Annotated in this window: 98 protein-coding genes, 2 tRNA genes and 2 pseudogenes; 59 read left to right on the forward strand and 43 right to left on the reverse strand. The window is 72.2% G+C overall.

Features of this window, described 5'->3' with window-relative positions:
* From Mam01_RS29875 to Mam01_RS29895, 5 genes are all read right to left on the reverse strand, one after another.
* On the reverse strand, positions 1-436 hold a 436-nt coding region (locus Mam01_RS29875; protein ID WP_204288550.1), incomplete at its 3' end, for an RNA-guided endonuclease InsQ/TnpB family protein.
* 181 nt (positions 437-617) lie between these two features.
* Positions 618-1,232, reverse strand: a complete 615-nt coding sequence (locus Mam01_RS29880) for a cadmium resistance transporter (RefSeq protein WP_204288551.1) — start codon at positions 1,230-1,232, stop codon at positions 618-620.
* Positions 1,229-3,415, reverse strand: coding sequence for a hypothetical protein (locus Mam01_RS29885; protein WP_204288552.1), 2,187 nt, complete (start codon positions 3,413-3,415; stop codon positions 1,229-1,231). Before Mam01_RS29885 ends, Mam01_RS29880 begins: the two co-directional genes overlap by 4 nt.
* Positions 3,412-4,401, reverse strand: a complete 990-nt coding sequence (locus Mam01_RS29890; RefSeq protein ID WP_204288553.1) for a DEAD/DEAH box helicase family protein — start codon at positions 4,399-4,401, stop codon at positions 3,412-3,414. Before Mam01_RS29890 ends, Mam01_RS29885 begins: the two co-directional genes overlap by 4 nt.
* An 8-nt stretch (positions 4,402-4,409) precedes the next feature.
* Positions 4,410-5,855: a hypothetical protein gene (locus Mam01_RS29895; RefSeq protein WP_204288554.1), complete on the reverse strand. Its 1,446-nt coding sequence runs from the start codon at positions 5,853-5,855 to the stop codon at positions 4,410-4,412.
* A gap of 267 nt (positions 5,856-6,122) precedes the next feature.
* Between Mam01_RS29895 and Mam01_RS29900 the strand changes: the two genes are divergently transcribed.
* The 7 genes from Mam01_RS29900 (at position 6,123) to Mam01_RS29930 (ending at position 17,281) form a co-directional block, all read left to right on the forward strand.
* Positions 6,123-7,502: a DUF4407 domain-containing protein gene (locus tag Mam01_RS29900; RefSeq protein ID WP_204288555.1), complete on the forward strand. Its 1,380-nt coding sequence runs from the start codon at positions 6,123-6,125 to the stop codon at positions 7,500-7,502.
* Entirely contained in the window at positions 7,492-9,135 is a 1,644-nt protein-coding gene (locus Mam01_RS37445; protein WP_204288556.1) for a serine/threonine-protein kinase, read from the forward strand. Before Mam01_RS29900 ends, Mam01_RS37445 begins: the two co-directional genes overlap by 11 nt.
* 60 nt (positions 9,136-9,195) lie before the next feature.
* Entirely contained in the window at positions 9,196-10,167 is a 972-nt protein-coding gene (bla, locus tag Mam01_RS29910) for a class A beta-lactamase (RefSeq protein ID WP_204288557.1), read from the forward strand.
* Positions 10,168-10,252: 85 nt separating this feature from the next.
* Entirely contained in the window at positions 10,253-12,364 is a 2,112-nt protein-coding gene (locus Mam01_RS29915) for a transglycosylase domain-containing protein (RefSeq protein WP_307820160.1), read from the forward strand.
* Between the two features lie 158 nt (positions 12,365-12,522).
* The gene (locus Mam01_RS29920) at positions 12,523-15,297 is read left to right on the forward strand and encodes a helix-turn-helix transcriptional regulator (protein ID WP_204288558.1); all 2,775 of its coding nucleotides are present in this window, start codon (positions 12,523-12,525) and stop codon (positions 15,295-15,297) included.
* Positions 15,298-15,477: 180 nt separating this feature from the next.
* Positions 15,478-16,434 (forward strand): alpha/beta fold hydrolase, encoded by a 957-nt coding sequence (locus Mam01_RS29925; protein ID WP_204288559.1) that lies wholly within the window; start codon positions 15,478-15,480, stop codon positions 16,432-16,434.
* Positions 16,435-16,474: 40 nt separating this feature from the next.
* A complete protein-coding gene (locus tag Mam01_RS29930) occupies positions 16,475-17,281 on the forward strand; it encodes an alpha/beta fold hydrolase (RefSeq protein ID WP_204288560.1) in 807 nt (268 codons plus the stop codon).
* A 6-nt stretch (positions 17,282-17,287) separates the two neighbouring features.
* Here Mam01_RS29930 and Mam01_RS29935 read toward each other — a convergent pair whose 3' ends face one another.
* Positions 17,288-17,662 (reverse strand): STAS domain-containing protein, encoded by a 375-nt coding sequence (locus tag Mam01_RS29935; protein ID WP_204288561.1) that lies wholly within the window; start codon positions 17,660-17,662, stop codon positions 17,288-17,290.
* A gap of 296 nt (positions 17,663-17,958) precedes the next feature.
* Here Mam01_RS29935 and Mam01_RS29940 point away from each other — a divergent pair, with 296 nt between their 5' ends.
* Complete coding sequence (locus tag Mam01_RS29940) at positions 17,959-21,282, forward strand: ATP-binding protein (RefSeq protein ID WP_239101732.1); 3,324 nt, start codon at positions 17,959-17,961, stop codon at positions 21,280-21,282.
* Here the strand turns inward: Mam01_RS29940 and Mam01_RS29945 are convergent.
* Entirely contained in the window at positions 21,218-21,868 is a 651-nt protein-coding gene (locus tag Mam01_RS29945; protein WP_204288563.1) for a hemerythrin domain-containing protein, read from the reverse strand. The two genes, Mam01_RS29940 and Mam01_RS29945, sit on opposite strands and share 65 nt — an antisense overlap.
* Positions 21,869-22,008: 140 nt before the next feature.
* On the opposite strand from Mam01_RS29945, the gene Mam01_RS29950 reads away from it, so the two are divergent.
* The 10 genes from Mam01_RS29950 to Mam01_RS29995 all read left to right on the forward strand — a co-directional run bounded on the left by Mam01_RS29950 (position 22,009) and on the right by Mam01_RS29995 (position 27,004).
* Positions 22,009-22,218: a transposase gene (locus Mam01_RS29950; protein WP_150936088.1), complete on the forward strand. Its 210-nt coding sequence runs from the start codon at positions 22,009-22,011 to the stop codon at positions 22,216-22,218.
* 59 nt (positions 22,219-22,277) lie between these two features.
* Positions 22,278-22,706: a hypothetical protein gene (locus Mam01_RS29955; protein ID WP_204288564.1), complete on the forward strand. Its 429-nt coding sequence runs from the start codon at positions 22,278-22,280 to the stop codon at positions 22,704-22,706.
* Positions 22,707-22,791: 85 nt separating this feature from the next.
* Positions 22,792-22,864: transfer RNA gene (locus Mam01_RS29960), tRNA-Thr, on the forward strand.
* Between the two features lie 181 nt (positions 22,865-23,045).
* Positions 23,046-23,119 (forward strand) — tRNA-Met (locus tag Mam01_RS29965).
* A 79-nt stretch (positions 23,120-23,198) separates the two neighbouring features.
* On the forward strand, positions 23,199-23,363 hold the full coding sequence (gene rpmG / locus Mam01_RS29970) for a 50S ribosomal protein L33 (RefSeq protein WP_036325591.1): 165 nt from the start codon (positions 23,199-23,201) through the stop codon (positions 23,361-23,363).
* A 347-nt stretch (positions 23,364-23,710) separates the two neighbouring features.
* Complete coding sequence (locus Mam01_RS29975) at positions 23,711-24,160, forward strand: MaoC family dehydratase N-terminal domain-containing protein (RefSeq protein WP_150936094.1); 450 nt, start codon at positions 23,711-23,713, stop codon at positions 24,158-24,160.
* Between the two features lies 1 nt (position 24,161).
* Complete coding sequence (locus Mam01_RS29980; protein ID WP_150936095.1) at positions 24,162-24,590, forward strand: MaoC family dehydratase; 429 nt, start codon at positions 24,162-24,164, stop codon at positions 24,588-24,590.
* Positions 24,591-24,669: 79 nt separating this feature from the next.
* Complete coding sequence (locus Mam01_RS29985; RefSeq protein ID WP_204288565.1) at positions 24,670-25,083, forward strand: hypothetical protein; 414 nt, start codon at positions 24,670-24,672, stop codon at positions 25,081-25,083.
* Between the two features lie 90 nt (positions 25,084-25,173).
* A complete protein-coding gene (locus tag Mam01_RS29990; protein WP_204288566.1) occupies positions 25,174-26,226 on the forward strand; it encodes a UDP-N-acetylmuramate dehydrogenase in 1,053 nt (350 codons plus the stop codon).
* Between the two features lie 208 nt (positions 26,227-26,434).
* Positions 26,435-27,004, forward strand: a complete 570-nt coding sequence (locus tag Mam01_RS29995; protein ID WP_204288567.1) for a TMEM165/GDT1 family protein — start codon at positions 26,435-26,437, stop codon at positions 27,002-27,004.
* On the opposite strand, the gene Mam01_RS37450 is transcribed toward Mam01_RS29995, so the two are convergent.
* Both Mam01_RS37450 and Mam01_RS30005 read right to left on the reverse strand, forming a co-directional pair.
* Positions 27,001-29,895, reverse strand: coding sequence for an ATP-binding protein (locus Mam01_RS37450; protein WP_275409105.1), 2,895 nt, complete (start codon positions 29,893-29,895; stop codon positions 27,001-27,003). The genes Mam01_RS29995 and Mam01_RS37450 overlap by 4 nt on opposite strands.
* Positions 29,896-30,004: 109 nt before the next feature.
* Positions 30,005-30,166, reverse strand: coding sequence for a hypothetical protein (locus Mam01_RS30005; RefSeq protein ID WP_191910293.1), 162 nt, complete (start codon positions 30,164-30,166; stop codon positions 30,005-30,007).
* 216 nt (positions 30,167-30,382) lie between these two features.
* On the opposite strand from Mam01_RS30005, the gene deoC reads away from it, so the two are divergent.
* From deoC to Mam01_RS30025, 4 genes are read left to right on the forward strand one after another with little or no spacing between them, the layout of a single operon-like run.
* On the forward strand, positions 30,383-31,321 hold the full coding sequence (gene deoC, locus Mam01_RS30010) for a deoxyribose-phosphate aldolase (RefSeq protein WP_204288569.1): 939 nt from the start codon (positions 30,383-30,385) through the stop codon (positions 31,319-31,321).
* Between the two features lie 9 nt (positions 31,322-31,330).
* Entirely contained in the window at positions 31,331-32,758 is a 1,428-nt protein-coding gene (locus Mam01_RS30015; protein WP_204288570.1) for an aldehyde dehydrogenase family protein, read from the forward strand.
* Positions 32,748-32,987 carry a hypothetical protein gene (locus tag Mam01_RS30020; RefSeq protein WP_204288571.1) on the forward strand — a complete coding sequence of 80 codons (240 nt, stop codon included), beginning with the start codon at positions 32,748-32,750 and terminating at the stop codon, positions 32,985-32,987. The genes Mam01_RS30015 and Mam01_RS30020 overlap by 11 nt, the downstream gene beginning before the upstream one ends.
* The gene (locus Mam01_RS30025) at positions 32,980-33,855 is read left to right on the forward strand and encodes an aldehyde dehydrogenase family protein (RefSeq protein ID WP_204288572.1); all 876 of its coding nucleotides are present in this window, start codon (positions 32,980-32,982) and stop codon (positions 33,853-33,855) included. Before Mam01_RS30020 ends, Mam01_RS30025 begins: the two co-directional genes overlap by 8 nt.
* Here the strand turns inward: Mam01_RS30025 and rho are convergent.
* Together rho and Mam01_RS30035 are read right to left on the reverse strand one after the other, a co-directional pair.
* Positions 33,852-34,925, reverse strand: a pseudogene (gene rho, locus Mam01_RS30030) (transcription termination factor Rho); the annotation flags it as partial. The gene Mam01_RS30025 and the pseudogene rho sit on opposite strands and share 4 nt — an antisense overlap.
* 343 nt (positions 34,926-35,268) lie before the next feature.
* The gene (locus Mam01_RS30035; RefSeq protein WP_204288574.1) at positions 35,269-35,847 is read right to left on the reverse strand and encodes an LURP-one-related family protein; all 579 of its coding nucleotides are present in this window, start codon (positions 35,845-35,847) and stop codon (positions 35,269-35,271) included.
* 183 nt (positions 35,848-36,030) lie between these two features.
* Here Mam01_RS30035 and Mam01_RS30040 point away from each other — a divergent pair, with 183 nt between their 5' ends.
* The 3 genes from Mam01_RS30040 (at position 36,031) to Mam01_RS30050 (ending at position 37,501) form a co-directional block, all read left to right on the forward strand.
* Positions 36,031-36,246, forward strand: coding sequence for a PspC domain-containing protein (locus Mam01_RS30040; protein WP_204288575.1), 216 nt, complete (start codon positions 36,031-36,033; stop codon positions 36,244-36,246).
* Between the two features lie 72 nt (positions 36,247-36,318).
* Positions 36,319-36,954 (forward strand): lipoyl(octanoyl) transferase LipB, encoded by a 636-nt coding sequence (gene lipB / locus Mam01_RS30045; RefSeq protein WP_204288576.1) that lies wholly within the window; start codon positions 36,319-36,321, stop codon positions 36,952-36,954.
* Between the two features lie 82 nt (positions 36,955-37,036).
* On the forward strand, positions 37,037-37,501 hold the full coding sequence (locus Mam01_RS30050) for a hypothetical protein (RefSeq protein ID WP_204288577.1): 465 nt from the start codon (positions 37,037-37,039) through the stop codon (positions 37,499-37,501).
* A gap of 9 nt (positions 37,502-37,510) precedes the next feature.
* On the opposite strand, the gene Mam01_RS30055 is transcribed toward Mam01_RS30050, so the two are convergent.
* From Mam01_RS30055 to Mam01_RS30075, 5 genes are all read right to left on the reverse strand, one after another.
* Positions 37,511-39,058, reverse strand: a complete 1,548-nt coding sequence (locus tag Mam01_RS30055) for an amino acid permease (protein ID WP_204288578.1) — start codon at positions 39,056-39,058, stop codon at positions 37,511-37,513.
* A gap of 10 nt (positions 39,059-39,068) precedes the next feature.
* A complete protein-coding gene (locus tag Mam01_RS30060) occupies positions 39,069-39,992 on the reverse strand; it encodes a phosphotransferase (protein WP_204288579.1) in 924 nt (307 codons plus the stop codon).
* A gap of 105 nt (positions 39,993-40,097) precedes the next feature.
* A complete protein-coding gene (locus Mam01_RS30065) occupies positions 40,098-40,904 on the reverse strand; it encodes an SAM-dependent methyltransferase (protein ID WP_204288580.1) in 807 nt (268 codons plus the stop codon).
* 61 nt (positions 40,905-40,965) lie between these two features.
* Positions 40,966-41,844 carry a sugar kinase gene (locus tag Mam01_RS30070; RefSeq protein WP_204288581.1) on the reverse strand — a complete coding sequence of 293 codons (879 nt, stop codon included), beginning with the start codon at positions 41,842-41,844 and terminating at the stop codon, positions 40,966-40,968.
* Positions 41,845-41,935: 91 nt separating this feature from the next.
* The gene (locus Mam01_RS30075; RefSeq protein ID WP_204288582.1) at positions 41,936-42,481 is read right to left on the reverse strand and encodes a type 1 glutamine amidotransferase domain-containing protein; all 546 of its coding nucleotides are present in this window, start codon (positions 42,479-42,481) and stop codon (positions 41,936-41,938) included.
* A gap of 220 nt (positions 42,482-42,701) precedes the next feature.
* On the opposite strand from Mam01_RS30075, the gene Mam01_RS30080 reads away from it, so the two are divergent.
* Complete coding sequence (locus Mam01_RS30080) at positions 42,702-43,502, forward strand: DUF72 domain-containing protein (RefSeq protein WP_204288583.1); 801 nt, start codon at positions 42,702-42,704, stop codon at positions 43,500-43,502.
* A gap of 99 nt (positions 43,503-43,601) precedes the next feature.
* On the opposite strand, the gene Mam01_RS30085 is transcribed toward Mam01_RS30080, so the two are convergent.
* On the reverse strand, positions 43,602-44,195 hold the full coding sequence (locus tag Mam01_RS30085) for a hypothetical protein (RefSeq protein WP_204288584.1): 594 nt from the start codon (positions 44,193-44,195) through the stop codon (positions 43,602-43,604).
* A 222-nt stretch (positions 44,196-44,417) separates the two neighbouring features.
* Here Mam01_RS30085 and glnII point away from each other — a divergent pair, with 222 nt between their 5' ends.
* The 6 genes from glnII to Mam01_RS30115 all read left to right on the forward strand — a co-directional run bounded on the left by glnII (position 44,418) and on the right by Mam01_RS30115 (position 50,191).
* Entirely contained in the window at positions 44,418-45,431 is a 1,014-nt protein-coding gene (glnII, locus tag Mam01_RS30090; protein ID WP_111697347.1) for a glutamine synthetase, read from the forward strand.
* A gap of 120 nt (positions 45,432-45,551) precedes the next feature.
* Entirely contained in the window at positions 45,552-46,658 is a 1,107-nt protein-coding gene (locus Mam01_RS30095; protein ID WP_204288585.1) for a glycerophosphodiester phosphodiesterase, read from the forward strand.
* 96 nt (positions 46,659-46,754) lie between these two features.
* Positions 46,755-47,696, forward strand: coding sequence for a metal ABC transporter substrate-binding protein (locus tag Mam01_RS30100; RefSeq protein WP_204288586.1), 942 nt, complete (start codon positions 46,755-46,757; stop codon positions 47,694-47,696).
* Entirely contained in the window at positions 47,693-48,454 is a 762-nt protein-coding gene (locus Mam01_RS30105; protein WP_111697344.1) for a metal ABC transporter ATP-binding protein, read from the forward strand. The genes Mam01_RS30100 and Mam01_RS30105 overlap by 4 nt, the downstream gene beginning before the upstream one ends.
* A 13-nt stretch (positions 48,455-48,467) precedes the next feature.
* Positions 48,468-49,367, forward strand: a complete 900-nt coding sequence (locus tag Mam01_RS30110) for a metal ABC transporter permease (protein WP_204288587.1) — start codon at positions 48,468-48,470, stop codon at positions 49,365-49,367.
* Positions 49,364-50,191 carry a metal ABC transporter permease gene (locus tag Mam01_RS30115; protein WP_204288588.1) on the forward strand — a complete coding sequence of 276 codons (828 nt, stop codon included), beginning with the start codon at positions 49,364-49,366 and terminating at the stop codon, positions 50,189-50,191. Before Mam01_RS30110 ends, Mam01_RS30115 begins: the two co-directional genes overlap by 4 nt.
* On the opposite strand, the pseudogene Mam01_RS30120 reads toward Mam01_RS30115, so the two are convergent.
* From Mam01_RS30120 to Mam01_RS30130, 3 genes and pseudogenes are all read right to left on the reverse strand, one after another.
* Positions 50,181-51,362, reverse strand: a pseudogene (locus Mam01_RS30120) (zinc-dependent alcohol dehydrogenase). The gene Mam01_RS30115 and the pseudogene Mam01_RS30120 overlap by 11 nt on opposite strands.
* Positions 51,363-51,439: 77 nt before the next feature.
* Complete coding sequence (locus Mam01_RS30125; protein ID WP_204288589.1) at positions 51,440-51,715, reverse strand: isoamylase early set domain-containing protein; 276 nt, start codon at positions 51,713-51,715, stop codon at positions 51,440-51,442.
* A gap of 100 nt (positions 51,716-51,815) precedes the next feature.
* On the reverse strand, positions 51,816-52,631 hold the full coding sequence (locus Mam01_RS30130; RefSeq protein ID WP_239101733.1) for an SAM-dependent methyltransferase: 816 nt from the start codon (positions 52,629-52,631) through the stop codon (positions 51,816-51,818).
* Between the two features lie 325 nt (positions 52,632-52,956).
* Here Mam01_RS30130 and Mam01_RS30135 point away from each other — a divergent pair, with 325 nt between their 5' ends.
* Positions 52,957-53,946: a zinc-binding dehydrogenase gene (locus tag Mam01_RS30135; RefSeq protein WP_204288591.1), complete on the forward strand. Its 990-nt coding sequence runs from the start codon at positions 52,957-52,959 to the stop codon at positions 53,944-53,946.
* Positions 53,947-53,957: 11 nt separating this feature from the next.
* On the opposite strand, the gene Mam01_RS30140 is transcribed toward Mam01_RS30135, so the two are convergent.
* The 3 genes from Mam01_RS30140 to Mam01_RS30150 all read right to left on the reverse strand — a co-directional run bounded on the left by Mam01_RS30140 (position 53,958) and on the right by Mam01_RS30150 (position 55,674).
* A complete protein-coding gene (locus Mam01_RS30140; RefSeq protein ID WP_204288592.1) occupies positions 53,958-55,016 on the reverse strand; it encodes a sulfite oxidase in 1,059 nt (352 codons plus the stop codon).
* 59 nt (positions 55,017-55,075) lie between these two features.
* Positions 55,076-55,237, reverse strand: coding sequence for a hypothetical protein (locus Mam01_RS30145; RefSeq protein ID WP_165900421.1), 162 nt, complete (start codon positions 55,235-55,237; stop codon positions 55,076-55,078).
* A gap of 92 nt (positions 55,238-55,329) precedes the next feature.
* Positions 55,330-55,674 (reverse strand): ArsR/SmtB family transcription factor, encoded by a 345-nt coding sequence (locus Mam01_RS30150; RefSeq protein ID WP_204288593.1) that lies wholly within the window; start codon positions 55,672-55,674, stop codon positions 55,330-55,332.
* Between the two features lie 110 nt (positions 55,675-55,784).
* On the opposite strand from Mam01_RS30150, the gene Mam01_RS30155 reads away from it, so the two are divergent.
* The 4 genes from Mam01_RS30155 to Mam01_RS30170 are packed head-to-tail and all read left to right on the forward strand — an operon-like array spanning position 55,785 to position 59,353.
* Positions 55,785-56,882, forward strand: coding sequence for an NADH:flavin oxidoreductase/NADH oxidase (locus Mam01_RS30155; RefSeq protein WP_204288594.1), 1,098 nt, complete (start codon positions 55,785-55,787; stop codon positions 56,880-56,882).
* 54 nt (positions 56,883-56,936) lie between these two features.
* Positions 56,937-57,902, forward strand: coding sequence for an LLM class F420-dependent oxidoreductase (locus Mam01_RS30160; protein ID WP_204288595.1), 966 nt, complete (start codon positions 56,937-56,939; stop codon positions 57,900-57,902).
* Between the two features lie 45 nt (positions 57,903-57,947).
* Positions 57,948-58,757 (forward strand): SDR family NAD(P)-dependent oxidoreductase, encoded by an 810-nt coding sequence (locus Mam01_RS30165; protein WP_204288596.1) that lies wholly within the window; start codon positions 57,948-57,950, stop codon positions 58,755-58,757.
* A complete protein-coding gene (locus Mam01_RS30170) occupies positions 58,754-59,353 on the forward strand; it encodes a TetR/AcrR family transcriptional regulator (RefSeq protein ID WP_204288597.1) in 600 nt (199 codons plus the stop codon). The genes Mam01_RS30165 and Mam01_RS30170 overlap by 4 nt, the downstream gene beginning before the upstream one ends.
* A gap of 10 nt (positions 59,354-59,363) precedes the next feature.
* Here the strand turns inward: Mam01_RS30170 and Mam01_RS30175 are convergent, their stop codons facing one another.
* Entirely contained in the window at positions 59,364-60,341 is a 978-nt protein-coding gene (locus Mam01_RS30175; protein WP_204288627.1) for a sulfite exporter TauE/SafE family protein, read from the reverse strand.
* A 281-nt stretch (positions 60,342-60,622) separates the two neighbouring features.
* On the opposite strand from Mam01_RS30175, the gene Mam01_RS30180 reads away from it, so the two are divergent.
* The 6 genes from Mam01_RS30180 to hypF all read left to right on the forward strand — a co-directional run bounded on the left by Mam01_RS30180 (position 60,623) and on the right by hypF (position 68,253).
* Entirely contained in the window at positions 60,623-61,540 is a 918-nt protein-coding gene (locus Mam01_RS30180; protein WP_204288598.1) for an ROK family protein, read from the forward strand.
* 98 nt (positions 61,541-61,638) lie between these two features.
* Positions 61,639-63,285 (forward strand): SpoIIE family protein phosphatase, encoded by a 1,647-nt coding sequence (locus tag Mam01_RS30185; RefSeq protein WP_204288599.1) that lies wholly within the window; start codon positions 61,639-61,641, stop codon positions 63,283-63,285.
* Positions 63,282-64,331, forward strand: coding sequence for a cobalamin B12-binding domain-containing protein (locus Mam01_RS30190; protein ID WP_204288600.1), 1,050 nt, complete (start codon positions 63,282-63,284; stop codon positions 64,329-64,331). Before Mam01_RS30185 ends, Mam01_RS30190 begins: the two co-directional genes overlap by 4 nt.
* 37 nt (positions 64,332-64,368) lie before the next feature.
* A complete protein-coding gene (locus Mam01_RS30195) occupies positions 64,369-65,481 on the forward strand; it encodes a cobalamin B12-binding domain-containing protein (protein WP_239101735.1) in 1,113 nt (370 codons plus the stop codon).
* Positions 65,481-65,819 carry an STAS domain-containing protein gene (locus tag Mam01_RS30200; RefSeq protein ID WP_204288601.1) on the forward strand — a complete coding sequence of 113 codons (339 nt, stop codon included), beginning with the start codon at positions 65,481-65,483 and terminating at the stop codon, positions 65,817-65,819. The genes Mam01_RS30195 and Mam01_RS30200 overlap by 1 nt, the downstream gene beginning before the upstream one ends.
* A 46-nt stretch (positions 65,820-65,865) precedes the next feature.
* Entirely contained in the window at positions 65,866-68,253 is a 2,388-nt protein-coding gene (hypF, locus tag Mam01_RS30205) for a carbamoyltransferase HypF (protein WP_204288602.1), read from the forward strand.
* On the opposite strand, the gene hypE is transcribed toward hypF, so the two are convergent.
* The 9 genes from hypE to Mam01_RS30250 all read right to left on the reverse strand — a co-directional run bounded on the left by hypE (position 68,250) and on the right by Mam01_RS30250 (position 74,448).
* Complete coding sequence (gene hypE / locus Mam01_RS30210) at positions 68,250-69,347, reverse strand: hydrogenase expression/formation protein HypE (RefSeq protein ID WP_275409106.1); 1,098 nt, start codon at positions 69,345-69,347, stop codon at positions 68,250-68,252. The two genes, hypF and hypE, sit on opposite strands and share 4 nt — an antisense overlap.
* Positions 69,344-70,495, reverse strand: coding sequence for a hydrogenase formation protein HypD (gene hypD, locus Mam01_RS30215; RefSeq protein ID WP_239101736.1), 1,152 nt, complete (start codon positions 70,493-70,495; stop codon positions 69,344-69,346). The genes hypE and hypD overlap by 4 nt, the downstream gene beginning before the upstream one ends.
* Positions 70,496-70,777, reverse strand: coding sequence for a HypC/HybG/HupF family hydrogenase formation chaperone (locus Mam01_RS30220; protein WP_150936185.1), 282 nt, complete (start codon positions 70,775-70,777; stop codon positions 70,496-70,498).
* A complete protein-coding gene (locus Mam01_RS30225; RefSeq protein ID WP_204288631.1) occupies positions 70,725-71,117 on the reverse strand; it encodes a hydrogenase maturation nickel metallochaperone HypA in 393 nt (130 codons plus the stop codon). The genes Mam01_RS30220 and Mam01_RS30225 overlap by 53 nt, the downstream gene beginning before the upstream one ends.
* Before the next feature lie 5 nt (positions 71,118-71,122).
* A complete protein-coding gene (locus Mam01_RS30230) occupies positions 71,123-71,758 on the reverse strand; it encodes a hypothetical protein (RefSeq protein WP_204288603.1) in 636 nt (211 codons plus the stop codon).
* Positions 71,755-72,000, reverse strand: a complete 246-nt coding sequence (locus tag Mam01_RS30235) for a HypC/HybG/HupF family hydrogenase formation chaperone (RefSeq protein ID WP_150936189.1) — start codon at positions 71,998-72,000, stop codon at positions 71,755-71,757. Before Mam01_RS30235 ends, Mam01_RS30230 begins: the two co-directional genes overlap by 4 nt.
* A gap of 145 nt (positions 72,001-72,145) precedes the next feature.
* A complete protein-coding gene (locus tag Mam01_RS30240) occupies positions 72,146-72,418 on the reverse strand; it encodes a GlsB/YeaQ/YmgE family stress response membrane protein (protein ID WP_204288604.1) in 273 nt (90 codons plus the stop codon).
* Between the two features lie 75 nt (positions 72,419-72,493).
* A complete protein-coding gene (locus Mam01_RS30245) occupies positions 72,494-73,117 on the reverse strand; it encodes a response regulator (protein WP_204288632.1) in 624 nt (207 codons plus the stop codon).
* A gap of 35 nt (positions 73,118-73,152) precedes the next feature.
* A complete protein-coding gene (locus Mam01_RS30250) occupies positions 73,153-74,448 on the reverse strand; it encodes a sensor histidine kinase (protein WP_239101737.1) in 1,296 nt (431 codons plus the stop codon).
* Between the two features lie 122 nt (positions 74,449-74,570).
* Here Mam01_RS30250 and Mam01_RS30255 point away from each other — a divergent pair, with 122 nt between their 5' ends.
* Positions 74,571-75,569, forward strand: a complete 999-nt coding sequence (locus tag Mam01_RS30255; protein ID WP_239101738.1) for a DUF418 domain-containing protein — start codon at positions 74,571-74,573, stop codon at positions 75,567-75,569.
* A 5-nt stretch (positions 75,570-75,574) separates the two neighbouring features.
* Here the strand turns inward: Mam01_RS30255 and Mam01_RS30260 are convergent, their stop codons facing one another.
* Positions 75,575-76,609, reverse strand: coding sequence for a LacI family DNA-binding transcriptional regulator (locus Mam01_RS30260; RefSeq protein WP_204288605.1), 1,035 nt, complete (start codon positions 76,607-76,609; stop codon positions 75,575-75,577).
* Between the two features lie 97 nt (positions 76,610-76,706).
* Between Mam01_RS30260 and Mam01_RS30265 the strand changes: the two genes are divergently transcribed.
* Positions 76,707-77,339, forward strand: coding sequence for a phosphoribosyltransferase (locus Mam01_RS30265; protein WP_239101739.1), 633 nt, complete (start codon positions 76,707-76,709; stop codon positions 77,337-77,339).
* A 21-nt stretch (positions 77,340-77,360) separates the two neighbouring features.
* On the opposite strand, the gene Mam01_RS30270 is transcribed toward Mam01_RS30265, so the two are convergent.
* The gene (locus Mam01_RS30270) at positions 77,361-77,579 is read right to left on the reverse strand and encodes a DUF1918 domain-containing protein (protein WP_239101740.1); all 219 of its coding nucleotides are present in this window, start codon (positions 77,577-77,579) and stop codon (positions 77,361-77,363) included.
* Positions 77,580-77,606: 27 nt separating this feature from the next.
* Positions 77,607-78,728, reverse strand: coding sequence for a fructose-1,6-bisphosphate aldolase/phosphatase (fbp, locus tag Mam01_RS30275; protein WP_150936198.1), 1,122 nt, complete (start codon positions 78,726-78,728; stop codon positions 77,607-77,609).
* A gap of 142 nt (positions 78,729-78,870) precedes the next feature.
* On the opposite strand from fbp, the gene Mam01_RS30280 reads away from it, so the two are divergent.
* From Mam01_RS30280 to Mam01_RS30300, 5 genes are all read left to right on the forward strand, one after another.
* A complete protein-coding gene (locus Mam01_RS30280; protein WP_150936200.1) occupies positions 78,871-79,302 on the forward strand; it encodes a CBS domain-containing protein in 432 nt (143 codons plus the stop codon).
* Between the two features lie 59 nt (positions 79,303-79,361).
* Positions 79,362-80,300 (forward strand): YihY/virulence factor BrkB family protein, encoded by a 939-nt coding sequence (locus tag Mam01_RS30285; RefSeq protein ID WP_204288607.1) that lies wholly within the window; start codon positions 79,362-79,364, stop codon positions 80,298-80,300.
* Positions 80,301-80,516: 216 nt separating this feature from the next.
* On the forward strand, positions 80,517-81,710 hold the full coding sequence (locus Mam01_RS30290; RefSeq protein ID WP_239101741.1) for an AI-2E family transporter: 1,194 nt from the start codon (positions 80,517-80,519) through the stop codon (positions 81,708-81,710).
* A gap of 370 nt (positions 81,711-82,080) precedes the next feature.
* Positions 82,081-82,770 carry a hypothetical protein gene (locus tag Mam01_RS30295; RefSeq protein ID WP_204288608.1) on the forward strand — a complete coding sequence of 230 codons (690 nt, stop codon included), beginning with the start codon at positions 82,081-82,083 and terminating at the stop codon, positions 82,768-82,770.
* A 174-nt stretch (positions 82,771-82,944) separates the two neighbouring features.
* Entirely contained in the window at positions 82,945-85,452 is a 2,508-nt protein-coding gene (locus tag Mam01_RS30300) for an HNH endonuclease signature motif containing protein (RefSeq protein WP_204288609.1), read from the forward strand.
* Between the two features lie 144 nt (positions 85,453-85,596).
* Here the strand turns inward: Mam01_RS30300 and Mam01_RS30305 are convergent, their stop codons facing one another.
* On the reverse strand, positions 85,597-88,902 hold the full coding sequence (locus Mam01_RS30305) for a heavy metal translocating P-type ATPase (RefSeq protein ID WP_204288610.1): 3,306 nt from the start codon (positions 88,900-88,902) through the stop codon (positions 85,597-85,599).
* 216 nt (positions 88,903-89,118) lie between these two features.
* Here Mam01_RS30305 and Mam01_RS30310 point away from each other — a divergent pair, with 216 nt between their 5' ends.
* Genes Mam01_RS30310 through Mam01_RS30320 form a run of 3 tightly spaced genes read left to right on the forward strand, consistent with a single transcriptional unit; the run spans position 89,119 to position 93,474 of the window.
* Positions 89,119-89,319 (forward strand): heavy-metal-associated domain-containing protein, encoded by a 201-nt coding sequence (locus Mam01_RS30310; RefSeq protein WP_204288611.1) that lies wholly within the window; start codon positions 89,119-89,121, stop codon positions 89,317-89,319.
* Positions 89,316-90,431: a flavin-containing monooxygenase gene (locus tag Mam01_RS30315; protein ID WP_204288612.1), complete on the forward strand. Its 1,116-nt coding sequence runs from the start codon at positions 89,316-89,318 to the stop codon at positions 90,429-90,431. The genes Mam01_RS30310 and Mam01_RS30315 overlap by 4 nt, the downstream gene beginning before the upstream one ends.
* 43 nt (positions 90,432-90,474) lie before the next feature.
* A complete protein-coding gene (locus Mam01_RS30320; protein ID WP_204288613.1) occupies positions 90,475-93,474 on the forward strand; it encodes an AfsR/SARP family transcriptional regulator in 3,000 nt (999 codons plus the stop codon).
* 16 nt (positions 93,475-93,490) lie between these two features.
* Here the strand turns inward: Mam01_RS30320 and Mam01_RS30325 are convergent, their stop codons facing one another.
* A complete protein-coding gene (locus Mam01_RS30325; RefSeq protein ID WP_204288614.1) occupies positions 93,491-93,745 on the reverse strand; it encodes a heavy-metal-associated domain-containing protein in 255 nt (84 codons plus the stop codon).
* Between the two features lie 212 nt (positions 93,746-93,957).
* On the opposite strand from Mam01_RS30325, the gene Mam01_RS30330 reads away from it, so the two are divergent.
* The 4 genes from Mam01_RS30330 to Mam01_RS30345 all read left to right on the forward strand — a co-directional run bounded on the left by Mam01_RS30330 (position 93,958) and on the right by Mam01_RS30345 (position 98,391).
* Entirely contained in the window at positions 93,958-94,113 is a 156-nt protein-coding gene (locus tag Mam01_RS30330; RefSeq protein ID WP_204288615.1) for a hypothetical protein, read from the forward strand.
* Between the two features lie 46 nt (positions 94,114-94,159).
* Positions 94,160-94,948 (forward strand): ABC transporter ATP-binding protein, encoded by a 789-nt coding sequence (locus tag Mam01_RS30335; RefSeq protein WP_204288616.1) that lies wholly within the window; start codon positions 94,160-94,162, stop codon positions 94,946-94,948.
* 5 nt (positions 94,949-94,953) lie between these two features.
* The gene (locus tag Mam01_RS30340) at positions 94,954-97,539 is read left to right on the forward strand and encodes an ABC transporter permease (RefSeq protein WP_204288617.1); all 2,586 of its coding nucleotides are present in this window, start codon (positions 94,954-94,956) and stop codon (positions 97,537-97,539) included.
* A 171-nt stretch (positions 97,540-97,710) separates the two neighbouring features.
* The gene (locus tag Mam01_RS30345) at positions 97,711-98,391 is read left to right on the forward strand and encodes a hypothetical protein (RefSeq protein ID WP_204288618.1); all 681 of its coding nucleotides are present in this window, start codon (positions 97,711-97,713) and stop codon (positions 98,389-98,391) included.
* Positions 98,392-98,496: 105 nt separating this feature from the next.
* Here Mam01_RS30345 and Mam01_RS30350 read toward each other — a convergent pair whose 3' ends face one another.
* From Mam01_RS30350 to Mam01_RS30365, 4 genes are all read right to left on the reverse strand, one after another.
* Positions 98,497-99,141: a hypothetical protein gene (locus tag Mam01_RS30350; protein ID WP_204288619.1), complete on the reverse strand. Its 645-nt coding sequence runs from the start codon at positions 99,139-99,141 to the stop codon at positions 98,497-98,499.
* 88 nt (positions 99,142-99,229) lie between these two features.
* Positions 99,230-99,781: a hypothetical protein gene (locus Mam01_RS30355; protein WP_204288620.1), complete on the reverse strand. Its 552-nt coding sequence runs from the start codon at positions 99,779-99,781 to the stop codon at positions 99,230-99,232.
* The gene (locus Mam01_RS30360) at positions 99,778-101,511 is read right to left on the reverse strand and encodes a PHP domain-containing protein (RefSeq protein WP_204288621.1); all 1,734 of its coding nucleotides are present in this window, start codon (positions 101,509-101,511) and stop codon (positions 99,778-99,780) included. Before Mam01_RS30360 ends, Mam01_RS30355 begins: the two co-directional genes overlap by 4 nt.
* Before the next feature lie 117 nt (positions 101,512-101,628).
* Positions 101,629-102,399, reverse strand: coding sequence for an aminoglycoside 3'-phosphotransferase (locus tag Mam01_RS30365; RefSeq protein WP_204288622.1), 771 nt, complete (start codon positions 102,397-102,399; stop codon positions 101,629-101,631).
* Positions 102,400-102,483: 84 nt separating this feature from the next.
* Here Mam01_RS30365 and Mam01_RS30370 point away from each other — a divergent pair, with 84 nt between their 5' ends.
* Positions 102,484-103,260, forward strand: coding sequence for an NAD(P)H-binding protein (locus Mam01_RS30370; RefSeq protein ID WP_204288623.1), 777 nt, complete (start codon positions 102,484-102,486; stop codon positions 103,258-103,260).
* A gap of 84 nt (positions 103,261-103,344) precedes the next feature.
* A complete protein-coding gene (locus tag Mam01_RS30375; protein ID WP_204288624.1) occupies positions 103,345-104,574 on the forward strand; it encodes a glycoside hydrolase family 16 protein in 1,230 nt (409 codons plus the stop codon).
* A gap of 14 nt (positions 104,575-104,588) precedes the next feature.
* Here Mam01_RS30375 and Mam01_RS30380 read toward each other — a convergent pair whose 3' ends face one another.
* Positions 104,589-105,308, reverse strand: a complete 720-nt coding sequence (locus Mam01_RS30380; protein WP_204288625.1) for a hypothetical protein — start codon at positions 105,306-105,308, stop codon at positions 104,589-104,591.
* Positions 105,309-105,501: the final 193 nt, after the last annotated feature.

The raw sequence follows: 105,501 nt of genomic DNA on the forward strand, positions 1-105,501 counted from the left end.
CTGGCACGTCACCGATCTTCGGCAGGCGAAGCCTCCCACGCTCGGTGATGGAGAACCGGGCGTTCTTGGTGAAGCGGATCGCCTGCCGATGGTCCTTCTTCGACCGGAACCGCGGCAGAGCAGCCTTCGGCCCCTTCCGCTTGCCCGTGACCGAGTCCAGGAAGTTCCGGTACGCCTTGTTCAGGTCGGCGAGCGCCTGCTGTAACACCACGGCGGACACCTCGCCCAGCCAGGAACGCTCCGGTGTCTTCTTCGCGTCGGTGATGACCCGCGTGGACAACTCGCCATCGGAGATGTACGGCAAGCCGTGCTCCCGGGCGTCCTGCCGTGCCCGCAGCCCGTCGTTGTACACGACCCGCGCGCAACCGAACGCCCGTGCCAGCGCGGCACGCTGACCCGGCGTCGGGTGGAGGCGGAAGTTGTACCTGAGCTGCACGCCATGATTTTACCGATGGTGCATGGCCGATTACAGCGAGGCGTCGGAACCGGCAGGCGCTGCGTGTTCGTCCTGCACGCCCACTTGGTTTTCCTGAACAAGTTCCGACGCCGGGTATCGCGCCGCCGCCCACTGGCGGGGGAGGGCACGGCCCTCCCCCGTGGGCGACGAGCGAACGGCCTCAGAGGAAATCGGTCAGACGGCCGATGACGCCGGATTCGAGCACAATCAGCGCGCCGATCGCGACGAACACGATTGGGACGAGCCAGTGCCCGAATCGTTCGGCGAACTCGATGATCTTTTTGTGTGAGCCCAGCCAGGACGCCGCCGCGCACCAGACGGCGACCAGGACGGCGAACACGGCGATGGTGAGCAGGCTGGCCGCCGGACCGATGGAGCGGAACAGGGGCGTGTAGACGGAGACGTTGTCCGCGCCGTTGGCGACGGTGACGCCCGCGACGGAGAGGACTCCGGTGGCCACCGCGGGCGCGGGGCCGTCGTCCCCGCCGGACGAACGCGCCGCCGCGACCAGGCCGCGTACGCCGAGGGCGAGCGGGACCAGGCCGAGCAGGCCCACCCATTGATCCGGTACGACGGCGAGGCCGAGGGCGGCGACGCCCGACACGGCGACGAGCGCCGCGATCCCGGCGTACTGCCCCGTCACGATCTGCCAGGGACGGGGCCGGCCCCGGGCGCGGGCCGAAAGGAACAGCACGGTCAGGATGACCACGTCATCGATGTTGGTGCCCGCGAACACCGCGAAGGCGGTTCCGAGCGTGGCCGGAACGCCGCTCACACCCGAGGCCGCCCGATCAGCGACCCCTTGAACCGAGAGGGCCTCCAGACGAGGAGAACCGCCCCCGCCAGTCCGGCGACGGCGGCGACGACACTGGTGATCAGGATGAGGTCCCCCGAGCCTCTCGGCGGTTCGCTCACGGGTTTCGCGGAGGACGCGAGCGCGGGAGCGGGTGAGTAGATCCGGTCGACGAACGCCTTCGCGTCCGCCTGAGAGTTGCCGGAGGACGTGACGCCCTCCTTCTTCAAACCGTCCATCGCCGGCTCCAGGGCCGACTTCAGCGCGGAGTCGGCCCCGACGACAATCCTCCGCTCGGGAAGCAGGTCACGGAGCCCGTCCGAAGCCGTGTAACCCTGGGCGGCGACGCCGTCGGACACGATGGCGGCTTCCGCATCCCGCTTGATCAGCGACTCCGTCAGCTCGCTGTCCGGGACGCGGATCAGGTGTGATTCGGGATAGAGCTCGCGGATACGCTTCTCCACGTCCTTGCTGAAGGTTTTGCGGACGAGAATGTTCTTGGGAATGTCCCCTTCTCCGCCCCGCACGAGCAGGACGTCCCGCGTGCTGGAGGGAAAATCGCCCACGGGGGTCAGGCCTGCGGCATTCATGTCGTCGTAGGCGGCGGGGTCGTAGCCGATCAGCACGGAGGGAGCGCCCTGCACCTGGGCGTCCGGCTGATACCCCGCGCGGCGGAGCGCCTCCTTGACGACCTCCGTCACGTACGGCTGCGCCGCCGCGTCCCTCACGAGGACGACCTTCTGCGGCGGCGGCAAAGGGAGAGCCTGCTGTGCCGGGGCGTCGTCGCCGGGCAGAAGAAGCCGCAGGGTGGCTGCACTGGCGAAGGCGACGGCGAACACCAGGACGCCGACGGTGCACGCCAGCCGATGCCGCCGGGCCCAGGTGCCGAACTGCCACCACTGCTGCCTGGACAGGCCTTTCAGGAGGCGTCGCACGGTCTTCGGTGTGCTGTTGGCCCTCAGCAGGGCCCGGCACTTTCCCTTCCACATCGACTGCTCGTCCGGCTGGAAGGCCGCCGAGACCAGCCGCTCGTACAGGTGGTCGCGGTCGTCCTGCTGATCGATCACATGGTGGAAGCAGGTGTACGTGAAGAGGGCGTCTGCCAGGGCCTCTCTGTCGGACGGGGTCCACACGACCGCCAGGAGCGCGTCCAGGGCCGGCCCGGTGTCCTTCCTTGAGGCGCCGGCGAGCTTGCGGGCGAGAACGGCGACCGTGGGGCCCTGGTGAGCTGCCTCCACCACCTCGGGGGCTCTGCTCACAGCGGGCGCGGGTGTGGGTTTGGGGGCTGGTCGCGTGGGAGGTGACGGGGAGGCCGACTGGTGGAGGAGATCGAAGACCCGGGGGCGGTCGCCGTCGTTGAACGACAGGGGTTCGGTCCGTCCCGCGAGCCATCCGATCAGGTCGGGGTAGTCCACGTCACGGTTGCGCAGAATGCGGTGGTACTTCGCCGAGTACTCGTCTTGGGGAATGTCCGCGCCCTGGCCCCACTGGACGGCCTGGACACCCTCTGGGGCGTAGCGGGCGAAGGAGAGCTTGATCCGGTGTTTCGTCGTGCTGCTGGTCCAGGTCGCCGCGCTGAACCTGGTCCGCAGGCCGTACGGCAGCAGCGCCATGACCGTGTCGACGAAGCGCAACCGCTGGGCCATCGGGACGCCGTCCGCGCCGACGAGGCAGACCTGCTGCCCGGAGGCCAGCAGCGCGGCGGCGGCCAGCGCGTCCGGCCCCGGCATGACGGCGCGCGGGTCGAGCGCCGGCACGGCCACGGTCAGCGGCGGCTCCGGGGTCGGCGGGAGCGCGTCGAACGCCGCGTACAGCGCCTGGTACGACACCGGGTGGTCCTGGAGCTGGTGGTACGGCACGAAGAACCACCGGGTGTAGGCGACCTTCCGGCCCGTGAAGTCACGGTTGTCGGACCAGGTGTGGATCGCCAGGACCACGTTGTGGGACTGCTCGCCGGTGTCCTTGTCTTCGAGCCCCGCAGGGACGATCGTCACCTGGGGCAGCTCGGAGGGGGTGCCGGCGGCGTACCTCGCCCTGAGCTTGTCGAAGACGTGGGCGAGCCGTTCGGCGCTCCATCTCAGCAGGCCGTACTCGTCGTAGCTGCCGTGCTCCTTGCCTTCGAGCGCCCACTCGAAGCCGATTCTCCGCGCGCCGTCCCCGTTCACCGCGGGGTCTCCTTGTCGGCGGCGAGCCGCCGCCCGAGCCACAGCATGGGCTCGACCACGTTGATCGGGTGGATCGGCCCGCGGATGCGCAGGTCGTCGTCCTCGGGCAGCAGGTTCTGGTAGTCGTGCCAGTCGAACGCCCTCGTCTGCGGATGGACGTAGAAGCCGATCGACGAGGTGACGAAGAACCGCACCCGGTCGGGGTGGAAGTAGCGGCCGAGCGCGTTGAGGACCATGTCGGCGTTGCCGTTGGCCGACAGGTCGCACAACTGCCGGAACAGGTCCTGGGCGTCGTCGTCGGACACGCGGGGGAAGCCGTACGGGTCGTCGGGCTCCGGAGCGAGCAGGTGCATCTTCTCGGCCGTCTCCAGCACGCGCGGGTCGTCGAACTTCGTGACGCACACGGCGACGTGGTGCGGGAGCCGGCCGCCGGTGAGCCGGCCGAGGTCGCGCATCCGCTCGGTGAGCCGCTTGAGCGGCGGATGGAGATGGTCGAAGGCGTCGCCGCGCTCGAACTCGCGGATCGGGTCGAAGAGGAAGACGATGCCACGGCTCTTCACCAGGTCGTTCAGCATCCGCTCACGCAGGTCGTCCAGCACGTCCGGGCCGTAGTCGAGCCGCCGGGGACCGGCGCTGAAGAGGCCGCCCGGCGCGTCGATCATGCCGATGCCGACCTCGAACGGCTCCGGTCTGCCCGCCTTGCGCCACCACCGCCGCCTGTGCCGCTCGCCGGGGCCGTACAGCGTCCAGTGGTAGTGCTCCAAGCCCTGGCTCGCCTCGGGGAACACCTTGCCGGAGGACAGCGCGTTCGTCCGCTCGATCAGGAACTCCGACGACGCGGGGTCCGAGCCGACGATCCTCCAGTCGTCGTCCCTGCGCATCAGGGCGATGTCCAGGGCGGCCAGCAGCGTCGTCTTGCCGCTGCCCGGCGCGCCCCACATGGCGATGTCGTGGGCGGGCCGCCCCGGCTTCGGATCGGGCTGCATGCCGGTGTTCACTCCGTCTCGTCGAGCAGGGGAAACGGGACGTGGACGGCGGCGGGCGCGGCGAGCCCGAGGCCGGCGGCCAGTCCCTGGAGGTCGAGGGCGTCGAGGTGGGCCAGCGCCTGGGCGCCGAGATGACGCCAGATCCGGTGCGCCCGGCCGTCCTCGGGCTGGTCGCAGATCGCGCCGAACGCGAACCCGGGGAGCTGCTCCAGGTGCGCGAGCAGCGACTGCCAGTCGTGCCGCTGCGGGCAGGGCAGGACGCCGGAGCGGTCCGCCCGCATCGGATGCGGGCGGCGGTCGCCGATGGTGAGCAGCACGTGCCGGCTTGGCGGCGACTTGCTCCGGCTGAGCCGGGCCGCCACCGTCGCCAGCATGTCCTCCACCTGCGCGGCGTGCGGGTGGTACGGGTAACCCTGGGTGACGGCCCCCCGTTCCTCCAGGGTGTCCAGCCCTTTCAGGGCCGCCTCCGCCGACGCCTGCCAGGCGACGACCTCGACGGGCCGGTCCCGTACGGACCGGTCGAAGGAGTGCGCGCCGTACGAGACGAGGGAGACGCGCGGCGCCTCCGCGGGCTCGCCGGACAGGAAGGCGATCATCTGGCGGGCGCGGCCCAGCCGCTCCTCGACCTTGACGTCCGGTCCGCACACCTCGACCGCGCAGATCAGATGGGCCGGGCCGGTCCTGGGCGGCAGCCGGTCCGGCACGTCGGCGAGGAGATCGTCCCAGGTCCGCCGATCGGCGGTGAGGCCGGGCAGCCCCGCGAACCGCACCCTGCCCGGCCGCACCAGCTCGGCGGTGACGACGTACGGCCCGGGGTCGACCCTGGCGCTGTGCACGGAGAGCAGCCGCGGCTCGCGGCCCTGCCGGGTGACGACGGCGAGGGCCGTGCCGTGCTCGCCGCCCGGCGCGCAGCGGACGGTGAGCTCCGTCCGGGTCCCGGCGCGGGAGCCGACCGGGAACAGCAGCTTGCCCGCCAGCTCCAGCCGTCCGCCGGCCCCGGCGGGCCGCATCACCACGAGGTCGTACGACCGGCACAGCGGGTCGCCGACGAGGACGTCCCTGACCAGCCCGGTGATCGGCGCGGTGGTGGAGAACACCTGTGCCGTGCGCGCCTCGCGCAGCCACTCCAGTGCCTGTAAGGCCGTCGCGCTCTCGGGGGACGAACTCACGACGACGACCTCCGAACCGGGCGTGGGCAGACCGGCGGCGCGCAGCAGGGCCTGCCGGGCGTCCTCGCCCCAGCCGTGCTCCGCCGTCAGCGTGATCCACGGCAGCACCCACTGGCGGCCGAGCGCGGTGCCGTGCTCGTCCCGGTGGATCTCGAAGGTCGTCATGCCGTCGGCGGCGACCTCCACGACGACGAGCCTGCCGGTGGCAGTGAGTCCCGCGACGGCCCGGGCGAGGGCCTTGCCGAGCAGGTCCTCGTCGGGCTCCGGCACGGCGTCCCGCGTCATGCCTCGTGCCCCGTCCTCGACCCCGAACCCCGCCCCGTCCGTGTCCCCGTCCCTGTCCCCGCGCTTGTCCCCGTCCCCGGTGTCATCCCCAGTGCCGTCCCCGGCGAGAAGTTCTCGAATGCGCCCACCTTCTGTGATGACATCACGGTAAATTCCCGCGATATCGCGAAACGTGACATAGGAGAACTACGATAGCGGTGTGGCGCGCGTCACGCGATGTTTCCGTGTGTACGGCACAGGCCAGAACTCCAATCTCCCGGGAGAAACATGAGGGACTTTCTGATTGCGTTGTCCGGAGCGAGATCGGAGGTCCTGGAACGTTGCCCGACCGAGAAACCCAAGTTCGAGGGCATCGGGGGCGCCGTCCTCACGACGGGCGTCCTCGCCACGATCTCGATGACGTTCGCCCTGAGCAGCGCGCTCGGGCTCAACGTCGTCGTCTCCCTCCTCGCCGGGCTGGTGTGGGGCCTGATGATCCTGAGCCTCGACCGCTGGCTGGTCAGCACGATGAGGGCGGACGCTCCGCGCCGCTGGCCGCTGGCCGTCCCCCGAATCCTCATGGCGCTCCTTCTCGGTTTCGTCATCTCCACACCATTGGTCCTGCAGATCTTCAAGTCCGAAATCGACGCGCAGATCGTCGAGATCAAGCAGCGGCGGGCGGACGTATTCGTCGCGCAGCAGCAACAGGGCGTGACCGGTAAGACCATCGGCCAGCTCCGCCAGGAGGTCGCGAACCTGGAGAAGGTGGTCTCCTCCGGTGGCGACGTCCCCGTCGCCACCGACCAGGACCCGCAGATCGTCGCGCTCACCGCCGAACGGGACAGCGAGCGGAAGCTCGCCGACCAGCACTACACCGAGTGGCAGTGCCAGCTCTACGGAGGGCCGTCCTGCCCGAAGAAGGGCGACGGCCCGCTCGCCCGGGACAGCAAGCGCGCGTACGACAAGAACAAGCGCCGCATCGACCTGCTGAACGGGCAGATCGAGAAGCGCAAGAAGGAGCTGACCGACAGCGGCCAGGAGGCCAAGCAGGTCCGCCTCACCAGCGCGCAGGAGGCGTTGCCGAAGGCGCGGGCGCAGCTCGACGCGGCCCAGAGGCGGCAGGGGGACCTACAGCAGTCCTTCGACGCGGAGAACCTCACCACCAACGGGCTGCTCATCAGGATGCAGGCGCTCAACGAGATCACCGGCAAGGACATGAGCCTCAGCATGACCCGGCTGCTGCTCTTCCTGCTCTTCCTGCTCATCGAGTGCCTGCCGGTCGCGGTGAAGCTGATGCAGCGGCCCGGCAACTACGAGAAGGTGCTCGCGCTCGCCGAGCAGCACGAGTTCCGCGCCGCGCGGGGCAGCTTCACCGCCGGGGCGATGACCCGGCCGCCGACCGCGGGGCCCGCCAACGGCGCCACGGACATCTGGGGCATCTGGTCCCCCCGTACAGGGGACACCGGGCCGCTCCCGTCGGTTCCCACACCTCGTCCCGACGACCCGTCGCGAGGGCCGACGGGAACCCGCGCCGAGCACGTCGCCGACGGCTACGGCTCGGTCGAGGACCAGGAACTGCGCCGCATGCCGGACACCCGCACCCTCCGGTTGTCGCGGCCAGCCCCGGAGCGCTCCGGCGGGGTCGAACTGCTCCCCGATGACGACTGACTCCGCCGGCATGACGGTCGGCGGCCCGGCGCGGCCCGGGCAGGTCGTCGTGGGCCGGTACGAACTGCGGTCCCTGCTGGGCCGGGGCGGCATGGGCGCGGTGTGGCTCGCCTGGGACAAGGCGCTGGAGCGCCTGGTCGCCATGAAGGAGATCCCCCTGTGGCCGTACGGCGAGCGGGCCGAGGTCCAGCGGGCGAGGGCGCTCCGGGAGGCGCGGTCCCTCGCCCAGGTCGCGCACCCCTCGGTCGTCGTGGTGCACGACGTCTTCGAGGCGGACGGCAGGCCGTGGATCGTCATGGCCCACGTCGAGGGCGTCAGTCTGGATGACCAGATCAAGGAGGGCGTGCTGGCCGAGAGGACGGCCGCGTCCGTCGCCCGCGACGTGCTGGGCGGCCTGACCGCCGCGCACGCCGTCGGCGTGGTGCACCGGGACGTCAAGCCCGCCAACATCCTGATCAGCCGGGCCGGGAGGGTCGTCCTGGTCGACTTCGGCATCGCCCAGATCTCCGGGACGAGCGGCCTCACGGCCCGGAGCCGCCTGCTCGGCACCCCCGAGTTCATGGCGCCGGAACGGATCAAGGGAGAGGCGGCGAGCGCGGCGTCCGACCTGTGGTCGCTCGGCGTCACCCTCTTCTGGGCCGTCGAGGGCCGCTCGCCCTTCCGCCGGGGCAACGAGCACGCGACCATGCTGGCCGTCATCAGCGACGACCCGGAGCCGACACGGCCCGGGCCGCTGTCCCGCGTGGTGACCGGGCTACTGGAGAAGGATCCCGCCCGGCGCATGACAGCGGAGAACGCCGACGCCATCCTGCGAACGATCCTCAACGGCCCGACGCCCCGGACTGCTCCGGCCCCCGGTCGTGGGGCGACAGCCGAGCCGCCGCGGAAACCCCCGGCGTCGGCGCCCGCGCGGGATGCGAAGCGCGAGGATGCGGGCGTACGGTCGCCCGAGCGGAGCGCGGGGCGTGAGCGTGTGGACACGCCGTCGCCGGAGCCGGCCAGGGCTCCCGGCCGTACTCATGGAGGCAGGCCGGGCGGTGCTCCCTGTGGCGGGCCGCCAGAACGCGGCCACGCTGGAGGTCTCCGCGGCGGCTCGCCGTCCGTGACACCGCCGGGGGTGTCCCAGGGCGCGCCGACGGTGGAGACGATCCGGCGGGTGTCACCGGCAGAGGGAGCGCGTCTGTTGCTCGCGCAGCCGCGGCAGGTGGCCGCGTCGCTGCTCGACGCCCTGGACCCGGCGGTCGCGGGCGGGCTGCTGGACGCCATGGCGGGCGAGCCGTCGGCGGCGGCGACGGTGCTGGCCCTGATGGGGACGGCGAGAGCGGGACGGGCCGTCGACCACATGGCCGCCGCTGGGGCCGCCGCGGTGCTGCGCGCGATGCCCACGGGCCGGGGCACCCTGGTCATGGCGGGGGTCGCGGACCGGAGCGCCGCCGCGATCCTCACCGCGCTCGGTCCCACCACGACCGCGGTCCGGCTGGTCGAGTCGATGACGACACGGCGGGCGTGGCGGGTCCTCGACAACGTGCCCCCGGCCGTCATCGCGGCGCTGCTGCGGGCGACCGCCGACGGCCGCGCCGACCGTCTCCTCTCGGGCCTCAGCCCCGCCGTCCGGCGGCAGATCACCGAGTGACGACCCACGGGACGCGGCACATTGGACATGACTCCGTCGCCTCTGGTTGGCTCCTGTGTCATGAGACGGCTGGGCGGGTGGAAAGCCGCCGTACCGGTGGTCGCCGTCCTGGCGTGCGCCGCCTGCGGGGCCGGTGCGGGCGGGGGCGTGCCCGGTCCGGGCGGACCTCCCGCGACGCACTCGGCCCAGACCACGCCCTCGGCCCGGGCCTCGGCGCCCGCGCACGGCGAGGCGGCCGTACGGAAGGCGCTGCGCAAGCTGGAGGCCTCCTTCCGGGGCCGCATCGGCGCGTACGCGATCGACACGGCGACCGGGAGCACGATCGGCTACCGGGAGGGCGAGCGGTTCCCGCTGGCGTCCACCTTCAAGGCGTTCGCCGCCGGGGCGGTGCTGGCCGGCACCACCGAAGCCGAGCTGACCCGGCAGGTGGTCCACTGGACGGCCGATGAGCTGAAGCCGTACTCGCCGGATACGGGCAAGCACGTGGACGACGGGATGACGCTCGCCGCGCTGTGCCAGGCGGCGGTCGTCCACAGCGACAACACCGCCGGCGACCTGCTGCTGAAGCGGGTCGGCGGGCCCAAGGGCCTGACCCGTTACTTCCGTTCGCTCGGCGACGCGGTCTCCCGTCTCGACCGCTGGGAGCCCGAGTTGAACGTGTGGTCGCCCAAGGAGAGGCGCGACACCACGACGCCCCTTGCGATCGCCCGCGACCTGCGCGCGCTCACCGCCGGCGGCGCGCTCGACGCGGCGGACCGGTCCCGGCTCGTCGGGTGGCTGCGCGGCGCCACGACCGGCGGCAAGCGCATCCGCGCCGGGCTGCCCCCGAAGTGGATCGTGGGCGACAAGACCGGCACCGGCGGCACGTACGGCACCGCCAACGACATCGCCGTCGTCTGGCCGGCCGAGGACGCGGCTCCGATCATCCTGGCGATCTACACCAACCGCCTCGACGCCGGCGGCTCGGCGGACGACGAGGTCGTGGCGCGGACCGCCGCCGTCCTCGTGCGCGGCCTCGGCCTGCTGTCGTAGCACCGCGTCGGCGAATCCCTTTACGCGCTTATAACCTTGTCCTTATCGATTCGGGGGACGGGGAAGATCGAGTGGGGATGATCCGGTGAACGCCACGGGGAAGATGCTGCGTCTGGCCGCCATGGGAGCGGCGGCGGGCGTGCTGGTCGCGGGGATCGCGCTGCCGGCGGTCGGCGGCGCGGGGGTCGGCCTGGTGTCGGCCGTCAAGGACGTCGGCCTCGAACCACGTGACCTTCCCGAGCCTCCGCTCGCGCAGGTCTCGGTGGTCCAGGACGTCAAGGGCCACGAGATCGCGCGGTTCTACGAGCAGTACCGCGAGGTCGTCCCGCTCGGCGAGATGGCCGACGTCATGAAGACGGCCATCATCTCGATCGAGGACTACCGCTACTACGAGCACGGCCCGATCGACATCGAGGGCACGCTCCGCGCGCTGGCCAGGAACATGCAGGCGGGCGGGGTGGCCCAGGGGGGCTCCTCGATCACCCAGCAGTACGTCAAGCAGGTGCTGCTGAACTCGGCCGACACCGAGGCGGAGAAGAACAAGGCCCTGGAGGCCAGCTACGCCCGCAAGCTCAACGAGCTGCGCTACGCGATGGGCGTGGAGAAGAAGTACTCCAAGGACGAGATCCTGGAGAAGTACCTGAACATCGCCTACTTCGGCGCGGGCGCGTACGGCGTCGAGGCGGCGGCGAAGCGGTTCTTCGGGGTCGACGCGAGCGAGCTGACGCTGCCGCAGGCGGCGACGCTGGCGGGCGCGGTGCAGGACCCGAACGCCACCGACCCCAACCTCGGCAAGACCCACCGCGACCGGCTGCTGAAGCGGCGCAACGTCGTGCTCGACCGGATGGCCGAGCTGGGCAAGATCACCGAAGCCGAGGCGACCAAGGCGAAGGCCACCAAGATCGGGTACAAGGGGACGAAGCTGCCCGGCGGCTGCGAGTCCAGCAAATATCCGTACTTCTGCGTCTATGTGCGCAACGAGATCCTCAACAACTCCGACTTCGGCAAGACGGCCAAGGACCGGGTGCGGTTCCTCAACCGGGGCGGCCTGACCATCAGGACCACGATCGACCCCTCGATGCAGGCGGCGGCGGACGCGGCGATCCGGAAGTGGGTCGACCCGTCCGACAACCCGGTGGCCGCCGAGGCGCTGGTGCAGCCCGGCACCGGGGCCATCCGGGCGATGGCCGCGAGCCGGCCGTACGGGACACGCAAGATCAGGCACGAGATGTCCTTCAACCTGGTCGCGGACGCGGCGCACGGCGGCGGCATCGGCTTTCAGGCGGGTTCGACCTTCAAGACGTTCACCCTGCTCACCGTGTTGAAGCAGGGCATGAAGGTCAACGACGGGTTCAGCGCGGGCGCCGGCTACACCGCACCGTCCTCAATGGCGTTCAAGAGCTGTGACGGCACGAACGTGGGCGAGACCGGCTTCACGGTCACCAACGACGAGGGGTCGCCCGGCTGGCTGACCCTGCAGACCGGCACCTGGCACTCGGTCAACACGTTCTTCATGGAGCTGGAGCGGCGGGCCGGGCTCTGCGAGGTGGTCAAGACGGCCAAGTCGCTGGGCATCCACCGCTCCGACGGCGGCGCGCTCCAGGAGTTCGAGACGTTCACCCTCGGTATCAACGAGATGGACCCGGTGACGGTCGCGAACGCCTACGCCGCGATCGGGGCGCGCGGGAAGTACTGCGCGCCGATGGCGATCAGCCGGATCACCGACAGCTCCGGAAAGACGACGGACTACCGGCCCAAGTGCCGTCAGGTCTTCGCCCCCGAGGTGGCGGACGCGGCGGCGTACGTGCTGTCCGGCGTCCTGACCAAGGGCACGATGGCGGCGGTCGGCGGCATCGGCCGCGACGCGGCCGGCAAGACCGGCACCAACGACAACTCCTCCTCCGCCTGGTTCGCCGGGTTCACCCCCGACCTGGCCGGCGCGGTCAGCCTCGGCGACCCGCGCGGCACGTCGAAGTACAAGCTGAACGGCGTGACGATCGGCGGCCGTTACTACGGCGAGGTGTTCGGCGCCAGCGTCCCCGGCCCCATCTGGAAGGACACGATGCTCAAGGCGCTGAGCGGCACGCCGGAGACGAAGTTCACCCCGCTCGACCCCTCGTTCGGCGGGTGCGGCCAGAGCTGTCGTCCGGTGGCGCCGCCGCGCGACGACACCCCGGTGGAGATCAGGCTGGACTGACAAGCCCCGCTCCCTCGCCGCCGCACCGGGTGTTGGCGATAGGCATCGTGGCGAGCTATAAAGCGATATCGCCATATTTCTGGAGATCGCGGCAGCCGCAGTCGAATGAGTTGACCATTACGGCATTTGGTGCGGAATAGGTGACTATGTCTGGTCAAATGTCGGAAGGCGCGGCTGCGACGCCACTTGTCGGCCGTGAGGCGGAGCTCCGCCGGCTGACCGGCATGATCGACCGGGTCGGCGACGAGGGCGGCGGCCTGGTCGTGAGAGGCGAGGCGGGCATGGGGAAGTCCGCCCTGCTCGCGGCCGCGGCCGCGATCGCCGCCGAGCGCGGGCTCAGGGTCCTCACCGCGGTCGGCGTGCAGTCGGAGGCGCTCCTGCCGTACGCGGGTCTGCACCAGCTTCTGCACCCGCTCCAGGCGTACGACGACCGGCTGCCGGGCCCGCAGCGGGAACGCCTGCGGGCGGCGTTCGGGATGACGGACACGACCGTGCCCGACCTGTACCTGGTCGCGCTGGCGACGCTGAACCTGCTGGCCGAGGTCGCCACCCGCGCCCCCACGCTGCTCGTCGTGGACGACGCGCACTGGCTCGACCAGGCCAGCGCCCAGGTGCTCGCTTTCGTGGCGCGTCGCCTGGAGTCCGAACCGGTGCTGCTGCTCGCCGGGATCCGCGAGGGTTTCGCCTCCGCCCTGGACGACATGGGGTTGCCAGCCGTGGCGCTGGAAGGTCTGCCGGAGGCGGCCGCCGGGAGCCTGCTGGACCTGGTCGCCCCCGGACTGGCGCCGGGGACGCGGCAGCGCGTGCTGCGGGAGGCGGCCGGCAATCCCCTGGCGCTGACGGAGCTGCCGCGCGCCTGGCGTGAGCTGGACGGGGACGCCATGCTCCGCACGTCGTGGCCGCCGCTGACCGTGCGCCTGGAGAAGGCCTTCGGCTCGCGGGTGGCGGAGCTTCCCCCCGCCACGCGTGCGCTGCTGCTCGTCGCCGCGGTCAACGACGGCAGCGCGCTCTCCGAGACGCTGTCGGCGGCCGCGCGCCTGGGTCACGGCGCCGGAGACCAGGACCTCGCCCCGGCCGTCGCCGCGCGGCTGGTCACGGCGAGCCAGGGGCGGATCGACTTCCGGCACCCCCTCATGCGCTCGGCCGTCTACCAGGCGGCGAGCCTGCCGCAGCGTCACGCGGCCCACGCCGCGATCGCGGACGTGCTGGCCGAGAGCTCCGGCGGGCTCCCGGGCGACCTGGCCGACCGCGAGACCTGGCATCGGGCCGCGGCCGGCTCCGGGCCCGACGACGGCGTCGCGGCCGCCCTCGACGCGATCGCCGCCCGCGCCCAGCAGCGCGGAGTGGCGACGCTGGCCGTCAGCGCGCTCGAACAGGCGGCCAGGCTCAGCCACGATCCCCGCGAACGCGCGGAGCGGTTGCTGCGGGCCGCGGACGTCTCCGTCGAGCTCGGCGACCACGACGTCGTCGCCCGCCTGCTGCGCCAGACCGAATCGCTCGACCTGTCTCCCCAGCAGCGCACGCGCGTGCTCTGGATCAGGGGCGCCTTCGACGACGGGACGGGCGACCACGCGGTCGGGCCGCTCGCCCTGGCCGACCTCGCCGAGACGGTGGCCGCCGAGGGAGACCACGAACGGGCGCTGCGCATTCTGTGGAGCGCGGCGCTGCGGTGCTTCTGGGTGGAGCCGGGACCGGAGGCGCGGCGGCGCGTCGTCGCCGCGGCCGAGAAGCTGGCCGTCGACCGCCGGCATCCGCAGCTGCTCGCGATCCTCGCCTACGCTGCCCCGATCGATCGCGGCAGCGTGGTCATCGACGGGCTGCGCCAGGTGACGTCCCAGCCGGTCGTCGACCCGCAGGCGGCCCGGCTCCTGGGCACGGCCGCCGTCCTGGTGGGAGCCCTGGACCTGGCCGAAAGGCTCTCCGCGGCCGCCCTGACCGGCCTGCGGTCCCACGGGCGGCTGCAGTTGCTGGCCCGCGCGCTGAGCGCCCGGGCGTGGAGCGCGGTCCTCCTGGTCAACCTGGATGTGGCGATTCCGGCGGTGCACGAGGCGGCGCGGCTGGCCCAGGAGACCGGCCAGCCGCTCATGTACGGCACGGCCCTGTCCACGCAGGCGCTGCTGGCCGCCCTCCGCGGCGAGCGGGACCACGCCCTCGCCCTGGCGACGGAAGCCGAGAGACTGAGCCTGACCACGGGCGTGCGCCCGGTCCTGGCGACCGTGCAGACGGCGCGCGGGATGGTGGCTCTGGGCGAGGGGAGGTTCGCCGAGGCCTACGACCATCTGGCCCGCATGCACGATCCGGCCGATCCGAGCCACCACATCGCGCTCCGCTGCTACGTCCTCGGCATGCTCGCCGACGCGGCCGCGCACAGCGGCAACGTCGGGGAGGGGCGCGTCATCCTGGCGGAGATGGAGGCGGTGGCGCGCAGGACGCCGTCACCCGCGCTGCGGGCCGGGCTGCGCCTGGCCAGACCGCTGCTGGCCGGCGACTCGCAGGCGGAGGCGCTCTTCGAGGAGGCGCTCGCGTCCGACGCCGAGCGCTGGCCGTTCGCCCGGGCCCAGACGCAACTCGCCTACGGCGAATGGCTGCGACGCCGGCGCCGCGTCTCCCCGGCCAGGCCGCTCCTGCGCGCCGCGCGGGAGACCTTCGACGCGCTGGGCGCCGTCCCCTGGAGCGAGCGGGCCCGCCGGCAGCTTCGCGCGTCGGGGGAGAGGAGCGAGCAGCGGTCGATCGGGGTCCGGGACAAGCTCACCGCGCAGGAACTCCAGATCGTCCAGCTGGTCGCCGAGGGCATGACGAACCGGGAGATCGGCGAACGGCTCTACGTGTCGCACCGCACCATCGGCGCCCACCTGTACCGGATCTTCCCCAAGCTGGGCATCACCTCCCGCGCCGAGCTGGCGCGATCGCCGATGATCGGTGACGCGCGGTGACGCAGTCACCTGACTGACGCGCGGCCGTCCGCTCCGTTCGTAGGTTCGCTCTCGGCGGCACGCTCGGCCTGTCGACGACGACCGGTCCGTCCCCGCGCTCGCCGTGGTCCGCGCGCCGATTCCCCATCCGCGTGTCCGGCCCGCCGCTGATCCCCCAGCCACCTGCGGAGAGAAGACCACATGCGCCGCACCATCCTTTCCAGCGTCCTCCTGCTCGCCTCGCTGGCCGCCACCGCGGCCGTGCCGGCGGCCGGCGCGGCCGCCGGACCCCGGGTCCCCGCCGGCTTCACGGAGCGCACCGCGCACGTGAACGGCATCACCGTCAACTACGTGCGCGGCGGGCACGGGCCGACGCTCGTGCTGCTGCACGGCTATCCCGAGTCCTGGTACGAGTGGCGCGGGATCATGCCCGCCCTGGCCGAGCACTACACGGTCATCGCGCCCGACCTGCGCGGCGCCGGCGGCTCCAGCGCTCCGCGCGGCGGCTACGACAAGAAGACGATGGCCGCCGACCTGCACGGCCTGCTCACCCGGCTGGGCCTGGACCACGACATCAACCTGGTCGGCCACGACATCGGGACCATGGTCGCCTACTCGTACGCGGCCCGGCACCCGGACCGGGTCGCCAAGCTCGTGCTCAGCGAGGCGCCCATCCCCGACAGCAGGCTCTACACCTTCCCCTCCCTGACCCCCCAGGGGCCGGGGTTCTGGAACTTCGGCTTCTTCACCGTCCGCAACGGCCTGCCCGAGCAGATCATCGAGGGCCGTGAGGCCCTGTGGATCAAGCGGTTCATCGGCCTGCTCGCCGTCCACAAGGACCGCGCGGCGGAGGCGGGAGCCGTCCGCGAGTACGCCGGGCACCTGAGCGACGACCGCAGGCTGCGGGCGAGCTTCGAGTGGTTCCGCGCCCTGGACCGGGACGTCGCCGACAACAGGAAGCTCGCGAAGCACAAGCTGCCCATGCCCGTCCTGGCGCTGGGCGCCGACCACAGTCTCGGCAGGTTCGTCCCCGACCAGGTGCGCGAGTACGCCGAGAACGTGCAGGGGAAGGTCGTCGCCGACTCCGGCCACTGGATCTTCGAGGAGCACCCGGCGGAGATGACCCGCGTCCTGCTGAAGTTCCTCCGCACGCCCTGAGCCACCGCATCACCGCCACTTTTTTGAACGGAGCTGGATCATGTCCTTTCGGCGCGTCTTACTCGTCGTCCTCGGAGCCGTCGCCCTGCCGTTCTCCTCCACGACACCGAACGCGGTGGCGGGGGTCACGGCGGCGACCACGAACGTCAAGCCGACCGTCGTTCTCGTCCACGGCGCGTTCGCCGACGCGTCGGGGTGGAACGGCGTCGTCGCCCGCCTCCAGGCGGCCGGCTACGCCGTCCTCGCCGTCGCCAACCCGCTGCGCGACCTCGCCGGAGACTCCGCCTACGTCTCCAGCGTCCTCGCGAGCGTCCCGGGCCCGGTCGTGCTGGTCGGCCACTCGTACGGCGGTGCGGTGATCACCAATGCCGCCGCGGGCAACTCCAACGTCAAGGCGCTCGTCTACGTCGCGGGCTTCGCCCCCGACAGCGGTGAGACGTCGCTGGAGCTGAGCGACCGGTTCCCCGGCAGCACACTGCCCACCGCGCTCGTCCCCCGTCCCTACCCGGGCGGCGTCGACGGCTACATCGACCCGGCGAAGTTCCGCGCGGTCTTCGCCGCCGACCTGCCCGAGTCCACCACCCGGCTGATGGCCGCCACCCAGCGGCCCGTGTCGGTGGGCGCCCTGTCGGGGCCCAGCGGCGCACCGGCCTGGCGCAGCATCCCCTCCTGGTATCTCGTCGCGGGCTCCGACAAGGCCATCCCGCCCGCCGCCCAGAGGTTCATGGCCAAGCGCGCCAAGTCGGCGGTCCTGGAACTGCCGGGCGCCTCCCACGCCGTCATGGTCTCCCAGCCTGCCGCGACCGCCGCCTTCATCGTCGCCGCCGCCCGGGCCGCGGTCCGATAAGGAACGTCAGGTCGCCCTGCCGAGGCGGGGCGGGCAGTCGGTGGCGAGGTCGGCGAGCGCGTCGGCGGTGTCGAGCACGCGGAACAGCCGGGTCAGGTTCGTCCAGCGGAGGATCCGCAGCACCGGGCCTCCGGGTGCGATCAGCGCCAGGTCGCCCTCCCGGCCGCGCAGGTGGTGCGCCAGGCGCACCAGCAGCCCGACCCCGGTGGTGTCGATGAACCGCACCTCGCTCAGATCGAGGGCGAGCCACGGGCCCCTGGCCTCGATCAGGCCGCGCAGGGGCTCGTGGAGATGCCGCACCGCGTGGAGATCCAACTCTCCGCGCATGCCCAGCACCCACCATCGGGTGGGGGCTGGGCTCGGTGCCGTCCACGTCTCCACGGTGGCTCCCTTCGCTCTTCTCGACGCCGGGGACCACTGACGGAGCCATGGGGGGCCGTGGGGGAGGTCCGGGCGACCTGACGAAGCGCTTCGACGGCGGCACGGCGAACGCGTCCCGCCTTCCAGAGGTAGGGCTCAGTTGAACATTGCACTAGTTCAGCCCTACTCAGAGTAACAATTCCTACCCGCTGCGTCGATCGAGTGGAAGAAATTCACCACCGCGGTGTGGTGTTGTCTCCTGCTGCCGCGGCCGGGTCCGTACATATGCTTAACCCGTTATGGTGCGATTGAGAATATTGGGGCGAATCACGGCGGAGGTCGACGGCCGCCGCGCGGACCTCGGGACGTCGCTCCAGCGCGCCGTGCTCGCCCGGCTCGTCTGCGCGCACGGCCACGTGGTGTCGACCGACCGGTTCGTGGACGACCTGTGGAAGGGCCAGCCGCCGCCGCGGGCGCTGGGGGCGTTGCAGGTCTACGTCTCCAACCTGCGCCGCGTGCTGGAGCCGGGCCGCGCGCCCCGCGCCGCCGCCCGCGTGCTGGTGACCGCTCCGCCCGGCTACCGCCTCGCGCTGGAGCCGGACGACGTGGACGCCTGGCGCTTCCCCCGGCTGGTCGAGGCCGCCTCCGGCCTTCTCGCCGAGGGCGCGCCCGCCCGGGCGCTCGACCTCGTCAACGAGGCCCTGGCGCTGTGGACCGGCCCGGCGTACGCCGAGTTCGGCGACGAGGAGTGGGCCGCCCCCGAGGTGAACCACCTGGACGAACTGCGGGTGGTCGCGGCCGAGTACCGCGCCGAGGCGGCGCTCGCGCTGGGCCGCCACGCCGAGATCGTCCCCGAGCTGGAGCGCCACCTCACCGAGCATCCCCTGCGCGAGAACGCCGTACGGCTGCTCGCGCTGGCCTACTACCGGGGCGGACGGCAGGGGGAGGCGCTCGCGGCCCTGCGCCGCACCCGCGCCCTGCTCGCCGACCAGCTCGGCGTCGACCCCGGGCCCGCGCTGCGCACGCTGGAAGCGGACATCCTCGCCCAGGCCGAGTCGCTCGACCCGGCCCCCGTGATCGGCCCGCCCGTACGGGAGCCGCGGGCCGAGCCCGCCCCCGCCGCCTTCCGGATGGTCGGCCGTACGGCGGAGCTGTCCCGGCTGGTCTCCGCGGCCGGGCAGGCGCGGGACGGCTTCCGCATCGCCTGGCTCGGCGGCGAGGCGGGCTCGGGCAAGAGCACGCTCGCCGACGCGCTGGTGCGGCGGTTGTCGGGGGACGGCTGGCAGACCGTGGTCGGCCGCTGTCCGGAGACGACCGGCGGCGTGCCGCCCGCGTGGGCCTGGAGCGAGGTGCTGCGCGACCTTTCCGCCACCCGCCCGCCGGAGCCCGGGACGGCGGCCAGGCTCGCGCCGCTGCTGACCGACGACGCCGCGCCCGTGGGCCAGTTCTGGCTGGCGCGGGCGGCCGGCGACTACCTGGAGGGCGTGCCCGGACCGCTGCTGATCGTGCTGGAGGACGTGCACCGCGCCGACGAGGAGACCCTCCAGCTGCTGCGTCATCTCGCCGGCCGCCTGGCCCGCACACCGGTCCTCGTCCTGCTGACGCACCGGCCGGCGGAGGCGGGCGACGACCTCACGGCCACCGCCGCCGCGCTCGCCGTCCAGGCCGTGGAGAACATCACCCTGGGTGGCCTCGGCGAGGCGGAGGTGGCGCGTCTGCTCACCGAGCGCTCCGGCGCGGAGGTGGACGAGACGCTGGTCCGCACGGTCACCGAGCGGACCGGCGGCAACCCCCTGTTCGTGGCCGAGACGGCCCGGCTGCTCGCGGTGGACGGCCCGGCCGCGGCCCACGCGCTGCCGCCGGGCGTCCGCGACCTGATCCGCCGCCGCCTCGCCCGGCTGCCCGCCACGGCGCAGACGACGCTCCGCACCGCCGCCGTCCTCGGCCGGGAGGCCGACGCGGACGTGCTCGTCGCGATGCCGGGGGCCGACGAGGAGACCGTGCTCGACGGCCTGGAGGCGGGCGTGCTGTCCGGCCTGCTGGAGGAGCCGCGCCCCGGCCACGTCCGCTTCGCCCATGTGCTCGTCCGCGAGACGTTGTACGAGGACATCCCCCGGCTGCGCCGTACGCGGATCCACGGCAGGGTCCTCACGGCGCTGGAACACGTGCGGCCCGGCGACGTGGGGGCGCTCGGGCACCACGCGCTCGCCGCCGCGACCACCGCGACCGCCCTCACGGCGGCCGGGTACGCGGCGCGCGCCGCCCGCCAGGCCTGGTCGGTCTACCACGCGTACGGCGAGGCGGCGACGCTGCTGCAGGGCGCCCTGGACGCGCTCGACCTGCTGACCGAGGGGACCGGCGAGCCGCCCCGGGACGTCCGGCTCGACCTGCTGTGCGACCTGGTGTCCGCCCAGGCGCACGCGGGCGACGTGATCACCGCGCTCCGGAACCGGGAGAGGGCCCTCACGCTGGCCGAGGAGATGCGCGACCGGGCGGCGATCGCCCGCGCGGTCACGTCGTTCGACGCGCCGGTCATCTGGACCATCCAGCCCGACCGCGTGTACGACCCCCGCCTCGTCGGGGCGATCGAGGGCTCGATGCCGGCGGAGGCGGGGGAGCTGCGCTGCCGCATGCTCGTCGCCCTCTGCCACGCGCTCGAAGGGCACGACGCGGAGCGCGTCGAGACGGCGAGCGCCGAGGCGCTGGAGATCGCGGACGCCCTCGGCGACCCCCGGCTGCGCTGCATGGCGCTCAACGCCCGCTACTGGGCCTGCCTCGCGCCGGGCCGGAGGGCGGAGCTGGAGACGCTCGGCCACGACCTGCTGGCCGCGTCCGCCGCCGCGGGACTGCTCGGCTACCAGACGCTCGGCCACTTCGCGCTGCTCATGGTCGCGCTCGGCCGCAACGACTGGGCGTCGGCGCGCGAGCACGCCGACCGTGGCGCCGCGCTGTCGACGACCGGCCAGCTCGGCCTGGCCCTCGGCATCCTCGCCTTCCTCGACGCCCTGCGCCTGCTGGTGACAGGAGACCTGGAGCGGGCCGACCGCGCGTACGGCGAGCTCGGCGAACGGCTGGCCCGCACCGGCGACGCGAACGGCGCGATGGTGGGGATGGTCGGCCGCTTCGTCGTCGCGCTGGCGGCCGGGCGCCTCGCCGGGATGGTGGAGGAACTCACCGTCCTCTGGGAGCGCCTGCGTGAGGACAGCATGGAGATGTACACCCGCGCGCTCGTCGGCGCCGGTCGTCTCGACGAGGCCCGCGCCGTGTGGCTGCCCGGGCACCGGCCCCGGCGCGACTACTACTGGCTGCTGCTGATGTCGATGCGGTCGGACAACGCGGCGGCGCTGGGCGACCGGGAGGTGGCCGCCGAGTGCTACGAGCTGCTGCTGCCGTACGACGGCGAGCTGGCCGGCCTGCACTCGGGATCGGTCACGGCCGGGCCGGTGGCCCACACGCTGGGCGACCTCGCCGTGTTCCTGGGCCGGCCCGGCGACGCGGACGCCCACTACCGGCGGGCCGCCGAGGTGGCCCGGCAGGCCGGCTCCCCGCACTGGGAGGAGGCCGCCCGCCGGGCGCTCACACCGCGCCGAACACGAGACGCTCGCGGCGACGGTGGCCCGGACGCAGCAGCGCCAGCATGACGACCAGGACGGGCCCGGCCAGCCTGCGCAGCTCGGCCAGCTCCTCCGGCCGCGCGTGCCGCTCGATGCGGGGCAGCTCGAACCGCGGGTCGCCGCCCTTGCGGACGTGCTTCTCCAGCTCCTCCCAGTCCTTCGCCGTGACGTGCCGCATGATGACCGGGAAGAGCTGCCGCTCCTCCTCCGCGATGTGCTCGTCCAGCAGGTCGGCCAGGCGGCGCATCGGCTTGGCCAGCTCGGCGGGGTCGCCCGCGACGGACTGGATCTCCGCCAGCAGCGGATCGAGCTCGGAGTGGTCCTCGCTCAGCTCGCTCAGGTCCACCTCGGCGCCCGCCGACCGGACCAGCAGGGGCCACAGGTGGTCGTCCTCCGCCTTGTGGTGGTGATGGATGCCCTGGCACAGCTTGACCACGTAGTTCTTGATCGCGGCGGCGCGCTCGGGGCCGCACGGCTGCCGGCCCGCGGCGATCTCGCCGGTGGCGTCGGCGAGGCGCCGGGAGTCGGCTCGCATCGCGCGGTGGGTGATGCGGAAGCCCAGCAGGTTGGGGGCGGGGAGGTTGGCGGGGTGCGGGGCGGGGGCGTCGGACATCGCGCGATGCCTTTCGTGAGCGGGGTGGTCTGGCACGCTCACTGTGCGCTCCGGCGCTTGGGGTCGGTTAGGTCCTTACTTAAACCCGATTCCCAAGGGACGGGAGATAACCGTGGGAAGAACCGATAGCTTGTTCCCCTATGGACAGGCGATGGGTGGGTCCCGACGGGTACGAGATCGTTCCGGCGTACCGCCGCGACCGCCAGGTGCTGCGCGTGCGGCGGCACGGACGGCTGGTCGCCGACTGCCTGTCGGTCGAGGAGGTCGCCCGGTTCGTCGACCTCGCCGACCTGTGCGAGGTGATCGCCCTGCCGGAGCGGGCCGGCGACACCCGTACGGCCGTCAGGTAGCCGGGCCGCAGGCGTAATCCTCGTCGATCTCGGGCACTCACAGTGCCGAGGGGGAATCGATGCGCCTGGCCACCACTGTCACCACGCTCGCCGTCGCGGGCGCGGCCCTCGCCGCGGGGGTCTCCGGCTGCGGCGCGTCGCCGGCCGGCCCGGCCGCAGAGACACCGGTGTACGTGCTCAACCTGCGGGGTTCGGAGCAGGGGCGCCCCGACCAGCGGCCGGCGATCCTGGTCCTTTCGGAGTTCAGCACGATCAGCGCGGTCGTCTGGCGTTCCTGGGGGCCGACCCGGGCCGTCGGCGCGGGCAAGCTCAGCGGCACCTGGTGCCTGCCCGCCTGCGAGGACGCGCCGTACGACGCCACGGTGACGCTCAGCAACGTGACCCCCGTCCGGGGAAAGGGCTACTTCAGCAGGTACGCCGTCGCCGCCGAGGTGCCGGTCCGCCAGCGGCCCGCGGCCGATCTCTCCGGGGTGCTGCCGACACCGTGAGCGCGGGGGTATTCGAGTTCGCATCGGTCAGCGTGGCCGTGTATGGTTACACCTGTCCGCGAGGCGCGAGAGCGCAGCCGGGCCCGCCCCTATAGCTCAGTCGGCAGAGCGTCTCCATGGTAAGGAGAAGGTCAACGGTTCGATTCCGTTTGGGGGCTCTGGCCGGAAAGTCCTATCTGAGCGGTGTTCCTCTGGGAGCGTTGCCGGGTGGGGCTTTCGGCTTGGTGGGGGTGCCTCTTCCCCACCGGCTGACCGATCCCGATCACGGCTGATCCCGATGCGCGAAGAGCCGTACGGGTCGGGTATCCTTGCGTGGCCGGGTGCGGTTTCTCCGGCCGAGGCGGAGTAGCTCAGTCAGGCAGAGCAAGCGGCTCATAATCGCTGTGTCGCCGGTTCAAGTCCGGCCTCCGCTACTACCCTGCCGGGTCACCTCACGAAGGCGACCCCGGCCTGGGTTGTCCAGTAGTCCCAAACGCAGAAAGGCACTCCCACGTGGCTGCCACAGACGTTAGGCCGAAGATCACGCTGGCCTGCCAGGAGTGCAAGCACCGCAACTACATCACGCGGAAGAACCGGCGCAACGACCCGGATCGGCTTGAGCTGAAGAAGTACTGCCCCAACTGCAAGACGCACCGGGCGCACCGCGAGACCCGCTGACCGTAGCGTGGTCCGGCGCGTGTGATTCCGCGCCGCGAACGCGGCGGCCGGCTTCCCGGCGTCCTCCAGGAGCGTCGCTCCGGGGCATCGGTGTCACTCCGGCACGAACACGGCCCCACGCTGTCCCGGGCCTCGGCACTCCAGGCCGTCGGCAGCGGGCCATGGATCACGTATGACCGGCGTCTCCCTCGCGGAGGCGCCGGTTTTCGTGTCGGCGCTGCTGTCTCGGTGCTCGCGCTGCCGGTCTCTGCTTCGGTGCGGCGGTGACGGCGGGCCGGATCGGGTGTTGCTAGCGTACGGTCACCCGCTCATCCCCCGGGGAGCTCATTCTCTAAGGAGCACGGCCGATGCCTCTGAATCGCGACTTCGTCGGGCGGACGTACCAGGCGTCCGCGCCCTACGAGGTCAGCCGCGTCAAGATCAGCGAGTTCGCCACCGCGATCGGCGACGACAACCCGATCTACCACGACCGGCAGGCCGCCGTGGCGGCCGGGCACCCGGACGTCGTGGCGCCGCCGACCTTCCCGATCGTGTTCAGCCTCCTCGGCACCGGCGACGCGCTCACCGACCCCGAGCTGGGGCTCGACTTCTCCATGGTCGTGCACGGCGAGCAGCGGTTCGAGTACGAGCGGCCCATCCAGGCGGGCGACGAGCTCGTGTGCGCCTCGACCATCGCGGAGATCCGCAGCGTCGGCCGCAACGAGTTCCTGACCGTGCGCAGCGACGTGCACACCACCTCCGGCGAGCTGGTCTGCCGGACCTTCAACATCATCGTGGAGCGCGGAGGGGCGGCCTGACATGGCGGCGACGGTCAAGTACGACGACGTGGAGGCCGGCCAGGAGATCCCGGCCGCCGAGTACCGGGTCCGCCGGGTCGACCTGGTGCGGTACGCCGGGGCCTCGGGCGACTTCAACCCCATCCACTGGAACGAGCGTTACGCGAAGGCGGTCGGCCTGCCCGACGTCATCGCGCACGGCATGTACACGATGGCGCAGGGCGGCCGGTTCGTGACCGACTGGGCGGGCGACCCCGGCGCGGTGGTCGAGTACGGCGTCCGCTTCTCGTCCATGGTCGTGGTGCCCGACGACGACAACGGCGCGACGATCACGATCAGCGGGGTCGTGGAGGAGAAGCGCGAGGACAAGCGCGTCGTGGTCACGCTCACGGCGAGGTCCGGCGACTCCCGGGTCCTGTCCAAGGCCCGCGCGGTGGTCCAGCTCTCCTGACCGGCCCCGATCAGCCGCGACCGGCTACGACGGGCCATGAGGGTGCTTGGCGGCGCCGGTGCTGGGTAGCGGTCGGATCGTGAGCGAGCGAGACACTTCAGAGACCGAGGGCGTCGTCAACGAGCCGGTCACGACCCAGCGGGAGCACGACGACACCGCCGGCGTGGCGACGCAGACGCAGGATCCGGGCAAGGCCGGGGACGCCCAGGGGGGTGGGCTGCCGTCACCCCGCGCGGGGAACGCGCGGGAGGCCGCGCGGGCGGCGGGCCACGAGCAGATCACCGAGGTCAAGCGGGACGTCGCCCCCGGAGGGACGATCGAGACGGCACTGACCCCGTCGGGCGAGGCGTCGATGGTCGCCTCCCAGCTTCTGTGGGACGGCAGTTCGGCCGCCTCCCGGATCGACCGGTCCATCGCCGAGACCGGCGTCGAGACCGGCACCGACGCCGACGCAGACTCGCCACCCGATCGGGACGCCCCTCCCACTCCGTGAGAGGGAGGGCCGGGGCGGGGTGGCTATCCTGTTCCTCTACACGGCCCCGGGTTCCTCTACGCAGCCTGGGGGGACGCGCTGAGGAGACGAATGGCTGACCGGCTGGCAGGGGTGGCCCTCGCCCGGTACACCACCCTGCGTACGGGCGGCCCGGCCCGGGCGTTCGCCGAGGCGGCCACCACCGGCGACCTGGTCGCGATGGTGGCCGAGGCCGACCGCGACAAGGAACCCGTGCTGGTGCTCGGCGGCGGCAGCAACCTGCTCGTCGGCGACGACGGGTTCGGCGGGCTGGTGGTCCGCGTCGTCACCCGGGGCGTCGAGTCGGCGCCGGACGGGGACGGGCGCGTGTTCGTGACCGCGCAGGCGGGGGAGGACTGGGACGCCCTGGTCGCCCGGTGCGTCGCCGAGGGTCTGTCGGGGGTCGAGTGCCTGTCGGGCATTCCCGGCCTGGTGGGCTCCACCCCGATCCAGAACGTCGGGGCGTACGGGCAGGACGTCTCGCAGACCGTCACCGGCGTCCGCGTGTACGACCGGAGGACCGGCGAGGTGGCCGACCTCACGGCGGCGGAGTGCGGTTTCGCCTACCGGCACAGCGCCTTCAAGCAGGACCCCGACCGGCACGTGGTGCTGGCGGTCACCTACGCCCTGGAGCGGTCCGCGCTGTCGGGGCCCGTGGCGTACCGCGAACTGGCCGCGCGGCTCGGGGTGGAGATCGGCGAGCGGGTGCCGCTGGCCGAGGCGCGCGAGGCGGTGCTGGAGTTGCGGCGCGGCAAGGGGATGGTGCTCGACCCCGGCGACCCGGACACGCGCAGCGCGGGGTCCTTCTTCACCAACCCCGTGCTCGGCCCGGACGAGGCGGCGGCCCTGGAGCGTCGCGCCCCCGGCCATCCGCGCTGGGACATGCCCGGCGGCTCGGTGAAGGTCCCGGCGGCGTGGCTGATCGAGAACGCCGGGTTCCCCAAGGGCTACGAGAAGGGCCGGGCCCGCATCTCCACGAAACACACGCTGGCCCTCACCAACCCCACCGGGGAGGCGAGCGCGGGCGAGCTGCTCGCGCTGGCCCGCGAGGTGCGCGACGGCGTGCACGAGAAGTTCGGCGTGTGGCTCGTCAACGAGCCCGTGCTGGTGGGAGCGAGTCTTTAGGTCGATTAGACTGGGAGGACACCGAAGGGGAGTAGTCCGAAATCCACTGATCGACACACTGGCGGTTCACCCGCCCGGTCGTGGAGCCCTCGTGGCGGACGAGACCTTCGGCCCGACAGTCATGACCACATGCTGCCGGGCCGAAGTCGTGCCCGCTCCCCGGGTGTCGTACGGCGGCCCGGTCGCATCTCCCCTCGGAAGGCGACCCGTGCAAGCCCTCTGGATCTCCCTCGTCGTCATCTTCGTGGCCGAGCTCGGCGACAAGAGCCAGCTCATGGCCCTGACCTTCGCCACCCGGTTCAAGACGCTCCCGGTGCTGGCCGGCATCACCGTCGCGACCGCGGTCGTGCATCTCGGCAGCGTCGCCCTCGGCAGGGTCGTCGGCGACGCGCTCCCCACCACCGCCATCTCGATCGTCGCGGGCGTCGCGTTCCTCGCCTTCGCGCTGTGGACGCTGCGCGGCGACGAGCTCAGCGAGGAGGAGGAGGGCAAGGCGGCCAGGACGACCCGCAACGCGTTCGTCGCCGTCGCCGTCGCGTTCTTCCTCAGCGAGCTGGGCGACAAGACGATGCTCGCCACCATCACGCTGGCCACCCAGCACGGCTGGTTCGGCACCTGGGTCGGCTCGACCATCGGCATGGTCGCGGCCGACGCGCTGGCGATCCTCGTCGGGCGCTTCCTCGGCAGCCGCCTGCCGGAAAAGTGGATCAAATACGGCGCCGCCGCGGCGTTCGCCGTCTTCGGTGTCCTGCTGCTGGTGGAGCCCCTGTTCGGTTAGTCCAGGAGAGACAGGCGGTGGGCCGCGGCGGCGGCCTCTCCCCGGGTCGACACGCCCAGCTTCGGCAGGATGTTCGACACGTGGACGCTGACGGTCTTGGCCGAGATGAACAGCTCGGCCGCGATGTCGCGGTTGCTCCGCCCGGCGGCCACCAGGCGGAGCACCTCCAGCTCACGGGGGGTCAGGTCGGCCTGCCGTCCGGACCTAACCGGCGGAGCGGCCGACGGCGTGGGATCGGACAGCGGTGCCTTGGAGAGCGGCGTGCCGACGCGGCGGGCCAGCGTCTCCATCTGGGTGACCAGCGGGGTCGCGCGGAGCGCGACGGCGAGCGGGCAGGCCTCGTGCAGCCGCGCGGAGGCCCCCTCGCGGTCGCCGCGCGCGGCGGCGTCCACCGCCGCGAGCAGCAGCGCCTTGGCCTGCACGTACGGGCGGCGGAGCCGCCGCCACGCCTGCGCCGCCGCGTCGAACTCTCCCCGGTAGACCAGGCCGAACGCCTCGTTCACCGGTCCGTCGCCCAGGTTCCCCGCCAGGCGGTCGCCCTGCGCCCGCACCTTCGCGACCCGCTCGGGCGCGACCGGCGCCGCGGCGTCGCAGACGTACCGGATCGACGCCAGCAGCCGCCCGGCCAGCATCGCCTTGCGCGACAGCGGCGGGTGGTCGAGCGCGGCCTCCAGGAGGTCCAGCGCCTTGAGCGGCTCGCCGCGCAGCAGGTGGAAGGCGAGCACCAGGCGGGTGTTGTTCGTCCACTCCTGCGTCTGCTCCTCGCGGCGCGGGGAGAAGGCGCCGACCTCGGAGAGGATGTCCTGGGCCAGGTCCTCCTCGCCCCGGCTGATCGCGATGTCCGCCCGCACGCGCAGCATGTGCCAGCGGGTGCGCATGGTGGGGCCCATGGTCATGGCCCGGTCGATGACCTCGATGGCCTCGTCCCACCGGCCGAGCGACTCCAGCGCCTCCGCCCGGTTGTTGGCGATGAACACCCCCTGGTGGCGGAACCTGCCGTACCGGCGGGAGAGCTTCTCCCCCTCCAGGGCGAGCTGAACCGCCTCCTCCGAGCGGCCGAGGTTGTCGAGGGCGTCGACGTTGTTGCCGAGGGCGCGCAGGATGATCCGGGGCGAGTCCAGGCGGGTGCCCATCGCCAGCGCCCGCTCGTTGAGCGCGAACGTGGTCTCCAGGTCGCCGTTGATGGAGTGGCCGAGCGCGAGGTTGATCAGCAGGTCGGCCTCCTGCACCTCGTGCCCCTTCTCGCGGGCCGTGCGCAGCGCCTCCTGCGTGACCGCCGTGCCCTCGACGACCTGGTCGGAGCACATCAGCATCGTGCCGAGCCGGGTCAGCACGAGCGTGCGGGTGTCGCCGGGCAGCGGGACCAGGCCCTCGGCGCGGCGCAGGTCGTCCAGGCTGCCGGGCTTGGCCTTCTGCGACTTGACGTTCGCCATGCGGACCAGCAGCTCGGCCACCCGCTCCGGGGCGGTCCGTTCGTCCAGCTCGGACAGCGCGCCGCGCACATACTTGAGGCTCTGCTCCATGTCGCCGCTGACGTACGCCGCCTCCGAGGCCCGTTCGAGCACCGTGCAGTGGTCCTGGCCGATGTGGCCGGCGGCGCCCGGCACCTTGTCCCACAGCGTCAGCACGCGTTCGAGCAGCTGGATCTGCTCGGTGTAGGCGAACGACTTGGCCGCCTTCTCCGCGGCCTCCCAGGCGGAGATCAGCGCCCACCGGTCGTCGCGGGCGGAGTACCAGTGGTGGGCGATCTCGATGGCCGCCCGGCCCGGGGGCACCAGCGTGCGGTCGCGGTCGATCTCCTCGGCGTACCGCGCGTGCATGCGGGCGTGCTCGCCCGGGAGCAGCTCGTCGTGCACCGCCTCGCGGATCAGGGCGTGCCGGAAGGCGTACGCCCCGCCGTCGGCGACCTGCAGCACGTTGGCGGCGATGGCCGGCCGCAGCGCGTCCTCGAGGTCCACGTCCGAGAGCCCGCTCACCGCCGCGAGCAGGGCGTGTCCCACCCGGACGCCCCCGGCGGCGGCGATGCGGAGCACCCGCTGGCTCTCCTCCGGCAGGCGTTCCACCGACCCGATGATGAGGTCGTGCAGCGAGTCGGGGAAGGAACACTCCTCGCCGCAGTCGAGCAGCGCCTCCACGAACAGCGGGATGCCGCCGCTGCGCTCGAAGACCCGGTCGACCCTGGCGAACGCGGGGGTGACGCCGAGGATCCCGGCCATCTGCGCGGCGACCTCGTCCTGGGTGAAGCGCGGCAGGTCGAGGCGCACCACCCCGTCGACCCGGCCCAGCTCGGCCAGCACGGGCCGCAGGGGATGGGTGCGGTGCAGCTCGTCCGACCGGTACGTCATGACCATCAGGACGGGGGCCGTCCTCAGGTTGCGGCTGAGGAAGGCGATCAGGTCGCGGCTGGAGCGGTCGGCCCAGTGGACGTCCTCGATGATGAGGACGACCGGCCGCCGCTCGGCGAGCCGTTCCAGCAGCGTGAGGATCAGCTCGAACAGCCGGGCGCGGGCCGACTCCGTCTCCCCGTCGCCGGTCGGCTCGCCGAACTCGGGCAGCAGCCTGGCCAGGTCACGGCCGGCGCCGTCCGGCAGCAGCGCGGTGACCTCGGCGGCCCCGGACTCCCTGACCAGCTGGCGCAGCGCGGCGGTGAACGGGGCGTACGCGAGACCCTCGGCGGACAGCTCCACGCAGCCCCCGACGAGCACGTGGGCGCCGTCCTCCGCGGCCTCCTCCGCGAACCGGCCGGCGAGGCGGGTCTTCCCCACCCCTGCCTCGCCGCCGATCAACACCGCCGCGGTGGCCTGCTTGCGGGCCTGGTCGTAGGCCTCGGCGAGGGTCTCCAGCTCCGCGTCCCGCCCCACGAAGACGGGGCTAACCGCCCGGCGTGTCATGTCGTAAAGCATGTCATGACCCTTTGTCTGGCTTCGCCTGCTTTTTTGCCCTACGGGGGCTGGCAAGCCCGGCCGGGAGGGAGGGTCCGGCCGGGCCTTCGTACGCGGGTCACGAGTTGCGGAGCTTGCCGAACGTCCCGCGCAGGCGGCGGGCGCGCTGCTGCGCCTTGAGGCCGGCCAGCGCCTGGCGGGCACGCCGGTGCGAGGCGGCCTCCTCCTGGAGCTCGGCGGCCCGGTTGATCATGATCTGGTAGTGCAGTTCCGGCCCCATCGCGGGTCTCCTTGTTCGAGGCTTCTTTCCGTACACCTCAAGGTTCGGTCTAAGACGCCCCCCGCCACATCGGGCGGATGTCCTATCTCTCGGCCGGCTCGTGTGCGGCCGGTGGCCTACGCCGTCTAAGGCGGCTAAGGCGATGCCTTAGGAACACCTGGGTCCCCGGGTTTGGAATCATTCGCCGTGGTCGGCGATGCTGGTTCCGTGCCAACTATGACTACTCCGCTCGCGGAGGTCGCCTCCTCAAATTCGACGCTGCGGGCGTTCCTGCACGGCCTTCCCGGGGTCGACCGGGTCGGCGCGGACGCCCGCGCCGCGATGCTGGGCACGCGATCGATCAAGACGACCGCCAAGAAACAGGCCGTCGACATGGCCATCGGAATGGTCGACCTGACGACTCTGGAGGGCGCCGACACCCCCGGCAAGGTCAGGGCGATGTGCGCCAAGGCCATGCGGCCCGACCCCGGCGACGCCTCCGTGCCGCCGGTCGCCGCGGTCTGCGTCTACCCCGACCTGGTCGCGACGGCCGTGTCCGCCCTCACCGGCTCGGGGGTGAAGGTGGCGTCGGTCGCCACGTCGTTCCCCAGCGGACGGTCCTCCCTGGAGGTGAAGGTCACCGAGACCTCCCTCGCGGTGGCCGCGGGCGCGTCCGAGATCGACATGGTCATCGACCGCGGCGCGTTCCTCGCCGGCGACTACCTCAAGGTGTACGAGGAGATCGTCGCCATCAAGAAGGCCTGCGGCGACACCCATCTGAAGGTGATCCTGGAGACCGGTGAGCTCGCGACGTACGACAACGTGCGGCGGGCCTCCTGGCTGGCGATGATCGCCGGAGGCGATTTCATCAAGACCTCGACCGGCAAGGTGTCGCCGGCCGCGACCCTCCCGGTGACGCTCGTGATGCTGGAGGCCGTGCGCGACTTCCGCGCCGCGACCGGCCGTCAGGTGGGTGTGAAGCCCGCGGGCGGCATCCGCACCACCAAGGACGCGATCAAGTATCTGGTGCTCGTCAACGAGACCGCGGGGCCCGACTGGCTGCACCCCGACTGGTTCCGCCTGGGCGCCTCCTCGCTGCTGAACGACCTGCTCATGCAGCGGCAGAAGATGGCCACCGGCCGGTACGCGGGTCCCGACTACTTCACGCTCGACTGAGGCTGAGTCATGTTCGAATACGCACCCGCGCCCGAGTCGCGGGACATCGTCGACATCCGGCCGTCGTACGGCCTTTTCATCAACGGCGAGTGGGTCGAGCCGCAGGGCGAGGAGCGCCACAAGACCGTCAACCCGGCCACCGAGGAGGTGCTCGCGGAAGTCGCGTGGGCGGGGGAGGCCGACGTCGACCGCGCCGTGCAGGCCGCCGCCAAGGCGTTTCCCGCCTGGTCGGGCATGCCCGGGGCCGAGCGGGCCAAGTACCTGTTCCGGATCGCCCGGATCATCCAGGAGCGGGCGCGTGAGCTGGCCGTGCTGGAGACGCTCGACAACGGCAAGCCGATCCGTGAGTCGCGCGACGTGGACCTCCCGCTGGTCGCCGCCCACTTCTTCTACTACGCCGGATGGGCCGACAAGCTGGCGTACGCCGGGTTCGGTGAGAACCCGCGGCCGCTGGGGGTGGCCGGGCAGGTCATCCCGTGGAACTTCCCCCTGCTCATGCTGGCCTGGAAGATCGCGCCCGCGCTGGCCTGCGGCAACACGGTCGTGCTCAAGCCCGCCGAGACGACGCCGCTGACCGCGCTCGCCTTCGCCGAGATCTGCCGGCAGGCCGACCTGCCGCCGGGGGTCGTCAACATCGTCACCGGCGCGGGCGAGACCGGCGCCGCGCTCGTCGCCCACCCCGGCGTGGACAAGGTCGCCTTCACCGGCTCCACCGAGGTCGGCCGCCACATCGCGAGGAGCCTCGCGGGCACCCGCAAGAAGCTCACGCTGGAACTCGGCGGCAAGGCCGCCAACATCGTGTTCGAGGACGCCCCGATCGACCAGGCCGTCGAGGGGGTCGTCAACGGCATCTTCTTCAACCAGGGCCACGTCTGCTGCGCCGGGTCGCGGCTGCTGGTGCAGGAGTCGGTCGCCGCCGACCTGCTGGAGGCGCTCAAGCGGCGCCTCGGCACGCTCAGGCTCGGCGACCCGCTGGACAAGAACACCGACATCGGCGCGATCAACTCGGCCGAGCAGCTCGCCAAGATCCGCGAGCTCTCGGAGGCCGGGGAGGCGGAGGGCGCCGAGCGCTGGTCGCCCTCCTGCCCGATCCCGGACCGCGGATACTGGTTCCCGCCGACCCTGTTCACCGGCGTCGCCCAGTCGCACCGGATCGCCCGCGAGGAGATCTTCGGTCCGGTGCTGTCGGTGCTGACGTTCCGCACCCCCGCAGAGGCGGTGGAGAAGGCCAACAACACGCCGTACGGGCTGTCGGCGGGCGTGTGGACCGAGAAGGGCTCGCTCATGCTGTGGGCGGCGTCCCGGCTGCGGGCGGGCGTCGTCTGGTCCAACACGTTCAACCGGTTCGACCCCGCCTCGCCGTTCGGCGGCTTCAAGGAGTCGGGGTACGGCCGCGAGGGCGGGCGGCACGGTCTGGAGGCCTACCTTGCGGTATGACCGATGCGACCGTCATGAGGCCAGGCCGCACGCCCGCTGCGACGACGGACGTCGCCGCCGCCTGGCCCGCCGGGCCGACGCGGGAGCCGGCGAGGGCTTCTCCCGGGGCCGCCGCTCCCGCCGCTTCGCCGTACGGCACGGGTGGTTCGCGCACCGTGGCGGCGTGTGCCGGTGCGGCCAGACCTACCAGCCCGCCCGTCCGCTCGAGATTGGAACCTTCGATGAGTGAGCAGGCCGCGCGGCTGGCCGTGCGCAAGACGTACAAGCTGTTCGTCGGCGGCGCGTTCCCGCGTTCGGAGAGCGGAAGGTCGTATGCCGTGACCTCCTCCAAGGGAGACTTCCTCGCCAACGCCGCCAGGGCCTCGCGCAAGGACGCCAGGGACGCCGTCTCGGCCGCCAGGAAGGCGTTCTCCGGGTGGTCGGGCGCCACGGCGTACAACAGGGGCCAGATCCTGTATCGGATCGCCGAGATGCTGGAGGGCAGGCGCGCGCAGTTCGCCGCCGAGGTCGTCGACGCCGACGGCGTCTCCGCGAAGAAGGCCGGCGAGCTGGTGGACGCGGCGGTCGACCGGCTGGTCTGGTACGCGGGCTGGTCCGACAAGATCGGGGCGGTCCTGGGGTCGGCCAACCCCGTCGCCGGGCCGTACTTCAACCTGTCGAGCCCGGAGCCGACCGGCGTGGTGGCCGTGGTCGCCCCGCCGATGGGCCCGCTGCTGGGCCTGGTCAGCGTGATCGCGCCGGTGATCGTGACCGGGAACACGTGCGTGGTCGTGGCCTCCGAGCGGGCGCCGCTGCCGGCGATCACGCTGGCCGAGGTGCTGGCGACCTCCGACCTGCCGGGCGGGGTGGTGAACATCCTCACCGGCTCGGCCGCCGAGATCGCTCCCTGGCTCGCGGGCCACATGGACGTCAACGGCATCGACCTGACGGGTGCGGACCCCGAACTCGCCGTCACGTGCGAGGAACTCGCCGCCGAGAACCTCAAGCGGGTGCTCCGGCCCCCGGCCGGCCGCGTGGACTGGCTCGCCGACCCCGGCATCGAGCGGATGTCGGCGTTCCTGGAGACCAAGACCGTCTGGCACCCCATCGGCGTCTAACCCCTCGACAGGGCCAGGAGGAGTTCGGCGTTCGAGCCGGTGTTCTTCAGCGAGCCGAGGAAGCGCTCGAACGACTCCTGGTCCTGCAACGCCCGCCGCAGCCGCCAGATCAGCGGCAGTTCGGCGGCGTCGAGCAGCAGCTCCTCCCGGCGGGTGCCGGACGCGACGACGTCGACGGCGGGGAAGACGCGGCGGTCGGCGAGGCTCCGGCTCAGTTTGAGCTCCATGTTGCCGGTGCTCTTGAACTCCTCGAAGAGGTTGTCGTCCATCTTCGAGCCCGTCTCGACCAGCGCGGTCGCGAGGATCGTCAGCGAGCCGCCGTCCTGAATGTTGCGGGCGGCGCCGAGCACCTTCTTGGGCTGGTGCAGGGCCCGCGCGTCCATGCCGCCGGTGAGCACCCGCCCGCCGCTCGGCGCGGCCATGTTGTACGCCCGGCCGAGGCGGGTGATCGAGTCGATGAGCACGACCACGTCCCGGCCGGTCTCCACCAGCCGCTTGGCCCGCTCGACGGCCAGCTCGGCCGCCACGATGTGGTCCAGCGGCGGGCGGTCGAAGGTCGAGGCGACCACCTCGGCCCGGACCGACTCGCGCATGTCGGTGACCTCCTCGGGCCGCTCGTCCACCAGGACGACCATGAGGTGACACTCGGGGTGGTTGGCCGTGATCGCGTTCGCGACGGCCTTGAGGAACATCGTCTTGCCGGCCTTCGGCGGGGCGACGATCAGGCCGCGCTGGCCCTTGCCGACCGGGGCGAACAGGTCGATGACGCGGGTGGCCAGGACGTTCGGCGTCGTCTCCAGGCGCAGCCGCTCGTCGGGATGGATCGGCACGAGGTCGGCGAAGTCGGGCCTGGACGCACCGGTGTCGACCGGGGCGCCGTTCAGCGAGACGACGGAGGCGAGCCGGCCGTTCTCCCCGGCGCCCCTGACGAGGTCGCCGCGGCGCAGGCCGTACCGCGCCATGAGCGCGGCCGGGACGGCCACGTCCTTCGGCCCGGGCAGGTAGCCGCGGGACCGGATCACGGCGTTCCGGCCGGCGAAGTCGAGCAGGCCGCCGACCTCGGTGGCGACGGTCGCGGGGCCGTCCCCGGCCGGCGCCCGCCGCGTACGGGCGGAGACGCGCGGCTTGGGAACGGTGAGAGTGGTGGGGGTCACAGGACTCCTCGGTGTGGAGGTGTGCGGAGTCCTCGCGGGACTCACACGCACGAATCATGGGGTTGTCCGCTGGAAGCGGATCGTGGGACGCCGCGCCCGGTAGGACGGAGAGTCGCCCGTCAGATCACGGATCGCGCGGGAGGTCTCGTGCCGGCTGGACGCCGACGGAAGATGTGCGGAGCGCGTATGGGCTCGAACGGAGCCAGAACCATACGGCTACCCGTCGACTATAACAGTCGCTGCCGTTCCGGGGATTCCCTCACCTGGATTGGAGCGCGTCGAGGGCCACGGCCATGGCGATGACCAGGCGGCGGTCGAGGCGCGGGTCGTGGATCTCGATGGCGTACCGGTCGCGCAGGCCCCAGCGGCGGTCGACCGAGAACGCGATCGAGGCGCCGATGCTGAAGTCGAAGTGGTACGGCAGCCACTCCAGCGAGTCGGCGAAGCGGCGGAGCAGCGCGACCACGAAGTTCCGCTCGTGCCCGGTCAGCGTCGGCAGGCCGGGCTGCTGGAGGTGCCAGGTCGAGCGGAGCAGCGACTGGCCGAAGTTCTTCCGGAAGGTGCCGATCGAGGCTCCGGTGTGGTCCACGACGTCGTACTCGCCGGCGATGTCGAGCACCTTGCGCGCCTTGAAACCGGCGAGGACCGTCTCACGCGACTCGTCGGTGTAGAGCGTCACCTGCTCCTTGAGCGCCATCCGCTTCTGCTCGGCGAAGCCCACCAGCTCGCCCTCGGAACCGCCGGGACCGGCCACATGGACGACGTACCTGTTCACCATCATGGTGATCTTCTGCCGCAGGTACAGCCGGGTCTGCCCCTGCAGGGTCGCTATGTCCATGTGTAACTCCCACGACGGTCTTTTGGCTCCCTATATGCCCCCTTCCACGAGAAGATCACCGGCGCGGACCCCGGAATCGCCAAATCAGGGACGCCTCAGGGAGAGTCAGGGTTTTATCAGGGTCCCTGGCGGAACCTGACGTGTTGAACGGTCCGTTGTACCGGGTGACGAAAGGAACCGACGATGTACCGATCGAGACAGCACAAGATGATCGCCGGTGTCTGCGGGGGGCTCGCGGAGCGGTGGGGCACCTCGCCGACCGTCATCCGCGTGTTGTTCCTGTTGTCCTGCCTCCTGCCCGGCCCCCAGTTCGTGGCCTACATCATCATGTGGATCATCTTCCCCAAGGCCCCGGCCGCGTCCGCGCCGGGCTACGACTACTCGTACGGCCGCAGGTAGGCGGCGGGGGGCCGCGCGGGCGCGTCTATGGCTCACATCGGAATATGCTCACATCGGGAGAGGTGAGCGATGATGCGGCGACGGCCCCTGACGCTGATCCAGGACGACCTGGTCGACTACGAGAAGGCCATGGAACGCATGGCCGCCCTGGTCGAGGAACGGCAGGACGACGCGCGGCCCGACACACTGTGGCTGCTGAGTCATCCGCCGGTCTTCACCGTCGGCAAGCGCACACTGGAGTCCCACCTCCCCGACCCGGCGGCCGGCATCCCCGTGGTGCCGACCGGCCGCGGCGGCCAGCTCACCTACCACGGCCCCGGGCAGCTCGTGGGCTACCTGGTCGTGAAGCTGGACACCGGCGAGGGCGTGGTCGACTACATCCGCGAGGTCGAACTGCGCCTGGTGGAGGCGCTGGCCGCCCTCGGCGTCCACGCCGAGCGGCGCGACACCCCGCCGGGGTCGGAACTGCTTACGGGCGTGTGGACCAGGGACACCGGCCGCAAGATCGTGTCCATCGGCATGCGGGCGAGCCGGGCGGTCACGAGCCACGGCTTCGCCCTCAACGTGGAGGGCGACCTCACGCCGTGGAACCTCGCGATCCCCTGCGGCATGCCGGACGTGGAGATGACGTCGGTCGCCCACGAGCTCGGCCGGGCCTCCATGGAGGAGACCCGCCGGGCCGTCGCCACCGCCTTCGAATCCTCCTGAGCTCCGCCCCTCGTGACCTGCGGCCGGAAGCCCCGGGCGCTACGCTGACCGCGATCATTCGCGACGGTGAGAGGTGCCGCCCATGACCACCGACCCGACGATGACCCGGATCGGCCAGGCGGTGGAGTTGCATCACGGCCAAGGTCAGCGTGACGCCGCTCGCGACCTGTTCGCGCAGATCTGGGATGACATCGGCGGTGAGCAGGGCGACCCGCTGCACGTCTGCGTCCTCGCCCACTCGATGGCCGACGTGCAGGACGACGTTCGGCAGGAGCTGATGTGGGATCTGCGCGCGCTGGCCGCCGCCGATCTCGTCACCGACGAGCGGGTCGCCGAGGCCGGCGTGCCGCTCTCGGTGGCCGGCCTGTATCCGTCGCTGCACCTGAACCTGGCCGAGTGCTACCGCAAGCTGGACGATCTCGGCCGCGCCCGGGAGCACCTCCAGAAGGCGCGGGCCGAGATCGGCGCGCTCGGCGACGACGGATACGGGCGGCTCATCAGGGGCGGCCTGGACCGGCTGGCCGAACAGCTGGGTGAGCCCACCTGAAAGCCGGGATCAGGCGACCGGTTCGGGCTGGTCCACGTCGTCGACGGTGCGGCGGGGGCCGGTGAACCAGTGCCTGGCCGACAGGCGCCACCACAGGGCGATGCCGACGAGCACGGCGCCTACGGCGAGGGGGGCGTAGTTGACCGACGTCCAGGTGAAATCGGCGTTGCCGGGCACGCCCGCGGGTGAGATGGGCAGCACGAAGTAGACCGAGATGATCGCGATCTCGATCACCGCGATCCAGCAGAGCACCTTGTATTTGCGGCCCAGCGTCCACGGGCCGGTCTGGAAGGCGTCGCCCGCGCGCAGCCGCAGCCAGATCGGGATGAGGAACGCGAGGTAGAGCCCGATGACCGCGATGGACACCACGGCCAGGAACGCCACCGGCGTCGCGGAGCCCTCGGGGGCGTACAACGCGGGCAGGGTGATCAGCAGCGCGACGGCGCAGCCGCCGATGATCGCGTTGACCGGCGTGCGGTTGCGGTCGACCTTGGACCACAGCCGCCAGCCCGGCACCGCGCCGTCGCGGGAGAAGGCGTACGTCATCCGGGACATCGAGGTCACGCAGCTCATCCCGCAGAAGAACTGCCCGATCGTGGAGATGCCGAAGACGACCGTGGCGAGGGTGGACGACAGCGACGAGGTGAAGATGGCCCCGACGAAGCCGCCCTCGGCGTCGACGGCCTCCACGTTCGTGGCGGCGAACAGGAAGGCCAGCAGCAGGATCCAGCCGCCGATCGCGGAGTAGAAGATCGACTGCCACAGGCCCTTGGCCGCCGCGCGGGCCGCGCCGTGCGTCTCCTCCGACACGTGCGCGCAGGCGTCGAAGCCGGTGATCGTGTACTGCGTGAGCAGGAAGCCCAGCGGCAGCACGTACAGCCAGAAGGCGGGCCCGGAGTCGCCGTCGCCGAAGCCGGAGTGGTTGAACGTCTCGAACAGGAAGCCCACGCTCTGGTGCTTCGACGGGCCGAAGACCAGGATCAGCACGACGGCCGCCGCGCCGAACACGTGCCACCACACCGAGATGTTCTGCAGCAGCGAGATCAGCCGGTGGCTGAAGATGTTGATCAGCGCGTGCAGCACCAGGACGATCGCGAACAGCAGGAAGGTCTGGTGCAGCGCGTTGCCGTTCGCCCAGGAGTCGCTGAACCGGCCGACCACGATGTTGAGGAACGTCGCGCAGCCGTAGTCGACCGACGCCGTGACCGCGATCAGCCCGATCAGGTTCAGCCAGCCGGTGAACCAGCCGTGGACCGGCCTGCCGAGCTTGGCGGCCCACCAGTAGATGCCGCCCGCCGTGGGGTACGCGGAGACCAGCTCCGCCATGCAGAAGCCGATGATCAGGATGAACGCCGAGATCAGCGGCCAGCCGACGGAGATCGCCAGGGGCCCGCCGTTGTTCCAGGCCTGGCTGAAGGTGGTGAAGCAGCCGGCCAGGATCGAGATGATGGAGAAGGAGATCGCGAAGTTGGAGAACCCGCTCCAGGTGCGGGCCAGTTCCTGCTTGTAGCCGAGTTCCGCGAGTCGTTGGGCGTCGTCGTCGAGGGTGTGCGCCATGAGGCCTCCTCTAACCGGTGCGGGATATCCGGCCGCTGACCTCGTCGGTCAGCCGGCCGAAGCAGGGGTCCGCCAGGTCCCGTACGGCGCGGGCGAACTTCTCGGCCGCCTCCGCGTCGTAGTCCAGGGCGGGCAGGGCGCGGTCGCGGACCAGCCCCCGGTGGACGACGAACCACAGCGCCCAGGTGAGGTTGGCCATGATCAGGTTCAGTCGTACGCGGGGGACGTGCTCGTCGTCGCCGAAGTAGGCCCGTGTGAGCCGTACGACCTGGCCGGGGTCGAAACCGGCCTCGGCGGCGATGTCGCCCAGTTCGAAGCAGGGGTCGTTGTTGCCGGACAGCTGGTAGTCCACGATGCGGACGCCGCCGCTCGTGGCGATGAGGTTGCCGCAGATCAGGTCGTTGTGGCAGGGGACGGACGGCAGCGGGCGGCGGGCGAACGCCGCCTCGATGTCGTGCGCCAGCGGCAGCACGTCCTCGAACCCGGCCGGCAGCGCCAGGTCGTGGGCCCGGCACCGGGCCAGGTAGTCGCGGAGCGTGCCGAAGATGGAGAAGTCGTTGGCGAACCGGGGCCCGGCGTGCAGGCGGCGGCAGGCGGCCGCCACCTCCTCGATCCGCGCCGCCACGGCCGGGACGTCGAGGGTGACGCCCTCGACGTACTCCAGGACGAGGGCGCCCGGCAGCACGTGCACGACCCGGGGGCCGACGCCGGCCGCCGCCGCGGCGACCGTGTTGGCGATCTCCTGGTCGAGCGGGATGCCGAGACCCGCCTCGGTGATGCGCGGATCGAGCACCCGCAGGATCCAGCGGTCGCCGCCCGCGCTGTCGATCCTGGCGACGTGGTGGCTGAGCCCGCCCGTGATCGGGGTGAAGGTCAGCGGCCGTCCGGCCCAGCCCGTGACGACATCACGCACGTCACCGACAGGATCTGGCATGCCCGGCTCCTTTGGTCTGCCTTCAGACCATTGCTCTGATTCTCCGGGCGGGGTGTTACGGGACGGTACCAATGTCGCAACGTCCCGCGCCTCGCGGCGAGGTGATCAGCGCACGCGGCCGACGCCGCCGAGCGCGCCGGCCTTACCCTCCCGTACAGAGAGGTACTCGGCGTCGGGCCGCCAGTCCTGCAGCGGCACCACCCCCGGCTCGACCAGGTCGAGGCCGTCGAAGAAGGCGAGGACCTGGTCCCGCGACCGGGAGGTGGTGCCGGGGACGGAGGTGCGGCTGAAGACCTTGCGGCCCTCCTCCTCCTGGCTCTCGCTCAGTTCGCCGAGCGAGCCGTGCGAGACCACCAGGTAGCCGCCCGGCGCCAGCGGGGCCCGGAGCGCTGAGACGATCTTCAGGGCCTCGTCGTCGTCGGGGACGAAGTGCAGCACCCCGAGCAGGAGGACGGCGAGCGGCTCGGAGAAGTCGAGGTGCGCGGTGACCTCCGGATCGGCCAGGAGCGCCTCGGGATCCCGCATGTCCGCGCCGACCGCGATCACCCGCTCGTTCTCGGCGAGGATCGCCCGGGCGTGGACCAGGACGATGGGGTCGTTGTCCACGTAGACGACGCGCGACTCGGGAGCCATTTCCTGGGCGACCTGGTGGACGTTGCGCTGCGTGGGAAGCCCGGCGCCGATGTCGAGGAACTGCCGGATGCCCTGCCGGGAGAGGTACGTCACGGTCCGGACCAGGAACTCGCGGTTCTCCCGGGCGATGTCCGGAAGGTTGGGCAGGATCTCGATGATCTTCTGGGCGGCCTCGCGGTCCACCGCGAAGTTGTCCTTGCCGCCCAGGTAGTAGTCGTACATCCGGGCGACACTGGGTGCGAACGGATCAACGCCCGCCGGTGCCCTCTGCTCGTCCACGGCACCCCTCCTCGTCGTACATCACGGATGGTACCGGGCTTGATCAGGATATTGCGGACCTTTACGGCGGAAGCTCGCCGCGGGTGGGGAGGCCCTGCCACGAGCTGGGGCTGGCCACGGCGAAGGCGGCCACGGAGATGCCGCGCTTGAGCCGGTCAGAGGGGTGGAGTTCGTCGAGGATCGCGCTGAGGTAGCCCGCCACGAACGCGCCGCCGACCTCGGCGGGGTCGACGGACGTCACGGGGGCGGCCTGGGTGTCGTAACGCAGGCCCTCCACGGTGGCGCTGGCGCCCTTGGCGCCCCGGGTCACGACCAGCTCGGGGACCGACGCGAGCGCCGGCTCCACGAGCCCGAGCTCGTCCTGGGTCGCGAAGAGCACGTCGGCGCAGGCGGCCAGCTCGGTCAGGCCCTGTCGCGCCTCCTCCACGCTGTCCCACAGGTGCGGGCGGTGGTTGACGTCGACGGAGACGAGCACGCCGGCGTCCTTGGCGAGTTTCGCCGCGTGGTGGACGGCGCTGTAGGCGTAGCCGCTCAGCCCGACGGTGACGCCGGTGACGTGCAGGATCCGGGCCGACTGGACGGCCTCGCCGGGCACGTCGCCGGTCGTCAGGCGCGAGCCCGCCGACCCGCCTCGGTAGTACGCCGCGTGCGACGACCGCCCGATGCGCCGCTGGCGTACGACGAGGCCGGTGGAGGCCGTCGGGTCGACCCGTACGGCCGAGACGTCCACGCCCTCGCCGCGCAGGACGGTCAGCGTGCGGACGCCGAGCTCGTCGGCGCTGACCCGGCCCAGCCAGCTCACCGAGTGGTCGAGCCGGGCCAGGCCGACCGCCGTCGTCAGCTCGGGTCCCTCCACGTCGAGGCGGGTGCCCATGTCATGGCGCAGCCGGTCGGCCGAGACGACGGCCAGCGCCTCTCCGAGCGTGAAGACCTCGGTCATGCAGTGTGTCCACGGGGTAGCACCGGAAAAGCATGGCAGACCGTGATCCGCTCGGAAAGTGCTTCTGGAACGATCCGCGCCGTGCGCGGGCTCAGCCGCCGAACGCTTCCACGGCGGCCTGGCAGAACGCCTTGAGGTCGTCCGGCTTGCGGCTGGTCACCAGCGTGTTCGGGCCGCCGGTGCAGACCACGACCTCCTTGTCCACCCAGGTCGCCCCGGCGTTGCGCAGGTCGGTCCGCAGGCTCGGCCACGAGGTGAGCGTGCGCTCGCGCACCACGTCGGCCTCCACCAGCGTCCACGGCGCGTGGCAGATGGCCGCGACGGGCTTGCCCGCGTCGAAGAACTCCTTGACGAACCGTACGGCTTCCGGCTGCATGCGCAGGAAGTCGGGGTTGGCGACTCCGCCGGGGAGGACCAGCCCGTCGAAGTCGGACGCCGAGACGTCGCCCGCCACCGCGTCCACGGGGAAGGTGTCGGCCTTGTCGAGGTGGTTGAACGCCTGCACCCGGCCCCGCTCGGTGGAGATCAGCTTCGGCGTGCCGCCCGCCTGCTCGACGGCCTTCCACGGCTCGGTGAGCTCGACCTGCTCGATCCCCTCCGGGGCCACGAGAAATGCGATCGTCCTGCCCTGAATCATCGTGCTCCTTCTGTGTTTCCCGCTTCGCTCATCGGGGCGCTCACGTTCCGGCCGGTCGTGCCGGAGGCGCGCCATGAGCGCTTCCCTCGTCGCTCGTTCCTCGCTCCTCAGTCCAGATCGGCGGCGCGCCCCTCCGGCTCGCTGGGGGTTTTTCAGTCGGTCGTGACGACGCGTGCCCGGTGATCTGCGATCTATGCCGTTCGCGGGGTAGGAACCGGACATGCCCGTGCTGGTGGGGACCTCCGGATGGCAGTACGCCGACTGGCGTGACCTCGTCTACGGGGGAGTGCCGCAGCGGCTGTGGCTGGAGAGGTACGGCGAGATCTTCGCCACGGTCGAGAACAACAACGCCTTCTACCGGCTGCCGAAACGGGAGACGTTCGAGTCGTGGCGGGAGCGCACCCCGGCGGACTTCGTCATGGCCGTCAAGGCCAGCCGCTTCCTCACCCACATCAAGCGGCTGAAGGACCCGGAGGAGCCGGTGGACCGGCTGATGGGCGTGGCCGAGGGCCTCGGCCCCAAGCTGGGGCCCATCCTGCTCCAGTTGCCGCCGACCCTGCAGGCCGACGCCGTACGGCTGCGGGCCTGCCTGGCCCGGTTCCCGTCCTCGGTGCGGGTCGCGGTGGAGCCGCGGCACGCCTCGTGGTGGACCGCCGAGATCCGCGATCTGCTGACGGAGTTCGGGGCCGCCCTGTGCTGGGCCGACCGGCTCGGACGGCCGGCGGGGCCCCTGTGGCGCACCACGAGCTGGGTCTACCTGCGCTTCCACGAGGGCCGGGCCGACCCCTGGCCGGCGTACGGGCGGCGTGCGCTGACCAGCTGGGTCGACCGGCTGGGCGACGTGCCGGACGCCTACGTCTACTTCAACAACGATCCGGGCGGCGCCGCCGTACGCAACGCCGTCACCTTCGCGGAGATCGCCTGCGCGCGGGGGCGGGAGGTGACCAGGGTGCGGCCTCCGGCGGGTCTGGGCGGCGAGGCCCACCGGCAGCGGAACCGGCTGCAGCCCGCCCCCTCATAGGTGTGTCTCCCGCTGAGGGGGCGGGCCGCCGCCCGGGCACACTGCCCGGTCACGCTGCCCGGTCACGCCTGGTCGGGCACGCCTGGTCGGGCACGCCGGTCAGGCGCGCCGGTCGTCGCTCGCGTGCCGGCCACCCGCGACCAGCTGGTCCGGCGACGACTGCCGGGGCACGGAGTAGCGGTGCGGTGCGGTGTCCCCCGCCCTGTCCCGCGCTCGGTCCTCGGCGCGGATCTCGGCACGGTCGGCGGCACGGTCGGCAGCGCGCTCGGCGGCACGGTCCTCGACCCTGTCGTCGACGCCGTCCCGGTCCCGGTCGACCTTGGGGTAGGCCGCGGTAACCGGAGCGACGCCGTCCCGCTCGGCCTCGGCCTCGGTGGCGGGAGACGACTGGAGGCGGCGCTCCAGCTCGCGCTTCTCGGCCTCCAGGCGGGACACGCGGTCCCGCTCGGCGAGGCGCGCCTCGCGCGCCTTGCGCCGCCTGACGGCCCCGCGGCGCAGGCCGCCGGTGATGAGCATCAGACCGACGACGAACACGGCGGCGGTCACCACGCCGGCGATGAAGAACTCGAACGGGCTGAGGTTGAAGGTGCGGTCAAGGATCGTGACCGGCAGGGTGTTCGCGGTGTCGTTGACCGACACCTCGATCACCGCCGCCGCCGCGACCAAAACCAGAAGCAGGCCCAGTAAGACCATCTGCCCTCACTCCCTGGTGCGGTGTGCGATTCGTGGACGGTCTCCGTCTGCCCCCAAAGGCGCGGATCATGTGCTCCCGGTCACAACGGGGCAGCGGTTTGTCAAGCAAAGAACACGCGTTAACACCCTGGTTACAAACGGGCAAAGGTTACGAAATGCCAGAACGGCACTCTCAAGCGTGGCGGACGAACGCCAGGCCGCCTCGCTTCGAAAGGGATCGACGTGACCTACAAGGCCGAGTACATCTGGATCGACGGCACGGAGCCGACCGCGAAGCTCCGTTCCAAGACGAAGGTCCTCGCCGACGGCGCCGAGCCGGGGCTGTGGGGCTTCGACGGGTCCAGCACCAACCAGGCCACCGGTCACTCCTCCGACCTGGTGCTCAAGCCCGTCTTCATCTGCCCGGACCCGATCCGCGGCGGCGACCACGTTCTGGTCATGTGCGAGGTCCTGCACACCGACATGACTCCGCACGCCACCAACACCCGCGCCGCGCTCGCCGAGGTGGACGAGCGGTTCGCCGCGCAGGAGCCGTGGTTCGGCATCGAGCAGGAGTACACCTTCTTCAAGGAGGGCCGCCCGCTCGGCTTCCCGCTGGGCGGCTTCCCGGCCCCGCAGGGCGGTTACTACTGCGGCGTCGGCGCCGACGAGGTCTTCGGCCGCGACATCGTCGAGCTGCACCTCGACCGCTGCCTCGCCGCCGGCCTGAAGATCTCCGGCATCAACGCCGAGGTCATGCCCGGCCAGTGGGAGTTCCAGGTGGGTCCGGGGGGTCCGCTGGAGGTCGGCGACCACATGTGGGTCGCCCGCTGGCTGCTCTACCGCACCGCCGAGGAGTTCGACGTCGCCGCGACGCTCGACCCCAAGCCGGTCAAGGGCGACTGGAACGGCGCCGGCGCGCACACCAACTTCTCCACCAAGGCCATGCGTGAGGGCTACGAGCCGATCATCACCGCCTGCGAGGCCCTGGCCGACAACGCGGTGGAGCACGTCAAGCACTACGGCCACGGCATCGAGGACCGGCTGACCGGCCACCACGAGACCGCTCCGTGGGACAAGTTCAGCTACGGCGTCTCCGACCGCGGCGCGTCGGTCCGCATCCCGTGGCAGGTCGAGGTCGACAAGTGCGGTTACATCGAGGACCGGCGCCCCAACGCCAACGTCGACCCCTACCTGGTCACCCGCCTGATCACCGACACCTGCTGCTCCGCCCTGGAGAAGGCCGGCCAGGTCTGATCCGGCGTCTCACCGCTTCTGTCCGTACGGCTCCCGGGTCACCCGGGAGCCGTACGCGTTTCCCGGGGAAGGCACGGGAAGGTCACGTCCGGTACGCCTGACACGTCTAGCGTCCGGGACATGACCATGATCCGCAGATCAGCCGTCGTCGTCCTGTCCGTCCTCATCGCGGGTACCGTGGCCGCTGTGTCACACCAGCCGGAACCCGCCGCCGCCGGGCGGGAGCGTCAACCCCTCGTCATCGGGCACCGGGGCGCCAGCGCCCTGCGGCCGGAGCACACGCTGCTGTCGTACGAGACGGCGATCGCGCTCGGGGCCGACTACATCGAGCCCGACCTCGTCTCCACCAAGGACCACGTCCTGGTGGCCCGGCACGAGAACGAGATCTCGGGGACCACCGACGTGGAGAACCACCCCGAGTTCGCCGCTCGCCGCACCACCAAGACCATCGACGGGGTCCCGGTCACCGGCTGGTTCACCGAGGACTTCACGCTGGCCGAACTGCGCACGCTGCGGGCCACCGAGCGCATCCCCGACCTGCGCCCGGACAACGCGGCCCTGGACGGCCTGGCCCAGATCCCGACGTTCGACGAGGTCGTGGAGCTGGCCCAGCGGCGCGGCGTGGGCGTCTACCCGGAGACCAAGCACCCCACCTACTTCGACTCCATCGGGCTGTCGCTGGAGGAGCCGCTGCTGGAGGTGCTCGGCCGGCACGGCTGGCGTGACCGGCACGACCCGGTGTTCATCCAGTCGTTCGAGACGGCCAACCTACGCGAGCTGCGCGGGAGGACCCGCCTGCCGCTGATCCAGCTGGTCAACGGGTCCGGCGCGCCGTACGACCGGGTGGCGGCGGGCGACCCGCTCACCTACGACCGGATGGTGACGCCCGCGGGCCTCAAGGACGTCGCGTCGTACGCCGACGGGATCGGCGCGGCGACCTCGCGGGTGGTCCCCACGGGCCCCGACGGCCGCCTGCTCGCGCCGACGACGCTTGTGCGCGACGCCCACCGGGCGGGGCTGGACGTGCACGTGTGGACGCTTCGCGACGAGAACTCCCAGCTTCCGGCCGACTTCCGGCTCGGGGACCCGGCCAACCCGGCGTACCCGCGCACGACCGGCGACGTGACGGGCTGGTTGTCGCGCCTGCTCGACCTCGGCGTCGACGGCGTCTTCGCCGACAACCCCGGCACGGCCCGCGCCGTCCTCGCCGCCCGCACCCGCCGATAGACGCCAAGCGGGAAACGCGGCGGTTTGACAATGATTTTCATTTGCGGGACAGTTGAGTGGGATGTCTCCCCTGATACGCCGACTTGAGGATCTGTCGTGCTCTCGCCGCTTGCCCGAACCCTGTCGTCCGCCGCGCTGCTCGTCCTGTTCGCCGCGGGATGCGGCGGCGCGGAGCCCCCGGCTCCCGATGACCCGTCGCTGCCGCTGAAGGTGGTCGCGACCACCACCCAGGTCGCCGACTTCGCCCGCAACCTCGGCGGTGACCGGGTCACCGTCCACCAGCTGCTCCGGCCGAACGTCGATCCGCACGACTACGAGCCGTCGCCCGCGGACATGCGGGCCATCGCGGAGGCCGACGTGCTCGTGAAGAACGGCGTGGGCCTGGAGAAGTGGCTCGACGACACGATCCGGGCCGCCGGCTTCGACGGCCCGGTGGTCGACGCCTCGCAGGGCGTGCCCGTCCGCGGGGGCGACGCGGAGGAGGGCGCGCGCGATCCGCACATCTGGCACAACCCGCTGAACGTCAAGACGATGGCCGCCACGATCGGCAGGGCGTTCGCCGCCGCCGATCCGGGCGACGCCGCCGCCTACCAGGCCAACCTGGCGGCGTACGACGCGAAGCTGGACGCGCTCGACGCCGACATCGCCCGGAAGATCGGCTCGATCCCGGCCGACCGGCGCAAGCTGGTGACGAACCACGACGCCTTTGGCTACTACCTCGACCGCTACAAGCTGACCTTCGTCGGGTCGATCATCCCGAGCTTCGACACCTCCGCCGAACTGTCGGCCAAGCAGGTCGCCGATCTCGTCGCCGAGATCAGGGCGACCGGGACGGCGGCGATCTTCTCGGAGGCGTCGCTGCCGCCCAAGACCGCCGAGGCGATCGGCCGCGAGGCCGGGGTGACCGTCGTGGCCGGTGAGGACGCGTTGTACGGCGACTCGCTCGGCCCCGAGGGGTCGGCCGGTGCGACCTATCTGCAGATGGAGGAGCACAATACCGACACCATCGTCAACGCGTTGAGGGGGACGTCCACATGAGCGAGCGGGCGCCGACCCTGGTGATCGACCGGGCGAGCGTGGCCTACGGCGACGTCCCGGTGCTGGAGGAGCTGGACGGCGTCGTCCACGAGGGCGAGGCCGTGGCGCTGATCGGCCCGAACGGCGCGGGCAAGTCGACGCTGATCAAGGCGCTGCTCGGGCTGGTCCCGGTCGTCCGCGGCCGGATCGAGGTGCTGGGCACCACCCCGGCGCAGGCCCGCCGCGACGTGGCGTACGTGCCGCAGGCCGACACGCTCGACCCCGACTTCCCGGTGTCGGTCGAGCAGGTGGTGATGATGGGCCGCTACCGCCGGATCGGCTGGCTGCGCCGGCCGTCGGCCGCCGACCGGGCCGAGGTCGCCGGGGCGCTGGAGCGGGTCGGGCTGGCCGCGCGGGCCCGCGACCGGTTCGGCACGTTGTCGGGCGGGCAGCGCCAGCGGGTGCTGCTGGCCCGGGCCATCGCCGCCGGGCCCCGGATGCTGCTGCTCGACGAGCCGTTCAACGGCGTCGACGCGGTCAGCCAGCACGCGCTGCTGGAGGCGATCGGCTCGCTCAAGGAGCAGGGCGCCTCGGTCGTCGTCAGCACCCACGACCTCGCCATCGCGCACCTCGCCTGCGACGAGGTGTGCCTGCTCAACCGGCACCAGTTCGGCTTCGGCCCGACCGGCGACGTGCTGACCCCTGAGCGGCTGCGCGCGACGTACGGCGGGCACGCGCTCGAACTGCGCGGCGACCGCGTGATCGTCACCCAGACGTGAGGGCGGCGCGGTCATGATCTTCTTCGAGCCGTTCCAGCTTCCGTTCATGGCGCGGGCGCTGGCCGAGCTGGTCGTCCTCGGCGCGCTCGCGGGCACCGTCGGCGTGCTGGTGCTGCTGCGCCGCCTGGCCTTCGTCAGCGACACCCTGACGCACACCGTCTTCCCCGGGGTGGTCATCGGCCACATCATGGCGGGGGACGGCGGCGTCTTCTGGGGCGCGCTCGCCGCCGGGGTCGTCACGGCGGTCCTGCTCACGCTGCTCACCGCCCGCCGCAGGGTGAGCGAGGACGCCGCGCTCGCCGTGCTGCTGACCACGCTGTTCGCGGTCGGCGTCGTGCTGGTGTCGCGGCAGACGGGGTTCACCTCCGACCTCACCGCATTCCTGTTCGGCCGGGTGCTCACCGTCACCGAGGAGCAGCTCGTGCAGACCGCCGTCGTGACGGTGCTGGTCGTGGCGCTGCTGGCGGCGCTGCGGCGGCCGCTGCTGCTGCGGGCCTTCGACCCCGTGGGCGCCCGCGCGGCCGGGGTGCGCGTCGGCCTGCTCGACCTCGTGGTCAACGTCGCGGTCGCCCTGGTCGTCGTCGCCGCCGTCAAGGCGGTCGGCACGATCCTCGTGATCGCGCTGCTGATCGTGCCGGCCGCGGCGGCCCGCGCCCTGTCGGACCGGCTCGTGGTCATCGTGCCGCTCGCCGCGCTCCTCGGCGCCGCCGCCGGATGGCTCGGGCTGGTGGCGAGCTACGAGGCGTCGATCGGGTACGGCCTCCGGCTCGCCTCCGGGGCGACCGTGGTGCTCGTCCTGGTGGGGTTGTACGGGCTGGCCCACGCCGCCGCGTTCGCCCGCCGGCGTGCGAAGCTCGATCAGGCCCGGCGCCGCGTCACGTCCGAGGAACTCGACGTCCTGGAGGCGGCATGACCTGGCTCGACTCCACCGTCCACCGGGCCCTCGTCGAGGCGGTCCTGGTCGGCGTGCTCGGCGGGGTGACCGGGGTGTTCGTCGTCGCCCGGCGGCTGCCGTTCTTCACGATGGCCCTCACCCACGCGACGTTCCCGGGCATCGTGGTCGCCGCCATGCTCGGGGTGAACCTCTATCTCGGCGGGGGGCTGTTCGGGCTGCTGGTGGTCGCCGCCGTCCTGGTCTTCAGCCGGGGCCGAGGTCAGGACTTCACCACGGCGACCGGCATCGCCCTGTCGGGCGGCTTCGGCCTGGGGGTCGTGCTGGTGTCGTCGCAGGACGGGTTCACCCGCGACCTCGCGGCGTACACGGTGGGCGACGTCCTCGCGGTGAGCACGGGCGACCTCGCGGCGACCGTGGCCGTCACCGTGGGCGTGCTGCTCCTGCTGGCCCTGGTGGGCAAGGAACTGCTGCTCGCGGCCTTCGACCCGGTGGGCGCCGCGGCGCTCGGGCTGCCCACCGTGCTGCTCGACTTCGCCCTGCTGGCGGTCGTCGTGGTGACCGTCGTCGCCACTGTGCCCGCCCTCGGGACGATCCTCGCCGTCGCGCTGATCGTCGGCCCGGCCGCGACGGCCCGCCTGCTCAGCGACAGGATCGCGCTGCTGTTCCCGATCGCCGCGGCGATCGGGGTCGCCTGCGCGCTGGCGGGAGTGTGGGTCTCCACGGTGTGGAACGTCGCGACCGGGGCGTCGATCGCCCTGCTCGTCGGCCTGGTGTTCGGGGCGGTCTTCCTCGCGACCGCCCTACGCGGACGGACGAGACGGGCCGTGCCGGTCAGGGCGTGAGCAGGACCTTGATGGCGCCGTCCTCCTTCTTCTGGAAGATCTCGTAGCCGTGCGGCGCCTGATCGAGCGGCAGCCGGTGGGTCGCCAGGTCCTCGACCCCCAGCGGGTCGGCGTCGTCGGTCACGAGCGGCATGAGGTCGTCGATCCACCGTTTGACGTGGGCCTGGCCCATCCGCAGCGCGATCCCCTTGTCGAACATCCGCAGCATCGGCATGGGGTCGGTCATCCCGCCGTACACGCCGCTGATCGAGATCGTGCCGCCGCGCCGCACGGTCTCGATGGCGTCCTGCAGGGCGGCGAGCCGGTCGAGGCCGGCCCGGGTCATCATGGCGGCGGCCGCCTTGTCGGGCAGCATCCCGGTGACCGTCTGGGCGAACTTGCCGACGGTTTAGCCGTGCGCCTCCATGCCGACCGCGTCGATGACCGAGTCGGTGCCCCGGCCGCCGGTCATCGACCGGACCGCCTCGGGCACATTGTCGGTGTCGTTGGCATCGATGACCTCGATGCCGTGCCTGCGGGCCATCTCCAGACGCTCGGGCACGAGGTCCACGGCGATCACCCGGTAGCCGCGGTGGCGCGCGATGCGGGCCGACATCTGCCCGATCGGGCCGAGGCCGAAGACCGTGACGCTGCCGCCGTCGGGGATCTCCGCCCACTCGACCGCCTGCCACGAGGTGGGCAGCACGTCGGAGAGGTAGACGAACCTCTCGTCCGGCGGCCCTTCCGGCACCTTGATCGGCCCGAAGTGGGCCTGCGGCACGCGGAGATACTCCGCCTGGCCGCCGGGCACCTCGCCGTACAGCTTGGTGTAGCCGAACAGCGCGGCGCCGGTGTCGTACTCGCGGACCTGGGTGGTCTCGCACTGGGCGAACAACGCCCGGTCGCACATGTAGCAGTGGCCGCACGAGATGTTGAACGGGATCACGACGCGGTCGCCGGGGGCGATGTGGGTGACCCCCGCGCCGACCTCCTCAACGATCCCCATCGGCTCGTGGCCGAGGACGTCGCCCTCCCCGATGAACGGACCGAGCACCTCGTAAAGGTGGAGGTCGGAGCCGCAGATGGCGGTCGTGGTGACTCGGATGATCGCGTCGGTCGGTTCCTTGATCGCTGGGTCCGGAACCTCCTCCACCCGCACGTCGCGCTTGCCGTGCCAGGTGAGTGCCTTCATGGTTTCCCCTTCCAGAAGGGCCTGGGTGTCACGATCGTTCCCGTATGCCCGAGTTATGGAAGAGGAAACGGCCCTTATCAGAGGTGGAGCACGCTGCCGCGCTCGTCCACGTGGTCGGCGCTCTCGTCGTCGAACCACACGCCGCCCGTCGCGAGGTAGCGGAACCGGTGCGCGCCGGGCGGGAGGATCACCGACACGGTACGGGTGCCGTTCCTGCGCCGCAGCAGTTCGTGGCAGCCGGGCAGCCAGTCGTTGAAGTCGCCGACCACGCTGACCGTCCCCAGGGGCTGGTCGACGGGCAGTGCGAAGGTCACGCGGGTCTTCGGGCCGAACAGTCTGTTGCGCTTCAGCATGCGTCTCCTCCCATCCAATGCGATGACGCATATTGTCGCGTATCGCACCTAAAGGAAGAAACCAGTACAGGAAGGACGTAACACAATATTCACGGCTTTTTCAGGGAATTCGGCCGACCCCGCAGAGGAACCAGGTGGGCAGGTTGCGCCGGGCCTGCCGTAGGAGTGGATTCTCGTCGCCGGGCCGCCAGTCGTCCAGCGGGACGAGGCCGGGATCGAGGAGGTCGAAACCGTCGAACAGGCCGTGGATCTCCTCGCGGTTCCGCAGGGTGATGCCCGCGTCGGAACCCCGGTAGACCGCCGCCCCCTCCCGTGCCGCGCCGCCCCGCTCCTCGTCCGTGACGTGGGACAGCACGAGGTGACTCCCGGGGACGACGGCGTCCCGCAGCCGGGCCACGAGCTCGGCCGGCTTGTCGTCCCTGGACAGGAAGTGCACCACGGCCACGAGCAGGATCGCGACCGGCTGCGACAGGTCGATCAGCGAGCGCAGCCCAGGATCGGCGAGGATCTCCTCGGGCCGCCGCAGGTCGCCCCGTACGGTGACGGTGGAGCCGGCGCCCGACAGCAGGGCCCTGGCGTGCGCGAGCACGACCGGGTCGTGGTCGACGTACGCCACCCGCACGGTGGGATCCAGTTCGTGGGCCACCTCGTGGACCCCGCCCTGGGCGGGCAGCCCGGTGCCGATGTCCACGAACTGCCGGATGCCGGCCTCGGTAACCAGATGGCGTACGGCGCGGCGCAGGAAGGCGCGGTTGCGGCGGGCCAGTACGCGGGCCTCGGGCGCGACCCGCAGGACCCGCTCCGCCGCCTCCCGGTCGGCCGCGTAGTTGTTCTTCCCGCCGAGGAAGTAGTCGTACATGCGGGCGGGGTTGGGGACACTGGCGTCGATGCCCGGCGGCGGCGCGTCATCGGCCACGTGTCTGTCTCCCTGACCGGCGGTAAGCGAAGGTGACTCGCAGCGATCATAGAGCCTGCCCGGGGAAAACCCAACGAATACCGACATCGACTCGGTGAACAAAACCGATCCGCCACCTCGCCGCCGCGTCCCGGTTGGCCAGCGCCAGGCACACCGCCTCGCTGTTATCGGCTGCTCCTCCGCCTTGCGATGCATCCACCTGGATCCCCGCTCGCGACGGGCAGCATTTGCCAGACACGACCTAGGACCATCGTCCGATGTCGCCAGGGGGTGAAAGCGATCTATAACGGACCTGCTCAGATGTCCGCGGAGGGGAGACAGCCGCATGTACGCGGTCCGACTGCACGCCTTCGGCCCTGCCGGCAACCTCGTCCACGAGGAGGTCGCCGATCCCGAGCCCGGTCCCGGCCAGGTCCGCATCGCCGTGCGGGCGGCCGGGGTCCACCTGGTCGACACCGTGCTGCGGGCCGGGAAGTACGGCGGGGGCCCGATCCCGGTGCCCGACCTGCCGACGATTCCCGGCCGTGAGGTCGCCGGGATCGTCGACGCGACCGGGCCGGAGACCGATCCCGCCCTGGTCGGCAGGCGGGTGGTCGCCCACCTCGGCATGGCCCCCGGCGGCTACGCCGAGCTGGCCGTACGGGACGCGGCCGCGATCCACGAGATCCCGGACGGCCTGGGCTTCGGCGAGGCGGTGGCGATGATCGGCACCGGCCGGACCACCATGGGGATCCTCGACGTGGCGGAGATCCGGGCGGACGACGTCGTCCTGGTGACGGCGGCGGCGGGCGGCATCGGCAGCCTGCTCGTCCAGGCGGCGCTGCGGGCGGGGGCCACCGTCGTCGGGCTGGCCGGCGGCGCGGCGAAGACGCACCGGGTGCTCGGTCTGGGCGCCGCCCATGCCGTGGACTACACCGCCCCCGGCTGGCCGGAGACGGTCCGGGCCGCCCTCGGCGAGCGGGAGGTCACGCTGGCGCTGGACGGCGTCGGCGGGGACCTCGGCCGGCAGGCCCTGGAACTGCTCGGCCTCGGCGGCAGGCTCGTGCTGTTCGGCTGGGCCGACGCGGCGGGCGGGCCGACCAGGCTGACCACCGAGGATCTCTACGCGCGCGGCATCACCGCGTCCGTGGCCGTCGGCCCGCGGGTGCTGCGGCGGCCGGGCGGCCTGCGAGGCCTGGAGGAGCGGGCGCTCGCCGCCGCCGCGTCGGGCACGCTGACGCCGCTCGTACAGAGCTTCGCGCTCAAGGACGCCGCCGCCGCGCACACGGCGCTGGAGACTCGCGCCACCATCGGCAAGGTGGTCCTGGTCCCCTGAGGGCTCCTCCGTCAGGCCACGAGGACGGGGTGGGGGAGCACCGAGTTGTGGCAGTAGCCGAGAGCGTTCCAGGGGGTGGCGTCCGGCTGGGGGCGGCCGTGCTCGTCGGTCGCGCGCACGCGCACCACATGTGCCCCGGGGGCGGGGTCCCAGGCGAAGCGCCAGCGGGTCCAGACGCCGGAGAGGTCCGGCCCGTCGAGTGTGGCCGGCCGCCAGGGTCCGTCGTCGATCCGGTAGTCGACCGCCGCCACCCGGTCCTCGCCGGCGTACGCCCGGCCGCGGACCAGGCGCGGGCCGGACCGCAGCCGGGCCGGCCAGGGCAGTTCGACCAGGCACGCGACGGGAGTGGAGGTGATGGGCAGGGCGGGCTCGCCGGGTGTCACGAGCACGTAGTCGTCGGTGTTCCACGGCACGCGCAGCGGCCGGTCGGAGACCTCGATCCGGCCCACCCATTTGATCGCGGCGGCGCCGAGCCAGCCCGAGACCACCACGCGGGCGGGAAAGCCGTGGTCCGGCGGCAGAATCTCACCGTTCATGGCGAGTGCGAGCAGGGTGTCGGGGGCCAGGGCCTTGGCGAGGGGCATCGGGCGGCGTGCGCGGCCCTCGTCGAGCCCTTCGGGCATGACCTCGACGGCGGCGCCGGTGAGACCGGCGGGTTCGAGCAGGTCGCGCAGCGGGACGCCGGTCCACTCGGCGGTGCCGATCGCGCCACGCTCCCACTGGACCCCGTCGAAGCGGCGCCCGCACTCGGCGGCGAACAGGGCGCGCCGGTTGCCGGCGCACTCCAGCGTACGGACGACCGACACGAGCGGGAACCGGTGCCACAGGTCGTCGTAGGTGTAGTCGACGGCTCGCCGGACGCCGGCGCCCTCGACGCGCAGCGTCCAGGCGCGGGGGTCGAGACGGGGGGTCGGCGCGTGGTTGCGGACGAAGAACCGGTCGCACGGGGTGAGCAGGCCGGGCAGCCGGTCGGGCCGGGTGCCGTAGTCGAGGCCGGTGCCCGCGTCCTCCATCAGGGCGGGGGGAGTCGGTTTCACCACCGCCGTGCCCGGGACGTCGCGGACCCGCATCCACGCCTCCTCACACTGTCGGCGCCCGGGCGTCAGCCATATCGCTCAGCCCATATCGCTCAGCCCAGGTCGCCCGCCCGCCGGGCCTGGCGCTCGGCCCAGGATGCGAGGCGCGACCAGCGCCGGGCCGCGGCCATGCGGCTCGCGACGCGGGCGTGGTCCGCCGCGCGGTGCAGTTCGGTGACCCTCTCGGTGGCCAGGGAGTAGTCGTAGAACATCATTGCCGCCCCATCGCCGTTGTAACTGTCTTTATTTTCTTAGGCAGTTACAAAGGTAACGTAAAGCCGGTAACTGGTCAAGGCGGATTGGACGGTTACGCGCGCGGGACGCACCGCGTCTCGTACGCGCGCAGCACGGCCTCCAGCAGGCCGGGGAAGAGGGTGTCGAGGTCCTCCCGGCGCAGGCAGCTCATCTTGGCGGTGCCCCGGTAGACCTGCCTGATCACCCCCGCCTCGCGCAGTACCCGGAAGTGATGGGTGCTGGTCGACTTGCTGACGGCGAGGTCAATCTCCGAGCAGGACGCCTCGCCGCCGCCCGCGAGGTAGTGCACCACGTGGAGGCGGGCGGGATCGGACAGTGCGTGCAGCACGTCTTCGAGCCGGATCTCGGCGCTGTCCGGATGGTCGAGTGTCCGGAGCTGAGGAGGGGCGGACGACATCGGTGGCTCCCTTCGTGAACCCCTCATTGTACGAAGGTCTTCGTAGTTTGACAGATGCCGTAGTACGACGGATATCGTACTAGCGTCCCGACGACGAGAGGAGCGCGGCCGTGAGCGCGTTGTTCGAGCCCCTGGCCCTGCGGAACCTGACCATCCCCAACCGTGCCTGGATGTCGCCTATGTGCCAGTACTCCGCGGCGGTGGAGGGCCCGGAGCAGGGCGTGCCCACCGACTGGCATCTCACCCACCTCGGGTCGAGGGCGGTGGGCGGAGCCGGCCTGGTCATGACCGAGGCCACCGCCGTGTCGCCGGAGGGCCGGATCAGCCCCGCCGACGTGGGCCTGTGGAACGAGCGCCAGCAGGAGGCCTTCGGCCGGATCACCCGGTTCCTGACCGAGCACGGCGCGGTGCCCGGCGTCCAGCTCGCCCACGCCGGCCGCAAGGCGTCGACGGACCGCACTTGGCGCGGCGGCGGGCCGGTCGGCCCGGAGGAGCACGGCTGGCAGCCGGTCGCGCCGAGCGCGATCCCGTTCGACGAGGGCCACCCGGTGCCCCACGAGCTGGGCGAGGAGGACATCCGGCGGCTCGTCGGCGACTTCGCGGCGGCGGCGCGCCGGGCGCTCGCGGCGGGCTTCAAGGTCGCAGAGGTCCACGGCGCCCACGGCTACCTGATCCACCAGTTCCTGTCGCCGTTCACCAACCACCGCACCGACGCGTACGGCGGCTCCTTCGAGAACCGCGCCCGCCTCGCCCTGGAGGTGGTCGACGCGGTGCGCGCGGAGTGGCCCGAGGACCTCCCGGTGTTCTTCCGCGTCTCGGCGACCGACTGGCTCAGCGAGAATCCCGAGGACCCTCGCGAGGGCTGGACGGCGGACGACACCGTACGGCTGGCCAAGGAACTGCTCTCCCACGGCGTCGACCTGCTGGACGTGTCGTCCGGCGGCAACGCGCCGCGGGCGCGCATCGCGACCGGCCCCGGCTACCAGGTGCCGTTCGCGGCCCGGGTGCGGGCCGAGACCGACCTGCGCGCCTCGGCCGTCGGGCTCGTCACCGAGCCGCGCCAGGCGGAGGAGATCGTGGCGTCCGGGCAGGCCGACGCGGTGATGCTCGGCCGCGCGCTGCTGCGCGACCCCTACTGGCCGAACCACGCGGCCCGGGAGCTGGGCGCCGACGGCAACTGGCCCGACCAGTACCACCGCGCCGTCTGACCGGCCCTCTGAGCGGCTCGTCTGACCTGGGCGGACCTGGGTAGGGGTCGCGGTATGGCAGAGATCGGTTTCACACTCATGTGCGAGCAGAGCCCGGCGAAGGAGCTGGTGGAGGACGCGGTCACGGCCGAGCGGGCCGGTTTCGACTACGCCGTCATCTCCGACCACTACTTCCCCTGGCTGGACGAGATGGGGCACTCCCCGTACGCCTGGTCCGTGCTCGGCGCGGTGGCGCAGGCCACCGAACGGCTGCCGCTGATGACCTACGTCACCTGCCCGATCATGCGCTACCACCCCGCGGTGGTGGCGCAGAAGGCGGCCACCGTGGGGGTGCTCAGCGACGGGCGGTTCACGCTCGGGCTCGGGGCGGGCGAGAACCTGAACGAGCACGTCGTGGGGCACGGGTGGCCGCCGGTCAACACCCGGCACGAGATGTTCCGCGAGGCCATCGAGGTCATCAGGGAGCTCTTCCAGGGCGGCTACCGCAACTACCGGGGCGAGTACTTCGACATCGACTCCGCCCGGGTCTTCGATCTTCCGGAGCGCCCGGTGCCGATCGCGGTCGCGGCGTCCGGCGGGCAGTCGGCGGACATCGCGGCCGAGCTCGGCGACGGCCTCATCGCGACCGACCCGGACGGCTCGCTGGTCGAGAAGTTCGCCGCGTCGGGCGGCGAGGGCAAGCCGGTGTACGGCCAGCTCGCCGTCTGCTACGACCCCGACAAGGACGCCGCCGTCGAGCGGGCGCACCGGATGTGGCGCTGGGCGGTGACGGGCTGGAAGGTCATGTCCGAGCTGCCCGCCCCGGTCAACTTCGCCGCCGCGACCGAGACCGTACGGCCGGAGGACGTTGCGGAGAAGGTGCCCTGCGGCGCCGACGTGGACGCCGTGGTCGAGGCGGTGCGGCAGTACACCGACGCCGGGTTCACCCACCTCGCGCTCGTCCAGGTCGGCCGGGAGCGCCAGCGGGAGTTCTTCGAGTGGTCGGAGAAGGAACTGCTGCCCGCGTTGCGGTCGCTCTGAATTAGAGATTTGCTCTAGAGAGTTTCTCTAATTAGAGTCGCTCGCATGACGCGTACGGCAGTGGTCACCGGGGGTTCCCGCGGCATCGGGCAGGCGGTCGCGGCCCGCCTCGTCGAGGAGGGGTACCGGGTCGTGATCGTCGCCCGGGACCCCGTACGGGGAGAGGCGGCGCGGGCGGCCCTGCCGGGCGACGCCCTGCTGGTCGTCGCCGACCTGGGCGAGGCCGCGTCGGTGCGGGAGGCGGCCCGCGCCGTGCTGGATGCCTGCCCGCGCCTCGACGTGCTGGTGCACAACGCGGGCGTTTGGCCGGCCCGCCGTGAGATCACTTCGGACGGCGTCGAGCGTGCGTTCGCGGTCAACCACCTCGCGCCGTTCCTGCTCAACCACCTGCTGGAGGAGCGGCTGCGCGAGAGCGGCACACGGGTGGTTCAGGTCAGCGCGGGCCTGTACGTCAAGGGCCGGTCCGACCCCGGCCGCACCGCGACCGGGCTGGACTTCCACCCCATCCGCACGTACGCGGACACCAAGCTGTGCAACCTCCTGATGGTGCCGCTGTTCGCCCGGCGGTGGCAGGATGCCGGGGTGACGATCGACGCGGTCCACCCGGGCGTGATCCGGACCGGCCTCGGGGCCAGGGGCGGCCCGCTCGGGCTGGTGCTCAAGGCGGTCAAGAGCACCTGGGACACCCCGGAGGCCGGCGCGCGGCCCGTCGTGCGCCTCGCCCTCGACGCCTCCGGCGGCACCGGCCGCGACTTCGAGATCGACCGGGAGACCCCGCTCGCCCCCGTCGCGCGGGACGCCGCGGTCGCGGAGGCGCTGTGGAGGCAGGCCGCGGCCCTGACCGAGACGGCGTGACCCGGCAGCGGCGCGGCGAGGAGACGGCGCGGCGGCTGCTCGACACCGCGCTCGCGGTGTACGCCGACGAAGGCCCGCAGGGCTTCACGATGCGGGCGGTCACCGACCGTGGCGGGATCAGCGTCGGCAGCCTCTATCACCACTTCGGCAGCTTCCCCGGCCTCGCGACCGCGCTCTACTCCGCGTGCCTGGCCGACCTGCTCGACGCGCTGGTCGAGGCCGTGGAGGGCGTGGACGACCCCCGCGCGGGCGTGCGCGCGATCGTCGTCGCCTACCTCGGCTTCGCACGGGAGCACCCGGCCAAGGCGAGGTTCGTCCACGCCTCGCCGTACCTCGGGCACGTGGAGACCGGGGCGGCGGCCGTCGCGAAGACGCCGCGCATGGACGCGCTGGTGGCGTGGCTGCGCCCGCACGTCGCGTCGGGGGCGATCGCCGACCTGCCCGTGCCGGTGATCGAGATGCTGCTGATCGGCCCGGTGGCCGAGGTCACGCGGCGGTGGATCGCCGGCGCGCCGGAGGCGGACCTCGACGAGGCCGCCCGGCTGCTGCCCGAGCCCGTCTGGCACTCCCTGCGCCGCCACCCGCCCGCGCCGTGAGCAGTGGTTCCTACTGCGCGGCGACCCGGTCGGGATCTCTGCCGGAGGAGTCCGCTGAGGAGTCCGCCGTACGGGTCCAGGGCAGCGGCGGCAGGCCGCAACGCACCCGCAGGACCATCCAGAAGGCCGGGGCGAGCAGCAGCACGGCGAGCAGCGCCCAGACGGTCTGCGCGTTGCCGACGCCGAACATCTTCAGCGCCGAGGCGAGCAGCACGAAGGCCAGGGCGCGGCGGATCAGGCCGCCGGGGGCGCGGGAGGAGATCCGCGAGCCGAGGTAGACCCCCGGGATCGAGCCCGCCAGCAGCGCGACCGTGACCGACAGCGTGAACTCGCCGAAGAGCAGGTGGCCGAGCGCGGCCGACATGACCAGAGGCACGGCCTGGACCAGGTCGGTCCCGACGAGCTGGTTGGCCTTCAGCGCGGGGTAGAGCGCCAGCAGGGCCACGATGATCAGCGACCCCGAGCCGACCGAGGTGATGCCGACGACGAGCCCGCCGACGGCCCCCACCAGCGCGGTCGGCACCGGCCGTACGGCGACCGACGGCATCTCGGTCGCGGCCGGCTCGCCGGGGGCGGCGGTGCGGCGGCCGGTCTCGGGGGTGCGGCCCTCGGCGCGGTCGCGCATCGCGAGGTAGCCGCGGACGGCCAGGCCCGCCGCGGCGATGAGCAGCGCGATGCCGAGGCCCTTCTGGATCACGCTCTGCACGCCCTCGCCGGTGCCGAGGGCACGGGCGATGAGCACGCCGCAGAACGCGGCAGGGACCGAGCCCGCGCACAGCCAGGCGACGAGCCTCAGGTTGACCGTGCCCCGGCGCAGGTGCACGAAGCTGCCCACCGGCTTCATGACGGCGGCGGCGACGAGGTCGCTGGAGACGGCGGCGAGGGGCGGCACGCCGAAGAACGTCACGAGCATGGGCGTCATGAGGGCGCCCCCGCCCATCCCCGTCAGGCCGACGACGACGGCGACCAGGAAGGAGCCGATCGCCATGGTGTAGTCGAAATGCACCTACGAACCCTACCAAATCGATCGGAATTATGGAAAGCCTTCGTTCCCTTCTGCTCGCTCGGCCGGGTCCTCTCGCGGCCCTTCCCGCCTCCGCCCCGCGGATGTCGGCGGGGCCGAACATTTACCGCTGAACCGGTTCGCCGGGGGTCCCCGGACGCCGGTGGCGGAGCGTTGACGCGACGGTCGTCAAGCGACTACCGTTGCGTGGCCTTATCCGGTTAAGTGGCGGGAGCGACCGTGGTGGAGAGACCGGGGACGCGGCGATGACCGTGCTCGCGGTGGACATCGGCGGCACGAAGTTCGCCGCCGCGGCGGTCGCGCCCGACGGGGAGATGCTGGCCCGGGCCGAGGTGCCGCTGCGCGGCCCCGAGTCGGCCGGCCGGACGCTGTCGGAGGTCGTGCGCCGGATCACCGAGCGTGTCGCGCCCGGCCGCCTCGACGGGATCGGGATCGGCTCCGCCGGGCCGCTCGACCCCCGGCGCGGCACGGTCAGCCCGGTGAACATCCCCGCCTGGCGTGACTTCCCGCTGGTCGACGCGCTCGGCGAGACACTGCCCGGCCGTCCCGTACGGCTCGCGGGCGACGCCCAGTGCATGGCGCTGGGCGAGTGGTGGCGCGGGCTCACCGACGGAGACCCGGCCGCGCGGAGCCGGGCGATGCTCGGCATGGTCGTGTCCACCGGTGTGGGCGGCGGGTTCGTGCTGGACGGCGTGCCGTACGTCGGCCCGACCGGCAACGCCGGCCACATCGGTCACATCACCGTCGATCCCGGCGGCGACCCGTGCCCCTGCGGCGGCGTGGGATGCGTCGAGACCGTCGCCAGCGGGCCCGGCATGGTCCGCTGGGCCGCCGCGAACGGCTGGACCGGCGCGGACGCCCGCGCCCTGGCCGCCGACGCCCGCGTGGGTCATCCCACCGCCGTTCGCGCCTTCCGGCGGGCGGCGGGCGCGCTGGCCACCGCCGTCCTCACGGCGTCCGCCCTGTTCGACCTCGACCACGTCGTCATCGGAGGGGGCGTGGCCGCGGCGGGGCCGATCCTGTTCGACCCGCTCAGGCAGGCGATCGAGCGGGACGCGGGGCTCGGCTTCCTGCGCCGCCTGCGGGTGGACCCGACCTCGCTGGGCCGCGACGCCGGGCTGTTCGGCGCCGCCGCCCTGGTCCTGCTCCAGGACAGCCTCTAGCCCGGGGATCGAGCCGTCGTGGCCGAAGGTAGTCTGGCAAAGACGACGATCCGAGGACCAAGGTCATTGAGACAGAGGCCATTGAGGAGAACGCACGGGTGAGAGGCGCCACCGGCTCCGCGAACGCGGGAGCCGCGCGGGCGACGCCCGGCGACGTCGCGGCGCTGCTGGACGGCAGTGACGAGGGAATCGTGCTGTGCGACGCCGGCGGCGTCGTGCTGCTGGCCAACGCGGCGGCGGTCCGGATGGCGCCGGAGATCGTCCCAGGCGGGCCGGTCCCCTCAGAGCTCTGCCCGGCTGGATCGGACACCGTGACGTACGGCGGCCGGGTGATCCGGGTGCGGACGGAGGCGGTCGGCGACCATCGCGCCCTCTACCTGAGCGAGGTGCCGTCCCTGCCGCGCCGCACCGAGTTCCTGCTGGAGGCCGCGCGCCGCCTGTTCGCGTCGCTCCACCCGCGCCGATGCGCCCGGGCCGCCGTCGATCTGGGCGCCGAGTTCCTGTGCGACGTGGCGGTCGTGGTGCTGCCGCCCGCGACGAACCGCCGGGTCGAGTGGGTGAGGGCCGCCGCCGGGCGCCCCGCGCCGGAGGAGGGCGTCCTGCCGCTCGCGACCGCGCTGCAGGTGCCCGGCCTGAACGACGCGCTCGCGGGCCTGACGCACGGCTCGGGCGGGCGGCAGGACGCGGGCGCCGTGCCGGACTGGCTGCTGCCCGACGGGTTCGGCCCGGCCGGTGACCTGCTGGTGTTCCCGCTGCCCGGCAACAGCGTCCCCGCCGGGGCGATGGCGCTGGTCCGCCGCGCCGACCGGCCCCCGTTCGACGAGGAGGCCCTGGCGATGGCGCGCGACCTCGCGTCACGGGCGGGCGCGGCGCTCTCGGCGGCCATGCTCTTCCGGGAGCAGAGCGCGATCAACACCATCCTGATCGACGGCCTGCTGCCGCCCGACCTGCCCGAGGTCGAGGGTATGCGCCTCGGCGGGAGGCTCCGGTCGTCCCAGCAGGCCGGCGCCGTGGGCGGCGACTTCTACGACGTCTACCTGCCCGAGACCGGAGCCGGTCACGGCATCGAGTCCGGCATCGTGGAACGGCCGCCTCTGATCATCCTGGGCGACGTCTGCGGCAAGGGCGCCCGCGCGGCCGTACTGGCCGGTCAGGTCAGGCAGAGCCTGCGCGCGCTGCTGCTGCTGGAAAGCCGCCCCGTCCGGCTGCTCCAGCTGCTGAACCGGTCGCTGCTCGCCTCTCCGGCGCCGAACTCCTACGTCACGCTGATCCTCGCGGCGCTCCGCGAGGCCCCCGGCGAGCACGTGCTGGTGGATCTGGCCGTGGCGGGCCATCCGGCGCCGCTGGTCCTGCGCGGGGACGGCACGGTGGAGGAGGTGCCCGCCCGCGGCTCCCTCCTCGGCGCGCTCAAGAAGACCGTGCTGCGGCCGGTCACGGTCGACCTGGCCCCCGGCGAGGTGTGCCTGCTGTACAGCGACGGCATCACCGAGGCCTTCGGCGGCCCGACCGGGCGCGAGATGTTCGGCGAGGAACGGCTCAAGGACGCCCTGGCGACCTGTCGCGGCATGCCGGTCGACGCGCTGGTGGAGCGGCTGGAGCAGATCAGCAGCGAGTGGCTCGCGGGCGGCCAGCAGGACGACCGCGCACTGCTCGCCGTACGGGCGGGCGGTCAGGAACCGGCGACCGGTACGACGACGGGCGCCACGACAGGCGCCACGATGGTGTGGGCGGAGACCACTGGATGACCGGCGTCGAAAGCGCGGTGGAGCGCTACCTGAAGCTGATCGGCGAGGCCGACGAGTACGGCGCGATCGATCTCGTCGTGGGCCTGATCGACGAGGGCGTCCCCGCCGAGGACGTGCTGCTGCGGGTCGTCGCCGCCGGCCAGCGCAGGGTGGGTGAGCTGTGGGCGGCCAACGACTGGTCGGTGGCCCGCGAGCACGGCGCCACCGCGGTCAGCGAGCGGGCCGTCGCGGCGATCGCCGGGCGGGTGCGGCCCACCCCGACGCGCGGCCGGGTGACGGTGGCCTGCGCCGACGGGGAGTATCACGCCCTCCCCACCCGCATGCTGGCCGAGGTGCTGCGGCTGCGGGGATGGCGGGTCGACTTCCTGGGGGCCAGCGTGCCGGGCCCGCACCTGATCACGCACCTGCACCAGACCGGCCCCGACGTGGTGGCGCTCGGCTGCATGATCGCGACCCGGCTGCCCCGGGCGCACGCCACCATCGCCGCCTGCCGCGCCGTGGGCGTCCCGGTGCTCGCGGGCGGGGCCGCGTTCGGTCCCGATGGCCGCTTCGCCCGCCTGCTGGGCGCGGACGCGTGGGCGCCCACCGCCGACGCCGCCGCCGACCGGCTCGCCGCCGGGCTGCCGTCGTTCGCCGCCGGCAGCGACGGGGAGGTCCACCTGGGCGACGAGGAGTACGGATACCTGACCCGGCACCGCGCCGACGTGCTGGCGAGGGTGCTTGACCTGCTCAGGGAGTCGTACGCCCCGATGGGCGGATACAGCGAGCGGCAGCTTGAGCACACCGCGGAGGATCTCGGGCACATCGCCGACTTCCTCGCCGCCGCGCTGTACGTCCACGACACGAGCCTGTTCACCGACTTCGTCACGTGGACCTGTGAGGTGCTGACGGCCCGGAAGGTGCCCGCCGCGTCGGTGGTGCTCGGCCTGCGGCTCTTCCGCGACGTGCTGGCCGACTGCCCGCGCGCCCGCGCGCTGCTGGCCGAGGGCATCGAGGCGGCGACCGCCGCCCGCCCGTCCGGCGACTCACCCGCACGGGTAACGTGAGAGGGACGACTTAGCCGAGGGGGCGTGACATGGGAAGATGCCCACAGCTCCCCCTTCGGCCCGTGGCCGGTCGATGGTGAGCGCCCCGGTGGCGACGGCGGGTTTCACGAGCGAGATCGTCGGTTATCTGCGGCAGATCGAGGAGGCCGACGAGTTCGGCGCGGTCGACCTGGTCTTCGGGATGCTCGACGAGGGCGTGTCCGCCCAGGACGTGCTGCTGCGGGTGATCGCGCCGGCCCAGCGCCGGGTCGGCCGGCTGTGGGCGGTCAACCGGTGGTCCGTGGCCCAGGAGCACGCGGCGTCCGCGGTCAGCGAGCGGGTCGTCGCCGCCGTCGCCCGGAGGGTGGCCCCGCCTCCCGCCCGCGGGCGGGTCGTGGTCGCCTGCGTCGAGAGGGAGCAGCACTCCCTGCCCACCCGCCTCCTGGCCGAGGTGCTGCGCCTGCACGGATGGCGGGTCGACTTCCTGGGCGCCAGCGTGCCCACACCTCATCTGGTCGAGTGGATCGGGCAGGTGAACCCCGAAGTGGTCGCGCTCGGCTGCACACTGCCCGTGTGGCTGCCCCGCGCGCACCGGGCCGTCGCCGCCTGCCGGACCGCCGGCGTCCCCGTCCTGGCGGGCGGGGCCGCGTTCGGCGCCGACGACCGGATCGCCCGCCTGATCGGCGCGGACGCCTGGGCTCCGGCCGCAGACGTCGCCGCCGACCTGCTCGACAACGGGTCGCTGATGTTCGCGACGGGGAACGGCGCCGAGTTGCCGCCCGACGACGAGTACGCCTGCCTCGCCCGGCGCCGGGGCGAGCTGCTGCCACGGGCGCTGGAGCTGCTCGCCGCCTCCTACCCGCCGATGCGGGACTACGACCCGTGGCAGCTGGAGCAGACGGCGGAGGATCTGGGGCACATCACCGACTTCCTCGGCGCCGCGCTGTATCTCGGCGAGATGTCGGTTTTCACGGACTTCGTCACCTGGACCTGCGCGGTGCTGGCGGCGCGCGGGGTGCCGGGCGAGTCCGTCGTGCTCGGATTGGCCGTTCTGCGCGGCGAGCTGACAGACTGCCCTCGGACCCGGGCGTTTCTCGCCGAGGGCATGAGAGCGGCGGGCGCGGCCCGTGGCGCCCCCGATCACCCCGAAACCGAAGAGACGAGCCCTTGATGCAGGACACGCCGCCGTTACTGGTCGAGTACGTCACTCCCGAGCCCGGCACCGCGCGCCTGGTGCTGACCGGCGAGCTCGACTACACCACCGTGGACGAGGCGGCCGAAGAGGCGGACAAGGTGCTCGCGGACAACCCGCGGGTGATCGAGCTCGACCTGGCCGGGCTGAGGTTCGTCGACTCCTCGGGCATCGCGGTCGTGATGAACCTCTACCGGGGGGCCGAGGAACGCGGGGCGGCCTTCCGGATCGTCGCGCTGACCACCTACCTGCGCCATCTGCTGCAGGTCATCTCCCTCGACGACGTCTTCGACCTGCCGGAGCAGGCTTCCGGCTGAGCAGTGTCAGCCGTGTCCTGAGACAGCGGCCTGAGACAATGGGCCCGTGAGCAGGCGTGCCGTCGCCGTCCGGGTCGAGGGGGTCGTGCAGGGGGTCGGCTTCCGGCCCTTCGTGTACGGCCTCGCCACGCGGCTGGGCCTCGCCGGGCTGGTCGGCAACGACGAACGCGGGGTGTTCATCGAGGTCGAGGGCGGCGGCGCGCTCGTCGAGGCGTTCCTGGCCGCGCTGGCCGCGGATCCGCCGCCGCTCGCGGTCATCGAGCGGATCAGCACCGGCCCGGCCGCGGTGACCGGCCGTCGTGACTTCGTCATCGCGCCGAGCCCCGCCCCGGACCTCCCCCGGGGTCTCCCTTGGGCGGACCGGCGCGCGCTTGTCTCCCCCGACGTGGCGACCTGCGACGCGTGCCTGTGCGACGTCGCCGACCCGGCCGGCCGCCGGTACGGCTACGCCTTCACCAACTGCACCTGCTGCGGCCCGCGCTTCACGATCGTCCGCGACGTGCCCTACGACCGGGCGAACACCACGATGGCGGGCTTCCGCATGTGCCCGGACTGCGCCCGGGAGTACCACGACCCCGCCGACCGGCGCTTCCACGCCCAGCCGGTGTGCTGCCCCGCCTGCGGGCCCCGGCTGCGGCTGCTGCTCCCCGGCGGCGGAGAGGAGAGGGGAGACCCGCTGGAGGAGTCCGTACGGCTGCTCCGGCGTGGCCGGGTGCTGGCGGTGAAGGGACTCGGCGGCTTCCACCTGGCGGCGCTCGCGGGGGACGAGACCGCGGTCGCGGCGCTGCGGGCGCGCAAGCACCGCGAGGACAAGCCCTTCGCGGTGATGGCGGGCGGCCTCGCGGAGGCGCGGCTGCTGTGCGAGGTGAGCGCCGCCGAGGAACGCCTGCTCACCGGCCCCGCCCGGCCCGTCGTGCTGCTGCGCCGCCTGGACGCCGCCGGGGTGGCCCCTTCTGCGACACCTTCTGCGACACCTTCTGTGGCGCCGTCTGTGGCGCCGTCTGTGGCACCGGGGAACCGGTGGCTGGGAGTGCTGCTGCCCTACACCCCGCTGCACCACCTGCTGCTCCGGGCGCTGGCCGAGCCGATCGTGCTGACCAGTGGGAACGTCTCCGACGAGCCGATCGTCCACCGGGACGAGGAGGTCCGGGAACGGCTCGGCGGCGTCGCCGACGCCTTCCTGACCCACGACCGGCCAATCCACGTCCGTACGGACGACTCGGTCGTGCGCGTCTTCCGGGGGCGGGCGCTGCCGATCAGGCGTTCCCGGGGTTACGCGCCCCACCCGCTGCCGCTCGCCGGGGGCGCGCCGCGGCCCGTGCTCGCCTGCGGCGCGGAGCTCAAGCACACCTTCTGCCTGGCCAGGGATGACCGGGCCTTCGTGTCCCAGCACATCGGCGACCTGGAGAACCACGAGACCCTCAGGTCGTTCACCGAGGGCGTCACCCACTTCATGCGGCTGTTCGACGTCGTGCCCGAGGTGATCGCCCATGACCTGCACCCCGACTACCTGTCCACGAAGTACGCCCTCGACTGGATCCTCGAACGGGACGCGGACCTGGTCGGCGTGCAGCATCACCACGCCCACGTCGCGTCCTGCCTGGCCGACAACGGCGTCGCCGGGCCGGTGATCGGGGTGGCCTTCGACGGCCTCGGGTACGGCCTCGACGGCACGCTGTGGGGTGGGGAGTTCCTCGTCGCCGATCTCGCCGGGTTCGAGCGGGCCGGTCACCTCGCGACGGTGCCGATGCCGGGAGGCGCGGCGGCGATCCGGCAGCCCTGGCGGATGGCGGCGGCCTACCTCGACCTCGCCTACGAGGGCGACGTCCCCGGCGATCTCGGCGTCGTACGCCGCAACGCCCGCCGGTGGGGGGTGGTGACCGCGATGGCACGGCGCGGCGTGAACGCGCCGCGCACGTCCAGCGCGGGCCGGCTGTTCGACGCGGTCGCCGCGCTCGTGGGCACCCGCGACGAGATCACCTACGAGGGCCAGGCGGCCGTCGAACTGGAGCAGATCGCCGATCTCCGGGTGGACGACGCCTACGCGTGCCCCCTCATCTCAGGCGAAGGGCCGTTCACGGCGTCGTTCACGGCGTCGTTCACGGTGCCGGGCGTGGACCTGGTCCGCGCGGCGGCCGACGACCTGCGGTCGGGCACTCCGCGTGAGGTGGTGGCCGCGCGCTTCCACAACACCCTGGCCCACGTCGTCGCCGACGGCTGCGACCACCTGCGGGAGACCACCGGCCTGTCGGCAGTGGCGCTCTCCGGCGGCGTCTTCCAGAACCTGCTCCTGCTCGACCGGGCCGTCACCCTGCTGGAGGAACGCCGCTTCACCGTGCTGACCCACCATCACGTCCCCCCGAACGACGGCGGCGTCAGCCTCGGCCAAGCCGCCGTCGCCGCCGCCCGCGACCGGCCGGCAGATCCCGGCTAACAGATTCTCGGTAGGGGGTCGCCGACCAGAACGTCGACGATCCGGGTGCCGCCGAAGGCGGTCCTGAGCAGCACCAGGCTTGGGGGATCAGCCGCGACGCGGCCGATGATCGCGGCACCCGCGCCGAGCGGATGGCCGCGCAGGGCGGCGAGCGCCTCCTCCGCCGCCTCCCCGGCCACGACCACGACGACCCGGCCCTCGCAGGCGACGTAGAGCGGGTCGATCCCGAGCAGTTCGCAGGCCCCGCGCACGTCCGGCCGGACCGGAACGGCGTCCTCGTCGACCACGACGGCGACGTCCGAGGCGCGGGCGATCTCGTTGAGGATCGTCGCGACGCCGCCCCGGGTCGCGTCCCGCAGGCACCGTACGGCCCCCGTGGCCTGGAGAAGTGCGGTGATCAGCCCGTTCAGGGGGGCGGTGTCCGACGTGACGTCGGCCTCGATGTCCAGCTCGCCCCGGGCCAGCATGATCGTCACGCCGTGCTCCCCGATCGGGCCGGACACGAGCACGGCGTCGCCGGGACGGGCGCGCGCGACGCCGAGTCGCGTGTCGCGGTCCAGCAGGCCCACTCCTGCGGTGGTGACGTAGCAGCCGTCGGCCTTGCCGCGCTGCACCACCTTGGTGTCCCCGGTCACGATCGCCACACCCGCCGCGGCGGCGGCCCGGGCCATCGAGGCGGCGACCCGCCGCAGGTCCTCGACCGGGAAGCCCTCCTCCAGCACGAACCCGGCGGAGAGATACAACGGCCTCGCCCCGCACACGGCCAGGTCGTTGACCGTCCCGTTGACCGCGAGGTCGCCGATGTCGCCGCCGGGGAAGAACAGCGGCGAGACCACGTAGGAGTCGGTGGTGAACGCGAGCCGGGCGCAGGCCCCGCCCGGCGCCGTGAAGGCCGGCACCTGGATCACCGCGCCGTCCTCCAGCGGTTCCAGCAGCGGGTTGCGGAACGCGTCGAGGAAGACCGCCTCGATCAGGGTCTGCGTCGCCCTGCCGCCCGCGCCGTGGGCCATCGTGATGTGCTCCTCACGCACCCGGGCCTTCCGCCGCCGCGCCCGGTCGATGCGTTCGAGCACCTGCTCCTCACGGCTCGTCACCTCGGTGCCTCCCTCGGTGCCTCCCTTGACGCCTCCCGCACCCGCCGCCGCGAGAAGCGGCCGAAGTTGTAGTAGGCCGCGCAGGCGCCCTCGGACGACACCATGCAGGTGCCGATCGGCGTCTCGGGGGTGCAGGCCGTGCCGAACACCTTGCACTCCCACGGCTTGAGCGCGCCCTTGAGGACCTCGCCGCACTGGCACGCCTTGGGATCGGCCACCCGGCCGCCGGGCACGTCGAACCGCCGCTCCGCGTCGTACGCCGCGTACTTCTCCCGGATGCGCAGAGCGGAGCGGGGGATGGACCCGAGGCCGCGCCACTCGAAGCGCGGCCGCGGCTCCATCACCTCGTCGACGGCCCGCAGCGCCCTGGGGTTGCCCGCCCACGGCACGACCCTGGCGTACTGGTTCTCGACCTCCGACCTCCCCTCCGCGATCTGGAGCAGCAGCATGTGGATCGCCTGGAGGATGTCGAGCGGCTCGAAGCCCGCCACCACCAGCGGCCTGCCGTAGTCGCGGGCGACGAATTCGTACGGCCGGCAGCCGATGACCGTGGACACGTGGCCGGGCCCGACGAACCCGTCGAGACGCAGGCCGGGGGAGTCCAGGATCGCCGTGATCGCCGGGATGATCATGACGTGGTTGCACATGACCGAGAAGTTGCGCAGGCCCTCGGCCGCCGCCCGCAGCACGGTCACGGCGGTCGACGGCGTGGTGGTCTCGAACCCTATGGCCATGAAGACCACCTGCCGGTCCGGGTTGCTTCGGGCGATCTTCAGCGCGTCCAGCGGGGAGTAGACCATGCGGATGTCGGCGCCCCGGGCGGCGGCGTCGAGGAACGACCCCCGGCCGCCGGGCACCCGCGTCATGTCCCCGAACGAGGTCATGATGACGCCGGGCCGCTCGGCGATGTGGATCGCGTCGTCCACCCGGCCCATCGGGATCACGCACACCGGGCAGCCGGGGCCGTGCACCAGCGTGACCGACTCGGGCAGGTGGTCCTCCAGTCCGTGCTTGTAGATGGTGTGCGTGTGGCCGCCGCACACCTCCATGAACGTGTAGGTCCGCCCCGGCTCGCACAGGCCCGCGATCGCCGCGGACAGCGCCCGTGCCTTGTCCGCGTCGCGGTACTCGTCGACGAAGCGCATCATTCACCCCTCCGGCTCCGGGCCCGAGTCGCGCAGCGCCGCGAGTTCGTCCTCGTACGCCTGGCCGATGCCCTCCAGGAACTCCAGCGCGGCCCTGGCCTCGTCCTCGTCGATCTTCGACAGGGCGAAACCGACGTGGATGAGGACCCAGTCGCCGGGCCGCAGCGGCTGGCCGTCGAGCAGGTCGATGTTGACGGCCCGGCGGACCCCGCTCACGTCGACCTTGGCGAGGTCAGTCCGATCGGACGGGATCTCCACGATCTCGCCCGGAATTCCCAGGCACATGGGCCGCCTCCACGACGTGGACGGACTCCAGGACGAGACGGTCCCCGCCCTCGCTGTCGATGTCGATGCCCCCGCACCTGCCGCAGATCGTCATCGGGTCGTCGCACAGGGCGGAGTGCCCGCAGCCCCGGCAGATGAGCCGGACGGGCTCGACGACCAGGTCGAGCCTCGCCCCCTCGGCCACCGTGCCGGTGGCGGCGAGGCTGAACGCCTGCGCCAGGACGTTGGGGGAGATGCGGAGCAGGGCGCCCGCCCGCACCCGGGCCCGGCGCACCCGCCTGCCCTTCGCGCGGTGCTCCACGGCGTCGAGAACGGCCTCGGCGATCCCGAACTCGTGCATCGCCGTCACGTCCCCCGAACCTGCGGGCTTTCGCCGGCGGGGGCCGGGCCGAACGCTCCTCCGCTGACGCCGATCAGCAGGTGGGCCGCGACCAGCGAGTGCCGCAGGGCCTCCTCGCGCGGCGCGTCCGCACGCTCCCAGCGGGCCGTGTTGTGCACCTCGACCCTCAGCCTGACCAGCCCGTACGGGCCGGGCAGCCGCTCGGCGGAGACCCGCATCTCCGCGTGGATCGGCTGGTGCTCGCAGATGACGCGGCCCGTACGCTCCCCGCTCGCGGCGATGATCGGCTCGATCTCCCGGCCCCCGGGCACGTGGACCTCGACCGTGCGCCGCCCGTCCGTCAGGGGCAGGACGGCCCGGGTCTCCCGCTCGACGGCCTCGTCGAAGCCGAGGTAGTCGTGCCCGGCGACGGTGAGCTTTGGCACCGGCCAGTAGCCGTCGTCCTCCTCCCGCTCCACCGTCCTGCACCTGACGTGCAGGAACCGCAGGCGCAGGTCGATCGTCGCGTCCGGGTCCGCCTCGAGGAGGCACTCGGTCACACCGGCCGACGGCTCGCCGGGGAAACCCGGCGGCACGAGCACGCCGAATTCCCAGCGCATGCGGTGCTCCACCGGCGCCGTCATCGGGCCCGCCTCTTTCACGAGCGCCTCCATTCACCGGAGACCAGACCACCGGACTCCAGACCACCGGGGACCACGGCGATGGCCTCCTTGGCGTGGACCAGCACGACGTCGCCCGGCCGGACGTCCACCAGGGCGACGCTCACCACCTCCCGGCCGCGGCCGGTGTCGGCGAGCGCGAGGCCGGCGTCGAGGAGCCGTACGACGGTGACCGCGACCGCCTCGTCCGAGCAGGTGACACACGTCTCTTCACCGCAGTTCATGTCGACCCCCGAGAAACGACCGTACGCCGCCCAGGGGCGGGGGAAATCAAAGGAAGTCGGTGATTGCGTAAAGGTCGGTGAAGTCCCGGAACGCGCCGACGGCCCCGGCATGTGCCGGGGCCGTCGGAGAAGACGCCGGGTGAGCCTATCCGACGCTTCTGCGGCGGAAGACGGCCACGGCGGCGACGACGCCCAGGGCCGCCAGGGCCACCTGGATGATCAGTTCCAGCCAGTCGATGCCGGGGGTGGTCGCCACTCCGAGACCACGGGCTATCGCCGTGCCGATGAGGGCGGCGATGATGCCGATCACCATGGTCAGCCAGATCGGGATGGCCTGACGCCCGGGCACGACCAGCCGGCCGAGGGCGCCGATGATGAGTCCGATGATTATGGCGGAGATGATGCCGCTTACGGCCATGCTGCCACCCTCCTCTAGTTCTGCTGTCCCCCTTCTGCCCGTTTCAGGTGATTTGACACATTTTGGGCTGTTGTGTCACGTACGACCCATGACGTGGTTCTCCCAGGCCCATGCGGCGATCTGGACGCGGTTGCGCACGCCGAGCTTGGCCTGGATGCCCGACACGTGGGTCTTGACCGTGCTGAGCGAGATGAACAGCTCAGCGGCGATCTCCTGGTTGGTACGGCCCCGCGCGACGGCCCGGACGACCTCGATCTCCCGGTTCGAGAGGGGATGATCAAGCCGGGCGGCCGGATGAGTGGTCCAGTGGGTGGTGAGGTGGCGCAGCAGTCGCAGGGTGACGGAGGGGGAGACGAGGGCGTCCCCGGCCCGCGCGGCCCGCACCGCCTCCACCAGCAGGGCGGGTCCGCAGTCCTTCAGCACGAAGCCCACCGCGCCGGCCCGCAGCGCGCCGTACACGTACTCGTCCAGGTCGAAGGTCGTGACCACGACCACCTTGAACGGCTCGGCGACTCCTGGGCCCGCCAGGAGGCGGGTGACCTCGATGCCGTCGAGCCGGGGCATCCGCACGTCGACCAGGCACACGTCCGGTCGCAGCCGCCGGGCCAGTTCGACGGCCTCGGCGCCGTCGGCCGCCTCGGCGACCACCTCGATGTCGGGCTGGTCCTCCAGGATCAGCCGCAGGCCGCCGCGGACCATCGCCTGGTCGTCGGCCACCAGGACTTTGATCGTCTTCACCGGTCGCGCCGGGGTTCCAGGCGGGGTTCATGGTGGGGCATAGGGAGGGTGGCGAGCACCGACCAGCCGGATCCGGGGCGCGGCCCGGCCCGCAGCGTGCCGCCGAGCGCCTCGACCCGCTCGCGCATTCCGAGCAGGCCGTATCCACCCCGCGATCCACCCCGCGATCCACCCCGCGATCCACCCCGCGATCCACCCCGCGATCCCCCACGCGCCCCGGGCCCGCGCGGCCCTGGCGGCGCGTCGTCGGCGACCTCCACGACGACGACGTCCCGGTCCCGTTCGACGCTGACCGTGACCGCACGGGCCCGCGGCGCGTGGCGCGCGATGTTGGTCAGCGACTCCTGCACCACCCGGTAGACCGTGGAGGCCACCTCGGGCGGCCACGCCGCCGTCTCCTCCTCGCGCGGCAGCCGCAGGCGCACCGGGCGGCCCCCGGCCTCGAACCGCCCGACCAGGTCGCCGAGCCTTTCGGGCCCGGCGACGGCCGCGCCGTCGCGGGAGCCGCCCGCCCCACGCTCGGCGACGCGCAGCAGGCCGACGACGCGTCGCATCGCGGCCAGCGCGTCGGACCCGGCCGTCTCGATCTGGCCCAGGGCGTCGCCCGCCTTCTCGGGGCTCCGGCTCGCGACGAGCCGGGCGGCCTGCGCCTGCACCACGATGCCGGTGACGTGGTGGGCGACGACGTCGTGCAACTCCCGGGCCAGCGCCAGCCGTTCGGCCTGGCGCACCGCCTCCGCGACGGCCCGCCTGCGGGCGTCGAGCAGCCGCGGGCACAGCCCGGCCGCGACGGCGGCGGCCCAGGTCGCGAGGTTCATCGCGGTGACCGACGGCACCCCGGCGGCGAACGTGTGCGCGGTCAGCAGGCTGCCGACGGCCACGGCCAGGCCGCCGGCCGCCACGCCGCAGGCCGTACGGACCGGCAGGTTCCTGACCGCCGAGGCGACCAGCACGGCCAGGCCGAGGGCCATCCCGGGGCCGGGCTCGGCGGGCAGGCCGGCGAACCTGGCGGCCAGGACGGCGGTCGCCGCCACGGCCAGGCCCGCCACCGCCGCCCACGCCCGGTCGCGTCGCCGGGCCAGGGCGATGGCGCAGACCGCGGCGCCCGCGGCGCAGTCGAACCGCCAGTAGCCGTCACCCCAGCTGCCGGCGATGAGGGAGGCCCAGAACGCCAGGACCACGACGAACACGGCGGCCAGCAGGGCGTCGGCCGCCCATCTCCAGGCCCGCCCGCCCCCGTACCTCCTGCCCCCGTACTCCCCGGCTTCGTACTCCCCGGCTTGGATGAACACAGGCCCGAGGCTATGAGATCGGCGGCCCGGGCAGAACCGGCCGAAAGTATGGTCCCGTGCCGCCCGATTCCCGCTTGCGGCCGATGCCGGAGCCGTACGGGTCCCCGCAGGATGCGGCTTTCATGGAAGCTCCTACGACAACTCCCACGGAACACGCCACGCGACGTGAGCGCATCACGGCGCTCGACGTGGTGCGCGGCTTCGCGCTGTGCGGGATCCTGCTCGCCAACGTCAAACCCATCGCCCACACCGGAGACCTCTGGCGGGCTGCCGAGCCGCCGACCCCCGACGACGCCTGGATGGGCCTGCTCGTCGAGCAGCGCTTCTTCCCGATCTTCTCGCTGCTGTTCGGCGTCGGGTTCTCGCTGCTGCTGGAGTCGGCCGCCGCCCGGGTGGCACGGCCGAGGGTGATCCTGCTGCGCCGGCTCCTCGTGCTGCTCGCGGCCGGGCTGGCGCACTTCCTCCTGCTCTGGCCCGGCGACATCCTGAGCACGTACGCCGTCATCGGCCTGGTGATCCTGCTGCCTTCGACGTGGCTCCCGCGCCGGCTGGTTGCCGGGCTCGCCCCCGTGCTCGTCGCGGTGTCGCTCTTCCTCGGCGGCGAGAGGTTCACCCTGGTCGCCGGGTTGTTCCTGCTGGGCTCCGCACTGACCCGATACGGCGTCACGGCCCGGATCGAGCGGTCCACCCGGGTTCCGGCGCTGCTCGGGCTGGCCTTCGCGGTCGCGGCGGCGCCCGCGCTGTGGTGGTCGGCCGGCCAGGACGCCGGTGACCCCGGCTTCGGGCGGGCGCTCGCCCTGTCCGGGCTGCTACTCGCGGGGGTCTACGTCTGCGCTCTGCTCGTGCTGCTGCGGTCGCCGCTCCGGCCGGCGCTGCGGGCCGTCTTCGCGCCGCTCGGCCGGATGGCGCTGACCAACTACCTGACCGCGACCGTCCTCGTCCTGCTGGCCGCCCGCCTCTGCGGGTGCTCGCCGGAGGCATGGTCCTCGGCGAGAGTGGTGGCGACCTCGGCCGTCATCCTCGCCGTCCAGTGGCTGTGGTCCGTGCTCTGGCAGCGCACGCACCGGTACGGCCCGCTGGAGTGGCTGTGGCGGTGGGCCACCTGGGGCCGTCGGCCGTGAAGGAGTCAGGTGCGCGGCGGCGCGGTGCTCTCCCGTACGACGAGGGTGGTGGCGAGTTCGACGCGGTGCTGTTCGAGCGGCTCGCCGTCGGCGAGCCGGAGGACCATCCGCGCGGCGGTGGCCCCCATCTGCACGAGCGGCTGCCGTACGGTCGTCATGGGCGGCCCGGCCCACTGGGTGAACGACAGGTCGTCGAACCCGATCACGCTGAGGTCCTCCGGGACGCGCAGCCCGGCCCGCCTGGCGGCCTCGTACACGCCGAGGGCCTGCAGGTCGTTGGAGCAGAAGACGGCGGTCGGCGGGTCGGGCAGGCGCAGGAGTTCGGCGCCGTCGCGTAACCCGCCCTCCACATAGAGGGTGCTGATCCGCACGAGGGCGGGGTCCACGTAGACGCCCGCCGCGTCCATCGCGGCCCGGAAACCGTCGAGCCGGGCCCGGCAGCACGGCCACTGCGTGGGCCCGCTCAGCATGGCGACGCGGTGATGGCCGAGGTCGAGCAGGTGCCGGGTGGCGGCCATCCCGCCGCTCCAGTTGGTGGCCCCGACGGACGGCGTCTGGTGCAGCGGCTCCCCGGTCGGGTCCAGCACGACCAGGGGGATCGAACGGGTGGCGAGCTGGGACTGCTGCTGCACGGTGAGCTCGGAGAAGACCGCCACGACTCCGGTGGGACGGCGGGCGAGCACCTGTTCGGTCCAGGCCCTGCCGGGGGTGAGCCTGCCCTGCATCTCGGTCAGCACCACGGCCAGCCCGCGCTCCCGCGCGACCTGCTCGACGCCCTGGATGATCTCCAGTGCCCACAGGCTCTCCAGGGCGTGGAAGACCAGTTCCAGGATGGCGGCGGGCTCGCTGTCACGCCGCCGGTAGCCGTGCTCCCGCAGCACCGACTCCACCCGCTGCCGGGTGGCCAGGGCGACCCCGGCCTGCCCGTTGAGCACCCTCGACACGGTCGGCGGAGACACGCCCGCCAGATTGGCGATCTCGGCCAGAGTCGGCCGGTGCCGGGGAAGCTCCCCGCCGGGGGCCCGGTCGGTCGCGGTCACCGCCCCAGTATGCAGGACAGGCGATCAGGTCTCACCCGCGGCTCTCCCTGCCCGTCGAGGCCGCGTACCGTCAGTTTTGGGGGTGAATGTCGTGTTTGTGGATCGTCGTGACGCTGGGCTCCTCCTCGGCGAGCGCCTGCGTGAGCTCCGTGACTCCGGTGACATCCAGGGTGACGTGGTCGTCGTCGGGCTGCCCCGCGGCGGGGTGCCCGTGGCGCTCCAGGTCGCCCGGGCCCTCGACGCGCCCCTGGACGTGATCCTCGTCCGCAAGCTGGGCGTGCCGTACCAGCCCGAGCTGGGGTTCGGCGCCATCGGCGAGGGCGGCGTGCGGGTGGTCAACCCCGACGTCGTACGGCTCGCCCGGCTCACCGACGACGAGATGGCGGTCGTCGAACGCCGGGAGCGGGCCGAACTGGAGCGCCGGGCCGGCCGGTTCCGGCGCGGCCGCGAGCCCGTCGACCTGGCCGGCCGTACGGTGATCGTGGTGGACGACGGGATCGCGACGGGCGGGACGGCCCGCGCCGCCTGCCAGGTCGCCCGCGCGCACGGCGCGTCCAGGGTGGTGCTGGCGGTGCCGGTGGGCGCGCCCGAGACGATCGCGAGCCTGCGCGGGGACGCCGACGAGATCGTGTGCCTGGACACCCCGGACCACTTCTGGGCCATCGGCGCGTGGTACGAGGACTTCACCCAGACGAGCGACGAGGACGTCATGGAGTGCCTGCGTTCCTGACGCCTTGCGGGCTCAGTGCTCTTATGGGCTCTCCGGGCGCCACTCCACGAAGTGCTCGATCCGGGCGTCGGGGCCCGGGTAGAAGCACAGCGTCTCCCCCTCCTCGTCCAGCCAGCGTACGAGGTAGGGCGGCGAGCCGTCGGTGTGGTAGAGCGCCATCACGATCCCCACGCGGCCCGTCCCGCCCCGCTGGACGCTCTCGACGACCAGCCGGTCGCCGACCGCCGCCTTCATGCTCATCACAGCCTTCTCATCACGACCCTCTCATCACAACCCCGCCGGTGTGGCGACCTCGGTCGTGATCGGCGTCCAGCGGTGCGCCAGGCGCTTGGTGAGAGAGGCCATCGTGGTGTATTCCAGGTCTTCCAGCGGCAGCCGGTGCGGCTCGAAGGGGCCGTGGCGGCGCAGATAGTCCATCACCTCGTTCGCCTGCCGCCGCGCGCCGTCGAAGGCCGGGTCGTCGAACATGTCGCGCGGGCCGACCAGCCTGCCGTCCTTGATCTGGAAGCCCAGCGCGACCACCCGGGGCGGGCCGTCGAAGCGGGACGGGTGCGCCTGCCCGACGGGCACCGGCATGAACGGCGCGTGGTGCGAGCCGCGCATGCACCCCGCCACCGAGTACGCGAACGCGAACGGCTCCAGCGCCTCGCCGACGGCCGGCAGGCCCGACTGGCAGCGTACGATCATGACCGGATCGTCCTTGCCGACATACTTCCCCGCGATCAGCGACAGCCGCTGGGTGCTGGTCGCCGCCGCCGTCGTGCCCAGCGTCTTGGACCGTACGCCGTGGACCACGTAGCGGGCCGGGGCGCCGATGTACATGAGCATGTCGTACAGGTCGGCCGGGCAGTCGAAGACGATGCGGCGGTCCTCGTAGAGGTCGAACACCTCGAACGCGAACCCGGCGTGCATCTTCTCGTCGATCACCAGGCCGGCGGTGTTGGACGGGTCGGCGAACATCTTGTAGAGCGGCAGGTTCCACGCGCCCGGCTCGGTCTTGTCCGCCAGGAAGCACAGCACGGGCTCGGACGGCCGCTCCTCGAACTCCAGCTCCGCGTAGCCCGGGCCCATGCCGCGCAGGTTGCCGGAGAAGGCGTCCGACAGCAGGTCCTGCCCGGCGCCGTACAGGCCGAGATCCTTGGCGATGTGGGTGGTCGCCTGGAAGGTGTCCCAGGCGAAGGAGTGGATCAGCCCCGCCTCCGGGCCGTAGGTGTGGGTCATGATGAGCGAGATGTCGTCGCCGCAGCTTTCGACGGCGCCGTCGACGAGCAGTCCTGAGGACTTGGCCCGCTCGATCTCCCGCCTGGCCTCGGCGACCAACCGGGGATGCACGGCGGAGTGGCCGACGAAGCCTCCGGTGTCGGCCTTGATGACGCTCAGCGTGATCATGGTCATCACCTCCAAATACACCCTTATCTGGATTTTTGGGAATAAAAAGAGCACTAGGTCACAAATAGGACGGGACTTCCGTACGGCGGGTAGGAGTGAGCTGAAGACAGGGCCCTGGGCGGGCGCGGGGGGAGTGCCGGCCATGAAGATCAGAGATGTGATGTCCACGCCCGTGGTGGTCGTCCCGCCGGTCACCCCGGTGCGGGACGTCGCGCGGCACATGGACTATTCGGGCGTCGGGTGCGTTGTCGTCTCGGAGGGGCAGGGCGTCACGGGCGTCGTGACCGACCGCGACCTCACCCTTCGCGTGCTCGCCCGCGACGGGGACGGGGACACGCCCGTCGGCCGGGTGATGTCGGAGCGTCCCGTCGTGGTGCGGCCCGGCGACGAGGTGGAGGTGGCGTTCGACACCTTCCGCCGTCACTCCTTCCGCAGGCTGCCGGTGGCGGACGAGGCGGGGGTGGTCGGCATGCTGACCATCGACGACCTGCTGCTCCAGATGCACCAGCTCACCGCCGACCTGCTCACGCCCGTGGTCAAGGAGATCAGCGAGCCGCAGCGGCAGAGCGACTAGATGCGGCTTGTGGCGGAGTTCGCTCCGTTCGGCCGGGATCGCGCCGGGACGGCGTGATCATGGGACGGGTGTGGCCTCCGGCCGGGCAGTGGCCGGCGATCATCCGGCGGGTGCGGGAGGAGGCGTCCCGCGAGCGCCTGTCCCTGCTGGCCGCCGGCATCGCGTTCTGGGGAACGCTGTCGATCTTTCCGATGCTGATGGTCGTGGTGGCGGTCTACGGGCTGGTGGCCGACCCCCGGCAGGTGGCCGGGCAACTGGCGTCGTTCACCCGGCCGCTGCCCCCGGACGTCGCCCGGCTGCTCGTCTCCCAGCTCACCAATGCGGTGCGCGCCGGGCACCGGGGTTTCGGCGCGCCACTGGCGCTCAGCCTGGTCGCGCTGCTGTGGGCCTCGTCCCGTGCCGTACAGGCGCTCGTCCGGGCCGTCGACGCGATCTACGGCAGCCGGCGGGACCGCGGCTTCCTCCGTACCCGGCTGACGGCTCTGCTGCTCACGGTCGCCGCCATCGCGGGGACCTCCGTCCTGCTGGCGCTCGTGGCCGCGTTCCCGGTGGTGCTGGGTCACCTGGGGCTCGGCGCGACGGCTCGCGCGGCCGTCTCGGCCGGGCGCTGGGTGATGCTCGTCCTGCTCTTCGGCGTGGGGCTGGCGCTGCTCTACCGGTACGTCCCCGGCGCCCGGCTGGAACCCGGGTGGCGGTCGGTCGGGTGGGGCCTGGGACTCGCCATACCGGCCCTGCTGCTGGTCTCGGTGGGCCTGTCGGTCTTCGTCAGCGGCTTCGGCCGCTTCGACCAGACGTACGGCGCCCTGGGCGCGGTGGTCGTGCTCATGCTCTGGCTGTATCTCTCCTCGCTGGTCGTGCTGTTCGGCGCGGAGATCAACGGCGCGATCGAACGCCACGCGCGAGAGGCGAAGGCCGCGCGTGCCCCGGGCCGTGCCCCCAGTGCTCCCGAGACCCCGGGTGCTCCGGATGCTCCCGGATCGCCCCTTGACCGCCCTTGACGCGCGCCGGGATGAGGGTGCGCTGCACGGCATTTGTCACGATAAATCGTAGATTGTTTGGGCAGTAGGGGAGGCGTGTCCGACACCGGTCGTTCCCCAGGCAGCGACATCTCCAGTGGCATCTCCAGCGGCATCTCCAGCGTCTTCCCCTCACTCCCTGGTCAGAGTGAAGGGACAGTGGAGCCGGCCGACTCTCCGACGTCTCCAGACCGGCCGGTGGCTGGCACAGATGCCGACACCGATGCCGACGCCGGTGGCGGGACCGGCGGCGAGACGGTCCGGGACACGCGTGCAGGCGTCGCTACCGACGCGGGTACGGACGACCGGGCGGGTGACGGGGTCGCGATGACGCCCCTCGACCGGCCGTTCGGCATGCCCGGGCGCCCACTGCGGAGCAACCCGTTCATGTTCGGCCTGACCGGAGCCCTCGGCGTGCTCACCGCCTGGCTGCTGGTGCAGGCGATCGCCAGCGCGGGTTCGGCGCTCGTGCTGATCGTGGTCTCGTTGTTCCTGGCCATCGGCCTGAATCCCGCGGTCGAGGCCCTCCAGCGCCGGAACCTGTCCCGCCGCGTCGCGATCACGATCGTGTTCGGGTCGGTGATCGCGTTCTTCGTCGCCTTCGGCCTCGCGGTCGTGCCGCCGCTGACCGAGCAGACCACCGGGTTCTTCGGTCACCTGCCGGAGTATGTGCAGCAACTGCAGAACCACCCGCTGATCCGCTCGGTGGACGAGCGCTACCAGGTCCTGGACAAACTCCAGCAGTACGTGACCGGCGACAAGCTGGCCACCCAGATGTTCGGCGGTCTCCTCGGCGTGGCGAGCATCCTGATCAGCGCGCTGTTCAGCGGGTTCACCCTGCTCATCCTGACGCTCTACTTCCTCGGGTCCCTCAACTCCATCAAGGAGACGGCCTACCGGTTCGTGCCGCGCTCGCGCCGTACGCGGGTCCGGCTGCTCGGCGACGAGATCATCAACCAGATCGGCGGCTACGTCGCCGGGAACCTGATCATCTCGTTGATCGCCGGAGTGGTGACCTTCCTGTTCCTGTCCATGCTGAAGGTGCCGTACGCGCTGGCGCTGGCCATCTTCGTCGCGGTCACCGACCTGATCCCGCTGGCCGGCGCGGTCATCGGCGCGGTGGTGGCCTCGGGGGTGGGCTTCCTCGTGTCGGTCCAGGTGGGCGTCGCCTGCACGGTGTTCTTCATCATCTACCAGCAGGTGGAGAACTACTGGATCTCCCCGAAGGTGTTCAAGTCGTCGGTCGACGTACCGCCCGTGGCGACCATCGTCGGGGCGCTGCTCGGCGGCGCGTTGCTCGGCATCGTCGGCGCGCTGCTCGGAATCCCCCTGGCGGCCGCCCTGCTCCTGATAGCCCGCGAGGTCGTGATGCCCCGCCAGGATCGGCTGTAGCGAGTCATATCTGCTTTGTCTTCGTTTCATGCCCTGCTCCGAACGGGCGTACGTGCTCCGGGCGATGAACACGTACGCTTTCGGCATGGGTCGGCATGGAGCGGAATGGGCGGGTTTCGCGACTGTCGTTTCGGACCGTGAGCGGTACGCGCCGGTGGTGGCACGTCGCGTTCGCGAGCCGGGGTCTGTGAACAGCGCATGGGCGGATTCGAACGGCACGTCGCTGTGACGCCGTCGCCGCACTTCGTGTCGGGCCGCGTCCCACAGTGGTCCCGCAGTGGGGTGAAAATGCCCGCGGTAGTCCGGTAGTGACGTCCGTACGGGCCTTGACGATCGGAGGGGCGTGTATCCGCAGGAGAGAGCGCCGGTCATGCGGGTTCCCTTCCGGATCGCGGGCCTGTGGATACGCGTCGTACTGCTTGTCATCCTGCTCTGGGGCGCTTTTCTGACCGTTCTGAGCACTTTCCCGCGCGAGAGCACGGCCGCCGAGTTCGAGGCGGCGCTGCGTGCGGATCAGGTCACCTCCGTGATCGTTTTCAACGGCGGTCCGCTGCGGTTACGGTGGTCGGCCGGCCCTCTGATGTGGTACGAGGTCGATCGGGGCACGGACGCCGCCCGCGTCCGCCGTGATCTCGCGCGCGAAACCGAGACCGGCGACCAGCGTGTGTCAGTCGTCTGGCGCTGGGCCGGCGACCAAAACAACTCGCGCTCACCATGGGCCTTCCAGGTGCCATTCCCCGGCGCGCCCTGGATCGTCGGCGCAGCGTGGCTCGTCACTCTCCTCACCATGCTCGGCGCGGGTCAGCCGCGCTGGGGCAACAGATGGGCCTGGTTCTGGCTCTTCTGGGTGGGCGGGGTGGGCGCGATCCTGTTCCTCCTGCTGGAGCCGCGGTCCCTCTGGTACGGCCTGGAGCCGCAGAACCCGATTCCCCGCCCGCTGCGCGGGGGCCAGGGCTGTGTGCTGTCCATCTGCCTCAACCTCGTGGGTGCCGGTCTCGCCGCCGTCGGCATCTCCAGAGCGGTCCACGCCCTGGCCGATCTTCTGGCCACCGTCCCCTGAGCCTGAGTTCGCAGTCCCATCCCCATTTGTGCATAAGGGGCAAGGGGGTGAATTCCGCATAAGTGGCGAATAGGAAATTTGCGCTGTAGCCCCAACTATTCTCGGCGCTGGGGTGTTCACGGCGCGTTGCCATGGGAGAATTAATACAGGCTTTCGAATTGATGGGGAGGTGTGATGGATCTGTTCAACTATGACCCTGCACACCCTCATCGTTCGAACGATGACGGCGATGGCGACTGGTGGGAGCGGCTTATCTCCCGCTCGCCCCTTTGGTCTCCCGAGGGTTCGCTTGCCCGTGAATACGTGCCGATCGTCGATCCCGACGCGCGAGAGGACGCGATTCGATTCGGCACCCCGGCGCATTTCACTTTCGTTCGGGCATTCACGTCTCGTGCCGGTACCGCTGCCGTTGATGACCCCGTCAGCGACGGAATCACGAGCGACCCTTCCTCTGATGGGGCTCTTGGCGATGCCGATGTTCCCGACCTCGGAGCCGGTTCTCCCGCCGCCGCCCATCACACCGGGGATGCATTCAGCGATGCTTGTGGTGGTGCTTCCGGCGCGGGGTCGTCGTCATGGGTGGCGGTGGCTGCGGTTGTCGAGGCGGCGCGGGCGGTGGCGCTGGCACCGGTGCCGGAGGACTCGGGTGTCTGCCTGGCTGAGGCCGAGGAGTTGTTGTCGGCCCGTGACCGCATCACCAGCGCGTTGGCCGCCCGGGTCGGCCGCGTCCACCGGGCCGGGGAGGCGAAGAGCCATGGGCATGCCTCCACCAAGTTGTGGCTGCGTTCCGCCGGGGGGATGACCCCTGCGGGAGCCGGCCGGTTGCTGACGATGAGCGTGGAGCTGGTCCGCCTGCAGGACGTGCGCCGCCTGTTCGCGGAGGGCAGCTTGCCCGAGGGCATTGTGGAGGCGATCTGCACCGCCACCGCCGGGCTGACCGACGACCAGGCCACCACCGCCGAGGGGATCTTGCTGGAGCTGGCTAAATCGGCGGGCGCGGCGGAGGTGGCCAAGGCGGGGCGATACCTGCGCGCGGTGCTCGACCCTGACGGGCATGAGAAGGATGAGCAGGCGGACTTCGACCGCCGGTTCTTCCGGGTGCGTCGGCGCAGGAACGGCGGTGTGGAGGGGGAGTTCTACCTGCCGGTGGAGGCCGCCGCGCGGTTGCAGCACTGGCTCGACGTCTACGCCAAGCCGAAGGCCGAGGGCGATGACCGGACGCTGAGTGTGCGGAACGCCGACGCGCTGATCGCGCTCCTGGAGAGCAAGATCGCCACCGAGCTCCTGGTGCTGGTCAACGCCGAATCCCTCCCCGATGACCCGCCAGACACTGCCCCCACAGACACCGCCCCTACAGACACCGCCCCTACAGACACCGCCCCCACAGTCGACCACGCCCACTCCACCAACCCCGCGCACACCAACCCCGCGCACGCCAATCCCGCGCACGCCGATCCTGCGCATGCCGATCCTGCGCATGCCGATCCTGCGCATGCCGATCCTGCGCATGCCGATCCTGCGCATGCCGCCGACCGTGGTGCGGTCGGTGACGCCTGGCAGGGTCGCGCCGACGAGGCAGACATGCGGAGATGGCAAGGGTGGGATTCGCGGCGCACATGTGCGCCGCAGGCGAATGCCCCTGATCCCTCGTCCGAGTGTGACGACGCCCCTGGCCCCCACAGCGAGGACAGCCCCAGCGGGGACTGTCCCGGAGACCGCCGTGCCTACGGCCGCCCCGGCGGGGACCGACCGGGGGAGTACCGTCCTCCCGGCCGCGCTGGCCGGAACCGCTCTGGCGGCGGCTGTCCTGCTCGTGACGGTGAGACAGGGGACTACCCGCATGCCTCCGCGTCGGCTGAGACGCAGGGCGGGATGGCTGGTGCGGGACTCGATACCCCGTGGGGCACGGGCTCGGACGCTCCGCCGGGTGCCGAGCACGGCGGCAGCGCCTGGCCGGGGTTGGGAGCCGACGTTCCGCCGGGTGCGGAACACGGCGGCGACGCTTGGCCTGGCGGTGAAGCCTGGGCGGGGGTGGGAGCCGACGTTTCGCCAGGTGCGGAACAGGGCGGCGGTGCCTGGCCGGGAGATGAGCCCTGGCCGGGAGGTGACGCGTGGCCGGGAGGTGACGCCTGGCTGGGAGGTGGCGGCTGGGCGGGGGTGGAAGCCGACACTTCGCCGGGTGCGGAACACGGCGGTCCGCCGTGGGCGGTAGGCAGCGCCGGTGCTCGGTCGGGGGTGGGGGTGAATGGTCCGCCGGGGGTGTGGTTGCGGGGGTTGCCGGGGCTGATCCTGGCGACCGGGCATCTGCTGCCCGTCTCCAGCGTGCACCGGCTGGCTCGCACCAGCACTCTGGTGAGGATCGTCATGAACGCCGCAGGGCAGGTGCTGGACATGGGCCGTAAGGTCCGCCTGGCCACCCCGGCCCAGCGCCGGGCCGTCTTCGCCCGGTATGCCACCTGCTGGGTGGACGGCTGCCCGCTGCCCGCCACCTTGTGCCAGATCGACCACGCCGACAACTGGTGCAGCGGAGGGCTGACCGACCTCAAGCTGCTCGGGCCGGCATGCCAGTTCCACAACCGCGACCGCTACCGCCACCCGAGTCGCTACACCCGCCGCAAGGTGGGCGACGACCGCTGGGCCTTCACCTACCGCAATCCCAACAGCACCCGGCTGCGGGTGTAGGGGCGGGGCGTGAGGAGCGGACGCCGCGCAGATGCCGAACGTGGGGTGAAGACCCCGGCGACGCCCTGCCGGCTCAGCGTGGCGTGTGGGGAGATGCGGCGGGGCTCTCTCCTGGGATCTGTGCTGCGATCTGTGGCGGTCGATTCAGGGGGCCTCGACCGTGGCCTCGGCTGTGGCCTCGACCGTGAAGGTGGTGGTGAGCACCTGGCCGGTCGCGTCGCGGAACTGTCCCCACAGGCGGTAGAGGCCGGGGCGGGGGAACTCGGCGTGCAGGCCGAGTTCGGGCCCGAAGGTCTGCCCCGGCAGGGCGAAGACCGGGCGGCCCTTGTCGTCCTCGGCCTCGGCGTGCTCGTGGGCGAAGCCGCTGCCGTCGAGCGGCATGACCACGATGTGCCCGGCGGCGGCCAGGTAGGGGCGCAGGCCGGAGACGGGCCTGCCGGTGGCGGCGTCGGCGAAGCGGAACGTGAAGTCGCTTCTGCCGCCTACCTCGGCGTCGCCGGTCAGGGTGACCCGCAGGCCGCCGACGACCTGCTCGCGAGGCGACGGCGATGGCGACGGCGACGGCGACGGGGAGGTGGTCCGTACGGCCGGGGCGGTCTCCGGGTCGCCGATCGTGAGCTCATGGTGGTTGAGGACGTCGGCCATCTCGCCCTGCCGCCGGAACTCGGCGTTGACGAGGTAGCGTCCGGCGGTCGGGAAGGTCAGCCGGACGGAGAACTCGCCGGCCCGGCCGGTGGGCTCGGGGTGGACGTGGGCGAAGGTGCCCAGGTCGGCCCGGGTGACGACGAAGTGGATCCACGCCTCGTGGCTGCGTACGACGTCCTCGACGGGGCGGCCGGTGGCGGGGTCCGTGACGCGGATGCGCACGGTGGTGGGGACGCCGGGCACGACGTCACGGGGGACCTGGACGTCCATCCGGACGCCGGCCTCCTCCGCGGGCACGGGTTCGGTCTCGGCCGTCATCATCACGCTCATGGTCGGGCGCATCGGCATGCCGGTTTCCTGCACCCAGGCGAGCACGCCGTTCATCCCGCGCTGCGCCGCCTCCGTACGGCTGAGGGCGGTGAAGCCGGCACCCACGGCGACGGCGAGTGCGGCGATGCCCAGGAGGTAGCTCCAGTCGGCGAGCCGGGAACCCCACGACCGGGACGTGCCGGGCCGGAAGCGGCGCAGGCGCAGGGCGTTGGTGACCACGCTGACCGAGCTCATGGCCATCGCGGCGGCGGCGAGGGAGGGGTCGAGGAGCACGCCGTTGAAGGGATACAGCACTCCGGCGGCGACCGGGATCAGCAGCACGTTGTAGGCGAACGCCCAGGTCAGCCCTTGCTTGATGGTGGACACGGTGCGGCGCGACAGGTCGATGGCCGAGACGATCCCGCGCAGGTCGCCGCCGACGAGGGTGATGTCGGAGGCGGCGATGGCGACGTCGGTGCCGGTGCCGATGGCGATGCCGAGGTCGGCCGTGGCGAGCGCCGGGGCGTCGTTGATCCCGTCGCCGACCATCGCGACGACCGCGCCGCTCTCGCGCAGGGCGGCCACGCGGGCGGCCTTGTCCTCGGGCCGTACGTCGGCGATGACGTGGTCGATCCCGACCTGCCGGGCGACGACGTCGGCGGTCACCTGGTTGTCGCCGGTCAGCATCCACACGTCCAGTCCGAGCGCGCGCAGCCGTTCGACGGCCTCACGGGACTCGGGCCGGATCGTGTCGGCCACCCCGATCACCCCGGCGAGGCGGCCGTCGAGCGCGACGTACACGGGAGTGGCGCCTTCCGCGGCGATCACTGCGGCGACCACTGCAGCCGTCTGGGCGGCGACCGGCTCCGGTTCGGTGGTCGGCACGCCGTGACGCCGCATGAGCGCGATGTTGCCCGCGAGCACCTTACGGCCGCCGACGCAGGCCTCCACGCCGTGGCCGGGTAAGGCCTCGAAACGCTCCACCTGCGGCAGGCTGAGCCCGGCCTCCCGGGCCCGGGTGACGATCGCCTCGCCGAGGGGATGCTCGGACCCCGTCTCCGCCGCGGCGACGTACGCCAGAAGTTCGTCGGCGTCGAATCCGGGCGCGGGGGTCAGATGGGTCACGCCCGGACGGCCCCGGGTGAGCGTGCCGGTCTTGTCGAGTACGACGGTGGTGAGGCGGCGGGCCTGTTCGAGCGCGTTGCCGCCGGAGATCAGGATGCCCAGCTCGGCGGCCTTGCCGGTGCCCACCATGATCGCGGTGGGGGTGGCCAGGCCGAGTGCGCACGGGCAGGCGATGATGAGCACGGCGATGGCGGTGCCGATGCCGAACGCGAGCCGTCCCTGGTCGGGGCCGAAGAGCGCCCAGACGCCGAAGGTGAGCACGGCGACGCCGATCACGGCCGGCACGAACCAGCCGGACACGGTGTCGGCAAGACGCTGCAGGGGCGCCTTGGACCCCTGCGCCTCCTCCACCAGCCGGACGATCTGGGCCAGCGTCGTGTCCTGCCCCACGGCGGTGGCCCGCATCACCACCGACCCGGTGCGGTTGACGGTGGACCCGATCAGCGGGTCGCCCTCGCCCCTGCGCACCGGCATGCTCTCGCCAGTGATCATGCTCTCGTCCACGGTGGTGGAGCCGGCGGTCACCACGCCGTCGACGGCGATCTTCTCGCCGGGACGCACCCGGATCAGGTCGCCGACGGCGACCTCCTCGACCGGCACCTCGACCTCGGCGTCTCCGCGCAGGACGCGCGCCGTCTTCGGCCGCAGACCGAGCAGCTCCCGGATGGCGGAGGTGGTCCGCTTCTTGGCCCGCGCCTCCATCCACCGGCCCATGAGAACGAGTGCGATGACGACGACGGAGATCTCGAAGTACACGTGCAGGGGTAGCCCGGCCCGCTCCGCCGCGGCCGGCCAGAGGGTGACGAACGCGCTGTAGCCGTACGCCACGGTCGTGCCCATGGCGACGAGCGTGTGCATGTTGACCGCGCCGTGCCGGCCCGCCGCCCAGGCGGCGCGGTAGAAGGGGCGGCCCGCCCAGAACTGCACGATCGTCGCGACGACCAGCAGCAGCGGCATCAGCCAGTCCATCGCGTCGATGGGCAGCGGCACGTACATCAGCACCATCATCGACAGCCCGGCGGCGAGGGTGACCTGCCAGGTGCGCTTCAGCCGGGTGACCTCCCGGTCCGCGTCCTGTTCGTCCTCCGGTTCCGGCTGCGGTCCGTCCGGCTGCGGCCCGCCCGCCTCCGGGTTCTCGCGTACGGGGGCGGCCGTGTATCCGGCCCGGCCCACCGACTCCGCGAGCATCTCGACCGTGACGCGCGCCGGGTCGAAGGCGACCGTGGCGACCTCGGTGGCGAGGTTCACCTCGGCCGTCGTCACGCCGTCGACGCGAGTGAGGGCCTTTTCCACCCTGCGTACGCAGGACGCGCATGTCATCCCGCCGATCTCCAGCGCGCGGGAGACCGTGACGCTCGTCGCGGTCGTCATCGCTCCCCACCTCCCATTAGTGAGTCCGAGTGAGTCCGAGTTAGTTCAGGTGAACGACTCGGACGCTTTCGCGCGGCGCTTTCCCGCCGCTGTCCGCGGGCGGCAGCGGGAGACAGCGGCGGGGGACAGAGGGGGACAGGGGACGGACAGCGGCGTACGGGAGGGTGCGAAGCGTCCGGGCCGCACTCGGCGGCTCGGAACCCGAAGGAGCGAACGATGAACCAGCTTGTGTTGTCCGTCCCCACCATCAGCTGCGGTCACTGCGTGAAGGCGATCGCGGAGTCCGTCGGCGAGGTGCCGGGCGTCGGCTCGGTGGCCGTCGACTTCACCGCCAAGACCGTGCTGGTGACGGGCGCCGCCGATCCGGCCGCCGTCCGCGAGGCCATCGCCGACGCCGGGTATGAGGTGGCACGATGAGCTCCCGCCCTGACTACGACACGCTGATCGTCGGCGGCGGGCAGGCCGGGCTGGCGCTGGGCTACCACCTGCGCCGGGCCGGCCTGCGGTTCGCCATCCTCGACGCGAACAAGCGGGTGGGCGACGCATGGCGGCACCGATGGGACTCGCTCACGTTGTTCACCCCGCGCCGGTACGACGCGCTGCCGGGTCTGCCGTTCCCGGGTGACCCGGACGGCCATCCCGGCAAGGACGAGGTCGCCGCCTACCTGGAGGAGTACGTGCGGCGCTTCGCCCTCCCGGTCCGTCTGGAACACCAGGTCACCGCCGTACGGCCGTACGGGGAAAGACACGGGGAAAGCCACAGGGAAAGAGACGGGGACGGGTTCCGGGTCGAGACCACGGCGGGGTCTTGCACGGCGGCCCGGGTGGTGGTCGCGGCGGGCGCGTTCCACACGCCGCGGACGCCGGACTTCGCCTCCGGCCTCGCCCCGGAGGTGGTCCAGGTGCACAGCAGCGCCTACCGCCGCCCGGAGCAGCTTCCCATGGGGGAGGTCCTGGTCGTTGGGGCGGGCAACACCGGCGTGCAGATCGCCGAGGAGCTGGCCGGCAGTGGGCGGCGGGTCCGGCTGTCCGCGCCGTCGCTGGGCCTGGCGTTGCCCCAGCGGATGCTCGGCCGGGACCTGTTCTGGTGGTTCTCCCGGCTCGGGTTCATGGACGTCCGCGCCGGCAGCCGGCTCGGGCGGCGCCTCAGAGGCCGGCCGGACATGATCATCGGTATGGACGTGAAGCGGCTGATGCGGCGGGTGGAACGGGTGGAGCGCGTCGTGGGGGCCGAAGGGCCGGAGGTGCTCCTCGCGGGCGGGAGGCGCCTTCGTCCCGGCGCGGTCGTGTGGGCGACCGGATTCCGCCCGCACTACCCCTGGCTGCACGTGCCGGTGCTGGACGAGCGCGGCGCCCCGATGCACCAGGAGGGCGTCACCGAATGGCCCGGGCTGTACTTCCTCGGGCTGCCCTGGCAGAGCGCCCGCGGCTCGTCCGTCCTCGGCTGGATCGGCCGCGACGCGGCCGCACTGGCCGGCCGCCTGACCACGTCGGCCAGTCAACCCGGCAAATCACTCATCGCCCCGTAATATTGGGCAATCTCCGCCGTACGGGGGATGCAAGAGGAGTGACATGCGGGACACGGCTGTGACGTTCGCGGTCCTCGGGCCGACCGAGGTGCGGGTGGACGGCGCGGGTTCAGCGGCAGGTCCCACGGCGGGTCCAGCGGCAGGTACAGCGGCGCTGCCGCCGTCCGTACGGGCCCTGCTCGCCCGGCTGGCGCTGTCCTGCGGCCGGGTGGTGCCGGTGGACAGCCTGACCGACGCGTTGTGGGGCGAGGACCTGCCGGCGGACGCGGCGAACGCGCTGCAGATCCGGGTGTCGAAGCTGCGCCGCGCTCTCGCCGCCGCCGGCCTGGGCGGGGACGTCCTGGTCACGCAGGCGCCCGGATACCGGCTGGCGGTGCCGCCGGAGTCCGTCGACGTCCACGTGTTCGAGCGGCTGCTCGTCTCGGCCCGTGCGGAGACGGCCGCCGGGAACGTCACCGCGGCCCTGGGCCGCCTGGACGAGGCGCTGCGGCTGTGGCGGGGGCCCGCGCTGGCCGACGTGGGCGCCACCGCGTGGGCGACGACCGAGAGCGCCCGGCTGGAGGAGCTGCGGCTGGGCGCGGTCGAGGACCGCTACGAGCTCCTGCTGGAGTCCGGCGGCCACAACGAGGCCGTCGCCGACATCGAACGCCTGGTCGCGCGGCACCCGCTGCGGGAGCGGCTGCACCGCCTGCTGATGCTCGCGCTCTATCGCGGCGGGCGGCAGGCGGAGGCGCTGGCCGCCTACCAGGCGCTGCGGCGGGGGCTCGCCGACGAGCTCGGGATCGATCCGTCGCCGGAGCTCCAGGCGCTCGCCGAGGCCATCCTCCGCCAGCAGGTGCCGTCCGCCGCCGCCCCGCCATCCATCCCGCCCTCCGTCCCCCCGTCCACTTCACCGGCCGGCCCACCGCCTGCGCAGCTCACCCAGCGGCGGCAACTGCGGCTGCCGCAGCGACTGACGTCGGTGATCGGCCGTCAGGACGACATCGCGACGACGCTGGAACGCCTGGCGGAGGCACGGGTCGTGACGCTGACCGGCCCGGGCGGGATGGGCAAGACGACCCTCGCGTACGAGATCGCCCGTCACGTGGACGAGACGCTCGCCGACCGGGTGCTGCTGGTCCGCCTCGCGGCGCTGGAGCCCGGGACGGACGTCGCCGGCGCCTTCGCCGCCGAACTGGGCGTCGCACCGCAGGGCGCGGCGCCGGCCGATGCTCTGGAGGAGTACCTGCGGGACGGCCGTCCGCTGCTGGTGGTCGACAACTGCGAGCACGTGGTGGACGAGGTGGCCGCCCTCGTGGAGCGGCTGGCCGCGGCCTGCCCGGGGCTGCGCGTGCTGGCCACCAGCCGGGAGGCGCTGGCGATCCCCGGTGAGGTCCAGGTCGCGGTGGGTCCGCTCGCCATCCCCTCCGGTCCGGTCACCGACGAGCCGGACAACGCCGGGCCGGCGGTGCGGCTCTTCGTGGAGCGGGCCCGCGCCGTACGGCCTTCGTTCACCCTCGACGCCGAGACGGCGCCCGTCGTCGCGTCCATCTGCCGTCGGCTCGACGGCATGCCGCTCGCCATCGAACTGGCCGCCGCCCGGGTGAAGGCGCTGTCTCCGGCCGACATCGAAGCCCGCCTGGCCGACAGGTTCTCCCTGCTGACGGCGGGACCGCGTACGGGCGAGGCCCGGCACCGCACGCTGCGCGCCACGCTCGACTGGAGCCACGACCTGCTGCCGGAGGCCGAGCGGCGGCTGCTGCGCCGCCTCGCGGTGTTCCGGGGCGGCTGGACGCCGGCCGCCGCCGAGGAGGTGTGCGCCTTCGACGGCATCGTCCGGGGCGAGGTGCTCGACCTGCTGTTCCGGCTGGTCGACCGGTCTCTCGTGGTGCCCGAGCCGGCCACCGGGCGGTTCCGGTTGCTCGTCACCGTACGCGACTACGCGTGGGCCCGTCTGGAGGAGGCTGGTGAGGCCGGGGCCTGCCGCGACCGTCATCTCGGCTGTTTCGCCCGCTACGCCGAGGAGCACGGCAGGCGGGTCAGGGACATCGCGGTCTTCGCGCGGCTGGGCGACGAGCACGACAACTTCCGCGCCGCCGTGGACCACGCCGTCGACAGCGGCGACGCCGAGAGCGGGTTCCGCCTGGCCTGCGCGCTCCTGTGGTTCTGGAACTACGGGCTGCGTCACGAGGGCACGCGGGCGCTGACCGCGCTGCTGGAGACCGGCGGCGGCTCCACCGGCGCACGGGCCCGCGCGCTGCAGGGCATCGGCCTCCTCCACGTCTACTATCCGACGCCCCACTCGGTGGCCGCCGCGGAGAAGAGCCTCGCCGTCTTCGAGGAGATCGGCGACGTGCCCAACGCCGCGATCTCCCGGCTCGTGGTGGCCTGGGCCGGCCAGTACGGCGGGGACCCCGAGCGCTGCCGCGCGATGGTCGCGCAGAGCCGCCGCGACCTCGGCGACTCCGACGACGGCTGGTGGCGGTTCATGACCCAGTATCTCGACTCGCTGCTGACCCTGCGCCTGGGCGACTTCGAGGCCGCGGTCAGGGAGTGGAGGTTCTGTCTCGACCTGTCCCATTCGGCCGGCGACCGCATCATGGGCAGCGCGATCCTGGCGCATCTCGGCATCGCGCTGCGTGAGTCCGGGCGGCGGGAGGAGGCCCTGACGGTCCTCGGGGAGTCGGTCGACTGGGTGCGGGGCCGGGGGTCTCTCCACGGGCTGGCCTTCGCCCTCGTACACACCGCCCACACCCGGCTCGACCTGGACGAGGGCGACGACGTCGCGGCGCTGCTCGCCCAGGCTCAGGACGTGGCGCGCCGGGCGTACAACCCCCGCTGCCAGGCGTGGGCGGCGTGGGGCCGCGCCCGCATGGCGTACGCCCGCGGCGACGCCGGGGCCGCCGTCCGCGAGTGCCGGGACGCGCTGGCGCTGCTGAAGGATGGCGAGTTCCCTTGGGCCAGGGCCCGGCTGTGGTCGTTCCTGGCCGCCTGCGCCGAGACGGCGGGCCTGCCGGACGAGGCCGCCCGCGCCCGGGAGACGGCCACCGCGCTCACGACCTGAGCGGCGCGAACTCCGGTCAACCGGCGTCCGGCCGCAGGTGACGGCACCGGTCGCCCGCGAACCCCGCCGAGGCGAGCGTCGCCAGGAGCTCTCCGGCGTCCACTGGCCCGCGTACGCGCAGGAGCCCCCCGGCGGCGTCGATCTCGAACGAGGCGATGCCAGGAACGTCCCGTACGTGCCTGCTGAGCAGGCGGACACACGTCCGGCACAGCATGGCCGGCACCCGAATGCTCGTCGTCTCCGCCGCCCCCTGACGGCTTTCGTCTGCCATGCCGGAAAGCGTGCCGTCCTTCTCTGGCGGTCCGCTGTCCGCCCGCTGTCCGGCCCTTTCCGTTCCGGCCTGTCCGGCAGGGCCGGCGCGGGCCAGCGCACGGCCAGCCCGCGGACAGCCCGGACCGGGACTGTCGTGCTGTCACCCCGAAGCCGGACACAGCCCGACACAACAGCCCGACACAGCCGGCACAGCCCGAACCGGAGGCCACCGTGAACCCCCTTCTCCCCGTTCTTCCCGAGCTGATCCACCTGCGGCACCACGAGCTGCTGCAGGAGGCGGAACAGCACCGGAGAACCTTCCCGGCCACCAGGCCCGCCCCCGCCGGCACGCGCCGGGCCCGGCGCCGCTGGCTCGCCCTCCTCTGACCCGCGCACCCCGACCCCGCGAACCCCAAGACCCCAGGAGCCTTCCATGACCCTCACCGAGACTCTCACCGGCAAATCCCCGCGTACCGCGGTCGCCGCGCTGGCCCGGGACGTCGTGAAGATCTACGGCCGCGGCGACACCGCCGTCCGCGCTCTCGACGGCGCCACCCTGTCGATCCCCGCCGGGCGGTTCACCGCCGTGATGGGGCCGTCCGGGTCGGGCAAGTCCACCCTGATGCACGCCCTGGCGGGCCTCGACACCGTGGACGAGGGCCAGGTGCTGATCGGGGACACCGACCTGGCCGGGCTGAGCGAGCGGCAGCGCACGCTGCTGCGCCGCGAGCACGTCGGCTTCGTGTTCCAGAGTTTCAACCTGGTGCCCACGTTGACCGCCGCCGAGAACATCGAGCTGCCGCTGACCCTCGCCGGGCGGCGCGCCGACCAGGCCTGGATCGACGAACTCGTCGAGATGCTCGGGCTGGCGGACCGGCTGCTGCACCGTCCGGCCGAGCTGTCCGGCGGGCAGCAGCAGCGGGCCGCCGTGGCGCGGGCGCTGGCCGCCCGGCCGCGGATCGTGTTCGCCGACGAGCCGACCGGCAACCTCGACTCGCGGGCGGGCGAGGCGCTGCTCGGCTTCCTGCGCCATGCCGCCCACGAGCTGGGCCAGACCATCGTCATGGTCACCCACGACGCGACCGCCGCGGCGTACGCCGACCGGGTGGTCTTCCTCGCCGACGGCCGCGTCGTCGGTGAACTGCCCGACCCCACCGTCCCCGAGATCCTCTCGCGCATGGCCGGCCTCGGCTCCTCCGCGCGGTCCGGCAAGGAGAAGTGATCACAATGTGGCGTCTGATCATCCGCAACACCCTCGCACGCCGGGGCAGGCTCGCGCTGACCCTGCTCGCCGTCCTGCTCGGCGTCACCTTCGTCACCGGCAGCCTGGTGCTGACCGACACCTCCCAGCGGCTGCTCGACGAGCAGTTCCGTACGGCCACCGCGGGCGTCGACCTGACCATCCGGGAGGCCGTCGCGTTCGACTCGGCGATGGGCGTGGAGGTGGCACGCGACCCGCTGCCGGCCGAGATCGTCGACAGGATCAGGGCCGTGCCCGGCGTGGCCGCCGCCACCCCCGTCGTACGCGGTCAGGGGCTGCTCGAAGCCGGGGGGAAGACCATCGTGCCCTCGGGGCCGTCGCTGCTCGCCTCCTGGGAGCCCGCTCCCGTCGGGCCGTTCACCCTCCGGTCCGGGCGTGCGCCGGCCGCCGACGGGGAGGTCGTGGTCGACGTCGCGACCGCCCGCCAGCACCGCATCGGCCTCGGCGCCGAGGTCACCGTGCGGGCCGAACGGACGGCCCGGCTGCGCGTCGTGGGACTGGCCGGGTTCGCGCAGGCCGACGGGCTGCCGAACAGCACGGTGGCCCTGGTGGCACGGCCGGCCGCGCAGCGGCTGCTCGCCCTCGGCACGGACGTCTCCGAGGTCGCCGTCGTCGCCGCCGACGGCGCCGACGTCCAGCGGGTGCGCGGCGCCGTGAGCGCCGCACTCGGCTCGCGGTACGAGGTCTCCTCCAGCCGCGACATCGCGGCGAGCAGCGCCGCCGCGGCGAAGAACCAGGTCTCCTACCTGCAGGTGATGCTGCTGGCCCTCGCGGCGGCGGCCCTGCTCGTCGGCGCGTTCCTCATCGCCAACACCTTCTCGATCGTCGTCACCCACCGCACCCGGGAGCTCGCCCTGCTGCGCGCGGCCGGGGCGACCGGTGCCCAGGTCATGCGCTCGGTGCTGGGCGAGGCGTTGTTCGTGGGCGTGCTCGCCTCCGTCGCGGGCACCGGCCTCGGCATCGCCGTGGCGAGCGGGCTGCGCCGCCTCGCCGGATCGTTCGGGATGACGCTGCCGGGCGGCGGGCTCGACGTCACCGCGCGGACCCTGGTCGTCTCGCTCGTGGTCGGCGTCGGCGTCACCGTCCTGTCGGCCCTGGGGCCGGCCCGCCGCGCCGCCCGGGTGGCCCCGGTCGAGGCCATGCGGCGTACGGCGGCCGAGGGCGTCGCCGGGCGGTCCGGCTGGGGCCGCACCATGATCCGTACTGGGGCCGGCGCGGTCCTCACCGCACTCGGCCTGGCGGGGCTGGCGATCGTCCTGGCCGGGCCGGGTTCGGTCGTCGTGCTCGGCGGGGCGGCGGTGTGCGCCGTCGTGGGGCTGGCCCTGCTCGGGCCGGCGGTCACCCCGGGCATGGTCCGGCTGCTCGGACGGCCGCTCGCCGTGACCGGCGTCCCCGGACGGCTGGCGCGCGAGTCGGCCGCGCGGGCGCCCCGGCGTACCTCCGCCACCGCCCTGGCCCTCGCGTTCGGCCTCGCGCTCATCAGCTTCACCACCGTGCTGGGCGCCTCGATCAGGGAGTCGGCCGCGCGGTCGTACACCGAGGCGGTCTCCGCCGACTACGTGGTGGAGAGCGCGCGCAACGAGATGCTCGGCGGCCTGCCCGAGCACGCCTACCACCACGTGAGCGAACTGCCGCAGGTCGCGGTGGCCTCGCGGATCCGTTACGGGCACTGGAAGGACGGGCAGACGACCGAGGCGCTGACGGCGGTCGACCCGGCCACGCTGTCCCGCGTCACCTCGCTGCACATGGTCGCCGGACGGCTGGACGCCCTCTCGGACAACACGGCGGACAACACGGCGGACAACACGGCGGGCGGGATCGTCCTGGCCGCGAACGTCGCCAAGGAGCGGAACCTCACGGTCGGCGACAGCATCGCGATGACGTTCTCCCGTACGGGGACGCGACGTCTCAAGGTCGTCGGGCTGCTGCGGGACCGCGACGCCCAGGCCCTGTCCACCAGCTACATCGTCTCGCTCGACACCTACCAGCGGAACTACAAGGAGCACGTCGACGCGAGCGTCTTCGTCAAGGTGGCCGACGGGGTGAGCGACGCCGAGGCCAGGAAGGCGATCGACGGCGCCCTCGCGGACTCGCCGACCGCGCAGGTGCGCGACCAGGCGGCGGCGGTGGCCGGGCGGACTCTGATGATCGACCAGGTCCTCGGGCTGGTGACCGTGCTGCTGATGCTCACCGTCCTCATCGCGCTGATGGGCATCACGAACACGCTCGCCCTGTCCATCATCGAGCGGACCCGGGAGATCGGGTTGCTGCGGGCGGTCGGCATGACCGGCGCCCAGCTCCGCTGGATGATCCGCGGTGAGGCGGTCCTCGTCGCGGCGCTGGCGATCGTCGCCGGCGTCGCCCTGGGTGTCGCCTTCGCGGCCGGTACGGTCGCCGCGCTGGGCCGCACCAGCGAGGCCACGCTCATGCTGCCGGCCGGTCAGCTCCTGCTCGTCGTGGCCGTGGCCGCCCTGGCGGGGCTGCTGGCGGGGCTGCTCCCGGCCCGCCGCGCCGCCCGGCTCGACGTGCTCACCGCGGTCGCCGCATCCTGACCCGCCACATCCTGACCGGCGCTTGGCTACGCGGAGAGGGAAACAGGCGGGGAGCGAGGGGTATGAGCGGGATGCGCCGCTTGTACCCAGGAAGCGGCGGGAGCGGGGGTGGACCGGATGGGCGACGCCAGAGCAGGCAAAGGAGGGGCAGGCAAAGGGAGGCTCCGGGCGGTGGCGGAGTACACCCGGTCCCTTGCCCTCGCCGTGCTCTTCGTCGCAGTGTCCGGTGTCGCGATGTCCGGTGTCACCGGCTCCCGCCACCTGGTCCCCGAACTCATGGAGCCGGTCTCGCGAACGGCTCTCGTGGCCCCCGCCGATCCCGGTCCCGGCCCCGGCCCTGGTCACGACGGCCATTCGTCCGGCTCGGCCCATCCGACCGGTGCGGGCCGCCCGGCAGGCGCGGCCGCCGCGGCGCATCCAGCCGCGCATCCAGCCGCTCATCCGGCCGCTCATCCGGACGGCGTGCCACATGCCGAGGAACCCGGCCACCTCACAGGGCACGGCAAAGGACATGGCAGGGGACACGGCAGGGGACACGGCGGAGGCGCCCGGCTCGCCGGCCACGGTGGAGGGTACGGCAGGGGGTACGGCGGTGGTGGTCAGCAGACGGGCGGAGTCAACTCGGCCGGCGCCCCCACGATGGACAGCCCGCCCTACCAGCTGAGCACGGGACGGCACAACGTGAACGCTCCGGCGGGCAACAGCGCCGTCGACTACTCCGGCGTCCAGCAGGTGTCGAGCGTCAGCGTCTACACCAACACGATCAACGGCAACTGCGGAAGCGGGGCCCGCAGCTGCTCCATCAACCAGAACCTCCAGAGCGCCGAGGACAGGGGCTACAGCGGGCGCTGAGTGCGGAACGGCATGGAACAGTATGAAACGGGCGTCCTCCCAGCGGGGAGGACGCCCGATCTCGCAGGTCAGAGCCCGATCAGCAGGGCCGGAAGCAGGGCCCGATCAGAGCTCGCCGCTCTCGATCGCCTGCTTCAGGGCCGTCTGGAGCTGCTGGTGAGCGGCGGTGCCGTTCGCCGCGACGAAGTCGATCAGCGAGTCGTCCGCCTCGAAGGCGAGGTTCTCCGTCACCCGGGTCTTCCCGCCGGGCAGCGGGGTGAATTCGATCTTCTGGTGCGTGACCACGTTGGGCTGTGACCAGCTGTCGGTCTCGTAGTAGAACCCGTTCAGGTGCAGGCGCTGCTGCGCGTGCGTCTTGCTCACCACGATCATGCCCTCGTACGGGATCTCCTCGATCGCCGTGAGGTTGCGGTAGGTCGTGGACGCCGCCTTCCACTCCTTGTGCGTGACGACCCGCTTCAGGAACGGGTTCTTGCCGATGTGGTTGTTGAAGTCCGAGTACTTGTAGAACGTCAGCGGCATCGGCGAGTCGATGTCGACGGAGATGCTGTTGACGACCCGGCTGCGGCCGGAACCGGACGCGGGCGGGGTGGCGTCGGTGAAGTGGTAGGTGTCGTACACGCTCTGCCATTCGAGGGCGATGTCGGCGTCGCTCTCGGTCGTGTCGGCGTGCGCGGGGGTGGTCAGGGCGGTGACGACGAAGGCGGCGGCGAACATCTGGGCCGCGACCACTCGCAAGATCTTTCTCACATGTACCTCAAGGAGCGAGGAAAAAGGGTACAAGTGATCATTGACCGTAATCTGTCCAAAATCCACTAGAGGTTCGATACCGAACCGATCACGACATGTGGTCGGCGCAGCAGGGGGTCGGGTCCGGCACCTCGGCCGGCGCGATCCGCGCGCCCGGAGCGGGCATGGCGAGCAGGGTCATCAGCCCGTCCCGCCAGACCGGGCGGACGTGGCCGTTGGTGACCAGAACCACGTCGCCGGCCGGAGGTTCGGGCTGGGCGAGCACGACCACCCGGTCGATCGCCGTCCGGTCCAGCAGCTCGCCGACCGTGAGCGTCGCCGGCAGGTCGTCGCCGCCGGGGAACAGCACGACCCGCCCGCTCGTACGGGCCGCGTGCTCGGCCGCCGCCACCGCCGCGCCCTCCGCGTCCGGCCCCGTACGGCTGTCGCCGAGGGCGGCCGACACCCCCTCGGGGAGCCGGGACCTCTCCAGGTGCCCGGCCAGGGTCAGCGAGCAGGCGACGTGCGGCAGGTCACCGGTGCGGACGAAGTGGGTGCAGCCGACGATCCCGGACGACAGGCCGAGCGCCTCCACCACCTGGTGGAGGAGATGCTCGGCCTGTGCCACCGTACGGGAGCCGTTGTCCAGACCGACGATCATCGGCGCGGCACGATCCAGACGGGGTTGCTGTAGAACCACAGGTCCTTCCAGGGGTCGGCGTCGCCGAGCACGTCCATCGCCGGGCCGTGCGGGTCCACCGACGGGCCGAGCAGGCCGGGGGCGACGCGGTTGCCGTCGGTGCCGCGCAGCCGCACGTAGACCGGGTGGTCGACGGCCCCCACCTGGTAGGTGAAGGTGACGGTTCCGCTGTTCTTCCCGACCTCGTACGACGTGACGACCTTGGTCTTCGGGGTGGTGAAGACGTCCTTGTCGGAGACCGGGCCGGTCACGTCGCCCTGGATGACGTCCACCCGGGCCAGCGTGGGGATGAACTGCGCCCAGTTGGGCTGGTTCGCCAGCGTGATCTGGATGGACACCTCGACCTTGGTGCCGGGGCGGACGGACAGCGTGTCGCCGAGCGTGACGCCGCCGCCGTTGCCGCGCGCCCGGGCGCGGACGACGAGGCCGCTGATCAGGCCGCCGTGGTCCACCCAGACGCGGCCCCGGCGGATGCCGTCCATGACCGCGTTGTACGCGAAGGAGGTCGCGCCGACGTGGGTGCGGCTGTAGTAGCCGGGCCAGAAGTCGCCGTTGGACAGGTTCGGCACGCCCTTGTAGACCGGGTCCTCGTATCGGCCGTTGGCGTTGAAGTCGCTGTTCGGCCCGCGGTCGCCGGCGTCGCCGTAGACGGTGTGCGAGTCGGAGTTGGCGGTGATCCACCACGGCCTGCCCTCGGCGAGCAGGCTGTCCCACAGGCCGCCGACGGTCGCGGTCATCCAGTCGAAGCCGCCGAAGGTCTTGTAGCTCTCCGCCGGATAGCCGGGGAAGGAGTCGGCGCTCGGGCTGTTGTCGTAGTAGCCCCGCCCGGAGCCGGGCCCGTTGGGCTTGGGGATGCCGGCGGCCTGGTGGCCCGGCGCGCCCTCCATGCCGACCGCGATCTCCGGCGCCGTGTCGCGCCAGGCGCGGATCTCGTGCGGCGAGTCGATGCCCTTGCGCGCGGGGTGGTTGGCCAGGAAGAGCGCGTCCGGCACGCGGCGGCGCTTCACGGCCTGGGACAGGAAGTTCAGCCCCGCGACGGCGAGAGCCTCGTTCTGCGGCGTGCTCGCCGTGGCGCCCTTCACCGCGCCGTCGAAGGAGTTCTCGAACTCCTTCAGGGTCTCCACCTCGCCACGTCCCGGGGCGACGAACACCGTGCCGTGCTCGGCGGCCGGGATGTTCCACTCCAGGCCCTGGAAGACGAGGGTGTCCCTGACCGCCTGACGCGCCGCGACGATGTCGGGGTTGACCTTCTCCACGCCGATCTTGGCGTGGGTGACGCTGCCGTGGTCGGTGACGACCATCCAGTCGAGCCCGTACGCGTTGGCGTGCCGCACCTGGTCGACGACCCGGTACATGGCGTCGGAGCTGTACTGCGTGTGGATGTGGTGGTCGCCCGCGAGCCACAGGAATCCGTCCTTCGGCTCCCGGTCGTCATGGCCGGTGCTCGTCGCGCCGGTCGCGGCGGCCGTGCCGGGGGCGCCGAGCACGCTCGCGGCGGTCAGGCCGGCGCCGAGCAGCCCGGCCCGCCGGAACATCTGACGGCGCGAGAGCTCACCCGGCGAAAGCGCCTCGTCGGGGATGTCCATGTCCACGACCGTCGCCATCTCCCCGGCGTCGTGCCCGTGCCCGTGGTCGTGCCCGTGGGGATGGGGATGGGGATGGGGGTGGGGGTGAGGGTGCCCCTCGCTCATGTGCGGTGCCCTTTCGTTCCGCCGGGGGGATCGCTCCGGCTCCGAATGCACCCTCGCGGGAACGGCTGAACCTCGCGTGAACATCGGAGACCGTCCAGGGAGCCGCGGCTTTACCGGTCAGGTGAGGTCCCACAGCAGGCGGTAGTAGGCGATGCGCTCCGAATCGGGGGCGACGCCGTACGCGTCGTACACCTCGCCGTCGTGGCCCGGGCCGTAGTTCCACTCGGTGCTCCAGGCGGCGACCGCGAGGTCGGCCCACCGGTCGGCCACGCCCAGCGAGCCGAGGTCGACGTGCCCGGCGAACGTCCCGTCGTCGTGCAGGAGGGTGTTGGGGGCGCAGGCGTCCCCATGACAGACGACGAGCCGGTCGGGGGCGGGCGGGCGGCCGAGACGCCGCGCCTCGGCCGGGCCGAGGCGCTCGCCGGCTCGCCGGAGCCGGCGCTCGACTCCCCAGTCGTACGGGCACCGAGCCACCGGCAGCGCGTCGTGCAGCAGGCGCAGGCCCCGGCCGATCGCGGCCGCCGCGGTGCCGGGATCGGCGGCCCAGCGCGGATCCACCGCCGAACGGCCGGGGAGCGCGGCGGTGACGAGCCAGGCGCCGTCCGCGTCCGATCCGTGCGCGAGCACCTTCGGGACGGCGGTCCACTGTCGTGCCCAGGTCAGTCGTTCCGCCTCACCGGCCAGGTCGATCCCGGGTGTGCCGGTGGCGGCCCATTTGACGTATCTCGTGCCGCCCGTGCCCTCGCCTGTGCCGCCCAGCCGGAACGTGAGGCCGCCGACCTCGTTGCGCCAGACGGGGGTGACGGTGTCGCTTCCGGCGAGTTCGGCGACGACGCGCGGCACGTCGACGGGTCCGGCCGGGACCGAGGCGATGGGGGGACGGCTCACGACCGTCATTCTCGGTCATGAATCGGTCATGAATCGGTCATAAAGCAGTGGCGGCCTCGTCCCGGCGAGCGGTTGACTCATCCCGTGATCGTGATCTCCGCCGCCTCCGGCGCGCTCGGCCGCCTCGTCGTCGACCACCTGCGTACCCGTGCGGAGGTGGTGGCCGCGGTACGCGACCCCGGCCGGGCGCCCGAGGGCGTGCTGGTACGGCGTGGTGACTACGACGACCCGGCGAGCCTGCGTGCGGCGTTCGACGGGGCCACGCGTCTGCTGCTCGTCTCCTCGCCGGAACTCGACACCGCGCGCAGGATCGGACAGCACCTGAACGCCGTGGCCGCGGCCAAGGAGGTGGGGGTCGGCGCCGTCGTGTTCACGAGCTTTCTCGGGGCCGGCGTCGCCGCCACCGGCATGACGGAGGCCTACCACGCCACCGAGCAGGCGATACTCCGCAGCGGCCTGCCGTACACGATCCTGCGTCACCCCTTCTACAGTGACGCGTTCGTGCCGCGGGCCGACGACGGCGAGATCACCAGCAGCACCGGAGGCCGCGGGCTGAACACGGCGTTCCGGTCGGATCTCGCCGAGGCGGCGGCGAACGTCCTGACCGGCGAGGGGCATCTCGGTCGGGCGTACGACCTCACCGGACCGTTGTGGAGCTATCCGGAGGTCGCGGAGGCGCTCGGCGTGCCCTACCGGGAGGTGCCCGACGCCGGGCCGGGGCCGATGAGCTGGATCAACGCGCAGGTGCGCGCGGGAGCGCTGGAAGAGCAGACCGGCGATCTCGTACGGCTGCTCGGCAGGCCCGCGGAGACGGTCGCCGCGCGCGCCTCGAAGAGCCTGACCGAGCGCAACAAAAAGTAAACTTTACTATTGACAGCGCGCGTGAAGTGGGTGTTGCATCGGCAACCACGCTCCGAATCTCTACCCCCCGGACCGGAGACCCCCATGCGCAGACCCCGGTTACTCCTGATCGCGGCGGCCCTGGCCGCCGGCCTGTCCGGCGCCCTGAGCGGCGTTCCCGGAGGCGCCGAGCGGGCCGAGGCCGCCATCGGCCCCGTCACCTGGTCGGACGAGTTCAACGGCGCGGCGGGCAGCGCCGTCGACCCGGCGAAGTGGAAGTTCGACATCGGCGGTGGCGGCTGGGGCAACAACGAGCTGGAGTACTACACCGACTCCACCCGGAACGTGTACCAGGACGGGCAGGGTCACCTGGCCATCACCGCCCGCAAGGAGAACCCCGCCGGCTACCAGTGCCACTACGGCACCTGCCAGTACACCTCCGGCCGCATCCTGACGGCAGACAGGTTCAGCCAGGCGTACGGCCGCTTCGAGGCGAGCATCAAGATTCCCAAGGGCCAGGGCATCTGGCCGGCCTTCTGGATGCTCGGCGGCGGCAACTGGCCGAACACCGGTGAGATCGACATCATGGAGAACGTCGGCAACGCCCCGAACACGGTCTACGGCACCGTGCACGGCCCCGGCTACTCGGGCAGCGGCGGCGTCGGGGACAACCGCACAATCGGCGCGCCCCTGGGCGACGGCTTCCACAACTACCGGGTCGACTGGTCGCCCGGCCTCATCGTCTGGTACCTCGACGGCGCGGAGTACTTCCGCGTCACGCCGGCCGACATCCGCGGCAACCAGTGGGTGTTCGACCACCCGTTCTTCATGATCCTGAACGTCGCGGTCGGCGGCTACTGGCCGGGCAACCCCGACGGCACCACCGCGTTCCCGCAGACGATGCTGGTCGACTACGTCCGCGTCTCCGCCTGGAACAACGACGGGAGCGGCACCGGCACCGCGCTCAAATCCGCCATGAACGGCCGCTGCGTGGACATCCCGAGCGCCAATCCCGCGGACGGCGCCCGGCTGCAGATGTACGACTGCAACGGCACCGTCGCGCAGCAGTGGACGGTGGGCGGCGACGGCACCGTGCGCGCGATGGGCAAGTGCATGGACGCCGCGGCGGCGGGCACCGCCAACGGCACGCCGATCCAGCTCTACACGTGCAACGGCACCGGAGCCCAGCGCTTCACCCTCACGCCGGCCGGAGACCTCGTCAACATCCAGGCCAACCGGTGCGTGGACATCGTGGACCGGGGCAGCGCGAACGGCGCGCTTCTGCAGCTCTGGGACTGCACCGGCGGGTCCAACCAGAAGTGGACCCGCGGCTGAACGGCGCGTAGGTGCTAGTGGCCCTCTTCCGAGTCGTCGGCCGTGAGCGCCCCGCTGCCGGGCGCGGCCGGCAGGTAGACGTGCTGGTGCCCGCTGCCCGCGTCGACGCTGACCGCGTCGAGGGCGGTGGCGCCGACCGACCACGTGAAGATCGCATCCATGCGCTGCCGGGCGGCGAGGGCCAGCATGTTCGTGCGGGCCGGTCCCGTGAGCGCCTGCGCGGCCACGTAGCTGTCGACGGTGGTGGCGAGCTGCCGCACGCCGGAGGCGAGGCCCGACCTCGCCAGGTTGGTGTACGTCTCGCCCGAGGGCGGGTCGGCGAACGACTGGACGGCGGCGGCGGTCGCCTGCCGCCAGTTCGCGATGTCGGCGCCGGTCGCCTTCTCGGGTTTCCCGACCTCGGCGGAGGCAGAGGGGGCGGCAGAGGGAACGGCGGCGGGGAAGGCGGCGTCGCCCTCCACGGGCATCACGCGCTCCAGCCCCTCCAGCACGGGCACGAGCTTGTCGCGGGTGGTGCGGGCCAGCTCGGTCAGCTCCTTGATCTGCGCCTTGTCGCGGACGGCGTCCTCGGCGCGGATCCGGTTCACCGCCTGCTCGGTCGCGTCGGGCCGGGTCGCGGCGAACACCACGCCACCGGCCACCACCGCGCCGATCACGAACGCGGCCACCGGCGCGAGCACCCGGTTGCTCCTGGCCGGCTGCCGGATCACCGTCGGTTCGCTACGCCGGCTCATTGCTGCCACCTCCTGGTCGAAGTTCTCCGCTGAGAGTAATAGGCGGGGAGTAATAGGCGGAGCGTAATGGGGAGCGCCCCCCGGAAGCGACACCGGGAGCAGAAATGGACGTCCGGAACGCGGAGTCAGACTCGCACACGTTCCGGACGTCCACGGCGTGCGGTGGGTCAGGACTGGTTGAAGAGGGAGAGGG

This window comes from Microbispora amethystogenes (genome assembly GCF_016863015.1).
GTDB classification, from domain to species: Bacteria; Actinomycetota; Actinomycetes; order Streptosporangiales; family Streptosporangiaceae; genus Microbispora; species Microbispora amethystogenes.

Bases quoted from the DNA above. Each gene is read 5' to 3' on its own strand.
- Mam01_RS29890 (WP_204288553.1), bottom strand. From the start codon at position 4,401: ATGCAGCCCGATCCGAAGCCGGGGCGGCCCGCCCACGACATCGCCATG.
- Mam01_RS29895 (WP_204288554.1), bottom strand. From the start codon at position 5,855: ATGACGCGGGACGCCGTGCCGGAGCCCGACGAGGACCTGCTCGGCAAG.
- Mam01_RS29900 (WP_204288555.1), top strand. From the start codon at position 6,123: ATGAGGGACTTTCTGATTGCGTTGTCCGGAGCGAGATCGGAGGTCCTG.
- Mam01_RS37445 (WP_204288556.1), top strand. From the start codon at position 7,492: ATGACGACTGACTCCGCCGGCATGACGGTCGGCGGCCCGGCGCGGCCC.
- bla (WP_204288557.1), top strand. From the start codon at position 9,196: ATGAGACGGCTGGGCGGGTGGAAAGCCGCCGTACCGGTGGTCGCCGTC.
- Mam01_RS29920 (WP_204288558.1), top strand. From the start codon at position 12,523: ATGTCGGAAGGCGCGGCTGCGACGCCACTTGTCGGCCGTGAGGCGGAG.
- Mam01_RS29925 (WP_204288559.1), top strand. From the start codon at position 15,478: ATGCGCCGCACCATCCTTTCCAGCGTCCTCCTGCTCGCCTCGCTGGCC.
- Mam01_RS29930 (WP_204288560.1), top strand. From the start codon at position 16,475: ATGTCCTTTCGGCGCGTCTTACTCGTCGTCCTCGGAGCCGTCGCCCTG.
- Mam01_RS29945 (WP_204288563.1), bottom strand. From the start codon at position 21,868: ATGTCCGACGCCCCCGCCCCGCACCCCGCCAACCTCCCCGCCCCCAAC.
- Mam01_RS29950 (WP_150936088.1), top strand. From the start codon at position 22,009: ATGGACAGGCGATGGGTGGGTCCCGACGGGTACGAGATCGTTCCGGCG.
- Mam01_RS29955 (WP_204288564.1), top strand. From the start codon at position 22,278: ATGCGCCTGGCCACCACTGTCACCACGCTCGCCGTCGCGGGCGCGGCC.
- Mam01_RS29975 (WP_150936094.1), top strand. From the start codon at position 23,711: ATGCCTCTGAATCGCGACTTCGTCGGGCGGACGTACCAGGCGTCCGCG.
- Mam01_RS29980 (WP_150936095.1), top strand. From the start codon at position 24,162: ATGGCGGCGACGGTCAAGTACGACGACGTGGAGGCCGGCCAGGAGATC.
- Mam01_RS29990 (WP_204288566.1), top strand. From the start codon at position 25,174: ATGGCTGACCGGCTGGCAGGGGTGGCCCTCGCCCGGTACACCACCCTG.
- Mam01_RS37450 (WP_275409105.1), bottom strand. From the start codon at position 29,895: ATGACACGCCGGGCGGTTAGCCCCGTCTTCGTGGGGCGGGACGCGGAG.
- Mam01_RS30005 (WP_191910293.1), bottom strand. From the start codon at position 30,166: ATGGGGCCGGAACTGCACTACCAGATCATGATCAACCGGGCCGCCGAG.
- deoC (WP_204288569.1), top strand. From the start codon at position 30,383: ATGACTACTCCGCTCGCGGAGGTCGCCTCCTCAAATTCGACGCTGCGG.
- Mam01_RS30015 (WP_204288570.1), top strand. From the start codon at position 31,331: ATGTTCGAATACGCACCCGCGCCCGAGTCGCGGGACATCGTCGACATC.
- Mam01_RS30025 (WP_204288572.1), top strand. From the start codon at position 32,980: ATGAGTGAGCAGGCCGCGCGGCTGGCCGTGCGCAAGACGTACAAGCTG.
- Mam01_RS30035 (WP_204288574.1), bottom strand. From the start codon at position 35,847: ATGGACATAGCGACCCTGCAGGGGCAGACCCGGCTGTACCTGCGGCAG.
- Mam01_RS30040 (WP_204288575.1), top strand. From the start codon at position 36,031: ATGTACCGATCGAGACAGCACAAGATGATCGCCGGTGTCTGCGGGGGG.
- lipB (WP_204288576.1), top strand. From the start codon at position 36,319: ATGCGGCGACGGCCCCTGACGCTGATCCAGGACGACCTGGTCGACTAC.
- Mam01_RS30050 (WP_204288577.1), top strand. From the start codon at position 37,037: ATGACCACCGACCCGACGATGACCCGGATCGGCCAGGCGGTGGAGTTG.
- Mam01_RS30055 (WP_204288578.1), bottom strand. From the start codon at position 39,058: ATGGCGCACACCCTCGACGACGACGCCCAACGACTCGCGGAACTCGGC.
- Mam01_RS30060 (WP_204288579.1), bottom strand. From the start codon at position 39,992: ATGCCAGATCCTGTCGGTGACGTGCGTGATGTCGTCACGGGCTGGGCC.
- Mam01_RS30070 (WP_204288581.1), bottom strand. From the start codon at position 41,844: ATGACCGAGGTCTTCACGCTCGGAGAGGCGCTGGCCGTCGTCTCGGCC.
- Mam01_RS30075 (WP_204288582.1), bottom strand. From the start codon at position 42,481: ATGATTCAGGGCAGGACGATCGCATTTCTCGTGGCCCCGGAGGGGATC.
- Mam01_RS30080 (WP_204288583.1), top strand. From the start codon at position 42,702: ATGCCCGTGCTGGTGGGGACCTCCGGATGGCAGTACGCCGACTGGCGT.
- Mam01_RS30085 (WP_204288584.1), bottom strand. From the start codon at position 44,195: ATGGTCTTACTGGGCCTGCTTCTGGTTTTGGTCGCGGCGGCGGCGGTG.
- Mam01_RS30095 (WP_204288585.1), top strand. From the start codon at position 45,552: ATGACCATGATCCGCAGATCAGCCGTCGTCGTCCTGTCCGTCCTCATC.
- Mam01_RS30105 (WP_111697344.1), top strand. From the start codon at position 47,693: ATGAGCGAGCGGGCGCCGACCCTGGTGATCGACCGGGCGAGCGTGGCC.
- Mam01_RS30110 (WP_204288587.1), top strand. From the start codon at position 48,468: ATGATCTTCTTCGAGCCGTTCCAGCTTCCGTTCATGGCGCGGGCGCTG.
- Mam01_RS30115 (WP_204288588.1), top strand. From the start codon at position 49,364: ATGACCTGGCTCGACTCCACCGTCCACCGGGCCCTCGTCGAGGCGGTC.
- Mam01_RS30125 (WP_204288589.1), bottom strand. From the start codon at position 51,715: ATGCTGAAGCGCAACAGACTGTTCGGCCCGAAGACCCGCGTGACCTTC.
- Mam01_RS30135 (WP_204288591.1), top strand. From the start codon at position 52,957: ATGTACGCGGTCCGACTGCACGCCTTCGGCCCTGCCGGCAACCTCGTC.
- Mam01_RS30140 (WP_204288592.1), bottom strand. From the start codon at position 55,016: ATGCGGGTCCGCGACGTCCCGGGCACGGCGGTGGTGAAACCGACTCCC.
- Mam01_RS30145 (WP_165900421.1), bottom strand. From the start codon at position 55,237: ATGATGTTCTACGACTACTCCCTGGCCACCGAGAGGGTCACCGAACTG.
- Mam01_RS30150 (WP_204288593.1), bottom strand. From the start codon at position 55,674: ATGTCGTCCGCCCCTCCTCAGCTCCGGACACTCGACCATCCGGACAGC.
- Mam01_RS30160 (WP_204288595.1), top strand. From the start codon at position 56,937: ATGGCAGAGATCGGTTTCACACTCATGTGCGAGCAGAGCCCGGCGAAG.
- Mam01_RS30165 (WP_204288596.1), top strand. From the start codon at position 57,948: ATGACGCGTACGGCAGTGGTCACCGGGGGTTCCCGCGGCATCGGGCAG.
- Mam01_RS30175 (WP_204288627.1), bottom strand. From the start codon at position 60,341: ATGGCGATCGGCTCCTTCCTGGTCGCCGTCGTCGTCGGCCTGACGGGG.
- Mam01_RS30180 (WP_204288598.1), top strand. From the start codon at position 60,623: ATGACCGTGCTCGCGGTGGACATCGGCGGCACGAAGTTCGCCGCCGCG.
- Mam01_RS30190 (WP_204288600.1), top strand. From the start codon at position 63,282: ATGACCGGCGTCGAAAGCGCGGTGGAGCGCTACCTGAAGCTGATCGGC.
- Mam01_RS30195 (WP_239101735.1), top strand. From the start codon at position 64,369: ATGCCCACAGCTCCCCCTTCGGCCCGTGGCCGGTCGATGGTGAGCGCC.
- Mam01_RS30200 (WP_204288601.1), top strand. From the start codon at position 65,481: ATGCAGGACACGCCGCCGTTACTGGTCGAGTACGTCACTCCCGAGCCC.
- hypD (WP_239101736.1), bottom strand. From the start codon at position 70,495: ATGATGCGCTTCGTCGACGAGTACCGCGACGCGGACAAGGCACGGGCG.
- Mam01_RS30220 (WP_150936185.1), bottom strand. From the start codon at position 70,777: ATGTGCCTGGGAATTCCGGGCGAGATCGTGGAGATCCCGTCCGATCGG.
- Mam01_RS30225 (WP_204288631.1), bottom strand. From the start codon at position 71,117: ATGCACGAGTTCGGGATCGCCGAGGCCGTTCTCGACGCCGTGGAGCAC.
- Mam01_RS30235 (WP_150936189.1), bottom strand. From the start codon at position 72,000: ATGAACTGCGGTGAAGAGACGTGTGTCACCTGCTCGGACGAGGCGGTC.
- Mam01_RS30240 (WP_204288604.1), bottom strand. From the start codon at position 72,418: ATGGCCGTAAGCGGCATCATCTCCGCCATAATCATCGGACTCATCATC.
- Mam01_RS30245 (WP_204288632.1), bottom strand. From the start codon at position 73,117: ATGGTCCGCGGCGGCCTGCGGCTGATCCTGGAGGACCAGCCCGACATC.
- Mam01_RS30255 (WP_239101738.1), top strand. From the start codon at position 74,571: ATGGAAGCTCCTACGACAACTCCCACGGAACACGCCACGCGACGTGAG.
- Mam01_RS30270 (WP_239101740.1), bottom strand. From the start codon at position 77,579: ATGAGCATGAAGGCGGCGGTCGGCGACCGGCTGGTCGTCGAGAGCGTC.
- fbp (WP_150936198.1), bottom strand. From the start codon at position 78,728: ATGATCACGCTGAGCGTCATCAAGGCCGACACCGGAGGCTTCGTCGGC.
- Mam01_RS30280 (WP_150936200.1), top strand. From the start codon at position 78,871: ATGAAGATCAGAGATGTGATGTCCACGCCCGTGGTGGTCGTCCCGCCG.
- Mam01_RS30285 (WP_204288607.1), top strand. From the start codon at position 79,362: ATGGGACGGGTGTGGCCTCCGGCCGGGCAGTGGCCGGCGATCATCCGG.
- Mam01_RS30295 (WP_204288608.1), top strand. From the start codon at position 82,081: ATGCGGGTTCCCTTCCGGATCGCGGGCCTGTGGATACGCGTCGTACTG.
- Mam01_RS30300 (WP_204288609.1), top strand. From the start codon at position 82,945: ATGGATCTGTTCAACTATGACCCTGCACACCCTCATCGTTCGAACGAT.
- Mam01_RS30305 (WP_204288610.1), bottom strand. From the start codon at position 88,902: ATGACGACCGCGACGAGCGTCACGGTCTCCCGCGCGCTGGAGATCGGC.
- Mam01_RS30310 (WP_204288611.1), top strand. From the start codon at position 89,119: ATGAACCAGCTTGTGTTGTCCGTCCCCACCATCAGCTGCGGTCACTGC.
- Mam01_RS30315 (WP_204288612.1), top strand. From the start codon at position 89,316: ATGAGCTCCCGCCCTGACTACGACACGCTGATCGTCGGCGGCGGGCAG.
- Mam01_RS30320 (WP_204288613.1), top strand. From the start codon at position 90,475: ATGCGGGACACGGCTGTGACGTTCGCGGTCCTCGGGCCGACCGAGGTG.
- Mam01_RS30325 (WP_204288614.1), bottom strand. From the start codon at position 93,745: ATGGCAGACGAAAGCCGTCAGGGGGCGGCGGAGACGACGAGCATTCGG.
- Mam01_RS30335 (WP_204288616.1), top strand. From the start codon at position 94,160: ATGACCCTCACCGAGACTCTCACCGGCAAATCCCCGCGTACCGCGGTC.
- Mam01_RS30340 (WP_204288617.1), top strand. From the start codon at position 94,954: ATGTGGCGTCTGATCATCCGCAACACCCTCGCACGCCGGGGCAGGCTC.
- Mam01_RS30355 (WP_204288620.1), bottom strand. From the start codon at position 99,781: ATGATCGTCGGTCTGGACAACGGCTCCCGTACGGTGGCACAGGCCGAG.
- Mam01_RS30360 (WP_204288621.1), bottom strand. From the start codon at position 101,511: ATGAGCGAGGGGCACCCTCACCCCCACCCCCATCCCCATCCCCATCCC.
- Mam01_RS30375 (WP_204288624.1), top strand. From the start codon at position 103,345: ATGCGCAGACCCCGGTTACTCCTGATCGCGGCGGCCCTGGCCGCCGGC.
- Mam01_RS30380 (WP_204288625.1), bottom strand. From the start codon at position 105,308: ATGAGCCGGCGTAGCGAACCGACGGTGATCCGGCAGCCGGCCAGGAGC.